The organism is Aeromonas aquatilis (assembly GCF_054052405.1).
The window spans coordinates 1-114575 of record NZ_JBSTYP010000001.1 but is presented as its reverse complement, the minus strand read 5'-3'; the positions used below and the strand labels follow the sequence as shown (position 1 = coordinate 114575).

At 59.2% G+C, this 114575-nt stretch carries 98 protein-coding genes, 13 tRNA genes and 2 pseudogenes (1 of these 113 running past the window's edge); 48 read left to right on the top strand and 65 right to left on the bottom strand.

The genetic code is table 11. From position 1 onward, the window contains the following. From ACW5W8_RS00565 to mscM, 10 genes are all read right to left on the bottom strand, one after another. Positions 1-960, bottom strand: the 5' portion of a protein-coding gene (locus ACW5W8_RS00565) for a M20 family metallopeptidase (RefSeq protein WP_498625927.1). Its footprint begins 165 nt before the window's first position; only the first 960 of its 1125 coding nucleotides appear in the window; its start codon is at positions 958-960; the stop codon falls past the left edge of the window. A 26-nt stretch (positions 961-986) separates the two neighbouring features. After that, positions 987-1454, bottom strand: coding sequence for a YjiG family protein (locus ACW5W8_RS00560; protein WP_498625926.1), 468 nt, complete (start codon positions 1452-1454; stop codon positions 987-989). Then, the gene (locus tag ACW5W8_RS00555; RefSeq protein ID WP_498625925.1) at positions 1451-2182 is read right to left on the bottom strand and encodes a nucleoside recognition domain-containing protein; all 732 of its coding nucleotides are present in this window, start codon (positions 2180-2182) and stop codon (positions 1451-1453) included. The genes ACW5W8_RS00560 and ACW5W8_RS00555 overlap by 4 nt, the downstream gene beginning before the upstream one ends. Positions 2183-2434: 252 nt before the next feature. Continuing rightward, a complete protein-coding gene (frdD, locus tag ACW5W8_RS00550) occupies positions 2435-2791 on the bottom strand; it encodes a fumarate reductase subunit FrdD (RefSeq protein WP_040098079.1) in 357 nt (118 codons plus the stop codon). A gap of 10 nt (positions 2792-2801) precedes the next feature. Next, complete coding sequence (locus ACW5W8_RS00545) at positions 2802-3200, bottom strand: fumarate reductase subunit C (protein WP_005335058.1); 399 nt, start codon at positions 3198-3200, stop codon at positions 2802-2804. Between the two features lie 16 nt (positions 3201-3216). Further along, positions 3217-3951, bottom strand: coding sequence for a succinate dehydrogenase/fumarate reductase iron-sulfur subunit (locus ACW5W8_RS00540; protein ID WP_498625924.1), 735 nt, complete (start codon positions 3949-3951; stop codon positions 3217-3219). Next, positions 3944-5728 (bottom strand): fumarate reductase (quinol) flavoprotein subunit, encoded by a 1785-nt coding sequence (frdA, locus tag ACW5W8_RS00535; RefSeq protein ID WP_498625923.1) that lies wholly within the window; start codon positions 5726-5728, stop codon positions 3944-3946. Before frdA ends, ACW5W8_RS00540 begins: the two co-directional genes overlap by 8 nt. A 509-nt stretch (positions 5729-6237) precedes the next feature. Further along, entirely contained in the window at positions 6238-8115 is a 1878-nt protein-coding gene (locus tag ACW5W8_RS00530; protein ID WP_498625921.1) for a methyl-accepting chemotaxis protein, read from the bottom strand. A gap of 153 nt (positions 8116-8268) precedes the next feature. Further along, a complete protein-coding gene (locus ACW5W8_RS00525; protein WP_498625920.1) occupies positions 8269-8952 on the bottom strand; it encodes a glycerophosphodiester phosphodiesterase in 684 nt (227 codons plus the stop codon). Positions 8953-8976: 24 nt separating this feature from the next. Next, positions 8977-12258 (bottom strand): miniconductance mechanosensitive channel MscM, encoded by a 3282-nt coding sequence (gene mscM, locus ACW5W8_RS00520; protein ID WP_498625918.1) that lies wholly within the window; start codon positions 12256-12258, stop codon positions 8977-8979. A 154-nt stretch (positions 12259-12412) separates the two neighbouring features. Here mscM and ACW5W8_RS00515 point away from each other — a divergent pair, with 154 nt between their 5' ends. Then, positions 12413-13750, top strand: coding sequence for an MATE family efflux transporter (locus ACW5W8_RS00515; protein ID WP_498625971.1), 1338 nt, complete (start codon positions 12413-12415; stop codon positions 13748-13750). An 88-nt stretch (positions 13751-13838) separates the two neighbouring features. Here the strand turns inward: ACW5W8_RS00515 and ACW5W8_RS00510 are convergent, their stop codons facing one another. Then, the gene (locus ACW5W8_RS00510) at positions 13839-14660 is read right to left on the bottom strand and encodes a peptidoglycan DD-metalloendopeptidase family protein (RefSeq protein WP_498625916.1); all 822 of its coding nucleotides are present in this window, start codon (positions 14658-14660) and stop codon (positions 13839-13841) included. Between the two features lie 263 nt (positions 14661-14923). Here ACW5W8_RS00510 and ACW5W8_RS00505 point away from each other — a divergent pair, with 263 nt between their 5' ends. Further along, positions 14924-15703, top strand: coding sequence for a BPSS1780 family membrane protein (locus ACW5W8_RS00505; RefSeq protein ID WP_005362278.1), 780 nt, complete (start codon positions 14924-14926; stop codon positions 15701-15703). A 66-nt stretch (positions 15704-15769) separates the two neighbouring features. Here the strand turns inward: ACW5W8_RS00505 and ACW5W8_RS00500 are convergent, their stop codons facing one another. Further along, positions 15770-16669, bottom strand: a complete 900-nt coding sequence (locus tag ACW5W8_RS00500; RefSeq protein ID WP_498625914.1) for a LysR family transcriptional regulator — start codon at positions 16667-16669, stop codon at positions 15770-15772. A gap of 126 nt (positions 16670-16795) precedes the next feature. Between ACW5W8_RS00500 and ACW5W8_RS00495 the strand changes: the two genes are divergently transcribed. The 4 genes from ACW5W8_RS00495 (at position 16796) to oxyR (ending at position 21245) form a co-directional block, all read left to right on the top strand. Continuing rightward, positions 16796-17656, top strand: coding sequence for a Vmh family MBL fold metallo-hydrolase (locus ACW5W8_RS00495; RefSeq protein ID WP_498625969.1), 861 nt, complete (start codon positions 16796-16798; stop codon positions 17654-17656). Positions 17657-17731: 75 nt separating this feature from the next. Next, the gene (locus ACW5W8_RS00490) at positions 17732-18376 is read left to right on the top strand and encodes a DsbA family protein (RefSeq protein WP_498625912.1); all 645 of its coding nucleotides are present in this window, start codon (positions 17732-17734) and stop codon (positions 18374-18376) included. A gap of 172 nt (positions 18377-18548) precedes the next feature. Continuing rightward, complete coding sequence (locus ACW5W8_RS00485) at positions 18549-20189, top strand: methyl-accepting chemotaxis protein (RefSeq protein WP_498625911.1); 1641 nt, start codon at positions 18549-18551, stop codon at positions 20187-20189. A gap of 156 nt (positions 20190-20345) precedes the next feature. Continuing rightward, positions 20346-21245 (top strand): DNA-binding transcriptional regulator OxyR, encoded by a 900-nt coding sequence (gene oxyR, locus ACW5W8_RS00480; RefSeq protein ID WP_498625910.1) that lies wholly within the window; start codon positions 20346-20348, stop codon positions 21243-21245. Between the two features lie 48 nt (positions 21246-21293). Here oxyR and ACW5W8_RS00475 read toward each other — a convergent pair whose 3' ends face one another. Then, positions 21294-23765 (bottom strand): penicillin-binding protein 1A, encoded by a 2472-nt coding sequence (locus ACW5W8_RS00475; RefSeq protein WP_498625908.1) that lies wholly within the window; start codon positions 23763-23765, stop codon positions 21294-21296. 299 nt (positions 23766-24064) lie between these two features. Here ACW5W8_RS00475 and tapM point away from each other — a divergent pair, with 299 nt between their 5' ends. From tapM to ACW5W8_RS00380, 19 genes are all read left to right on the top strand, one after another. Continuing rightward, positions 24065-25126, top strand: coding sequence for a PilM family type IVa pilus assembly protein TapM (tapM, locus tag ACW5W8_RS00470; RefSeq protein WP_498625907.1), 1062 nt, complete (start codon positions 24065-24067; stop codon positions 25124-25126). Continuing rightward, positions 25114-25692 carry a PilN family type IV pilus biogenesis protein TapN gene (tapN, locus tag ACW5W8_RS00465; protein ID WP_139476498.1) on the top strand — a complete coding sequence of 193 codons (579 nt, stop codon included), beginning with the start codon at positions 25114-25116 and terminating at the stop codon, positions 25690-25692. Before tapM ends, tapN begins: the two co-directional genes overlap by 13 nt. Continuing rightward, the gene (tapO, locus tag ACW5W8_RS00460) at positions 25689-26288 is read left to right on the top strand and encodes a PilO family type IV pilus biogenesis protein TapO (protein ID WP_019446350.1); all 600 of its coding nucleotides are present in this window, start codon (positions 25689-25691) and stop codon (positions 26286-26288) included. The genes tapN and tapO overlap by 4 nt, the downstream gene beginning before the upstream one ends. Beyond that, positions 26285-26818 carry a pilus assembly protein PilP gene (locus ACW5W8_RS00455; RefSeq protein ID WP_498625905.1) on the top strand — a complete coding sequence of 178 codons (534 nt, stop codon included), beginning with the start codon at positions 26285-26287 and terminating at the stop codon, positions 26816-26818. The genes tapO and ACW5W8_RS00455 overlap by 4 nt, the downstream gene beginning before the upstream one ends. A gap of 16 nt (positions 26819-26834) precedes the next feature. After that, complete coding sequence (locus ACW5W8_RS00450; protein WP_498625904.1) at positions 26835-29060, top strand: type IV pilus secretin PilQ; 2226 nt, start codon at positions 26835-26837, stop codon at positions 29058-29060. Between the two features lie 191 nt (positions 29061-29251). Further along, positions 29252-29770: a shikimate kinase AroK gene (gene aroK / locus ACW5W8_RS00445; protein ID WP_005335014.1), complete on the top strand. Its 519-nt coding sequence runs from the start codon at positions 29252-29254 to the stop codon at positions 29768-29770. A gap of 14 nt (positions 29771-29784) precedes the next feature. Continuing rightward, complete coding sequence (gene aroB, locus ACW5W8_RS00440) at positions 29785-30867, top strand: 3-dehydroquinate synthase (RefSeq protein WP_139476496.1); 1083 nt, start codon at positions 29785-29787, stop codon at positions 30865-30867. Further along, positions 30857-32437, top strand: a complete 1581-nt coding sequence (locus tag ACW5W8_RS00435; RefSeq protein WP_498625903.1) for an SPOR domain-containing protein — start codon at positions 30857-30859, stop codon at positions 32435-32437. Before aroB ends, ACW5W8_RS00435 begins: the two co-directional genes overlap by 11 nt. Before the next feature lie 70 nt (positions 32438-32507). Beyond that, a complete protein-coding gene (locus ACW5W8_RS00430; protein ID WP_005335008.1) occupies positions 32508-33380 on the top strand; it encodes a Dam family site-specific DNA-(adenine-N6)-methyltransferase in 873 nt (290 codons plus the stop codon). Positions 33381-33569: 189 nt separating this feature from the next. After that, entirely contained in the window at positions 33570-34244 is a 675-nt protein-coding gene (gene rpe / locus ACW5W8_RS00425; RefSeq protein ID WP_498625901.1) for a ribulose-phosphate 3-epimerase, read from the top strand. Next, positions 34231-34899: a phosphoglycolate phosphatase gene (locus tag ACW5W8_RS00420; protein WP_498625900.1), complete on the top strand. Its 669-nt coding sequence runs from the start codon at positions 34231-34233 to the stop codon at positions 34897-34899. Before rpe ends, ACW5W8_RS00420 begins: the two co-directional genes overlap by 14 nt. A 42-nt stretch (positions 34900-34941) precedes the next feature. Next, complete coding sequence (gene trpS, locus ACW5W8_RS00415) at positions 34942-35946, top strand: tryptophan--tRNA ligase (RefSeq protein ID WP_498625898.1); 1005 nt, start codon at positions 34942-34944, stop codon at positions 35944-35946. Positions 35947-36065: 119 nt separating this feature from the next. Beyond that, positions 36066-36281 carry a hypothetical protein gene (locus ACW5W8_RS00410; RefSeq protein ID WP_498625897.1) on the top strand — a complete coding sequence of 72 codons (216 nt, stop codon included), beginning with the start codon at positions 36066-36068 and terminating at the stop codon, positions 36279-36281. Between the two features lie 21 nt (positions 36282-36302). Further along, a complete protein-coding gene (locus ACW5W8_RS00405; RefSeq protein ID WP_498625895.1) occupies positions 36303-36884 on the top strand; it encodes an aminodeoxychorismate synthase component II in 582 nt (193 codons plus the stop codon). Positions 36885-37160: 276 nt separating this feature from the next. Next, a complete protein-coding gene (locus tag ACW5W8_RS00400; RefSeq protein ID WP_498625894.1) occupies positions 37161-38378 on the top strand; it encodes an aspartate aminotransferase family protein in 1218 nt (405 codons plus the stop codon). 76 nt (positions 38379-38454) lie between these two features. Further along, positions 38455-39474 carry an arginine N-succinyltransferase gene (gene astA / locus ACW5W8_RS00395; protein WP_005334994.1) on the top strand — a complete coding sequence of 340 codons (1020 nt, stop codon included), beginning with the start codon at positions 38455-38457 and terminating at the stop codon, positions 39472-39474. Positions 39475-39546: 72 nt separating this feature from the next. After that, on the top strand, positions 39547-41016 hold the full coding sequence (gene astD / locus ACW5W8_RS00390) for a succinylglutamate-semialdehyde dehydrogenase (RefSeq protein ID WP_498625892.1): 1470 nt from the start codon (positions 39547-39549) through the stop codon (positions 41014-41016). Positions 41017-41339: 323 nt separating this feature from the next. Next, positions 41340-42137 (top strand): DUF1338 domain-containing protein, encoded by a 798-nt coding sequence (locus tag ACW5W8_RS00385; RefSeq protein WP_498625890.1) that lies wholly within the window; start codon positions 41340-41342, stop codon positions 42135-42137. A 262-nt stretch (positions 42138-42399) separates the two neighbouring features. Continuing rightward, positions 42400-42660 carry a hypothetical protein gene (locus ACW5W8_RS00380; protein ID WP_498625888.1) on the top strand — a complete coding sequence of 87 codons (261 nt, stop codon included), beginning with the start codon at positions 42400-42402 and terminating at the stop codon, positions 42658-42660. 84 nt (positions 42661-42744) lie between these two features. Here the strand turns inward: ACW5W8_RS00380 and ACW5W8_RS00375 are convergent, their stop codons facing one another. Continuing rightward, positions 42745-43341 carry an HAD family hydrolase gene (locus ACW5W8_RS00375; RefSeq protein WP_498625886.1) on the bottom strand — a complete coding sequence of 199 codons (597 nt, stop codon included), beginning with the start codon at positions 43339-43341 and terminating at the stop codon, positions 42745-42747. Positions 43342-43525: 184 nt separating this feature from the next. On the opposite strand from ACW5W8_RS00375, the gene ACW5W8_RS00370 reads away from it, so the two are divergent. Beyond that, positions 43526-44902 (top strand): MDR family MFS transporter, encoded by a 1377-nt coding sequence (locus tag ACW5W8_RS00370; protein WP_498625884.1) that lies wholly within the window; start codon positions 43526-43528, stop codon positions 44900-44902. Here the strand turns inward: ACW5W8_RS00370 and ACW5W8_RS00365 are convergent, their stop codons facing one another. The 7 genes from ACW5W8_RS00365 to pnuC all read right to left on the bottom strand — a co-directional run bounded on the left by ACW5W8_RS00365 (position 44903) and on the right by pnuC (position 50775). Beyond that, positions 44903-46534, bottom strand: a complete 1632-nt coding sequence (locus ACW5W8_RS00365; protein ID WP_498625967.1) for an alpha-glucosidase — start codon at positions 46532-46534, stop codon at positions 44903-44905. A gap of 200 nt (positions 46535-46734) precedes the next feature. Continuing rightward, positions 46735-47115 (bottom strand): DUF1622 domain-containing protein, encoded by a 381-nt coding sequence (locus ACW5W8_RS00360; protein ID WP_498625883.1) that lies wholly within the window; start codon positions 47113-47115, stop codon positions 46735-46737. Positions 47116-47176: 61 nt separating this feature from the next. Next, positions 47177-48097, bottom strand: coding sequence for an alpha/beta hydrolase (locus tag ACW5W8_RS00355; RefSeq protein WP_498625882.1), 921 nt, complete (start codon positions 48095-48097; stop codon positions 47177-47179). A gap of 87 nt (positions 48098-48184) precedes the next feature. Continuing rightward, positions 48185-48511: a N(4)-acetylcytidine aminohydrolase gene (gene yqfB / locus ACW5W8_RS00350; RefSeq protein WP_498625881.1), complete on the bottom strand. Its 327-nt coding sequence runs from the start codon at positions 48509-48511 to the stop codon at positions 48185-48187. A 42-nt stretch (positions 48512-48553) separates the two neighbouring features. After that, positions 48554-49225 (bottom strand): Crp/Fnr family transcriptional regulator, encoded by a 672-nt coding sequence (locus tag ACW5W8_RS00345; protein ID WP_498625880.1) that lies wholly within the window; start codon positions 49223-49225, stop codon positions 48554-48556. A gap of 104 nt (positions 49226-49329) precedes the next feature. After that, positions 49330-50055, bottom strand: coding sequence for a nucleoside phosphorylase (locus ACW5W8_RS00340; RefSeq protein ID WP_498625879.1), 726 nt, complete (start codon positions 50053-50055; stop codon positions 49330-49332). A 3-nt stretch (positions 50056-50058) separates the two neighbouring features. After that, complete coding sequence (pnuC, locus tag ACW5W8_RS00335; protein WP_498625878.1) at positions 50059-50775, bottom strand: nicotinamide riboside transporter PnuC; 717 nt, start codon at positions 50773-50775, stop codon at positions 50059-50061. A 263-nt stretch (positions 50776-51038) separates the two neighbouring features. Here pnuC and ACW5W8_RS00330 point away from each other — a divergent pair, with 263 nt between their 5' ends. After that, positions 51039-52871, top strand: a complete 1833-nt coding sequence (locus ACW5W8_RS00330; protein WP_498625877.1) for an SLC13 family permease — start codon at positions 51039-51041, stop codon at positions 52869-52871. A 209-nt stretch (positions 52872-53080) separates the two neighbouring features. Here the strand turns inward: ACW5W8_RS00330 and ACW5W8_RS00325 are convergent. The 15 genes and pseudogenes from ACW5W8_RS00325 to lolB all read right to left on the bottom strand — a co-directional run bounded on the left by ACW5W8_RS00325 (position 53081) and on the right by lolB (position 60993). After that, positions 53081-53164: transfer RNA gene (locus ACW5W8_RS00325), tRNA-Leu, on the bottom strand. An 8-nt stretch (positions 53165-53172) separates the two neighbouring features. Further along, a tRNA-Met gene (locus tag ACW5W8_RS00320) sits at positions 53173-53249 on the bottom strand. 38 nt (positions 53250-53287) lie between these two features. Then, a tRNA-Gln gene (locus ACW5W8_RS00315) sits at positions 53288-53362 on the bottom strand. 41 nt (positions 53363-53403) lie between these two features. Next, positions 53404-53478 (bottom strand) — tRNA-Gln (locus ACW5W8_RS00310). Between the two features lie 10 nt (positions 53479-53488). Beyond that, positions 53489-53565, bottom strand: a tRNA-Met gene (locus ACW5W8_RS00305). 36 nt (positions 53566-53601) lie between these two features. Continuing rightward, positions 53602-53676 (bottom strand) — tRNA-Gln (locus ACW5W8_RS00300). 46 nt (positions 53677-53722) lie between these two features. Further along, a tRNA-Gln gene (locus ACW5W8_RS00295) sits at positions 53723-53797 on the bottom strand. An 8-nt stretch (positions 53798-53805) separates the two neighbouring features. Continuing rightward, positions 53806-53882, bottom strand: a tRNA-Met gene (locus ACW5W8_RS00290). 234 nt (positions 53883-54116) lie between these two features. Further along, positions 54117-55208 (bottom strand): redox-regulated ATPase YchF, encoded by a 1092-nt coding sequence (gene ychF / locus ACW5W8_RS00285; protein ID WP_374872370.1) that lies wholly within the window; start codon positions 55206-55208, stop codon positions 54117-54119. A 233-nt stretch (positions 55209-55441) separates the two neighbouring features. Continuing rightward, on the bottom strand, positions 55442-56038 hold the full coding sequence (gene pth / locus ACW5W8_RS00280; RefSeq protein ID WP_427245829.1) for an aminoacyl-tRNA hydrolase: 597 nt from the start codon (positions 56036-56038) through the stop codon (positions 55442-55444). Between the two features lie 204 nt (positions 56039-56242). Further along, the gene (locus tag ACW5W8_RS00275; RefSeq protein WP_498625876.1) at positions 56243-58231 is read right to left on the bottom strand and encodes a bifunctional metallophosphatase/5'-nucleotidase; all 1989 of its coding nucleotides are present in this window, start codon (positions 58229-58231) and stop codon (positions 56243-56245) included. Between the two features lie 116 nt (positions 58232-58347). After that, on the bottom strand, positions 58348-59295 hold the full coding sequence (locus ACW5W8_RS00270) for a ribose-phosphate pyrophosphokinase (protein WP_042652671.1): 948 nt from the start codon (positions 59293-59295) through the stop codon (positions 58348-58350). A gap of 195 nt (positions 59296-59490) precedes the next feature. Further along, positions 59491-59565: transfer RNA gene (locus ACW5W8_RS00265), tRNA-Gln, on the bottom strand. Beyond that, positions 59545-60415, bottom strand: a pseudogene (gene ispE / locus ACW5W8_RS00260) (4-(cytidine 5'-diphospho)-2-C-methyl-D-erythritol kinase). The gene ACW5W8_RS00265 and the pseudogene ispE overlap by 21 nt, the downstream one beginning before the upstream one ends. Then, complete coding sequence (gene lolB, locus ACW5W8_RS00255) at positions 60415-60993, bottom strand: lipoprotein insertase outer membrane protein LolB (protein WP_498625875.1); 579 nt, start codon at positions 60991-60993, stop codon at positions 60415-60417. The pseudogene ispE and the gene lolB overlap by 1 nt, the downstream one beginning before the upstream one ends. A 126-nt stretch (positions 60994-61119) precedes the next feature. Here lolB and hemA point away from each other — a divergent pair, with 126 nt between their 5' ends. From hemA to ACW5W8_RS00220, 7 genes are all read left to right on the top strand, one after another. Then, positions 61120-62379, top strand: coding sequence for a glutamyl-tRNA reductase (gene hemA, locus ACW5W8_RS00250; RefSeq protein WP_498625874.1), 1260 nt, complete (start codon positions 61120-61122; stop codon positions 62377-62379). A gap of 51 nt (positions 62380-62430) precedes the next feature. Beyond that, a complete protein-coding gene (gene prfA, locus ACW5W8_RS00245) occupies positions 62431-63519 on the top strand; it encodes a peptide chain release factor 1 (protein ID WP_498625872.1) in 1089 nt (362 codons plus the stop codon). Between the two features lie 61 nt (positions 63520-63580). Then, positions 63581-64432 carry a peptide chain release factor N(5)-glutamine methyltransferase gene (prmC, locus tag ACW5W8_RS00240; RefSeq protein ID WP_498625871.1) on the top strand — a complete coding sequence of 284 codons (852 nt, stop codon included), beginning with the start codon at positions 63581-63583 and terminating at the stop codon, positions 64430-64432. 56 nt (positions 64433-64488) lie between these two features. After that, a complete protein-coding gene (locus tag ACW5W8_RS00235; RefSeq protein ID WP_111805407.1) occupies positions 64489-64872 on the top strand; it encodes a SirB2 family protein in 384 nt (127 codons plus the stop codon). Between the two features lie 12 nt (positions 64873-64884). Next, positions 64885-65685, top strand: coding sequence for a SirB1 family protein (locus ACW5W8_RS00230; protein WP_498625869.1), 801 nt, complete (start codon positions 64885-64887; stop codon positions 65683-65685). A gap of 269 nt (positions 65686-65954) precedes the next feature. Continuing rightward, the gene (kdsA, locus tag ACW5W8_RS00225; protein ID WP_005334937.1) at positions 65955-66809 is read left to right on the top strand and encodes a 3-deoxy-8-phosphooctulonate synthase; all 855 of its coding nucleotides are present in this window, start codon (positions 65955-65957) and stop codon (positions 66807-66809) included. A 301-nt stretch (positions 66810-67110) separates the two neighbouring features. After that, the gene (locus ACW5W8_RS00220) at positions 67111-68391 is read left to right on the top strand and encodes a dicarboxylate/amino acid:cation symporter (RefSeq protein WP_498625868.1); all 1281 of its coding nucleotides are present in this window, start codon (positions 67111-67113) and stop codon (positions 68389-68391) included. A 117-nt stretch (positions 68392-68508) separates the two neighbouring features. Here the strand turns inward: ACW5W8_RS00220 and grcA are convergent, their stop codons facing one another. Next, a complete protein-coding gene (gene grcA / locus ACW5W8_RS00215; RefSeq protein WP_033115325.1) occupies positions 68509-68889 on the bottom strand; it encodes an autonomous glycyl radical cofactor GrcA in 381 nt (126 codons plus the stop codon). Between the two features lie 369 nt (positions 68890-69258). Here grcA and ACW5W8_RS00210 point away from each other — a divergent pair, with 369 nt between their 5' ends. The 3 genes from ACW5W8_RS00210 (at position 69259) to ACW5W8_RS00200 (ending at position 71368) form a co-directional block, all read left to right on the top strand. Beyond that, entirely contained in the window at positions 69259-69999 is a 741-nt protein-coding gene (locus ACW5W8_RS00210) for a substrate-binding periplasmic protein (RefSeq protein WP_498625867.1), read from the top strand. A gap of 69 nt (positions 70000-70068) precedes the next feature. Further along, positions 70069-70746, top strand: coding sequence for a uracil-DNA glycosylase (gene ung / locus ACW5W8_RS00205; protein ID WP_005353881.1), 678 nt, complete (start codon positions 70069-70071; stop codon positions 70744-70746). A gap of 70 nt (positions 70747-70816) precedes the next feature. Beyond that, the gene (locus tag ACW5W8_RS00200) at positions 70817-71368 is read left to right on the top strand and encodes a hemerythrin domain-containing protein (protein ID WP_498625866.1); all 552 of its coding nucleotides are present in this window, start codon (positions 70817-70819) and stop codon (positions 71366-71368) included. A 94-nt stretch (positions 71369-71462) separates the two neighbouring features. Here the strand turns inward: ACW5W8_RS00200 and ygjK are convergent, their stop codons facing one another. The 4 genes from ygjK to ACW5W8_RS00180 form a co-directional block, all read right to left on the bottom strand. Next, complete coding sequence (gene ygjK / locus ACW5W8_RS00195; protein WP_498625865.1) at positions 71463-73943, bottom strand: alpha-glucosidase; 2481 nt, start codon at positions 73941-73943, stop codon at positions 71463-71465. 193 nt (positions 73944-74136) lie between these two features. Then, complete coding sequence (locus tag ACW5W8_RS00190; RefSeq protein ID WP_498625864.1) at positions 74137-74937, bottom strand: helix-turn-helix transcriptional regulator; 801 nt, start codon at positions 74935-74937, stop codon at positions 74137-74139. Between the two features lie 11 nt (positions 74938-74948). Beyond that, positions 74949-75485, bottom strand: a complete 537-nt coding sequence (locus ACW5W8_RS00185; protein ID WP_498625863.1) for a YbhB/YbcL family Raf kinase inhibitor-like protein — start codon at positions 75483-75485, stop codon at positions 74949-74951. Between the two features lie 197 nt (positions 75486-75682). Beyond that, a complete protein-coding gene (locus ACW5W8_RS00180) occupies positions 75683-76939 on the bottom strand; it encodes an adenylosuccinate synthetase (protein ID WP_042658175.1) in 1257 nt (418 codons plus the stop codon). Positions 76940-77109: 170 nt separating this feature from the next. On the opposite strand from ACW5W8_RS00180, the gene ACW5W8_RS00175 reads away from it, so the two are divergent. Then, the gene (locus ACW5W8_RS00175) at positions 77110-78024 is read left to right on the top strand and encodes a LysR family transcriptional regulator (RefSeq protein ID WP_005353868.1); all 915 of its coding nucleotides are present in this window, start codon (positions 77110-77112) and stop codon (positions 78022-78024) included. 104 nt (positions 78025-78128) lie between these two features. Here ACW5W8_RS00175 and ACW5W8_RS00170 read toward each other — a convergent pair whose 3' ends face one another. Both ACW5W8_RS00170 and ACW5W8_RS00165 read right to left on the bottom strand, forming a co-directional pair. After that, a complete protein-coding gene (locus tag ACW5W8_RS00170; RefSeq protein WP_498625862.1) occupies positions 78129-79553 on the bottom strand; it encodes a TAXI family TRAP transporter solute-binding subunit in 1425 nt (474 codons plus the stop codon). Positions 79554-79634: 81 nt separating this feature from the next. Continuing rightward, complete coding sequence (locus tag ACW5W8_RS00165) at positions 79635-80780, bottom strand: MalY/PatB family protein (protein ID WP_498625861.1); 1146 nt, start codon at positions 80778-80780, stop codon at positions 79635-79637. Between the two features lie 182 nt (positions 80781-80962). Between ACW5W8_RS00165 and ACW5W8_RS00160 the strand changes: the two genes are divergently transcribed. After that, positions 80963-82135, top strand: a complete 1173-nt coding sequence (locus ACW5W8_RS00160; RefSeq protein WP_498625860.1) for an MFS transporter — start codon at positions 80963-80965, stop codon at positions 82133-82135. A 14-nt stretch (positions 82136-82149) separates the two neighbouring features. Here ACW5W8_RS00160 and ACW5W8_RS00155 read toward each other — a convergent pair whose 3' ends face one another. Together ACW5W8_RS00155 and ACW5W8_RS00150 are read right to left on the bottom strand one after the other, a co-directional pair. Next, complete coding sequence (locus ACW5W8_RS00155; protein ID WP_064340871.1) at positions 82150-83064, bottom strand: LysR family transcriptional regulator; 915 nt, start codon at positions 83062-83064, stop codon at positions 82150-82152. A 127-nt stretch (positions 83065-83191) separates the two neighbouring features. Continuing rightward, positions 83192-83947 (bottom strand): YciK family oxidoreductase, encoded by a 756-nt coding sequence (locus tag ACW5W8_RS00150; protein WP_498625858.1) that lies wholly within the window; start codon positions 83945-83947, stop codon positions 83192-83194. 222 nt (positions 83948-84169) lie between these two features. Here ACW5W8_RS00150 and sohB point away from each other — a divergent pair, with 222 nt between their 5' ends. Continuing rightward, positions 84170-85177 carry a protease SohB gene (sohB, locus tag ACW5W8_RS00145; protein WP_498625857.1) on the top strand — a complete coding sequence of 336 codons (1008 nt, stop codon included), beginning with the start codon at positions 84170-84172 and terminating at the stop codon, positions 85175-85177. A gap of 199 nt (positions 85178-85376) precedes the next feature. Then, entirely contained in the window at positions 85377-86600 is a 1224-nt protein-coding gene (locus ACW5W8_RS00140) for an MFS transporter (protein WP_498625855.1), read from the top strand. A 16-nt stretch (positions 86601-86616) separates the two neighbouring features. Here the strand turns inward: ACW5W8_RS00140 and ACW5W8_RS00135 are convergent, their stop codons facing one another. Together ACW5W8_RS00135 and ACW5W8_RS00130 are read right to left on the bottom strand one after the other, a co-directional pair. Further along, positions 86617-87699: a protoglobin domain-containing protein gene (locus ACW5W8_RS00135; protein ID WP_498625853.1), complete on the bottom strand. Its 1083-nt coding sequence runs from the start codon at positions 87697-87699 to the stop codon at positions 86617-86619. 176 nt (positions 87700-87875) lie between these two features. Then, positions 87876-88229: a DsrE/DsrF/TusD sulfur relay family protein gene (locus ACW5W8_RS00130; protein ID WP_005334901.1), complete on the bottom strand. Its 354-nt coding sequence runs from the start codon at positions 88227-88229 to the stop codon at positions 87876-87878. A gap of 158 nt (positions 88230-88387) precedes the next feature. Here ACW5W8_RS00130 and ACW5W8_RS00125 point away from each other — a divergent pair, with 158 nt between their 5' ends. Beyond that, complete coding sequence (locus ACW5W8_RS00125; RefSeq protein WP_005334898.1) at positions 88388-88780, top strand: DUF1090 domain-containing protein; 393 nt, start codon at positions 88388-88390, stop codon at positions 88778-88780. A gap of 56 nt (positions 88781-88836) precedes the next feature. Here ACW5W8_RS00125 and ACW5W8_RS00120 read toward each other — a convergent pair whose 3' ends face one another. The 6 genes from ACW5W8_RS00120 to astB all read right to left on the bottom strand — a co-directional run bounded on the left by ACW5W8_RS00120 (position 88837) and on the right by astB (position 93075). Next, on the bottom strand, positions 88837-89085 hold the full coding sequence (locus tag ACW5W8_RS00120) for a YfhL family 4Fe-4S dicluster ferredoxin (protein WP_005334896.1): 249 nt from the start codon (positions 89083-89085) through the stop codon (positions 88837-88839). A gap of 1 nt (position 89086) precedes the next feature. Next, complete coding sequence (gene trhP, locus ACW5W8_RS00115) at positions 89087-90448, bottom strand: prephenate-dependent tRNA uridine(34) hydroxylase TrhP (protein WP_498625851.1); 1362 nt, start codon at positions 90446-90448, stop codon at positions 89087-89089. 277 nt (positions 90449-90725) lie between these two features. Beyond that, positions 90726-91016, bottom strand: a complete 291-nt coding sequence (locus ACW5W8_RS00110) for a hypothetical protein (RefSeq protein ID WP_498625849.1) — start codon at positions 91014-91016, stop codon at positions 90726-90728. A 142-nt stretch (positions 91017-91158) separates the two neighbouring features. Continuing rightward, a tRNA-Tyr gene (locus tag ACW5W8_RS00105) sits at positions 91159-91243 on the bottom strand. A gap of 168 nt (positions 91244-91411) precedes the next feature. Then, a tRNA-Tyr gene (locus ACW5W8_RS00100) sits at positions 91412-91496 on the bottom strand. Positions 91497-91737: 241 nt separating this feature from the next. Then, positions 91738-93075 carry an N-succinylarginine dihydrolase gene (gene astB / locus ACW5W8_RS00095; RefSeq protein WP_498625848.1) on the bottom strand — a complete coding sequence of 446 codons (1338 nt, stop codon included), beginning with the start codon at positions 93073-93075 and terminating at the stop codon, positions 91738-91740. Positions 93076-93430: 355 nt separating this feature from the next. Between astB and topA the strand changes: the two genes are divergently transcribed. Continuing rightward, the gene (gene topA / locus ACW5W8_RS00090; protein ID WP_498625847.1) at positions 93431-96052 is read left to right on the top strand and encodes a type I DNA topoisomerase; all 2622 of its coding nucleotides are present in this window, start codon (positions 93431-93433) and stop codon (positions 96050-96052) included. Between the two features lie 108 nt (positions 96053-96160). Continuing rightward, positions 96161-96325, top strand: coding sequence for a hypothetical protein (locus tag ACW5W8_RS00085; protein WP_005334891.1), 165 nt, complete (start codon positions 96161-96163; stop codon positions 96323-96325). A 16-nt stretch (positions 96326-96341) separates the two neighbouring features. Here the strand turns inward: ACW5W8_RS00085 and ACW5W8_RS00080 are convergent, their stop codons facing one another. The 11 genes from ACW5W8_RS00080 to ACW5W8_RS00030 form a co-directional block, all read right to left on the bottom strand. Next, on the bottom strand, positions 96342-96698 hold the full coding sequence (locus tag ACW5W8_RS00080; protein ID WP_498625846.1) for an MGMT family protein: 357 nt from the start codon (positions 96696-96698) through the stop codon (positions 96342-96344). A 66-nt stretch (positions 96699-96764) separates the two neighbouring features. After that, on the bottom strand, positions 96765-98318 hold the full coding sequence (locus tag ACW5W8_RS00075; RefSeq protein WP_498625845.1) for a methyl-accepting chemotaxis protein: 1554 nt from the start codon (positions 98316-98318) through the stop codon (positions 96765-96767). Between the two features lie 212 nt (positions 98319-98530). Then, on the bottom strand, positions 98531-100396 hold the full coding sequence (locus ACW5W8_RS00070) for a beta-N-acetylhexosaminidase (RefSeq protein WP_498625843.1): 1866 nt from the start codon (positions 100394-100396) through the stop codon (positions 98531-98533). Next, positions 100381-101253, bottom strand: a complete 873-nt coding sequence (locus ACW5W8_RS00065; RefSeq protein ID WP_498625841.1) for a glucosamine kinase nucleotide-binding domain-containing protein — start codon at positions 101251-101253, stop codon at positions 100381-100383. The genes ACW5W8_RS00070 and ACW5W8_RS00065 overlap by 16 nt, the downstream gene beginning before the upstream one ends. Next, complete coding sequence (locus ACW5W8_RS00060; protein WP_498625839.1) at positions 101246-102961, bottom strand: glycoside hydrolase family 9 protein; 1716 nt, start codon at positions 102959-102961, stop codon at positions 101246-101248. The genes ACW5W8_RS00065 and ACW5W8_RS00060 overlap by 8 nt, the downstream gene beginning before the upstream one ends. A 114-nt stretch (positions 102962-103075) precedes the next feature. Next, entirely contained in the window at positions 103076-104068 is a 993-nt protein-coding gene (locus ACW5W8_RS00055) for an ABC transporter ATP-binding protein (RefSeq protein ID WP_498625838.1), read from the bottom strand. 11 nt (positions 104069-104079) lie between these two features. Beyond that, complete coding sequence (locus ACW5W8_RS00050) at positions 104080-105099, bottom strand: ABC transporter ATP-binding protein (protein WP_498625836.1); 1020 nt, start codon at positions 105097-105099, stop codon at positions 104080-104082. After that, complete coding sequence (locus ACW5W8_RS00045) at positions 105096-106016, bottom strand: ABC transporter permease (protein WP_498625966.1); 921 nt, start codon at positions 106014-106016, stop codon at positions 105096-105098. Before ACW5W8_RS00045 ends, ACW5W8_RS00050 begins: the two co-directional genes overlap by 4 nt. A gap of 46 nt (positions 106017-106062) precedes the next feature. After that, entirely contained in the window at positions 106063-107046 is a 984-nt protein-coding gene (locus tag ACW5W8_RS00040) for an ABC transporter permease (protein WP_005334871.1), read from the bottom strand. Between the two features lie 118 nt (positions 107047-107164). Further along, complete coding sequence (locus tag ACW5W8_RS00035; RefSeq protein WP_498625834.1) at positions 107165-108850, bottom strand: ABC transporter substrate-binding protein; 1686 nt, start codon at positions 108848-108850, stop codon at positions 107165-107167. A gap of 416 nt (positions 108851-109266) precedes the next feature. Beyond that, a complete protein-coding gene (locus ACW5W8_RS00030; protein ID WP_498625833.1) occupies positions 109267-112704 on the bottom strand; it encodes an ATP-binding protein in 3438 nt (1145 codons plus the stop codon). Between the two features lie 249 nt (positions 112705-112953). Between ACW5W8_RS00030 and ACW5W8_RS00025 the strand changes: the two genes are divergently transcribed. Beyond that, a tRNA-Gly gene (locus ACW5W8_RS00025) sits at positions 112954-113029 on the top strand. A 57-nt stretch (positions 113030-113086) separates the two neighbouring features. Beyond that, a tRNA-Cys gene (locus tag ACW5W8_RS00020) sits at positions 113087-113160 on the top strand. Between the two features lie 48 nt (positions 113161-113208). Here ACW5W8_RS00020 and ACW5W8_RS00015 read toward each other — a convergent pair. Next, complete coding sequence (locus tag ACW5W8_RS00015; protein ID WP_005347702.1) at positions 113209-113502, bottom strand: hypothetical protein; 294 nt, start codon at positions 113500-113502, stop codon at positions 113209-113211. A gap of 212 nt (positions 113503-113714) precedes the next feature. On the opposite strand from ACW5W8_RS00015, the gene ACW5W8_RS00010 reads away from it, so the two are divergent. Then, entirely contained in the window at positions 113715-113915 is a 201-nt protein-coding gene (locus tag ACW5W8_RS00010; protein WP_005334863.1) for a YbfA family protein, read from the top strand. A gap of 124 nt (positions 113916-114039) precedes the next feature. Further along, positions 114040-114499, top strand: a pseudogene (locus ACW5W8_RS00005) (transposase domain-containing protein); the annotation flags it as partial. Between the last annotated feature and the right edge of the window lie 76 nt (positions 114500-114575).

The following is a 114575-nucleotide window of genomic DNA, read 5'->3' as shown; positions in this document are numbered from 1 at the left end:
CCCCACCTCTTGCCAGCTGATTGGCAGTCCCAGTTCGGCGCCACACTCCTCCACCAACAGCATCATCGCCTGAGTACCCTCTGACGGCACCATGGCAGGTTTGTGGGCCTCGCGGGTCAGCTGGATGGTGACGCCATCCAGATGGGGACGCTCGGCCAGGGTCAGCAGATGATCGTTGATCTGGTGGTACTCCTGATTGTCCCAGAAGCGGACGTCTACCACGGCGCTGGCATGGGCCGGCACTATGTTGGCACCATTGCCCCCCTCGACAATGCCGATGTTGAGGGTGGTGCCGCTCTCGAAGTTGGTCAGGGCGTTGATAGCCAGGATCCAGTGGCCCAGCTCGGTGATGGCGCTGCGCCCCTTCTGCGGTTCGTTGCCCGCGTGAGCCGCCTTGCCGGTGAAGTCGATGCGATAACGGGCCATCCCCTTGCGCGCCTTGACCAGCGAGCCATCGGCGCGGGCCGCTTCGGCCACCAGCACCTGTTTTGCCTGTTTGGCCACCGCTGCCAGCCAGTCGCTGGAGTGCAGGGAGCCGATCTCCTCGTCCGGGTTCATGCAGACGCAGATGCTCAGGCGATCGCGCACCTCGCGGGGCAGTTCACGCAGGGCATAGACGATGTTGAGCAGCCCCGATTTCATGTCGGAGACACCGGGACCGTAAGCGCGCTCACCATCGATGCTCATCGGGCGGGCGGCGGCGGTGCCGAGGGGGAAGACAGTATCCATATGGCCGATCAGCATTACATCGATCTGTGCCGCATCAGGCTGGTTGCGGATCTCCAGCCCCACCCCGGCGGCGCCACAGTCGACCCGTTTGATCTGCCAGCCGCCCATCGCCTCATATTTGGCGGCCATCAGGTCGGCCACTGCCGCAATGCCCGGTTGGTGCAGGGATCCGCAATCCAGATTGATCAGCGGGGCCAGTTCGGTCAGGTATTGATCCAGCGAAAAAGTCATTGTTTGCTCCACTCACAGATCTGCAGTTACAGAATGATGTTCATCACCAGCATGGCGCCGAAGGCGTTGAGTACCGAGATGGCGACCATGATGGGGATGTAACGCCCTTCGGTGCCGATGCAACCGAGGATGCGGCCCATGTACTGCACCTGAGAGCCCATCAGGTAGATGGCCGGGGCCAGAATGGCGATGTGGGTGCCGTTGAGGATCCCCTGATCGAACAGGGTGATCACCACGCCGACCGCGCCGCCCATCGACATCCAGGCGCCGATCAGCACGGCGGCCGCCTCACCGGGCAGGCCGAAGATGGCCATGACGGGGGAGAAGATGGCACCCATGGCATCCAACGCACCGGTGATCTGCAGCGCCTTGATGATGACGAAGGCCATCAGCACGTTGGGCACGGTGGAGGTGGTGGCGATGACCCAGCCCTTCTTGGCCCCTTCGACGAAGATATCGGTGACGATGGGTTTCTTGACGTTGGCCTGGCTCATTTGGCTTGCTCCTGAGTGTTGAGAGTCTGTTGGGTGTTGCTGCTATCGACGTGCTTGCCTTCGCTCAGATTGAGGTAGACCCGGAACAGGTTGGCACCGACAAACTTGAAGGCGAACATCACGATGACCGCCAGACCAATGGAGGAGCTGACCGCCGGGCTGCCATCCGCCAGTGTCAGGGTGAACAGCACGGCACCGGAGGAGAAGAAGTTGACGATGGCTGCTCCGGCAGAGAACTGGAACATGGTGAATACGTCAGTTTCACGCTTGGTGATGAGCCCTTCATCCTTGAGCTGGCGGGTCATGGCGGCGCCGGCATCGGTACTCTGCAAGGAGGCGATCAGCGCCAGACCGGTATTGCCCGGCACCCCCATCAGCGGACGCAGCAGCGGGGTCAGCAGCTTGCGTGCCGCCTCCAGCGCGCCGTAGTGTTCCAGCACATTGATCATGCCGAGGGCGAACATCACGGTGGGGATCAGGGTGAGGGCAAACAGGAAGCCATCGCGGGCACCGTTGCCCCCTTTGCCGCGCATGTCGGTCATGGCGGTCTTGATGCCGTCACCATTCTCGCTGACGCTCTGGACCATGGTACCGAACGAACCGTTCAGCGTGGTGAAATCGAATACCCCGTACCACTCGCCGGATTGCAACAGTCCGGAGAAAAAGACCACGGCGAAGGCCAGTGCCAGGTAACTGCCTATGCTCACCGAGCGTGTTTTGTCTGTCATTAGCTAGCTCCATATGAATAATTATTTAATCTGAGTAATTATAATTGATATGCATGTCACTAAATTGATGGTGGTCAAAATGGTTTGCTGCAAATGGAGAATGTATTGGGGTTATGTGACTGTGATCGCCATATACTTGGACGATAATCTGGTTTTTATAGAATTGTTTGAGTGAATAAAAAGCAGAGGCGGGATAGCGGGGCAATAAAAAACCGGGCACGAGGCCCGGTTTGGTCAATCAGTCAGATGTGATTACTGGAGTACCAGTACCATCAGCAGGCCGACGGTAATGGCAGATACCAGGAAGGCAAAGCCATAAAACACATAGTGGTGCAGCTTGGTGGTGTGGATCCCCAGATCGTGCAGACCGTGGTAGATACGGTGCATACCGTGCCAGATTGGCAGGGCGATGATCACCAGCAGGATGCAGGCACCCCACCAGGAGCTGGCGAACGCGTGCACGCGGTCATAGCTCATGGTCTCTACGTCCATGATACCCATGGGTACCAGCAGACCGGTGATGAGGACAATGACCGGCAGCAGCATGGCAACGACCATGCCACCCGCACCAAACAGACCCCAGTAAATTGGTTCGTCAGAACGTCTCATTGTTTTCTCCTCAGGCCACGATGATCAGGACAAGCAGGGACACCACCGCCAGCGCCACATACTGGGCGAGAACGATCGGCTTCTCCGGTACCAGGTCTTCACCACGGAAGATACGCATGGCTTTCGGCGCCAGGGCGAACCAGGTTTTGGCATGGAACAGGCACGCCGCCAGAGCGACGACATGGAACAGGATTGCGATCGGGCTTTGCAGGGATTCCAGCCAGCCGTTGAACGCTTCCTGACCCTGAACCAGGCGCATCAGGCCCCACATCAGCACAACGGCGTAGATGGAGACGAAGATACTGGTGCCTTCACGGATCATGTAACCGGTGTAGAAGGCGTTCTTCAGCCACCAGTCTTTCTTCATTTCGCGGACGTAAGGTTTACGTTTGCTATCAGTGTTGTTCATGGTCTCAATCCTGCTCTCAATCTGGCTTGAACATGGCGATCATGTAGTCCTTGGCGCTCTCGACCTTGCCAAGCTGGATCGCTGCGGCCGGGTCTACACCTTTCGGGCACACGTCAGAGCAGTAACCCACGAAGGTACAGCCCCAGACGCCTTCGTCCTGGCTGATGATGCGCATACGCTCTTTGGCACCGGCATCACGGTTGTCGACGTTGTAGCGATAGGCCAGAGCCAGTGCCGCCGGACCGGTGAACTTCTTGTTGATGCCGTACTGCGGGCAGGCTGCGTAGCAGAGACCACAGTTGATGCACTGGGAGAACTGCTTGTACTGCGCCATCTGGGCCGGAGTCTGGATGTACTCGCCATCACACAGGCTGCGCGGCTCGCTCGGGATGATGTACGGCTTGATGCTCTCCAGCTTCTCGATGAAGTCGGACATGTCGACCACCAGATCGCGCTCGATCGGGAAGTTGTTGAGCGGCTCGATGGTCATCTTGCCCGGCAGGTAGTCACGCAGGAACGCCTTGCAACCCAGCTTGGGCACGCCGTTGACCATCATGCCGCAGGAGCCGCAGATTGCCATCCGGCAGGACCAGCGGAAGCTCAGGGTAGAGTCCAGGTGATCCTTGATGTACTGCAGTGCGTCCAGCAGAGACATCTCTCTCTGGTATGGCACCTGGAAGGTTTGCATCCAGGGCTCGTTATCCTGTTCCGGACGGTAGCGCAGGATTTCAATTTCAATCATCTCAGCCATTCTTCTTAGCCTCGTCTTGTTTCTCACCCTCGGAGCCGTACACGCGTTTTGCCGGCTGGGATTTAGTGATCTTCACATCGGAGTAATCGATGGAGGGCGTTTCGCCATTTTTGTAGAACGAGAGCGTGTGCTTGAGGAAGTTCACGTCATCGCGCTCTTCGTAACCATCCAGACGCTGGTGGGAACCGCGGGACTCTTTACGATTGATGGCTGAGTGCGCCATGGCTTCAGCCACGTCCAGCATGTAACCCAGTTCGATGGCGTACAGCAGATCGGTGTTGAAGACAGAGGACTTGTCGTTGACCTTGACCTTTTTGTAACGGGCTTTCAGCTCGTTGATCTTGTCGATGGTGCCCTGCATCAGCTCTTCGGTACGGTAGATACCGACACCGGCTTCCATGGACATGCCCAACTCGTTGCGAATGTCGGCCGGGTTTTCGGTGCCATCGATGTCGAGCAGGGAGAGGTGCTGCTTGATGAGCGCCTCGGCCTTGGCTGCCAGTGCTTCGGTGTTACCATGCTTCTGGGTCTTGGCGAATTCACCGGCCTGTTCACCAGCCAGCTTGCCGAATACCACGATCTCGGACAGAGAGTTGGAACCCAGACGGTTGGCTCCGTGCAGACCAACAGAGGCACATTCGCCAGCGGCGTAGAGGCCGGCCAGACGGGTGGCACACTTGTTGTCAGTCTCGATACCACCCATGGTGTAGTGGGCAGTCGGACGTACCGGGATTGGCTCTTTGGCCGGATCCACGTTGACGTAGGCTTTGGCCAGTTCGCAGATGAACGGCAGACGCTCTTTCAGGTACTTCTCGCCGAGGTGACGCAGATCGAGGTGAACCACATCGCCCATCGGGCCCTGAATGACGCGGCCTTTCTGTTGCTCTTGCCAGAATGCCTGGGAAACGCGGTCGCGCGGACCCAGTTCCATGTATTTGCTCTTCGGCTGGCCGATCGGGGTTTCCGGGCCCAAGCCGTAGTCTTGCAGGTAGCGGTAGCCATCTTTGTTGAGCAGGACGCCGCCTTCACCACGACAACCTTCGGTCATCAGGATGCCGGTACCCGGCAGGCCGGTCGGGTGATACTGAACGAATTCCATGTCACGCAGCGGTACGCCGTGACGATAGGCCAGCGCCATGCCGTCACCGGTCACGATGCCGCCGTTGGTGTTGTAACGGTAAACACGACCAGCACCACCAGTTGCCAGAATCACGGATTTGGCCTGGATGAAGCGGGTGATGCCGTTCTGGATGTCGAAGGTCAGTACGCCCTGGACACGGCCGTCGTCCACGATCAGATCAAGGCAGAAATGCTCGTCGAAGCGCTTGATGCTCGGGTATTTGACGGAGGTCTGGAACAGGGTGTGCAGAATATGGAAACCGGACTTGTCTGCTGCGAACCAGGTACGGGGAACCTTCATGCCACCAAACGGACGTACGTTGGCTTTACCATCCGGCTTGCGGCTCCATGGACAGCCCCAGTGTTCCAGCTGGACCATCTCTTTGGTTGCGTTGTTGACGAAGTAATCCACTACGTCCTGCTCGCACAGCCAGTCACCACCGGAGACGGTGTCATTGAAGTGGTTTTCGAGGGAGTCGTCATCACGCACAACACCGGCGGCGCCACCTTCGGCTGCGACGGTATGGCTACGCATTGGATAGACTTTGGAAATCAGGGCGATGTCCAGGTCTGGCTGTGATTCGGCTATAGCGATAGCGGCACGCAGGCCAGTACCGCCAGCACCGATGATGGCAACATCGGTCTTGATAATATCCACATCTGCCTCCTTAGGGATAGATTTGCTGGGCACGATTTTGCTCTATGAAAAAAATTCAGGCTTGATGCAAGTCAAACTGCTAGGTTTTATTCCATTTTTATTGGTTATTTTTCTATAAAACACCCAAATCCCTGGATGAAAATGTCGTTATTATCGCCATTTTTTGGTGTTGCTGAGCAGTTGAACACCTTGCTACGCATACTTTAACTTCTGGATTGTACGTAGTTTTCTTTCAATAAAATGCGAATCACCTCTCTTTTTAGGTACTCACGAAAAAAATTTTAAGTTTTTTATTGTAATTTTTTAATGAGAATTATTGGTATTCATCTATTCAGATAGAAATAGGTAATCCGAAGTGCGGCGGTGACCACGGCGGTGTTCTGATAATTCCAGACGAATCACAAGGGTTTCTAGGCGGGGTATTTGGCGGGTAATGTGAGATTACTCACTGAAAATTAAGCGCTATTTAGAAAAATAAAAGGGGCCTATACGGCCCCTTTTGCTCATGCTCAAATGCGGAACATGCCGACCTGATTGCTCAGTTCACCCGAAATATTTTTAAGTTGTTCAGAGAGATGGCGTGAGCTGTCTGCATCCACTGCCAGTTCGTCCGAGACATCTTTCACCGCCTGAATGTTGCGGCTTACCTCGTCGGTGACGGCCCGCTGCTCTTCAGCCGCGCTGGAGATCTGGGTCGCCATGTCGGAGATCTGGTTGATCGAGGTGGTGATCTGCTCCAGCGCCTGGGTGGCGTTGTTGGCGTCATCCACGCTGTTCTGGGCCAGCAGCTGGCCTTCGTGCATGGTGCTGACCGCTCCCTGGGTATTGCGTTGCAGGGTTTCGATCATATTGCGGATCTCGACGGTGGAGCTGTGGGTGCGCTGTGACAAGACGCGCACTTCGTCGGCTACCACCGCAAAGCCGCGGCCCTGTTCACCGGCACGGGCCGCTTCGATGGCGGCGTTGAGTGCCAGCAGGTTGGTCTGTTCTGCGATGCCCTGAATGGTGGAGAGGATGGTATTGATCTCCTGAGCGTTCTTCTCCAGCTCTTGAATGATGTTCGAGGCCTGCTCGACCTGAGTTGCCAGATCGGTGATGGAACGCTGGTTGCGGGCGATGACCTGCTTGCCATGTTCACAGCTGCTGCTGGAGGAGCGCGCTGCTTCGGCAGTCTGCTCGGCGTTGCTGGCAACCTCGACGGCGGTGGCCGACATCTCGTGGACCGCAGTGGCGATCTGGGAGATCTCGTTTTGCTGGCGTGCCAGCCCCTGATTGGCCTTCTCCGCCATGCTGTGGGAGGACTTGGCCTGCTGGTTGAGCTGGCCGGAGGAGTTGGAGATATCCTGCACCATCACATGGATCCGCTCGATGAAGGTGTTGACGTGCTTGGCAACCGCGCCCACTTCATCTTCACGCTCGATCTTGATGCGGCGAGTCAGATCGCCGTTGCCACGGGAGAGATCGGCAATCGCCTCGCCCAGGGTTTTCAGGGGAGCCAGCGAACCGTTGATGGCGATGTAGGAGAAACCGGCCACGATCAGTATGGTGATGAGCCCCTGAATGAGGGAGGAGGTGACCATGCTGCGAACCGACTGGTAGGCAGTCTGTTCATCCACCATCATGCCGTAATACCAGTTGGTATTGGGGATCGCGTTGAAGTCAAAGACCTCTTTCTTGCCGCTGATCACCAGCTCGTTGATCTTGCCGTCATTGGCGATCTGGTTGATGTAAGACGCGGTCAACTCCGGGGCCAGCGAGGTGGCGGGTTTGAGGCTCATGGAGGCATCGGGGTGCGCGATGATGGTGCCGTTGCTGTCGACCAGCATGGCGTAAGTCCCCTCGGTGGTGACCGCCAGAATGTCCGAGATCAGTGAACTGATGGAGACGTCCCCAGCGATGACCCCCTGAGTGTTGCCACGCTGGAAGGGTTCGGCAATGGTGACGATCAGCTGGCCGGTGGAGATATCGGCATAAGGGGGGGTGATGGTCATCTTGCCAGCAGCCATTGCGTCTTTGTACCAGGGGCGCTGACGGGGGTCATAACCAGCAGGCAGATTGGTCGGTTTACTCTGGATCATCTTGCCGTCTGTGGTACCGGCATAGACCAGGTCGAAGCCACCGGCATTCATGGATTGGGCCAGATGACTGATGGGCTCATCTTCTTTGGCGAATGCTTCCTTGGTGGTGCTGACCATGCTGATCCGGGAGTCGACCCAGCGGGAGATCCCCTTGACGTTGGCCATGGAGCTTTCGTCAATGATGTTCCAGACCAGTCGCTGGGTTTCACTGCGCAGTTGCGAGGTGTTGTACCAGACCTGCAGGCCGGTGATCACCAGAATGATGACCCCGATAGCCAGGACCAGCTTGTTTTTAATGGATAAGTTCATAATTACATCCTTGTGAGCGTCAGTCTGAAGTGTGTGGAATCTAGTTATTGTTATGAGCCTTTGTTTATCGGCCGAAGTTGAACTCTTTGTATCCCGGTCAGCTATTTAAAGTTAGTGCCTAAATCAGTGGTTATCCATATGTGTATCGCGCCCTCACTGCGCCAGAAAACGATCCGGTCGATTGGTAAAGATTCCATCGACCCCCATCTTGGCTAGGGTTTCAGAATCTTCAGGATAATCAACGGTATAAACCAGAACTTTGAGCCCCCGGCGATGTGCATCATCGACCAGCGCGGCGTCGATGAAATCAACATCGCAATTGATGGACCAGGCCCCCAGCTCGTCGGCAAACTGCGCCAGGTTGAGCGGCAGGTTGGCGGTCAGGGCTCCGAGCCGGATATCGGGGCGCAAGGTGGCAAATCGGGCCAGCTCCGGGTGATGGAAGGAGGAGACCACCCATTGGTCGGGGGTAAAGCCAAGCTCGGCCTCTGCCCGTCGGGTCAGGGCTGCCACCGCGTCGGCGGTATGGGCCCCCTTGAGCTCGATATGCAACTCGCAGCGTCCGGCGATGATCTCCATCACCTGCCACAGGGTCGGGATCACCTCTCCCTCACCGGCATCGAGCTGCTCCAGATAGGAGCGGGATTGTTCGGTCAGCACCCCCTTGCCATTGGTGCAACGCTCCAGCCGCCGGTCATGGAAGACCCACAACTCGCCATCGGCCGCCTGCACGTCGATCTCTATGGCTGACGCTCCCAGCTCCAGCGCTTTTGCCATTGCCTTGAGGGTGTTCTCCGGTGCCAGACCGCTGGCGCCACGGTGGGCAATAATCTGCATGTTCTGCTCCTTTTTCCTCACGGCTCAGCCGCGGCTCAGGTGAATATCGATCTGTTGATGGGGCAGAGAAAGTCCCTGCTGCTGCATCTTCTCCAGCACCAGCGAGTGAACCTCGTGGGTGATGGGCATCCGGTGATCCATGTTGTTGACGTAGAGACGGATCTCGTAGATCAGCGCCGAGTCGGTGAATTCGATCAGGAACACCTCGGGGGTCGGCGTCTCCAGCACCAGAGTCGATGCCTGGATGGACTCCTCCAGAATGCGCTGCACCAGTTTCGGGTCCCGGGTCAGACCGATCCTGATCTTCAGTTTGACCCGGGTGATGGCATCGGAGAGCGACCAGTTGATGAACTGCTCGGTGATGAAGGCCTTGTTGGGCACGATGATCTCCTTGCGATCCCAATCCACTATGGTGGTCGCCCGGGTCTTGATCTTGGTGACGGTGCCGGTGAGATCGCGGATGGTGACGGTGTCACCGAGCCGGATCGGCTTTTCAAACAGGATGATGAGGCCGGAGACGAAGTTGGCGAAGATCTCCTGCAGACCGAAACCCAGCCCCACCGAGAGGGCGGCGACCAGCCACTGGGTCTTCGACCAGTCGATGCCGAGCATGGAAAAGCCGGTGAGGGCGCCGATCAGGATCACCAGATACTTGCTGGTGGTGGTGAGGGCAAAGCCGGTACCGGGGGAGAGGCTGAGGTGCTGCAGCAGGGTCAGCTCCATCAGCCCCGGCAGGTTGCGGGCTGTCACCACGGTCAGGATGAAGACGAAGGCGGTCAGCATCAGATCCTGCAAGGTGATGGCCGAGAGCTGCTCGATGCCGCCAATCTTGCTGCTCACCTGCCACACCTCGATATTGCTGAGGAAGCTGAAGGCGGAGTTGAGATCCGACCATTGCACCACCACCAGCATGGTGAAGCCCAGCATCAGCAAGGTGCGCACCAGTCCCAGCGACTGGGCGCTGATGGTATCGAGATCCAGCTCGGTCTCTTCCACCACATCGGGGATCTCCGAACTCAGCTCCTCCTGATTGTCGTCACGCCCGCGCTGGGCCAGGGTCTCGGCCCGCTTGCTCTTGGCGCGCTCGAAGGCGAGGCGGCGGCGCTGGATCAGCATCCAGCGTCTGGCCAGATAGTAGACCAGCAGGCAACCCAGCCCCATCAGCAGGCTAAGCTCCAGCTGGCGCAGCAGGGTGCGAGAGGTATAGAAGTAGCCAAACAGGGCGCCGATGACCGCCAGCAGCGGCGCCAGCATCAGGCTGTTCCAGATGAAGTGGTGCAGCAGATGGGGCTTGGTCATGTCGGTCTGGCCCCAGGTGAGTGGCAGTCGCTCCCGGTTGAGGCGGGCAAAGAAGAGCAACAGCCAGAGTGCGCCGATCATGAAGGCCATCCGGCCGAGGGAGTCGTAGAAGGCATGCTCCTGATAGCTGTTGGCCATCCCCTGCACAAAGAAACTCGGGATCAGCACCAGCAGCAGGGTGCGAAACTGCCCCCATACCTTTTGTACCTGTTCTCGGGGCCAGCGGAAGTGGTGGATCAAAATCCCCCGCTCCAGGGTCAGATGGCGGGCCATCACCAGCGCCAGCAGCAGAAACCAGATCTCGCCAAGGCCGCGCGCCACCGCCACCGCAAACGGGTATTGCCAGGCCCCTTCAAGCAGGCCGCGTACCATCAGCACCATGGCGGGCAAGGGGAGCGCGGCAAGCAGGGAGCGCAGCAGCAGACGGCTGGTGAGGCTGAATTTGTCCTGGGTCACCTTGCCGATCCGCGGTGCAATATGGTCGCAATAGAGGCTCAGGTGACGGGCCAGTTTGAACCAGCTCCAGGCCAGCACCAGCAGCCCAATACCGGCCAGCGTGAGGCTCAGCGGGCTATTTTCGGCGATGGCGTAGGGCAGTTGCAACCAGTTGTCCGGGTTGAAGGCCAGCGTCAGCGCGGCAGGAATGCCGAGCATGACCTGCGGGGTAAAGGGGCGCACATCGGGCATCCAGAACAGGTGGCTGGCGCTGATCTCACGGATCTCGTCGATCTTGCTGTTCTGGCGGCTGTAGAGCAGCTTGAGACGGGTCTGCTCCTGGATCAGGGTGTCAGAGGCGTCGTTGAGACGGGTCAGCAGCTGGCGTCGTGCCTTGAGCAGGTTGTCGAGTACCGCTTGCTGCGGCCGATCGAGCGTTACCTCCTCTTCGGCCAGCAGCTTGTCGCGCAGCTGACGGGTATCCTTGAGCCCATCCTGCTCGCTCTCGTACTGGTTCTTGGCCATGCGAGCGCTGACGATGGCTGACTCCAGCTTGTCGAGGGGAAACTGGGGAGGCAGATCGGAGAGTTTGCTGCGCAGGTTCTCGCCGTAGGCATTACTGATCTGCAGCCATTCCAGCTGTTCGCGCACCGATTTGACCAACTCATTCAGTTCAAACAGATTCTTGTCGACACTGCGCTGCTCGTCCTGCACCCGCTCAATCTGATCCTCCAGTGTGCCGAGCTGGATGGAGAGCGCCTGACTCTGCTGTTGCTGCTCCAGCAGCAACGGCATGTCGGTAGTGAGCTGTTTGCGCAGCCGTTCGCTCTCTTCCAGCGCCTGCTCGGTCTTCTCCCGCCGCAGCTGGTTCTGCTGGGTCAGCAGGCTGGCTTGCCACTCATCCTCATCGGCGATGGCCAGATTGAGCTCCTGCAGTTTCAGCTTGCCGAGATCGTTGCGCTGCTGGGCCGAGAGCTGCTCCAGCTCCAGCATCTGGATCCGGTCGGAGAGGCTCTGCTCCTTCATTCTGGTCAGTAGCAGTTGTGCCTCCTGCTGGCGATCCGATTCGCTGCTGAAGCTCAGTCGCTCCAGCTGGCTGCGGGTCAGTTGCAGCTGTTTGCGCAGATCATCCACCCGCAGGTGATACTCCTGCCCGGTGCTCTCCAGCTGGTTGAGGCTGTCCATCACCCCCTGCCGCTCCTTGCGCAGGTTGAGCTGGCGGTTGCTGCCAAGGCCTATGGCCTGGCGCAGCGCCTCCTCCTTGAGGCTCGCCAGCGGCGGGCGAGCGGCGGGCTGATAGTTGTGCAAGCTCTCCTTGAGCCGTGCCGACTCCTTGGGGTAATCGATGAGGATCTGCTGATAGGCCTTGCTCTGCTCCCGGTAGCGCTCGGCCTCTCTGGCAAATTGCAGCGCCTGCTGGTAGCTCTCCCGCAGCTTCTGGTTTTCCGGGGTATCGCTCTTGGGCACGCTCTGCAACAGGGATTCGGCTTGGGCAATGGCATCGTCGGCGCGCACGGCTGGCGGCAACAAGAGAAGGGAGAGCAGCAAGAAGGTGAGCAGGCGTTGCAACATGAGGCTCGTTTCCGTTCAGAAGAGGTGGCCCTAGCCTAAAACAGGGCAGGGAGGGGGTAAAGCAGTCTATATTAATGATTCATAACACAAATAACAGGAAGTCGTGCTGCCGTTTCGCTATGATCCCGGCCGCTTTCTCTCCACCGAGTCGAATATGTCAGCTGTTGATCTGGGCACAGCCCCGCTATCTCGCCTTTTCTGGCGTTACGTAACCCCGACCGTGGCGGCCATGCTGATCACCGGCGTCTATGTCACCATCGATGGCATCTTCGTTGGCCATGTGCTGGGTCAGGATGGCATGGCCGGTCTGATGCTGGCTTACCCCACCTGCGCTGTGCTCTATGCGGTGGGGGCGCTGATCGGCATGGGGGCCTCGTCGCTGGTCTCCTTCTATCTGGGGCAGGGCAACCCGGCCAAAGCCCGCCATATCGTCGGCAATGCGCTGGTGATGGTGTTGCTGACATCGCTACTGCTCAGTTTTATCGGGATCCGCTATGGCGAGCCCATGCTGGCCTGGATGGGAGCGGAGGGGGAGATCTTCACCGCCGGGCTCTCCTACCTGCAGGCCTACGCCTGGCTCGGTGTCTTTGCGGTGCTGTCGATGGCGTTCAGCTCGCTGTTGCGCAACGATGGCCGCCCCGGCTTTGTCACTCTCATCATGGTAGTCGGGGGCCTGCTCAACGTGCTGCTCGACTATCTGCTGATGGTGGTGTTTCCGTTCGGACTGGCCGGGGTGGCGACGGCCACCATGCTCTCCCAGGCGGTGACGGGCCTCGCCTGCCTGTGGCACTTCTTCACACCGCGCAGCCAGCTGCGGATAAGCTGGGACACCTTGCGCCCCGATCTGCGGCTGATGGGCGAGACAGTGCGCCTCGGGGTCTCCAGTTTTCTGATGTACCTCTATCTCTCGGTAGTGCTGGCGCTGCACAACAAGGCGTTGCTGGCGGTGGGTACTTCGCTGCATGTGGCGGCCTACGGGGTGATCAGTTACACCGAGGCCTTCTTCTATCTGGTGTTCGAGGGGATCGCCATGGGTATCCAGCCCATCGCCAGCTTCAACGCGGGCGCCGGTCACTGGCGGCGGGTGTTGCGGATCCGCAATCTGGCACTCGGAGTGACGTTGGGGATCGCCCTGTGCGCCATGTTCCCGCTCTATCTGTGGCCAGAGGCGGCGGTCTATCTGTTTGCCGGGGACAACGCTACCCTGCTGCCGGTGGCGAGCCTCGGGATCTGGCTCTACTTCTGGGGGCTGCCGATGGAGGGCTTGCTGCTGGTGGGGGCCACCTACTTCCAGGCCATCAATCGGGCTCGCATCGCCTCCCTGCTCACCGGCGGCAAGCTGGTGCTGATCGGCGGTTTCTTGTGGGGATTCTCGACCCTGTGGGGCGTGCCCGGCGTCTGGCTGGCATTGCCAACGTGCAGCTCGCTGCTGGTGTTGGTGATGTGGCGGGCGATGCGTCGGGAGTCCGGCGCCCACGCGCTGGCCGGATAGGTAATCAGGTTCTACGTGCAGATAGCAGACAGGCAGCCATGGGCTGCCTGTCTTGTTAGAGGATTTTTTGTTAACGGGTTCTGCCGATTCAGGGCTTGAAGGCACCGATAAAGATGGCGGGATCGACCCGGGTGTCGTTGAGGCTGACGTTCCAGTGCATATGGGGGCCGGTGGCGCGACCGGTCGAACCGACTCGCCCGACGATGCCGCCACGTGGCAGGCTCTGACCGAGCTTCACATCGATCTTCGACATGTGGCAGAACATGCTGATGAGCCCCTGACCGTGGTCGACAAAGACGGTATTGCCATTGAAGAAGTAGTTGCCGATCAGGATCACCTTGCCTGCGGCGGGGGACTTGATCGGGGTGCCGGCGCCGACAGCGAAGTCGAGGCCGGAGTGGGGGTTACGCTCCTCGCCATTGAAGAAGCGACGCAGGCCAAACGGGCTGGAGAGGGGGCCGTTGACCGGCTTGTCGAACATCAGGTTGCTTGGCTGGTTGGGGCTGAAGGTCTGGTAAGCCCGGGTCTGCTCCGCCAACTCGCGGTTGATACGAGTCATATCCTCGGCGAGCGGATTGACCTGACGGCTGTTCTTGAGCTTGATGTGCTGCTCGCGGTAGTGCTTGGGGTTCACGGTGAAGCCGAGAGTACGGCCATCACCTGTGGTCAGTTGCTGGATACCGAGCGTGCTCTTGAGTGAGATGCCGACGATGGCGATCCACTGGTTATCTTCACGTACCACCAGCACGGGTTTGTCGTGATAGCGGGCCGTGGGGGCAGTGGCTGACGCGCCAAGAGGGATCACCGCAACGCCACCCGGCACCGGATGGTTGAGCAGGCGACTGATAAAACCCTCGGCCAACGCCGACTGGCTGGCCAGTAACAACAACAGACAACACACAACTCTCATGACGATACTACTCGATGTTAAAACGCCCGGGATGGCGGAAAGTGCGCCCCGTGGGCAGGCTGATTGGCCTGCGGGCGCAGGGAGACGATTTTGCCCTCTCTGCGTAGTTGCAGCCAGTGCCGGGTAGTGAAAAGAGCGGGCAATCGGGGTTGGCTGCGTCAGGTTTTATGTCGCTGACATCCCGCTTCGCCATTGAGTCACTGGTGTCCAGCCTCTAGAATCGGCTTCCGGCACTGATGCCACCGACACTCCGAGGAGACGATATGAACGGATTACCCCCTTTGCGCACCACACCGGCCCGGTACACGACAGGTCGTGGCTGGCTCTGGGTTCGCAGCGGGTTCGATATCTTCAACAAGGGGATGGGGATCAGCGTAGCCATGGTGCTGGTCTGGTTTATGGTGGGCATGCTGCTGGAGCAACTGCCGGCGGGTGGCCTTATCTCCCAGCTGCTCTACATGGTGTGGGGCGCGGGTTGGGTGGCGGTCGCCGCTCGGGGCTATCGGGGGGAGCCGCTGCAGTTTGCCGATCTCTTCGCCGGTTTTCGCCACAAGTTGACCCCGCTGATGCTAGGCGGTCTGCTGGTGTTGCTGCTGTTCAGCCTGGTGGGTCTCGTCTGTCTCGGTCTGCTCTCCATGTGGGGGCTGCTCCCGCTGCTGACGCAGGATCCCGAGAGCATGGTGGTCTCGGCGAGCCAGTTGCAACAACTGCTGCTGGTATTGCTGGTGGGGATGCTGCTGATCATTCCCGTGCTGATGGGGGTCACCTTTGCTCCTGCGCTGATCTACCACCACGATATCGGCATCATCCAGGCGGTGCGTCTGAGCTTCTTCGGCTGCTGGCGCAATATGTGGCCCTTCTTCTGGTGGGGGCTGCTCTCAGCCATGTTGTTGCTGTTTGGCGCTGTGCTGTTGCTGGTAGGTCTGCTGGTGGTGATCCCGGCGCTCAACTACTCCATCTATGTGGCTTATCGGGATATTTTCCTGGACGAGAGTGCGCAGCCGGAAGCGCCGCACTCAGAACCATTCGGATTTGAAGCCTGATCAAGGGATCAGAGTGAAGAAGGGGCCCGCAGCGGCCCCTTCGTTATGTTAGGGTGTGCGGAGTGCTTACTCCTGCCAGATGGGATCGGCCGCCATGCGGGCCAGCAGAAAATCGAGGAAGCTGCGCAGCAGTGGCGACATCTGTTTGCGGGTGGCATACACCCCGTAGACCCCGAGGCGCTTGGGCTGCCAGTCGGTCAGCAGGGGGACCAGTTCTCCGCGCTCCAGATAGGGCTGAGCCGAGTAGAGCGGCTGCAGGCTGATCCCGGCGCCGCCCAGCGTCGCCTCCAGCAGCAGGTTGGAGATGTTGGCGCTCAGGTTGCCGCTGACCGGCACGGACTCGGGGCCATCCGGCCCATTGAACTCCCACAGGCTCTTGCCGAAGTAGGTGTAGGTGAGGCAGTTGTGCAGCGCCAAATCCTGCACCTTGTGCGGTATCGGATGGCGGGCCAGATAGGCCGGGCTGGCACAGACCACCGAGTGGCAGGTGCCGAGACGGCGCGCCACCAGATTGGGGTCGAGGTCGTTGGTGATGCGCACCGCCAGATCGATCCGCTCCTCTACCAGATTGACGGTTCTGTCGAGCAGCAGAATGTCGATGGCCGTCCCCGGGTATTGCGCCAGATAGTCGTTGGCAGCCCCGACCAGCAGTGCTTCTGACAGGGAGTAGCTGCTGGTGATCCGCAGTTGTCCCTTGGGGGCGTCATCTCCCTTCACGGCGATTTGCTCCATCTCCTCGCCGAGCGCCAGCATGACGCGGGCTCGGTTCAGCGCCTCCTCTCCCGGCCCGGTCAGGCTCAGCCGACGGGTGGTGCGGTGCAGCAGGCGGGCGCCCATCCAGCTCTCCAGCTCGGCCAGATAGCGCGACACCATGGCGCGCGACATATCCAGTTTCTCTCCGGCACCGCTCAGGCTCCCCTGTTCGACTACGCTGACGAAGACCCGCAAGGCGGTCAGTCGATCCATCTATGGCTCTCTATATGTTCGATATGTGCAACAGTGATGCGCTTTTTATGCTGTATTTGCACCTTATTAGATCCAATACACTCTGTCCATCAAATGAACCCCCGAATACTTAATGAGGAATAGATGATGAACAACACCCTGATCCGCAACCTGACTCTGGCGACCACCCTGCTGAGTGGCGCCGCACTGGCCGCTCCCCTGAGCGTGACCGTCTACAACCCTGGCGAGAAGGCGATCTTCCCGGTCTCCTCCTCACTGGTGACCGGTGACAAAGAGGCCATCCTGATCGATGCCCAGTTCGACGTGCAAAATGGCCAGGCGCTGGTCGACATGATCAAGAAGAGCGGCAAGAAGCTGACCACTGTCTATATCAGTGCCGGTGACCCCGACTTCTACTTCGGTCTGGAGCCGGTCATGGCTGCGTTCCCGGATGTCAAAGTGCTGGCCGACCAGCATGTGGTTGACCACATCAACCAGACCAAGGATGCTAAGCTGAGCTACTGGAGTCCGATCCTCGGCAAGGGCGCACCGAAGAGCCTGACCGTACCGCAAGTGATGACCGCCAGCCACCTGACGCTGGATGGCGAGAAGATTGAAATCAAAGAGATGAACACCCCGAATGCCTACCTCTGGGCCCCTTCCATCAAGACTGCTTTTGGTGGTGTGCCGGTCTACCACGGGGTGCATGTCTGGATGGCGGACAGCCAGACCAAAGCGGCCCGCAGCAACTGGGTCAAGGCGCTGGACAACCTGCTGGCACTGAAACCCGAGCGCGTGGTGCCGGGCCACTTCCTGGGCACGGCTCCCAAAGGCACTGCCGCTGTGAGCTTTACCCGTGACTATGTAGAGCGTTTCGAACAGGAGCTGGCCAAGGCGAAAAACTCTGGCGAGCTGATTGAGGCTCTGAAAAAGGCCTATCCGGTACTGCCGGTTGACGATGGTCTGGCCATCGGTGCCAAGGTCAATACCGGCGAGATGAAGTGGTAAGCCACTGAGCCTGCTCTCCCTGTGTTTTTTTACCGGGCCTCAGGGCCCGGTTTTTTATCCAAGATTGAAGCGAGAATGACGATGAGCAAACAACAAACCACCCTCCATTATGTTTATGACCCGTTCTGTGGCTGGTGCTACGGTGCCGCCCCCCTGTTGCAGGCGGCAGCCACCATTGCTGGACTCAAGATCGAGCTGCATGCGGGCGGTCTCTGGCTGGGTAGCCGCCGTCAGCCGATGGGCGAGGCATTGCGTGATTATGTACGCCCCCATGATCAGCGGATCGAGGCGCTGACCGGCCAGCATTTTGGCGAGCGCTACTTCAACGAACTGCTGCTGCGCGAAGGGTGTCTGCTGGACTCCGAGCCGCCGATCCGTGCGGTCTTGGCCGTCACGACATTGGGAGGCGATGGGCTGACTATGTTGCACCGGATCCAGCAATCCCACTATCGGGACGGGATCTGGATTGGTGAACCTGTGTTTCTCGCCACGCTGGCGGCAGAGCAGGGGATTGCTGCCGAGGCATTCCAGCAAGCCTATCTGCAGGCTCCCTTGTTGCAACATCTGGCAGATAGCCAGGGCTGGATGAAACAACTGGGCGGTCAGGGTTATCCCACCCTTGGGTTGATGCACAGCGGTAAAGTGAGTGCTGTACGAGTGGCTGATTTTTTGGGTGACCCAACAGGATTGCGGCAGCATCTTCTTGAGGTGATGGAATAGTTATTAGAGTGTGAACAGATAAGGTCTCTTTAGAAATGGAGGAGGTGAGCCGATACTCCTGTAAGTAGAAACGGTATGAAATTCTTCCGTTTTCTTCTGGCAGGCTATGCTCTATATGACCATTCCCGGCGGATGTGGCGGGAGTGCAGACCCATTTCAAGGAAGCCCTCATATGTTCAAAAACATGTCTATCGGCCAGAAATTGAGTGCCGGATTCGCCATCCTGGCGTTGCTGGTGCTGGGCTTGGCCTGGTTTTCGAGTAACCAGTTGGCACGTCTCTTTCATGATTCAGAGACCATTACCGGTAACCTGTTACCCTCAACCCGCTATGCCAGCCAGATGCATGTTGCGATTCTGGATGCGCGGCGCTCAGAGTTGGCTCAGGTGATCGCTGGTCTGAACAAGGATGAGCAAGAGGTAAGTGAGCGCACCGCGACTTTTAATAAGGCCAGGCAGGAGTTTGAGCAAGCCGCCCAAAAATATGGCGCTTTAGCTTTCACTACTGGTGAAGAGAAACAGGTCTATGAGCAGGCAGTTGCGGCAGGGGCCAAGTATTTCTCGGTACATGAAGAGCTGCTGAGCGCCTTTGCTGCTGGCGATCTGGAGCGTGTCAAAAGTCTGCGCAAAAACGAAACTAGGGCTGCACTGGAGGAGGTGGGAGCAAAATCCTTCCGCTTGCGGGAAATCAATCACGAGATTGCGACCCAAATGACAAAGGATGTGGAGGCACTCTACAGCAGCGCCACAACCATGAGCATCATCGTTAGTCTGGTGACGCTGGGTTTTGTGGTGGCCATTGCCTGGCTGCTGACCAACCAGATCCGCAACCCGGTCATGGCCTTGCTGGATCAGACCCGCAAGGTTTCTGCGGGTGATCTCACTTCTCGTATCGATATGCAGCAGTTCAACAACGATGAGTTGGGGACTCTGGCCAAGGGGTTTGGTGAAATGCAGACCAATCTGCGCACCCTGGTGAGTGAAGTGTCGGGCTCTGTGGTGCAACTGAGTTCCGCCGCAGAGGAGATAAGCTCGGTAGCTCGCCAGTCAGCCAACAACATGAATGCTCAGCAACATGAGCTGAACCAGCTGGCAACGGCGATGAACGAGATGCAGGCCACGGTGCAGGAGGTCTCGCGCAACACCAGCGATGCGGCCAGCGCCGCTACCTCGGCCAGTGAAACGGCAGAAATTGGGGCCAAGACAGTAAACGATTCCATCCTGCGTATCGAGCGGGTTGCCGGTGCCATAGAGAGCACCGCCGAGGTGATCCGCCAACTGGGCGATGACAGCCGCAATATCGGTATGGTGCTGGAGGTGATCCGCGGCATTGCCGAGCAGACCAACCTGCTGGCATTGAATGCGGCGATTGAGGCGGCCCGTGCCGGTGAGCAGGGGCGGGGGTTTGCGGTAGTGGCCGATGAGGTGCGTACTTTGGCCAAGCGCACTCAGGACTCCACCTCCCAGATCAACACCATCATTGCCGAGTTGCAGCAGCGTGCCGAACAGGCGGGCACTACCATGCAACAGAGTCAGGAGCTGATGAATACCACGGTTGCTACCGCGCGGGAAGCGGGCGAGTCCATCTCCCAGATCAGTGGCTCGGTCAGCAGTATCTCCCACATGAACATCCAGATTGCGACCGCCACCGAAGAGCAGGGGGCGGTGAGCGAGGAGCTCAACCGCAACGTGGTCAATATCAGCAACGCTTCCGAAGAGGTCGCTTCTGGTGCCACCCAGATGTCTCAGGCGTGCAACGAGCTGAACCATCTGGCTACCCAGTTGCAGGAGATGGTGCGCCGTTTCAGGGTGTAATCCCTCGGCGAGTCAAACAGCCCGATTACCGCGAGGTGATCGGGCTTTTCTGTTTTGGAGGCGCAGCCAGAGAGGTTCACCGCGAGCGGATGACTTGTCCCGCCGGACGATATTGTGCATGCTGATGGCCCATTTTCCAGGCAGGACTCTTGCTGTATGAATCTTCGCGATCTCGAATATCTGGTGGCGCTGGATGAGGAAAAACATTTTCGCAAAGCCGCTGAACGCTGCTTTGTCAGTCAACCCACCCTGAGCGGCCAGCTGCGCAAGCTGGAGGATGAACTCGGGGTCATTCTGATCGAACGTACCTCGCGCAAGGTGCTGTTTACTCCGGCTGGCGATGCCATGGCCCATCAGGCGCGTCGGGTGCTCAAGGAGGTGCGCGAGCTCAAGAGCATCGGTCAGCACTTCTCCGAGCCGATGTCAGGGGAGATCCATATCGGTTTTATTCCGACCGTGGGCCCCTACCTGTTGCCCCGCATTATCCAGACCCTGCGTGAGCGTTTTCCCCAACTGGAGTTTTACCTCTATGAGGAGCAGACTCAAAGCCTGCTCAAACGGCTGGAAGAGGGGGTGCTGGATTGCGTCATTCTGGCCGACATGCCTGGGATGGAGGGGTTTGGTTCAATCCAGCTCTATCATGAGCCGATGTGGTTGGCGGTGCCTTGCCATCATCCCGAAGCGCAGGCCAGACAGGTGCCGCTCGGCAATCTCAAGGGCAAGAAGTTGCTGATGCTGGCCGATGGCCACTGTTTGCGGGATCAGGCGATGGGCTTCTGTTTCGCTGGTGGGATAGGTGAAGATCAACGCTTCAAGGGCACCAGTCTCGAGACCCTGCGCAACATGGTGGCCGCCGGTAGTGGCATGACTTTGGTGCCAAAGCTGGCCGTACCTGCCGATCATGATGAGGGAGGGGTGAGCTATCGACCTGTTGTTGACCCTGTGCCGGGGCGTACCATCTCGCTGCTCTATCGCCACTACTCAGTGCGTCGCCCCTGCTTCAACGAGCTGGCGGCCTCGATCGCCACGCTGATGAGCAAGCAGTTGGCCCAATAAAAAACCGGCAGCCAAGGCTGCCGGTTTTGCTTCTGTCGCGAGAGCGACTTAGAAGATATCGTCGGTAGAGACAGGCCCTTCTACATCGGGGTTGTCACCGCCGTAGACCTGATTGCCATCCGAGCTGGGCGCGGCGTAGCGGGTTGGCTCGGTACCTTCCTTGAAGTATTCGTCGGTTCCGCCACTGGTTGCCAGCAGGCCGGTTTCGCTGTCAATTTTCACCGTCATGATCCCCTCGGGAACCGGCATTTTGTGCTCTGGCACCTTCTTGAGGGCGACTTTCATGAAGTCGATCCAGATAGGCTGCGCGGCGCCACCACCAAACTCGGCACGACCAAGGCCACGCTGGTGGTTGTCAAAACCGATCCAGGAGGTGGCGACAATGTCCGGGGTATAGCCGGAAAACCAGGCATCCCGTGATTCGTTGGTAGTACCGGTTTTACCGGAGATATCGTGACGTTTCAGGTCACGGGCGGCACGCCAGCCGGTACCGCGCCAACCGTTGCCACCCCAGATTGCGGTGCTCAGGGTGTCGGTGATCAGGAACGCGCTCTGGGCACTGATGGTATGCGGGGCGATAGTCGGCGCGAGAGGGGTCTGCGTGCCATCTTGAGCCGCGTCATCAGTCGTTGACTGCGGCAGTGTGCTCTGCTCGGGCGCGGCCTGCTGTTCGCAGCTGGTGCAAGCAATAGCAGGGTTGGCCTGATAGAGGGTGTTCTCCAGGCTGTCGGTCACTTTGTCGATGAAGTAAGGGGTCACCAGGAAGCCACCGTTGGCCAGAACCGAGTAACCACGTACCACCTCGAGAGGCGTAAACTCGGCAGCACCGAGTGCCAGCGACTCATGGGGGGAGATGAAGTCGCGGGGGAAGCCAAAGCGGGTCAACCCATCGATATAGGTATCCAGACCGATGGCGCGCATCAGTCGAACCGACATCACGTTCTTGGACTTGGCCAGACCCAGACGCAGCGGGGTGGGGCCATCATAAACGGCCGGGGAGTTCTTGGGCTGCCACATGGGCCCTTTTGACGGATCCCACTGGTTGATCGGCGCATCGTTGATGATCGATGCCAGGGTATAGCCATGCTCCAGCGCGGTGGCGTAGAGGAAAGGCTTGATGTTGGAACCGATCTGGCGGCGCGCCTGATCGACGCGGTTAAATTTGGATAGCTCGAAGCTGAAACCACCGACCAGCGCTTCCAGCGCCCCATTTTTCGGGTTCATGGCAACCAGCGCGGCGTTGACGTCCGGGATCTGGGCCAGCAACAGCGCTTCGCCCTCTTCCCGCACCCAGATCTGGGCGCCGACTTTCAGCACATCGCGCGCCGATTTCGGGGCATAGCTCTGACGGTCGTCGGTAATAAAGGTGCGAGCCCATTTGATACCGTTCCAGCCCAACTCCGCTTCCTTGCCATTTTTCAGCACCAGCGTTGCGCTGCGGTCATCGAGTTTGGTCACGACCGCCGCCATCAGCGGGTCATAAGTGGTCTGCTTGCCAAGATGAGCGACGATCTGTTCGTAATCCCAGCTGGTTTCACCCGCTTTCCACAACTGCGCCGTCGGGCCGCGATAGCCGTGTCGCATGTCATAGGCAAAAACGCCATCCAGCAGAGCCTGTTTGGCCGCCCGCTGCCGTTCGGCAGAGACGGTGGTGTAGACGTGTAGCCCCATGGTGTAGGCATCTTCACCGAACTGTTCGACCATCTTCTGGCGAACCATTTCCCCCAGATAGGGAGCGTGCAGGGTCACTTCGGCGCCGTGGTAACGGGCCTTGATCGGCATCTTTGAGGCTTCGTCAAACTGGGCCTGGGTTATCTTGCCGGTTTCCAGCATTCGGCCCAGCACGACGTTGCGGCGCGCAAATGCGCGCTCGGGGGAGCGGATGGGGTTGAGCATGGATGGGGCTTTCGGCAGACCGGCAATAATGGCGATCTCGTCCAGTCCCAGATCCTTGACCTCTTTACCAAAGTAAACCTGGGCGGCAGCACCGACCCCGAAGGAGCGATAACCGAGCGGGATCTTGTTGAGATAGAGCTCGAGGATCTCGTCTTTCGAGAGATTCTGCTCGATCCGCCAGGCCAGGAAGACCTCCTTGATCTTGCGGATGATGGTCTTCTCATTGCTCAGGAAGAAGTTGCGGGCAACCTGCTGGGTGATGGTACTGGCACCCTGACGGGCATGGCCGGAAACAGCCCAGACGGATGCGGCTCGAATGATACCAATCGGGTCAATGCCCGGGTGCTCATAGAAACGTGCATCTTCGGTCGCCAGTACGGCATCGATCATGGGTTGCGGAATTTCGTCCAGACGTAGCGGAATGCGACGAATTTCGCCATATTGGGAGATCAACTCCCCATCCCGGCTGTAGACCCGCATCGGGGTTGCCAGCTTGACGTCACGCAGTGCGGTGACATCTGGCAGTTGGGGTTTGATGTAGAAGTAGATACCGATGAGGCTGGCGACACCCAGCACAGCACCCAGCATCATGACAATAAACAGGCGAACGAGCCATTTCAGCATGGAAGAACTACCAATCGTCTTAAAATTAGCCAACGGGCGCAGAGTATAGCCCTTTTGCCATCGGAAATTCGAGGATTTCCTGTGGCGCGCCACCCACCTCAAAGGATGCAAGAGGTTAGCACTACGGGGAGTAATAACCAAGGAGGGCCACTTGTCATGAAGAAAGCGAGATGGGTCACTTTTCGGTATAAACTTTATGACATTGATAGTTAGAGCATTTAGGATGAGTGAAGCACTCCTCTGATCGGGTGTCCTACACTCTGTTCAGGAATAAAACAAAATAACGCATGGATGTGTATATGTTTGGGCTTTTTAACAAGGGATCCCTCCTCCCTCTGGTGGGCATTGATTTTGGCAGCCAGACCATCAAGGCCGTTACCCTCAGTGGCCGACCTGGCAAGCTTCATCTCGAATCGGTCGCCGATATTGCCACCCCGAAAGGGACGCTGGTTGACTATCAATTGCAGGATATCGAGCGCGTCAGCCAATCTCTCAAGACCCTCAAGCGCCTTATTCCAGGCCACAGCGACTATGCCGCTACCGCAGTGACCGGCTCCAATGTGATCACCAAGGTGATCCAGATTGATGCCCGTCTCAGTGACAAGGAGCTGGAAAATCAGGTGCAACTGGAGGCCGAGCAGATCATTCCCTTCCCCCTCGATGAAGTGAGTCTCGATTTTGAGGTACTGAGCACCAACAACAGTGAAGATCGTCAGGATGTGCTGCTGAGCGCAGCCCGCACCGAGAGTGTCAACGGCCGGGTCAGTGCCTTGGCCGAAGCTGGTATTGCCGTCAAGGTGGTGGATGTGGGCGCCCATGCGCTGGGGCGTGCCGTGGTGGCCTGTCTGCCCGAATTGCTGGAGAGTGAACGGCCAATCGGAGTGATCGACATTGGTGCCAGTGCCATGACCTTTGCGGCACTGGTCAAGGGGGAGGTGATCTACTCCCGCTTGCAAAACTTCGGCGGCGATCAGTACAGCCAGGCGCTCTCCTCTTTTTATGGCATGACGCTGGATGAAGCTGAGCAGGCTAAAACCAAAGGTACCTTGCCTGTTGACCATGAGCTGGATGTGCTGATGCCTCACATCAACTCGTTGCTGCAGCAAGTGCGGCGCAATATCCAGCTTTTTTGCAGTTCGTCCGGCTATCGCGACATCGCAAAACTGGTGCTGACGGGGGGAGGCAGTCTGCTACCCGGTTTGTTGGTGCAGGTAAAAGAAGAGGTTAATTGCGAGGTGTTGCACCCGGATCTGTTCGCCCTGTTTGGCAAACCGAAAGGGGAGGCAGAACTGGTACATGGCGCTAAATATATGACGGCATTCGGGTTGGCTCTGAGGAGTTTCACACCATGTCAAATATAAACCTTCTCCCCTGGCGTGAAGCCCGGGCCCAGCGCCAAAAGAAACAGTTCGGGGCCTTGCTTGGGATTTTTGTGCTGGCCACGGTCGCGCTGGGATTTTTTGCCAACTGGCTGGTTGATCGTCAGATCGTCGCCCAGCAGCAGCGCAACCAGCGGCTGGTTCAGGAGATGACTATTCTGGATGCCCAGCTGGGGGAGATCCGTCTGCTCAAAGAGCGTCGCAAGGAACTGATCGATCGGATGCAGCTCATAGAGCAGTTGCAGATGCGCCGCAATGTGCCCGTCCGCCTCTTCAATCAATTGCCGTCACTGGTGCCTAATGGGGTTTACCTGAACACCCTCTCGATGCAGAACAATATTATTGATGTAAATGGCAAGACCGAAGCCTATGGTCGGGTGGCCAGCATGATGCGACGGATTGATGGTTCCGGCTGGCTGGGTCAATCAAAGATAAGCACTATTTTTGCGGCTGATGTTGCGCCAGTGTCATTGAGCCAGTTTTCCATGATGTTCCTGATCGCCAACAATGCTGCGGCTGCAGGGAATGTGGCCAAGGAGCAACAATGAATCTTCAGCAACTCAACGAGCTGGATATCAATGACATAGCAAGCTGGCCAAAATGGGCAAAAGGGGTCTTCATCTTTTTCTGCTGCGTGTTGACCGGTGGTGCCATCTACTACTACGTGATTGCCAACTCACTGACCAGTTTGACTCAGGAAGCGGGGAAGGAGACCGAACTGAAAGCCCAGTTCGAAAGCAAGGCGATGCTGGCTGCCAACCTGGGGGCATACAAGGCACAAATGGTTCAGCTTGAGCAACTGGTCGATACCCAGCTCAAGCAGTTGCCCAATACCCATGAGGTTGCCGGTCTGCTGGACGATATCAGCTTTATTGCTACCGACAACGGTTTGAAATTGAACCGGATCAACTGGGAACCCGAGGTCAAGCACGAGTTTTCAACCGAGCTACCGATGCGTATCGAAGTCGTGGGCACTTACCATGAAATTGGCAAGTTCACCGCTGACATGGCTGCCTTGCCCCGTATCGTTATCCTTGACTCCTTCACCCTGGGTCAGAGCAAGGATGAAGGGGAGCTGATTTCGATGTCGATGCTGGCCAAGACCTACAAGTACAACGGTAAAACAGTGGAGCCGAAACAATGAGACGCATCTGCTGGTTGTTGCCTGCCCTCTTGCTGGCGGCCTGTGGTGGCCAGGAGGACATGGATAGCTATGTCGCCCAGACCAAAGCAAGGCCGCCCATACCTATCGAGCCCCTGCCCGAATTGAAGCCCTTTGCCCCCATGCTCTATCAGCAGCGTGAGGTGCGCAGCCCCTTCATGATTCCCCAGCCCGAGGCGGCGGTCGGGAGTACCAGCAGTGCCAAGGCACAGCCTGATTGTGCTCAGACCCTGATGGATCGGGAGAAAGAGGTGCTGGAAAATTATTCGTTGGCCAGCCTGTCGATGCATGGCTCTTTGGGTCAGTCGGGGCAGTTATGGGCTCTGATAAGTACCCCGGATGGCAAATCGATGCGGGTCGGGCTCAACCAGTATATGGGGCTTGATCAGGGGCGGGTCATCAAAATCACCGATACTGCAGTGGACTTGCTGGAAACCATTCCGGACGGGAAGGGGTGTTGGGTAACAAGAGAAACCCAGTTGGCGATGGCCAATGTGCAAGAAAAACAATAATCAGGGACGAACAGCAATGAGAACAACAATCGAGCGTGTAACCAAAGTGGCTTTGCTGTTTTGCGCCAGCGCTGTCAGTCAGGCGTGGGCAGTGGTAACCCTGCAGGAGATCAAGGTTAATCCTCTGCTTGCTGATCAACTGCTGGTGGAGCTCAGTTTCAGTGAGCCGGTCACCGGCTTTACTGATCGTCTCTCTTATCAACCCAATCAACTGCTGTTGCATGTTCCCGGTGCGGTGGGGGCGCTCAAGGTCAACCCGCTGCCTATCCAGCGCCAGGGGGTGGATAATATCAAGGTGGAAGGCAAGGGTGCCGGTCTGGATATCAAGATCGCGCTCGATCAGCTGGCTCCCTATCAGGTACAGCAACAGGGTAACAAATTGCTGGTGTCATTGGGTGAGGGGGCGTCCTCCGGGCTCATCAATGGTGAGAGCGCCCTGATTGCACCCGCTACCTCGGTTACCCCGGTGTCAGCACCCTCTGCGATGGTTGCCACAACCTCTCCTTCGGCGCTGCTCAATCCTCAGGTTGTTGCCCGGTCTATGCCTGTTGCGCCCGTGACTACTCCGGTAGCCACACAGCCTGCCAGCAAGCCGGTGCTCAACAACTATCAGAGCAGTGGGGGCGGCGCCTATTTCAATTCGGTTACCGGTGTGGATTTTCGTCGTGGCAAGGATGGTCAGGGGGAATTTCTGGTCACGCTGGATAACAGCTCGGCTGCCGTCGATGTGAGCAGCCGTGGCCAGACCGTTCTGGCCAAGTTCCATGGTACTCGGGTACCGGATGGCTTGCTTAATCTGATCAATGTGCAGGATTTTGCAACTCCGGTATCCCAGGTTGAAGTATCCCGGCAGGGGAGCGATACCCTGTTTGAGCTGTCGATCAATGGTCAGTTTGATTATCGTTACGATCAGGCCGACAAACTCTTCATTATCGAGGTGAAAAAGCGGACAACGGCCACGGCATCCAAGCAGTATCAGGGTAAACCCATCTCATTGAACTTTCAGGATATTCCAGTCCGTACCGTGCTGCAGCTGATCGCTGATTTCAACAATCTCAACCTGGTAACTACAGATTCGGTAGCAGGCAATATTACCCTGCGTCTGGATGGGGTGCCGTGGGAGCAGGCGCTCGACATTATTTTGAAGGTGCGGGGTCTGGATAAGCGGTTGGATAACAACATCTTGCTGGTGGCACCGGCGGAAGAGATCGCAACACGCGAGAAGCAGCAACTTGAGAGCCGCAATCAGGTTGCCGATTTGGCCCCGCTCTATACCGAATACCTGCAGATAAACTATGCCAAGGCCTCGGAAGTGGCTGCCCTGCTCTCTTCCGAAAGTACCAAGTTGCTGTCACCCCGTGGTGCGGTGAGTGTGGATGAGCGAACCAACGTGCTGGTGGTCAAGGATACCGCCGATGTCATCAGCAGCATCAAACGGATGCTCGATATTCTCGATATTCCGGTCAAGCAGGTGGTTATCGAGGCGCGGATGGTGACCATTGACGACGGTTTTGATGAAGCGCTCGGGGTGCGGTGGGGAGTGACCAAAAACGATGGTCATGGCAACAGTACGTCCGGTTCCATCGAGGGGAATGATGGCTCTGGTAACAACAATGGTGGCTCGACAATTACCAGACCGACAGCAGACGATCGGTTGAACGTCAACCTGCCGGTGACCAATGCGGCCGGTACTTTGGCCTTCCAGGTTGCCCGTCTGGCTGATGGCACCTTGCTGGATCTCGAGTTGTCGGCGCTGGAAAAAGAGAGCAAGGCCGAGATTATCGCCAGTCCGCGCGTGACCACGGCGAACCAGAAACCGGCATTGATCGAGCAGGGTACCGAGATCCCCTATGTGGAGTCCTCGTCCAGTGGTGCTACCTCGGTTACCTTCAAGAAGGCGGTATTGAGCCTGAAGGTTACCCCGCAGATCACCCCTGACAATCGGGTGATTCTCGACCTGACCGTGACCCAGGATACCAAGGGTGAAACGGTACCGACCGGTACCGGTGATGCGGTTTCCATCAACGCCCAGTCCATCACCACTCAGGTGTTGGTGAACAATGGCGAGACCCTGGTATTGGGCGGCATCTATCAGCAGACCATCAAGAGCGATGTGACCAAGGTGCCGCTGCTTGGCGATATCCCCGGATTGGGTGCCCTGTTCCGCAAGACCACCAGCGAGAACAAAAAGCGAGAGTTGCTGATTTTCGTGACGCCCAAGATAGTCACCGACGCCTTCTGAATGCTTTACATGTGAGGGTAAAACACATATAACCTTACGCCCCAATGAGGCTGGGGCGTAAGGGCTGCGGTTGCCAGTCCCGATATCTATTGAGATAATCCCCCTCCTGATCCATCGCAAGATAAGGTTCATAGGTACCCCGATCCAGTATTCATCGGGGTCGTACAGTTTGTAATTACTAACGAAAAGACATGGCTGAGAAACGCAATATTTTCCTGATAGGTCCCATGGGTGCGGGCAAGAGCACCATAGGTAGACATCTGGCAGAACAACTGCATATGGAGTTTTTCGACTCAGATCATGAGATTGAGCGCCGCAGTGGTGCTGATATCGGCTGGGTGTTCGATGTTGAAGGCGAAGAAGGTTTCCGGATTCGCGAAGAGAAGGTGATCGGCGAATTGTCAGAGCAGCAGGGTATCGTGCTGGCGACGGGTGGCGGTGCCATCAAGAGTCGCGAAACCCGCAACAAGTTGTCTGCTCGTGGCATCGTGGTCTACCTCGAAACCACTATTGAAAAGCAGCTGGCGCGCACACAGCGAGACAAACGCCGCCCTCTGCTACAGACCGAAGAACCGGCACGCGAAGTGCTGGAACGTCTGGCACAAGAGCGCAATGCCCTGTATGAAGAGGTTGCCGACTTTGTTGTGCACACCGATGACCAGAGCGCAAAAATCGTTGCCAATCAAATTGTAAAGCTGATCGGTATGTAATCTAGAGGACGTCCATGGAACGGTTGAAGGTCGAACTGGGTGAACGCAGCTATCCCATCGAGATAGCTGCCGGGTTGTTGCAGCGCCCCGAGGCGCTGGTATCGACCATCAAGGGCAAGCGGGTGATGATAGTGACCAACACGGTCGTTGCTCCGCTTTATCTTGAACGGGTAACCGCTCTGCTGTCGGGTTTTCAGGTTGAACACCTGATCCTGCCTGACGGCGAGGCGTACAAGAACCTGGCGACCTTTGAGCAGATCATGTCTGCTCTGCTTGAAACCAACCATGGGCGCGATACGACACTGATCGCTCTGGGGGGCGGCGTGATTGGGGATGTGGTGGGCTTTGCGGCAGCAAGCTATCAACGTGGCATTCCTTTTATCCAGATCCCGACCACTCTGCTCTCCCAGGTTGACTCCTCTGTTGGCGGTAAAACCGCGGTCAACCACCCCCTCGGCAAGAACATGATTGGGGCTTTTTATCAGCCCAAACAAGTTGTTATCGATACCGAATGTCTGAGTACCTTGCCAGCCCGCGAATTTGCCGCAGGGATGGCCGAGGTGATCAAGTACGGCATCATTTGGGATGCTGATTTCTTCAGCTGGCTGGAGCAGAACATGGTGCGTCTGCAACAGCTGGAACCTGCCGCGCTGGCCTACGCCATCAAACGCTGCTGCGAGATCAAAGCCGATGTGGTCGGTCAGGATGAGACCGAGCACGGTGTCCGTGCGCTGCTCAATCTGGGCCACACCTTTGGTCATGCCATCGAGGCCGAGCAGGGTTATGGTAACTGGCTGCATGGTGAGGCGGTATCCGCCGGCACCATGCTGGCCGCCTGGACTGCGCAGGCCCGTGGCGATATGAGCGAAGCGGACGTTGCGCGAGTGCGCGCTCTGCTGCTGGCCGCCAATTTGCCCATTCATGCGCCTGCCGAGATGGATTTCGCTGCCTTTATTCGCCATATGCGCCGTGACAAGAAGGTGCTGGAAGGCAAGCTGCGCCTGGTGTTGCCGGTTGGCATCGGCCGTGCGCAGGTGGTGGGGGATGTGTCCGATGCTGAGTTGCTGGCGGTGATCGAGTCTGGTCGTGACGAATAAACTGCTAAAACTTCCTTCCCAGCGGCAGCTGGTTGACCGGCTGCTGCATCTGATTGAATTCAATCACCCTTTCATTTTTCTCTCCGGTAAACCCGGTTGTGGTCGCGGTACCCTGTGCGAATCCCTGCTCGGCGTGTTGCCGGAAAAAGTGCGGGTGGTGAGCCTGATCGGCACGCCGGCCATGAAGATGGTGGATGTACGCCAGCTGTTACTGCCACAGGTGGTGGCGCGGCCGCTGTTCAATCCACAGGATGCATTGGCGGAGAGCTTCTTTCGCATGCTGGAGGGGAGCAAGCCTGCCACCCTGCTGCTGATGATCGAGCGGGCGGACCAGTTACCGGCCGACCTGCTGGAAGAGTTGTGGGCGATCATCCGTCATAACGATACCTTGGCGGCACCCCATCAGCTGGCCATTATCGTCTCGGGCAGTGACGTCTGGTGTCGTACACAACGACCGCAGCTCAAAGGGCGCGCCATGCCGGCCCTTGAGCTGGAAGTGCCGCCACTGAGCCCGCCCGAACAGCGCATCTTCTTGTATGAGAAAGCCAAAGAGCTCAAGATCCCGGCAACCCTCTTGCCCAAGCCGCAAGTGGAGGAGATCCTGAAAACGGCGAACGGACATCCGTCCACCATCATGCAGTTACTGGAGGATATCATGACCGACAGAAGGCCCAAGAAGCGTCAGGCGGAGTTGCCTGTCAAAAAGATTGCCACCGCTATCGCGCTGGTCGCTGGCGGCCTGCTGGCGATGAGCTACCTGCTGCCTGCGCTGTTTGACAATGAAAGCAAACCTGCGCTGCATGAGCCGGCGCAGAACACTGCATTGCCGATCCCGGTGGCGGGAGGCGATCCCCTCACTGCAGGCGGTTCGAATGCTGATGCCACTGCGCAAAGCGCGCAAGACAGCAATGCCGCCAGTAATCCCAACGGGGTGGTGAAGGATTGGCAGCCGGAGGCGAAAGTCCTGCCCAAGTCGGTGGAGAGCGAAACCGTGACCACCGAATCAACCAATTACGAAGGGCGTCGGGTGGTGATCTCTGACGAGGTCGTGCAAAAGCTGATGACCGAACCCAAGGTGAGCGGCGCTCTGCCTACTGACGTGGTGGACGAGCTGACCGGCAAGAACCCGAGTGGCACAGCCCCCAGTGGTGCAGTCGTAACCACGGCGCCAGCCAGTACCGCCAAGGCACAGAACCCGGTGACAACCGCGACGCCTGCTGCCACCACCAAAACCGCCAGCAACGAACCGGTTGCCGTGCCTGCACCCAAGGTGGCCCTGACACCGGTCGCCACCTTGAACAAGAAGCCGCGCAATCACTACAGCGTTCAGCTGATGGGGGCGAGCAACACCAAGGCGGTGGATCAGTTTGTCGCCGAGCATGGTCTGGCGGGCAAGGTATGGGTCTATCAGACCAAATTCCGTGGCAGCCCTTGGTACGTGGTGCTGCAAGGGGATTATGCCGGTCTGACCCAGGCCAAGAGTGCCATTCGCAAGCTTCCGCCAGCCTTGCTGAAAGGTCAGCCCTGGCCCAAGTCGTTTGCACAGGTACAAAAAGAGCTGAAGCAATAGCCTTGATACCGGATAAGGGGGTAGAATCGTCCCCCTTTTTGGGTCTTGCCTTCTTACACACCGGATTTCCATGAAAAAAACACGCGCTTTTTTAAAATGGGCCGGGGGAAAATACTCCCTGGTTGAAGAGATTGCCGAGCGCCTGCCGGCCGGGCGTGTGTTGCTGGAGCCCTTCGTCGGGGCCGGGTCTGTGTTTCTCAACACCGACTACGACGCGTATGTGCTCAACGACATCAATCCGGATCTGATCTGCCTGTACAACCACCTCAAGCTGACGCCGGACAGTTTCATTGCCGAGGCGCGCAAGCTGTTTGTGGCAGAGCACAACCACAAGGCGGCCTATTACCGGCTACGTACCCAGTTCAATCAGACCGAGACCACCTTCGAGCGGGCACTCTTGTTCCTGTTTCTCAACCGTCACGGTTTCAACGGACTGTGCCGCTACAACAAGAAGGGCGGCTTCAACGTGCCGTTCGGTTCCTACAAGAAACCCTATTTCCCGGAAAAAGAGCTGTGGGCCTTTGCCGAAAAGGCGCAGAAGGCGACCTTTATCTGCGAGAGCTACGCCGACGCCATCAAGCGTGCCGAAGAGGATTGGGTTATCTATTGCGATCCTCCCTATGCGCCGCTCTCCACTACGGCGAGCTTCACCACCTATGCCTCCGGTGGGTTTACCCTGGATGATCAGGCGATCCTGGCGCGATTGGCCCGCCACACAGCCGCTCACAAAGGGGTGCCGGTGCTGATCAGCAACCACGATATCGAGCTGACTCGTGAGCTTTATCGCGGTGCCCGCCTCGACGAAATCCTGGTCAAGCGCACCATCAGTCGCAACGGCGGCACCCGCAACAAGGTGGCCGAGTTGTTGGCGCTCTATCCGCCCGGAATCGAACCGGAGCAGGGCTACTATCCCAGCGACAGTGAACTGCTGCCACTGACGTAACAGACCATGCGGCGCCCAGGGGCGCCGTTTTTTATGGGCGCGCCTAGGCCCGTGCCGATGCCCCAAAACCTAGGTGGCTGGGGGAGGGGAGGTGATTGCCCCATTTACCCCGCATTCGAGTCGTTTTCGCCCGCCTTTTACGTTAAAATTGCGCCGCTTTTTCTCCCTGGCTGCCAATGGATGATGCTGATGAAAGACTTTCTGATTGCCCCCTCGATCCTCTCTGCCGATTTTGCCCGTCTGGGTGACGATGTAGCCAAGGTACTGGCTGCCGGTGCCGACGTGGTTCACTTCGACGTGATGGACAACCACTATGTCCCCAACCTGACCATTGGCCCCATGGTCTGTCAGGCGCTGCGTGACTACGGTATCGAGGCCCCCATCGACGTGCACCTGATGGTCAAGCCGGTGGATCGCATCATTCCCGATTTTGCCAAGGCGGGTGCTTCCCTTATCACCTTCCATCCGGAAGCGTCCGATCACGTTGATCGCTCTTTGGGCCTGATCAAGGAGATGGGCTGCCAGGCGGGTCTGGTGCTCAATCCTGCTACCTCGCTCTCCTGCCTCGAGTATGTGATGGACAAGCTGGACGTGATCCTGCTGATGTCGGTCAACCCGGGCTTCGGTGGCCAGAGCTTCATCCCCGGCACCCTTGACAAGTTGCGTCAGGTGCGTCGTCTGATCGACGAGAGCGGCCGCGATATCCGCCTCGAGATCGATGGCGGGGTCAAGGTCGACAACATTCGCGAGATCGCCGAAGCGGGCGCCGACATGTTTGTCGCCGGCTCGGCCATTTTCAGCCAGCCTGACTACAAGGCGGTGATCGACAAGATGCGTGCGGAGCTTAGCTGTGTCACACGCTGAGCGCGCATTTGATTTGGTGCTGTTCGATCTGGACGGCACCCTGATTGACAGCGCCGCCCAGTTGGCGCTGGCAGTCAATCTGACTCTGGCAGACCTCGGTCTGGCGCAGGCTGATGAAGCGGTGATCCGTACCTGGGTAGGCAATGGCGCCGACAAGCTGATCCAGCGGGCGCTCGCCTATCGCGAGGCCGATCCCGAGCTGTTTGCCAAGGCCAGACCGATCTTTTTCCAGCACTACAACGCTTGCCTGCTGCAGGGGCTGGCGATGTATGACGGGGTGGCCCAGAGTCTGCGTCGCTTGCAAAGCCAGGGCTACAAGCAGGCGATCGTCACCAACAAGCCGAGCGATTTCGTGGCCCCTATCCTCGATGCCCTTGGCATCAGCGATTGCTTCGCGCTCTGGCTTGGCGGCAACTGCGTGCCGGTCAAGAAGCCGAGCCCGGAGCCCTTGCTGCACGCTTGCCAGGAGTTGGGGGTGAGCCCGGCTCGCACCCTGATGGTGGGCGACTCCGAAAATGACGTGCTGGCGGCCAAGGCGGCTGGCATGAAGGTGGTGGGTCTTACATACGGCTACAACTATGGCCGCCCCATCGCCGACTCCCATCCAGACTGGGTATTCGAGCAGTTTGCCCAGCTCGATGCACTTTTGGTCTAATAGCGCAGTTGGGCTGGCTGAATAACAAGGATTAACACTCTCATGACTAAACCAATCGTATTGAGCGGAGCGCAACCCTCCGGTCAACTGACCATCGGCAACTACATGGGGGCCCTGCGTCAGTGGGTCAACATGCAGGATGAGTTCGACTGCCTCTACTGCATCGTCGACCTGCACGCCATCACCACTCGTCAGGACCCGGCTGCCCTGCGCAAGGCTTGTCTGGACGCGGCCGCCCTCTATCTGGCGGTCGGTATCGATCCCAAGAAGAGCACCGTCTTCATCCAGTCTCACGTGCCGCAGCACGCCGAGCTGGGCTGGATCCTCAACTGTTACACCCAGATGGGTGAGTTGTCGCGCATGACCCAGTTCAAGGACAAGTCCGCCCGTTTCGAGAACAATGTCAACGTTGGCCTGTTCGGCTATCCGGTGTTGATGGCAGCCGATATCCTGCTCTATCAGGCCAATCAGGTGCCGGTCGGCAACGACCAGAAGCAGCATCTGGAGCTGACCCGCGATATCTGCACCCGTTTCAACAACCTGTATGGTGAGGTGTTCACCCTGCCGGAGCCCTTCATTCCGACCGAAGGGGCGCGGGTGATGAGCCTGCAGGATCCGACCAAGAAGATGTCCAAGTCGGATGACAACGAGGCCAACTTCATCGGCCTGCTGGAAGACCCCAAGCAGATCGTCAAGAAGATCAAGCGTGCGGTGACCGACTCCGACGAGCCGGCGGTGGTACGGTTCGATCCGGAGAACAAACCGGGAGTTTCCAACCTGCTGACCCTGATGTCCGGCGTGACCGGTCGTTCCATCCCCGAGCTGGAACAGCACTTCGAAGGCAAGATGTACGGTCACCTCAAGACCGAGACCGCCGAAGCCGTGGTTGCGCTGCTGGAACCGATCCAGGCGCGTTTCCACGCGTTGCGTCAGGATGAGGCCCATCTGATCGCGATTCTGGCCGAAGGGGCACAAAAGGCGCGCGAAAGAGCTGAAAAAAACCTGACCAGCGTATATGATGTAGTCGGCTTCGTTCCTCGAGCCTGACATACTGGGAAGGTGTAGTAGAAGAGAGCTGGGTATTTGCCTGGCTTTCTTTATTTTCTGACCGGCTATATTTGTTTAATTTCTTTATTTCAACGTGGGTAATATCCCCAAGAGTACGCATGTCTGTTCAACCAACTATTTCTGCTGAAGAGCTGAGTGACAAAGGTCACTGGCTACGTAAATTTCGCAAGGCGAAAAACCTCAATACCCTGCAACTGATGGTCTCAAATGCCATCGACAAACACCATAAAACCCCTGCCATTGCTGCCGCCATCTATCTGGCCGAGTGTCAGCGTGAACGGGAAATGGAACAGGGTCGTTATCTCGATCGTTAATTCTCCGCTGTTGGTTATCTCATGCTGTTGTTGATCGATAACTACGACTCTTTTACCTGGAACCTGGTGCAATATTTCGGCGCCCTGGGACAAGAGGTTGTAGTCAAGCGCAATGATGAACTGACGCTTGATGCCATAGCGCAGCTCTCCCCCCGTTTTCTGGTGATCTCTCCCGGTCCCTGTACGCCCAATGAGGCGGGGATCTCTCTCGACGCTATCAGCCACTTTGCTGGCAAGCTGCCCATTCTCGGCGTCTGTCTCGGTCATCAGTCGCTGGCGCAGGCCTTTGGCGCCCGCGTAGTGCGTGCCCGTCAGGTAATGCACGGCAAAACCTCGCTCATCCGCCATTGCAATGAGGGGGTGTTCAAGGGGCTCAACAACCCGCTGCGGGTGACCCGTTACCACTCCTTGGTGGTGGAGCGCGACACGCTGCCCGACTGCTTCGAGGTCACCGCCTGGAGCGAGCATACCGATGGCTCGTTTGACGAGATCATGGGGCTGCGCCACAAGACGCTCCCCATCGAGGGTGTTCAGTTCCATCCGGAGAGTATTTTGAGCGAGCAGGGTCATCAGTTGCTGGCCAACTTTCTGGCGCGTTCATAAAAAGTTGTGATCGCCTTCTCAAGTTCGAGAGAAGGCAAAAAAAATTTCCCTGACACTTTATTCACCCCCTCTCCTGCCCAAATTATCTCTTGCCAAGCCCCCCTGAGTCGTTATGCAATGCGGTTGCCTAAAATCTCAAGAGCAATCGAACATTGTTCCTTATAGGCCGTCTTGTTACAGACTTTTTACTTTATTTCTGTGATAATCCCGTCACGTTTACACGGATTTAACTTTTGGGCGGTGGATTATTCTGTCGCCGAATCGAAGGAGAGCTATATGTCAGAGTTGTTGGCAGTGACACGTGAAGTGTTTGATGAAGTGATGGTTCCCAACTATGCGCCCGCCAAGATCATCCCGGTGCGTGGTGAAGGGTCACGTGTCTGGGATCAGGAAGGGCGCGAGTATGTCGACTTCGCCGGTGGCATCGCCGTCAACGGTTTGGGTCACTGTCATCCCAAGCTGGTCGAGGCCCTGAAAACCCAGGGCGAGAAGCTGTGGCACCTCTCCAACGTCATGACCAACGAGCCGGCCCTGCGTCTGGCCAAGAAGCTGGTTGCCGCCACCTTTGCCGACAAGGTCTACTTTTGCAACTCCGGCGCCGAAGCGAACGAAGCCGCTCTCAAGCTGGCTCGTCGCTATGCCATCGAGAAGTTTGGCGAGCAGAAGACCCAGATCATCGCCTTCAATCAGGGCTTCCACGGTCGTACCTTCTTTACCGTCAGCGTCGGTGGCCAGGCAGCCTACTCCGATGGCTTCGGTCCCAAGCCCGGTGACATTACCCATGTTCCCTACAACGATCTGGCCGCGCTGGCCGAGGTGATCTCCGACAACACCTGCGCCGTGGTGATGGAGCCGCTGCAAGGGGAGGGGGGCATCATTCGTCCTACCGACGAGTTTGCCAACGGGGTGCGCGAGCTGTGTGACAAACACAATGCCCTGCTGGTGTATGACGAAGTGCAGTCCGGCGTCGGCCGGACCGGTGATCTCTATGCCTATATGGGGCTGGGCGTCACGCCGGACATCCTCACCAGCGCTAAGGCACTGGGTGGCGGTTTCCCCATCGGCGCCATGCTGACTACCAACGAAATCGCCTCTTACCTGAAAGTGGGCACTCACGGCTCTACCTACGGCGGCAACCCGCTGGCCTGTGCGGTCGCCGAGGCGGTGATCGACGTGATCAATACTCCGGAGGTGCTAGCTGGCATCAAGCAGCGCGAACAGCTGTTCCGCGATGGCCTTGAAGCAATCAACGCCAAATACCACTGCTTTAGCGAGATCCGCGGCAAGGGTCTGCTGCTGGGCGCGGCCCTGAGCGATGCCTACAAGGGGCGCTCCCGCGACTTCCTGCTGGCCTCCATCGATCAGGGGCTGATGGCTCTGGTGGCTGGTACCAACGTGGTTCGTTTTGCTCCCTCGCTGGTGATCCCGGAAGCGGACATCAAGGAAGGGTTGGCCCGCTTCGAGAAGGCGGTTGCCCAGGTGGTTAACGCCTGATTGCAAATTGAGGTGGGGAGCTCTCCCGGCAGGAGCCGGGACCCCACCTGTCGTCAATGAAAGGGAGTTGTCATTTATGTTGGTTATCCGTCCCATCGAGCAAAAAGATTTTGCCGGGCTCAAGACCTGCGCCATCGAGTCCGGCACCGGCATGACCTCGTTGCCCGTCAACGATGAGCTGCTGCAGCGCAAGATCGATGCCTCTACCCAGACTTTTTCCGACAAGCCCGCCGGCAAGGGGGACTGCCTCTACTTCTTCGTGGCCGAGGATCTGGAGACCGGCGAGATGGTGGGTACCTGTGCCATCGATGCCGCGGTTGGCCTCTCCCAGCCGTTTTACAACTACCACATCGGCAAGGTGGTGCACTCTTCTCCCAAGCTCGGCATCTACAACGTCGTTGAAACCCTGACCCTCTCCAACGACTACACCGGCAACTCCGAGCTCTGCACCCTGTTTTTGCGCGAATGTGCCCGCGAGGGGCTCAACGGCCGCCTGCTCTCCAAGCACCGCTTTCTGTTTATGGCCGAGCACCCCGAGCTGTTTGACGAGACCGTCTTCGCCGAGATGCGCGGCGTCTCCGATGCCAACGGCCACAGTCCCTTCTACGAGTGGCTGCAAACCCACTTCTTCTCGATGGATTTTCCCACCGTCGACTATCTGACCGGCATCGGCAAGAAGCGCTTTATCGCCGAGTTGATGCCCAAGTACCCCATCTACGTCAACTTGCTGAGCAAAGAGGCGCGCGCCGTTATCGGCCAGACCCACGAGAAGACCCGTCCCGCCATCAAGATGCTGCAGGACGAGGGCTTCGTGAACCGTGGCTACGTCGATATCTTCGATGCGGGCCCCACCGTCGAGTGCGACGTGAAGAATATCCGCAGCGTGCGCCGCAGCAAGAAGCTGCGGGTGCTGGTGGGCGAGCCCATTGGTGGCAAGACCCACCTTATCTGCAACAGCCGTTTCGAACATTACCGCGCCTGCTACGGCAATATCCGGGTCGATCTCGACAAGCATGAAGCCATCATTCCGCCCAAGATGGCGGCGGCACTCAAGGTGCAGGATGGCGACATGGTGCGGGTGGTCGACCTCGACTGAGACAAACAGGACAAGCAAACCGATTATCAGACAGGCAGCCGAGGCTGCCTGCCAGCGACAGGGAGTGAATGGATGAGCCAGTCAGTACAATTTATCGATGGTCAGTGGCTTGCCGGTGAAGGCAAGCCGTTCGAGTCACGGGATCCGGCCAAAAACGAGGTGATCTGGCAGGGGGCTGCCGCCAGCACATCTCAGGTCGATGCGGCCGTCAAGGCTGCCCGCGCCGCCTTCTACCACTGGTCTGATATGGAGCTTGAGGATCGCCTGACCATAGTGCGTCGCTATGCCGACCTGCTTGGCGAGCAGAAAGAGGCGCTGGCCCTGACTATCGCCCGCGAAACAGGCAAACCGCTGTGGGAGACCCGCACCGAAGTAGCCGCCATGCAGGGCAAGATTGCCATCTCCATCCGTGCCCATGACGAGCGTACCGGTACCGTTGAAACTGCCATGCCGGGCGCCAAGGCGTTTGTCCGCCACAAGCCCCACGGTGTGGTGGCGGTGTTCGGCCCCTACAACTTCCCGGGCCATCTGCCCAACGGTCATATCGTACCTGCATTGATTGCGGGTAACGCCGTGGTATTCAAACCCTCCGAGCTGACCCCCATGGTGGCCGAAGCCATGGTCAAGGTGTGGCAGGAGGCCGGATTGCCCAAGGGCGTGCTCAATCTGGTGCAGGGGGAGGTCGAGACCGGCAAGGCGCTGGCGGGCAACCCCGATATCGACGGACTCTTCTTTACCGGCTCCTCCCGCACCGGTCATTTCCTCCATCAGCAGTTTGCCGGTCAGCCGGGCAAAATTCTGGCCCTCGAGATGGGTGGCAACAATCCGCTGATCGTGAAAGAGGTGAGTGACATCGACGGCGCCGTCCATGCCATCGTCCAGTCGGCATTTATCACCTCCGGTCAGCGCTGCACCTGCTCCCGCCGTCTGTTTGTCGAGCGCGGCGAGCGGGGCGATGCGCTGGTCAAGCGACTGGTCGAGGTGGTGGGCAAGATCAAGGTCGGCCTCTATGACGCTGCCGAGCAGCCGTTCATGGGCTCGATGATAAGCGAGAAGGCTGCGATTGGCATGGTTGAGGCGCAAGCTAACCTGCAACAGCTGGGCGGCGAAAGCCTGCAGGTGCTTGAGCACCTGAAAGCGGGTACCGGCTTTGTCTCTCCGGGCATTATCGACGTGACGGCAGTCAAGGCGCTGCCGGATGAAGAGTACTTCGGCCCGCTGCTGCAACTCATTCGTTACGATGATTTCGATGCTGCCATCGATCAGGGCAACGCCACCCGCTACGGTCTCTCGGCCGGTCTGCTGGGGGACAAGGAGGCGGACTGGCACCACTTCTTCAAGCGGATCCGCGCCGGTATCGTCAACTGGAACAAACCTATCACCGGCGCCTCCAGTGCCGCGCCGTTTGGCGGCATCGGCGCCTCCGGCAACCACAGAGCAAGCGCCTACTACGCCGCTGACTACTGCGCCTATCCGGTTGCCTCTGTCGAAGACAGCAAAGCCGCCATGCCGGAGCAGCTGTCTCCTGGCTTGACGTTTTAAGAGAAAATGGGGATGCCAATGCAGCAGAGATGGCTCAACGCCGCCGACTACTGTGTCATATCCCCGTTTGCCTCCGTCGAAGACAGCAAGGCCGCTATGCCGGAGCAGCTGTCTCCCGGCTTGACGTTTTAAGAGCAAACGGGGATGCCAATGCAGCAGAGATGGCTCAACGCCGCCGACGACTGTGTCATATCCCCGGTTGCCTCCGTCGAAGACAGCAAAGCCGCTATGCCGGATCAACTGTCGCCCGGTCTGCGCTTCTAATAACGACACGGGGCATCCAGCGGTGCCCCCATCTGTACCCGCAATCAAAGGAAAGAGAGATGCAAAAGGATATCGACACCCTGTTCAGCCATCTGTGGGACAACTACATCAAGGTGACCCCGAGCGCCCTCAAGGTGCACACCCTGCTGGGTGGCGGCGAGCCCATCGTCAACGATCACGTGGCGTTTCGTACCTACAACCTGCCCAAGCTGGGGCTGGAGAAGCTGGCCGCCCACTTTCTGGCGCTCGGTTACGAGCAGAAGGGCGAGTACGTCTTCAAGGCCAAAAAGCTCTACGCCAAGCACTTCGAGCATCAGGATCCGGACGCTCCCAAGGTGTTTATCAGCGAGCTGAAGGTCGAAGAGCTCTCTGAAGGCGCGCAGGCCATCATCCACAAGCTGGCCGATCAGGTGCCCGATCATCTGACCGATACCCCGGCATTTCTCTACACCGGCGCCCCCTGGCAGGTCTCCTATGCCGATTACCAGACCCTGCTGGCGGAGAGCGAGTATGCGGCCTGGATGGCAGCATGGGGCTATCGTGCCAACCACTTCACGGTCAATATCAACAAGTTGAAGGATTTCGACACCATCCATCAGGTCAATGCGGCGCTCAAGGCTGCGGGTTTTGTCCTCAACAGTGTGGGTGGCGAGGTGAAGGGGGATCCGCAGGTGATGCTGGAGCAATCCTCCACCATGGCTGACAAAGCCGAGGTGCCGTTCAGCGATGGGGTACGTACCATCCCGAGCTGCTTCTACGAGTTTGCCCTGCGCTATCCACAGGCCGATGGGGTGCTCTATCCGGGCTTCGTCGAGGCGTCGGCCGACAAGATCTTCGAATCGACCAACGCGATGTAAAGGTCGGTGACCGGCACGGGTTGTGCCGCGCTCATCCGAGATGAGAACGCCTCCCCTGTGGAGGCGTTTTGTTTGCCGCGGGTGGTGGCACCCTTTCTGGTTATCAATGACTTAAGAGGAGAGGGGGATGGGTTTTTCTGGTGTTTGGTGTGGCCGAATTGTTGATAAAAATGTGAACGAGATCACCTGATGCGCCGCAGATTGACGCAGGCAGTGGAGCAAAAAGGAGTAGAATGGCGCTTTGTTTTTGCGGGTCCAATCGATGCCTAACTATCACTTTTTCAAGCAAGGTCAGTCGCTTACCTATCTCGATGCGAATGCACCCAGCTATAGCGATGAGCGTCGTCAACTGGTCGAACAGGGATTTGCCGCCATCGCCGCCCCCACCTTTGCAGATACTCCGGCCCAAGCCCTTGAGCTGCTGCGCGCTCATCAGGCACTACATGACGAGGCGCAGGCCAACGCCCTTTGCCTGACGGTTGCCGCTATTCCGGCGGCGATCGCCGCGCTGACCGGGCACTGACGCTGCCGCCATGCTCACGTAAACAATAAATGGTGCCACTGTCGTGGCACCATTGTATCGGTTTGCCTGCTTGCCCTGAGTCCTTTACCGCTGGTGCAGATCACCTTCGATAACCAGCACGGTATCCATCCCTGCCGCCTTGCCTGCCTCAAGCCCGATCCGGGTATCTTCAAACACCAGACAGTTGGCGGGATTGGCGCCTAGCAGTTCGGCTACTTGCAAGAAGGTGTCGGGATGCGGTTTGTGGTTGGTGACATCATCAGCGCTCACCACCACAGAGATATAGGCGTCGAGTCCGGTGCTTTTGAGGATGGAGTCCGCCTGATTGCGCGGTGAGCCGGTGCCAATCCCCATCTTGACCTTGCCGTGATAGTGCCTGACCAGCTCCCACATCTTGGGAAAGACGCTGACCTTGTCGATATGTTCCATATAGAGGGCAATCTTGCGGCGGGTAAAGGCCTCGACATCCACCGTCAGCCCCTGCTGCTCGGCCAGCATGGCGATGATCTTGCGGGTGGGAATGCCGCCGTACTGATAGAGCTGTTCCCGCTCGAAAGGGATGCCGAATTCGGCGCAGGTGAGCTCCCACGCATCCAGATGAAGGGGCATGGAATCTACCAAAGTGCCATCCATATCGAAAATCAGGGCATCGTAGTGATCAAACCGGTACTGCTCATTCATGGGGGCTCCTCGGACTGAATTCGGACTAAATAGCGCAGGCTAACAGAACCGGTCGGCAGTTTGTGGGATCTTCCTCATGGTTGGGCTGATTGTGGCCGCCGTTTTTTCTATCTCTTGCTGATTTGTGAGACAATAATCCGTTCATTGCCGGATACTTTGGCATATCAGATCAGCGAGTCCGCTTATGACCTCGAAAATATCCCCCAAAACCATTTTCTCCAGTGTGGCGCTGGTGATCGCGCTCGGTTCACTGGAAAAGAGCATAGTCACCACCCCGCTGCCCATGATTGGCGCCGAGCTGCACGCCGGTGCCGCCCTCACCTGGGTGGTCACTGCCTACCTGCTGGCGGCCACCGCCGTGCTGCCCCTCTACGGCAAACTGAGCGATCTGTTTGGCCGGGTGCGGATGCTCAATATCGGCATCGGCCTGTTTCTGGCGGGCTCGGTGGCCTGCGCCCTCTCCCAGGATCTGCAGACCCTGCTGGCAGCGCGGGTGCTGCAAGGGCTGGGGGGCGGCGGTCTGATTGCCCTCGCGTTTACCGTGATTGCCGACACCATTCCGCCGCGGGAGGTGGGCAAGTATCAGGGCTACATTTCGGCGGTCTATGCGGTCTCCAGCATCGCCGGCCCCTTGCTCGGCGGCTACTTCACCGAGCAGCTCAGCTGGCGCTGGATCTTCTGGATCAACCTGCCGCTCGGGGCGCTGGCGGTCTTTCTCATCAACCGCAACCTCAAGCAGCTCAACGTACGTCGCCACAGTCGCTTCGACTGGAAGGGGGCGGGTCTGCTGATTACCGTCACCACGCTCACCTTGTTGCTGCTCTCGCCGGAAGCGGCGCTGCCTGCCGTCTGGCTTTCGGCGGCGCTGGGTGTTGCACTGCTGCTGCTCATTCTGATTGAGCGGCGTGCCCACGACCCCATATTGCCCGCCCATCTGGTGCGGCTGCCCGGCTATCTGGTGAGCGTGCTGCTGGTGATGCTCTCCCAGTTGCTGATGTTTGCCGTGCTGGTCTATCTGCCGTTGCAGATGCAGTGGCAGAAGGGGATGAGCGCCAGCGAGAGCGGGATGAGCATGGTGATCTTCATGATCTGCATCACAGCCGGGGCCTTTGTCGGTGGCAAGCTGATTGGCCGTACCGGTCACTACAAGAGCTTTGTCGCGGTGGGCTTTGGCCTCGCGGCGGTGGCGCTGTGGCAGATCCACTTCGATGCCTGGGTCAGGCTGGCGCTCGGGTTTGCCGGTATCGGTCTTGGTCTGGTGCTGCCCGCCCTCTCGGTGGTGGTGCAAAATGCCCTGCCACGGCAGGATCGCGGCATCGGTATGTCGCTGTTCAACTTTGGGCGGGAGCTCGGTGGTGCCGTCGGCGTGGCCATCTGCTCCATGCTGTTCCACTTGCGCCTGCCGGCCGGCAGCGATGGTGATTTGAGCCGACTTGCCCCCGATCTGCTGGCCCCGGGCTTCAGCGCGACCTATATCGGCATGGCACTGATCGCCACGCTGGCGCTGCTCATCACCCTGCTGGCGCTGAAACGTCACGAGCTGGCCTCCATCAGCGCCTGATTAGCCGAGTAGCCACACCGCGCACTGGTAAGGGGCAAATATCTGCACCGGTTCGCTCGGGTAATTGGCCAGCAGTAACCGCATCTCGTCTGTCACCTTGTCGAAGTGGGGCATCGGCAAGGGATTGGCCGTGAGATTGGCGAGCAGCAGCAGGGTGTGCCGACCTCCGCTAGCCGGATCCTGCCAGTGGCGGCGATAGCTGATGCGCTCGGGATCATCCCCATCCAGCAGCTCGAAATTGCCGTGGCGAACGACAGGGTGGGCCTTGCGCAGGGCGATGAGCTGGCGATAGCAGTGAAACGGCGAGTCGGGACGGGCCAGCTGTTCGTCAGCATTTATCTCGACGTGGTTTGCATTGAGGGCGATCCAGGGTGTGGCCGTGCTGAAACCGGCGTTGGGGTCGGCGTCCCACTGCATCGGGGTGCGGGCGTTGTCGCGGCCGATGGCATCGAGCCGCCGACTCAGCTCGGCAGGATCCAGCCCTGACTGGCTGGCGCGGTAGTTGATGGCCTCCACATCGCGCAGTTCATCCGGCTGCCAGTGGCGGTTGGTCATGGCGAGCTCCTCCCCCTGATAGATGAAGGGGGTGCCCTGCATCATATGCAGCACCATGGCCCACAGCCTGGCGCTGGTTTCACGCCACTCGGGTCTGTCATCGCCAAAGCGGGAGACGGCGCGGGGCAGGTCGTGGTTATTCAGAAACAGGCTGTTCCAGCCACGCCCATGTAGCCCTTGCTGGTGGCGGGCCATGGCTCGCTTGAAGGTGAGGGGATCAAAGCGGGATGACCACTTGTCACTGCCCAGCCCCAGATGCTCGAAGTTGAACACCATGCTGAACTCGCTGCCGTCGTGGTTCGAATAGTTCTGCATATGGGCGAGATCAGCCCCCCAGGTCTCCCCCACCGTAATGATCCCCTTGCCGCCGAAGCTCGCAGCATTGAGCTCGCGGATATAGTCGTGCAGGCGCGGGCCATTGCTCATGGCAAGCCGGTCCCACTCCTTGCTCACCATGTCGATCACATCGAAGCGAAATCCCTTGATCCCTTTGCCCAGCCAGAAGTTGATCACCGATGCCATCTCGGCCCGCACCGCCGGGTTGTCCCAGTCCAGATCGGCCTGACTGGGATCGAAGTTGTGCAGGTAGTAGCGATCAAGCGCTGGCACATACTGCCAGCCGCTACCGCCAAAAATCGAGGTAATGGGGTGGGCGTCGACGAAGGCTTGATCCCGGAATACGTAATAACCCTGATAGCGGGGATCGCCGGCCAGCGCCTTTATAAACCACTCATGCTCGGTGGAGGTGTGGTTGGCGACAATATCCATCATAAGGCCGATGCCACGCTCCCTTGCCTCTGCGATCAGTGCTTCCATCTCGGCCAGAGTGCCGAAGGCGGGGTCGATGGCACGGTAGTCCGCCACATCGTAGCCGTTGTCCCGCTTGGGGGAGCGATAGATGGGGGTGAGCCAGAGCATATCGACCCCGAGGGTGGCCAGATAACCGAGGCGCTGACGGATGCCGTTGATATCGCCCATTCCGTCGCCATCGCTGTCCTGAAAACTCATGGGGTAAATCTGGTAGATGACGCAGCTATCGAGGTCGATATCGGGCGCGTGGAGGGGGTGCGGGTTCATCAGCTTGGCCGGTTGGGGGAGGAGGCTTTCCATCTTACGCAGATGAGCGAGCAGTCAACAGGGCAGGGGATGCCTTGAAAAGGGTTCCATTGTTGGCTGGTTGCCAAAAGTGCGGGAAGGGTCACAAAGGTGCTATCCCAAGCCACGGCTGTGGTCGGGATGGCACGGCACTTAGCGCTGATACTCTGCAAGAATACTGGTTATTGAGCAGCCTTGGCCTGCTCGCTGCGCTGCTCCTGCTGGCGTTCCGCTTGTGCTTCCAGCTCCTTGCCGAGGAAGTAGTTCAGGAAGGTGCGGATCACCGCGATGATGGCGAGGCGGATCAGCTCCTCCTTGCTCGGCGCGACCGTGGTGGCCAGGATGTCAGCGGCGAGCTGGAACTCCAGCGCCAGAATAAGCCAGCTGCCAAAGCAGAGACGAATGCGCGGAAAGCCGGGTTGGTGATCCCGCACTCTTGCCGCCAGCCAGAGGGTCTTGCCAAGTCCTATCACCACACAGGCGATGGAGATGATCTCCAGCAGCAGCTGGAACAGCTCGACCCCGTGCATCATCCCCTCTTTCAGGCTCGCTATATCAAACACTCTGATCACCTCCCTGATTCAAAAGAGGACACTATTAACACATCGCTCGGCAAAGGCCAAATCAGAGTCTCCTGATAAGCAGTGAGAGCTGTTCAATGAGCTGACGCGCAGCAGGGCTGACTCCGGCCAGTTGGAAGAAGCCGTGTATAACACCCAGTTGCCGCTGACAGGTGGTTGTGACATCGGCTTGCAGCAGTTTGCGATAGAGGGCTTCCCCTTCATCGCGCAGCGGATCATATTCTGCCGTTACGATATGGGTCGGCGGCAATCCTGACAGGGCAGGATGATGGAGCGGGCTGGCTTCGGGGTGAGTGACGGGCTGCTCACCCAGATAGGCGTGAAAACCGCTTAACAGCATGTCGCGGGTGATGAGGTAGTCATCCCCTAGCTGCCGATAGCTGTCACTCTCGCCCGCTGCATCGAGCATCGGATAGATGAGCAGTTGGGCTGCAGGCAAAGGGGCGCCTTGCTCCTTGAGTCGCAATGTTGTGATCAGGGCGAGGTGGCCGCCGGCACTGTCGCCCGCAAGGACAATCCGTGCCGGATCCCCATGCCATTTCTCCACATCGGCCATGATGGCGAGCGTAGCAGCCAGTGCGTCGTCGTGTGCTGCAGGATAGGTGTGTTCAGGGGCAAGGCGGGTATGTACCGCGAACACCAGTGCTTCGGCGCGATTGCACAGCATCCGCATCTGGCGGTCGTGGGTGTCGAACTCGCCGCTGACAAAACAGCCGCCATGAAAGTAGATCAGGGCCGGACGGCTTGCGCTTGAGGTGGGCGATGGTTGATAGAGGCGAATGGAATAATGGCCGTTTTGCCACTCTTCGATAGCGCCAACCTCCTCCCGTTCACCGCCCAATATGGCCGAAGCAAGATAGCCTTCACGTCGCGCCTGCCAGCTCAGGCTACTCGCCTTGGGACTGCCTGCGGCAATGAACTCTGCCACCATGGCCGCAATGGCCGGTTCAAGTTGTATATCCATAACGCACCAGTAACTGTATATAAAAACAGTTATTTTGCTCCTTTAGCCAGAGAGCGCAACCGGCGTTAGCTGAGGCAGCTCACAAAATCAGACTTCAAGCAGCTGGAATTCAATCACATAGAGCGGCGGCAGAGCGGGGTAGATATCGCGGATCACCTGTTTGAGCTCGGGGAGGGTCATGTTCTCCTGATGGGCGTGCTCGTCGTTCAGTTCATCGAAGGCCACTGCATTGACGGAGAGCACCTCTATGGTGCCGAAGGGCTGGTGTTCCGGGTTAGTGAACAGCGCCAGACGCTGGCCGGGTTGCCAGTTGGCTTCGCTCTCGTCGCGGATGGTGATGGTTTTGCGGCCCGCCTGAATGTCGGCGACGAAGCGGCTGAAGAAGGTGAATTCGGGATAGGGATGGGCAGACATGGTGACTCCTGACAGGGTGAATCGAAATGGGGTGAATGGAAATCAAAGGTCGAGATAGGTGCGCAGCCTGGTCAGATCGGCGATAACGGGGCCGTCGCTGCCGTCGGCAACTATGCCCTGTTCGATCAGCTCCTTGAGGGCGCGGCGGTAAACCCGCTCTGTGGTACCAAAGCGGGCCGCTTCGTGGGCCCGCTTGCGTGACCCCAGCATGGGGGTGCGCTGGCGTTCTCGCCACAGCTCATAGGCGATGTTGTAGGCGATGGGGTGGAGCAGCCGGCTGGTGGTGATCTCCAGCGTATCGAGATAGTCGCTGGCAAGCGCTGCGGCAAAGAACAGGGTCAACTCGGGCTCGGCCAGCAGGCGCTGGGCTAGTTTGTTGGCGCAGATGACCCGTGCGTCCAGCTCGGTCTCGGCCACCACGTTCCACTGCACCGGAGTGGCGCTGAAGAACTCCATTTCGCCGAAGATCTGGCTGTGGCAGGCTATTTCGCCGAGCTGGAAGCTGCGGCCCGAGTGCACAGTGCTGTTGAGGGAGACTCGACCACGTTCGACCAGATAGAGCTGCTCGCTCTGCTCCCCCTGTCGCATTATGGATTCACCAGGCAGATAGCGGCGCAGAAACAGGGTGCAGGCGTCGAGCGCCTCGGCAAAGCGGGGTTCCAGTTTGGCGAGTTCGGCGTGAAAACGACCGAGGGGATAGGGCTGTTGCTGCATGACTTACCTGTCGCACCGATGACGAGGGTCATGAGGCTAGCAAGAGTGCGGGCCGGATACCAGCCCGCACGCTAGCGGATGTGCCGCAGTTAACGGTTTGCGCTTTATTGCACCAGAGCGTGGAGGGCGGCGGCGATGGCTTGCTGCTCACCGGCCATCATCGCCTGTTCGGCGCTGGCGTACTCATTGACCCCATCTTGCACATCCTGCTCGAACAGCACCACGTTGCAGAGCACGGCGGCCACCCGCACCTTGCGCAGGCGTCCAACGGCAAGCAGTGAGGCAGTTTCCATATCTGCCCCGAGCACGCCACGGGCATGCCAGTAGCGGCACACCTCCTGCTCATCATCCCGATAGAAGCTGTCGTGGGAGCGCACCAGCCCGTGCCAATGAGGTTGGCCGCTGGCCGCCACCTGATTGAGCAAGGCCGCCTGTAGCCAGATGTCGGCGCAGGCGGGATATTCGGCAGGCAGGTAGGCCTGTGAAGCCCCGTCATTGCGTACCGCCCCTTCCACCACGATAAGGTCGCCCAGCCCGATGTCGTGTTGCAGGGCACCGGCGGAGCCGACCCGTATAAACGATGTGGCACCGGCTTGCACCAGCTCCTCCAGCGCTATGATGGCCGATGCGCCACCGATGCCGGTGCTGCAAACCGTGATGGGCAGCCCCTGATAGGATCCGTTGATGAGGCGAAACTCCCGGTTTTGCCCCAGCACCTCACACTGTTCGAGCTGGCTGGCGATGCGGTCGACCCGGGCCGGGTCGCCGCACAGCACCACCCGCTCGGCAATCTGGTCGGGGCGGCACTGAAGATGGGGTAACAGAGTCATGGCTTACAGACCTTGTGGCTGGCGCTTGGCGGCAATCACCCAGAGGCGGGTGCCGTTGGCGGCGATAAACAGCAGGATCAGGTATTCGAGCGACATGGCATAGACACCCTGCGCCGCATAGACACCGATGCTGATGATGTTGATGACGACCCAGAGGATCCAGTTCTCCACGTATTTGCGGGTCATCAGGATCTGGGCGACCACCGAGAGCACCGTCATGCAGGCATCCCAGAAGGGGAAGGCATCGGGGGAGGGCTCGGGGGTGGCAAGGTTGGCACCAAACAGGTTGAGCAGGGAGACCGAGGTGCGTGCCAGGGTGGCGAAGACCGGGTCGATATAGCGGGTCAGCAGGGCGATGGCCAGCACGCTCACCACAGCAGTGACGATGAGCTTGGATTTGCTGAGCCAGCGGATCTGCAGGACGTCCCCCTGATCGTTGGCCGGGCGGGTCCAGGCGTACCAGCCGTAGACGTTGGCGCAGAAGAAGAACAGCTGCAGCATCAACAATCCGTAGAGCTGGATCTGGAAGAAGATGATGGCAAACAGGCTGACGTTGATCAGACCAAACAGGTAGTTGATGGTTTTCTCCTGACTGGCGAACCAGATGCAGGCCAGCCCGAACAGGGTGCCGATGGCTTCAATCCATGACATGGCATAGCCGCCACCCAGCGGTATGGTCACCAGGGTGTTATTGATGCTGAACAGCTCGAATATGCTCATTTTCTGATCCTTGGGCATGAGGGTTAGTATGCGAGGGCGCCATTCTAAGGGGTGAGGGGGAGGAGGGGCAGGACTTTTGTCCGCCCCGGGCTTGGCCCATATCAAAGAAATCACCGGTTGTGCCCGGTTATTCCAACACAGATGGGTTATGGTGCATCGGCAGGCCGGGCTTTATTGATATCTAACAAGATGGTAGCGCCGAGGCTGTGGTCTGATAGAGTCCACTCTCCGGGAGGATAATCGTGTTGTAAAAGGAGGTTTCATTGAATTCCGAGCTTGTCTGGGTGCTCTGTCTGCTGGCTGGCGCCATCTATCTCTTCATGACCAACAAGGTGCGCATGGACGTGGTCGCTCTGTTGATCATTATCCTCTTTGTGCTGAGCGGCACCCTCACCCTGCCGGAGGCGCTGGCGGGCTTTAGCGATCCCAACGTCATTCTGATAGCCGCCCTGTTTGTGGTGGGGGAGGGGCTGGTGCGCACCGGCATCGCCTATCAGGTGGGGGATGCATTGGTTAAGGTGGCGGGCAGCAGCGAGACCAAGCTGCTGGTGTTGCTGATGGTGGCGGTGGCGAGTCTGGGAGCTGTGATGAGCAGCACCGGGGTGGTCGCCATCTTTATCCCGGTGGTGCTGAGCGTGGCGAACCGGATGGGGATCCCCGCCGGCCGCCTGATGATGCCCCTCGGCTTTGCCGGGCTGATCAGCGGCATGATGACGCTGGTGGCCACGCCCCCCAATATGGTGGTCAACAGCGAGCTAATGCGCCACGGCATACATGGTTTCGGGTTCTTCGATTTCACCCCCATGGGCGTGTTGATCCTGGGGCTGGGCATCCTCTACATGCTGCTGGTGCGCGGCTCCCTGGTGGGCGAGGGGGAAGAGGGCAAAGGCAAGCAAAGCGGGCGGCGCACCTTTCGCGACCTTATCCGCGACTATCGACTCACCGGCCGGGCTCGCCGCTTGGCGCTGCGGCCCGATTCACCGCTGATTGGCCATACCCTGGACGAGCTGCAACTGCGCGCCCGCTATGGAGCCCACGTCATCGGGGTGGAGCGCTGGCGCAAGTTTCGTCGGGTGATGGTGCCGGTCTCGGGGATCAGTGAGTTCCAGGCGAAGGATGTGCTGCTGATCGACATGTCCGATCCCAAAATCGACATTCGTGAGTTTTGCAGCGAGGCACGGCTCGAACCCATGATCCTGCGCGGGGAGTATTTCTCCGATCAGGCGCGGGAGGTGGGGATGGCCGAGGTGTCGCTGATCCCCGAGTCGAAGTTACTGGGCAAGAGTGTGCGGGAAGTGACCTTCCGCTCCACCTACGGTTTGAGCGTGGTGGGGCTGCGCCGGGATGGCGAGACGATGGGTGGCAAGCTGGTGGATGAGCCGCTGCAGATGGGGGATACCCTGCTGGTGGTGGGCAACTGGAGCCATATCCGGTTGCTGCAAACCCACAGCCGCGACTTTCTGCTGATGGGGTTGCCCGCCGAAGTGGACGAGATGGCCCCCGCCCGCAGTCAGGCCATTCATGCCCTCTTCTGTCTTGGAGTGATGATCCTGCTGATGGTGACCGATCCGGTGCCCAACGTCATTGCCGCGCTGATCGCCTGTCTGCTGATGGGCAAGTTTCGCTGCATCGACATGGAGAGTGCCTACAAGTCGATCCACTGGCCGACCCTGATCCTGATTGTCGGCATGTTGCCCTTCGCGCTGGCGCTGCAAAAAACCGGCGGGGTGGATCTCATCGTGGGCGGATTGATGAGCGCAGTGGGGGAGATGGGGCCGCGGGTGATGCTGGCCAGTCTGTTTGCCCTCTGCGCCGTGATCGGGCTCTTTATCTCCAACACGGCAACGGCGGTATTGATGGCGCCCATTGCCTTGGGCACGGCGCAGCAGATGGGGGTATCGCCCTATCCATTTGCCATGACCATTGCCATCGCCGCCTCGGCCGCCTTTATGACGCCGGTCTCGTCACCGGTGAATACCCTGGTACTGGGGCCGGGCAACTACAAGTTTGCCGATTTTATCCGTATCGGGGTGCCATTCACCCTGTTGGTGATGGCGGTGAGTGTGGTGGCTATTCCCTGGTTCTTCCCGTTTTGATAACCGGGATGATGAATGTGTATACCAGCGGCCTGCGGGCCGCTTTTTTATGGCCGGGAGACAAGAGTGGCAAGGCGTGCTCGGAATCAGTGGGAAGGGGGACGTTAAGGGGAAGAGGTAGTGATACAGGGATGAGAGACAACCGGAGAGAGGCAAATTTCAGATACAAAAAAACCAGCGTGAGCTGGTCTGTTTGGTACTGCTATTAATGGTGCGGAAGGAGAGACTCGAACTCTCACGCCTAGGGCGCCAGAACCTAAATCTGGTGCGTCTACCAATTTCGCCACTTCCGCAATATTAATGGTGGCTATGACGGGATTCGAACCTGTGACCCCCGCATTATGAGTGCGATGCTCTAACCAACTGAGCTACATAGCCGTTTGTTATCAACCACAAGGTGGAAGAGAACAGAAAAATGGCTGGGGTACTAGGATTCGAACCTAGGGATGGCGAGATCAAAACCCGCTGCCTTACCGCTTGGCGATACCCCAACAGTGATGCCTGACAGAAACTATCAAACACCTTTCAAAAATGGCTGGGGTACTAGGATTCGAACCTAGGGATGGCGAGATCAAAACCCGCTGCCTTACCGCTTGGCGATACCCCAACAGAATTAATGGTGGCTATGACGGGATTCGAACCTGTGACCCCCGCATTATGAGTGCGATGCTCTAACCAACTGAGCTACATAGCCGTCTTGTGTTCAACGTAAGTCAAATACAAGTAAAAATGGCTGGGGTACTAGGATTCGAACCTAGGGATGGCGAGATCAAAACCCGCTGCCTTACCGCTTGGCGATACCCCAACAGCGCTCCTCAACAGTCATAAGACTGGCAAAGAACTTTTAAAAATGGCTGGGGTACTAGGATTCGAACCTAGGGATGGCGAGATCAAAACCCGCTGCCTTACCGCTTGGCGATACCCCAACTAGAGATGGTGGCTATGACGGGATTCGAACCTGTGACCCCCGCATTATGAGTGCGATGCTCTAACCAACTGAGCTACATAGCCAACCTTGCTTCCGATGAGTCGTTGCCTCGTCACCGTGCGGGCCGAATTATGCGTATCTGGCTCTGGGGCGTCAACCCTTTTTTTGCCAGAAAAACGCAATTTGAGTGCGTTTGACCAGTTATTGGCCTCTGTTGCGCAAAAGCCCAACAATCTGGTTTTTTTTAAGACATTGCCATCATTGCCCAGGCAATGGCAGATAAAAAACAGGCCAGCAAACGCTGGCCTGTCATGGGATTAGACGTTGAACAGGAAGTTCATGATATCGCCATCTTTGACGATGTAATCTTTCCCTTCAGCGCGCATCTTGCCCGCTTCTTTGGCGCCTTGCTCACCCTTGTAGTTGATAAAGTCTTCAAAGGCGATGGTTTGGGCGCGAATAAAGCCTTTTTCAAAGTCAGTGTGGATCTTGCCAGCTGCTTGCGGGGCAGTGGCACCGACCGGAATAGTCCAGGCGCGTACCTCTTTGACACCGGCGGTGAAGTAGGTCTGCAGGTTGAGCAGCTGGTAGCCGGAGCGGATAACGCGGTTCAGGCCCGGCTCTTCGATGCCAAGGTCAGCCATGAACTCGGCGCGATCTTCGTCGTCCAGTTCTGCGATATCGGCTTCAATGGCGCAGCAGACTACGACCACGACCGCGTTCTCGGCGGCGGCGATTTCACGCACCTTGTCGAGGTAGGGGTTGTTCTCGAAGCCATCTTCCGCCACGTTGGCGATATACATGGTGGGTTTCAGGGTCAGGAAGTTGAGGTGGCTCACGGCGGCCAGCTCTTCCTTGTCCAGCTTCAGACCACGGATCATCTGACCGTTTTCCAGCGCGACACGGATCTTCTCCAGCACTTCCACTTCCAGCTTGGCATCCTTGTCGCCGCCTTTGGCGCGCTTGGACTGGCGGTGAATGGCGCGCTCGCAGGCGTCCAGATCCGACAGGGCCAGCTCGGTGTTGATCACTTCGATATCGTCAGCAGGGGAGACCTTGCCGGCAACGTGAATGATGTTCTCGTCATCGAAGCAGCGCACCACGTGACCGATCGCTTCGGTTTCTCGGATGTTGGCCAGGAACTGGTTACCCAGACCTTCGCCCTTGGAGGCGCCGGCAACCAGGCCTGCGATGTCGACGAATTCCATGGTGGTCGGCACAACGCGCTGCGGATTGATGATGGCAGCCAGCTGATCGAGGCGGGGATCCGGCATCGGGACCACACCGGTGTTCGGCTCGATGGTGCAGAACGGGAAGTTGGCGGCTTCGATACCGGCCTTGGTCAGCGCGTTGAACAGGGTGGATTTGCCTACATTGGGCAGGCCCACGATACCGCATTTAAAACCCATGGATTATTACCTTACTTGATGGATGCTGTTGGGGGGCGCAGAACCTGTCCACACTCTTACTGCGAGGCTGTGATCAAGGCTCATGTGCTGCTCGGAATCCTCACGTATGACTATACGCTCCGGTTCCTGCGCTGCGCTTCACCTTGCTGACAACCTCTCGTTACAGAGCGTGAGCAGGTTCTTGGGCGACCCCGTCATATTGTTCGACCCTGACGCGTGTCAGGCATCTGTATTCAGACTTTTTCAGCCTTGAAGCTGTGCAGCCGATTCATGGCCTTGGTCATATCTTGTTTGAACAGGATATCGGTGGCGCGCAGGGACTCGTCCAGCGCGGCGTCGATCAGGTTCTGTTCACTACTGGGGGCCTTGGTCAGGACGAAGCCTGCCACCTGCTCTTTGCTGCCGGGATGGCCGATCCCGAGACGCAGCCGGAAGAAGTTATTGTTGTTGCCCATCTTGGCGATGATGTCCTTGAGGCCGTTATGGCCACCATGACCACCACCCTGCTTGAACTTGGCGATGCCCGGCGGCAGATCCAGTTCGTCATGGGCCACCAGAATCGCTTCCGGCTCAATCTGATAAAAACGCGCCAGTGCGGCCACCGCCTTGCCAGAGAGGTTCATATAGGTGTTCGGGATGAGCAGCCGCACATCCTGCCCCTCGACCAGAATGCGGGCAGTATGGCCGAAGAATTTGGGTTCTTCACGCAGGCTGACATTGTGCCAGCGGGCCAGTTGCTCCACATACCAGGCGCCCGCGTTGTGGCGGGTCTTGGCATATTCCGGGCCGGGATTGCCCAGTCCGACGATCAGTTTGATTTCGCTTGTCACGCTTGATGTCTTCACTCGCAGCTGCCGTGGGCACACTACCCAGGGCAATAGGACGCAATATTCTAGCCGCCGAGTGGCGATCACTCAACCAATGCGCATGTTATGGCGGGATTTGCTGCATTATTGCGGCCAATGGGTGGCTAACTGTAGGCAAACGGGCCTCTTGCATGAGGCCCGTTCTCTGTCGATTTGCTGATGACCCGGTTATTTGGCGCGCAGCAGGGTGACAGTTTCCTCATCCAGCGCGGTCAGGGTGGGACGGGCATCGCGCACATACTCTACGAAAGAAGCTGCATCGGTACCGCAATCCACGCCGCTGGCCTTGCAATCGAGGGTCTGGCCCGGGGCATAGACGGCGCCGAGCAACTCGCCGTTTTGTGCAACTTTCAGCACCGGGAAGGCGGTCAGCTTGCCGTTGATGCTGGCGATGTCGACCCGCTCGCTCTTCAAGCGCTGGGCATTAGCCAGTGCCTGCCAGCCATCGTTGCCGTTGGCGCTGTAGGCGTTCATCACTACCCGATAGCGCTGGTTATCCACCAGATCCTGCCACTCGCCGCTTGCCGTCTTGTGCTGCAGTTGGGTCAGGGTGCCAGCCTTGCCTGCGCTGGTCTCCTGGAAGGTGTAGCGCAGGTGGCCACCATAGGGGAACTTGCCGGCATGGGCGCTGGCGGGCAGGGTGGCGGTGATGGTCTCGGTCAGCAGGGCACGCACCTCGGCGCCGGTCAGGGTCAGCACCGAGAGCTGGTTCTTGAACGGCAGCAGGGTGAGGGCGCTATCCCCCTCGCGCCATTCGCCAGCGGGCAGTTCGGCGCGCACGCCGCCCACCGCCAGCAGGGCGAAGTCGACCGGCCCGCCGGTCAGAGCTTGCACTGCTGGCGTATTGGCCCAGTAGAACTCCCCTTCGGCAACCAGCGGTGCCACATCTGAGCCGTGGCTGTCACTGCCGTTGTCGCCGGGGCGACGGGCATTTTGCAACTGCTCGGGAATGGTGCCAATCACCGGGCCGTAGGCTTTCTCCAGCGCCGGTTTGTAGTGGCTGTCGATGATGCCGCGCAGGCGCGGATCTTCATCCACAGTCACCAGATTGGGCTGGTTGTCGACAAACTGGCTCGCCTCTTTGCTGCGGGCATCGTCGAGCGCTTGCTTGCGCGCCGCATCGGCGAAGAAGTCGCGGCTGGCCAGCAGGCTGTTGTGGCCCTGGCAGTCGGTCACCTGACCGTGGCTGTCAAAAGTCACCTGCGCCAGACCGATGGCCTGGGCGTAGGAGCCTGCCTGCACCACGCAGGTTTTGCCGATGCCATCCGGATTGGTCACCAGCTTGGCGTAATCGCCGGTTTTGCCCCAGCCGATATTGCGAAAATCGCCGAGCAGGCTGTGGGAGTGACCGCCGACGATGGCATCGAGGCCGTTTACCTTGGCGGCCAGCGCCAGATCCCGCTCGTTGCCGATATGGGTCAGCGCGACGATCTGGTGGATCCCTTTGGCTTGCAGCATGTCGACCGTCGCCTGAGCCGAGGCGACCTCTTTGCCAAAGCGCAGCTTGCCGACGTTGGGCGCTATGTTGCCCATGTCTTCCAGCACCAGACCGATCACGGCGACCAGCTGTTTGCCCTGCGGCAGATTATTGATGTCGGTGACCGGGCTCTTCTGGTTGCCGTCAAAGGCGTAGACCACGAAGGGCTTGAGGTTGTCTGCCTTGCTGAGGGCCGGATCGGCCTTGGTGTCGAGGTTGGCGGCCAGCACCGGGAAGTTGACCCCTTCGATGAAGTGGGCCAGCTTCTGGTTGTCCAGATCGAACTCGTGGTTGCCCAGCGCCATGGCATCGAGGCCGAACTGGCTCAGCAACTCGGCGTTGGCCATCCCCTCGTTGAGTTTGAAGTAGCCGCTGCCCTGCCAGGCATCACCGCCGTGCAGCAGCAGCAAGGGCTGGTTCTTGGCCAGCGCCTCGGCCTGATAGGCTTTCGCCATGGTCAGCAGGCGCGGATACCCGCCAAAGCGGGTATAGAGGGTGTCCGTCTCCCCCTGCTGGGCAAAGATCTGCCCTTTGATCTCCGCATTGACCGGATCAAACTGGGAGTGGGTGTCGTTCATGTGAGCCAGGGTCAGCACGAAGGGCGGGTTCTCTTTGGCGGGCTGACAGGCGAACAGGGCGGAGGTGAGGGTCGCGAGCAGGAGGGGACGCAAGCAATTCATGGGTAAATCCTTAAGCCTGCCGGGGGCAGGGTCGTACCAGATAGCAGAAAGTTGGAAAGAGAAGGTCCAGAAAGACGAAAACCGCCTGATGGCGGTTTTCGTTATTGCTGAATCTATCAATGCTCAAACATGGCAGAGATGGACTCTTCGTTGCTGATGCGACGAATGGCTTCGGCCAGTACAGTTGACAGGGTCAGCTGTTTGACTTTGCCAATCGCTTTCATCTCCGCGGTGAGCGGGATGGAGTCGGTGATGATCAGTTCATCAATCACCGAGTTTTTGATGTTCTCGACGGCGGTGCCGGAGAAGACCGGGTGAGTGGCGTAAGCGAATACACGCTTGGCGCCGCGCTCTTTCAGGGCCTCTGCGGCTTTGCACAGGGTGCCGCCGGTGTCGATCATGTCATCGACGATAACGCAGTCGCGGCCGGCAACATCACCGATCAGGTGCATGACCTGAGAGACGTTCGGGCGGGGACGACGCTTGTCAATGATGGCGATGTCGGTGTCATCCAGCAGCTTGGCGATAGCGCGAGCACGCACTACACCACCGATGTCCGGGGAGACGACGACAGGAGACTCGAGGTTCTTGGACAGCATGTCTTCCAGCAGCACCGGGCTACCGAACACGTTGTCTACCGGAACGTCGAAGAAACCTTGAATTTGCTCGGCATGCAGGTCAACGGTCAGCACGCGATCAACACCCACGCTGGAGAGGAAGTCGGCGACAACCTTGGCGGTGATAGGTACACGGGCGGAGCGGACGCGGCGGTCCTGACGGGCATAACCAAAGTAGGGGATAACGGCAGTGATACGGCCAGCTGAAGCACGACGCAGTGCATCCACCATGACGATCAATTCCATCAAATTGTCGTTGGTCGGGGCACAGGTGGATTGAATGATGAAGATATCGCCACCACGTACATTCTCATTGATCTGTACGCTGATCTCGCCGTCGCTAAAGCGACCTACGGCAGCATTGCCGAGTTTGATAAACAGGCGATCTGCGATCTTCTGGGCTAGTTCCGGCGTTGCGTTACCAGCAAACAGCTTCATGTCAGGCACGGTTTGAAACCTCGGGGTTGCATCCAGTATGTGGGGGAGTCTGAAATCAGACCCTATCGTTTTGGGGCAAACGATTTATCAAGATAACGTACAAGGCGTCTGCTGCCCAATGATTGTGATGATACCGGTAACCCGAATCCGTGGCCGAGTGCAAAACCGGCCACGTTAATCATCATCAATGCTGTTCGGCAAAATTGGCTGGGGTACTAGGATTCGAACCTAGGAATGGCGAGATCAAAACCCGCTGCCTTACCGCTTGGCGATACCCCAATCATTTGAACTGTTGCAATGTGGAGAAGAGAGGTGATATGTTCTCGCCCTTGGCGACAAACCCATCAAGTCCCTTCGGCACGCAGGCCAACACTTCCCGAGCAGTCACTTCGTCTTCAAATTGAGCAAAGACGCAGGCTCCTGTGCCCGTCATTCTTGACGGCGCGTATTCTAGCAACCAGCCGAGCGCATTGGCAACCTCGGGGTGGCGCTTTTTCACCAGTGATTCGCAATCGTTTTTCCACTCGCCTTCCAGCAGGTTGTCCAGCGCCATTTTCGGCGTGGCTCTCGGCAGGTCCGGATCCTGGAATACGGCCGCGGTCGCCACATGGCAATCGGGCTTGAGTACCAGATACCAAGCATCGGGCAATTCGACCGGTTGCAGTCGCTCGCCAACCCCCTCGGCAAAGGCCGCCCGGCCACGAACAAAGACCGGAACATCGGCCCCCAACTGCACGCCAAGCGCTGCCAGTTCATCTTCACTCAAACCCGCCAGCCATAGTTGGTTAAGCGCCACCAGGGTGGTGGCCGCGTCGGACGAACCGCCGCCAATGCCCCCCCCCATAGGTAGCACTTTCTCCAGCCGGATATGGGCACCTTGCGGGCTCGGCAGGGTTGCCTGCAGCAGGCGAGCCGCGCGGATAATCAGATTCTGCTCATCCGGCACCCCGGGAATGGCCGGGCTCAGGGTGAGTGTGTCGCTATTCGGTATCACCTCGAACTCGAGCCAGTCGCTGTGGTTGAGGAAGATAAACAGGGTCTGCAGCTCGTGATAGCCATCGGGACGACGGCCATTGACGTGTAAAAAAAGGTTGAGTTTGGCCGGTGCCGGCCAGCGTGTGGAAGCCATTAACGTGCAAGAGTCCATTGGTTGATCTGAAGCTTGAGGCGGCTGTTCTGGCCGGTCATGGTCAGCTGGTGTGGCAGGCGGTAGCCATCCTGATCCCGATAATCGCCATAGACGATCTGCCACTGGCCGTCGCGCACGCTGGCCAGACTGCTGTCGGGGTTGAGTTCGAACTCCGCCTGACCCGGCAGCCCCTTGATCCACTCCGGCAATCCCGTAACCGGAATATTCCAGCCGGTCAGTTGATAGATGAGCGCTTCGGCATCCTGGCTCTGGTGGCGATTGCCGTCGCTGTCGAGCAGGGTGATCTCCCCCTTGCTGCGGGAGAGCTCCAGAATGCTGGTGCCAATCAGGCTGGTGAGGTTGAGGCGATAATCCTCCCCATCCTGCTGCCAGTTGAGACGGGCGCTGCCCTTTTGCTGTGGCGTGATGATGGCCATCTTGCCGGATAGCTGCCAGTGGGTCAGCTGCTCGAGGCGGGCCCGCTCCTGGTTCCAGTTCACCTGGTCACGCTGGGGCTGGGTGGTGGCACAACCGGCCAGCAACAGCAGGCAGGTGAGGGTAAAAATACGTAGCAGCAAGAGACGGCTCCAGAGAGAGGAATTTGCCACAGTATACGGGGCGGCCGTATTGCTTTTAAAGACTTACCCTTTCTCGTACAATTGGCAGCCTTTGCACCCAGCGTATGAAATGATCGTCGCCCACTCATGAGTTTGCTTGCCCTCGGAATCAACCACAACACCGCCAGTGTCGCCCTGCGGGAACGGGTCGCCTTTGGCCCGGACTGCATCGATCGCGCCTTGCGTGAGCTGGTGAGCCAACCCGGTGTCAGCGAGGCGGTGATCGTCTCCACCTGCAACCGGACCGAACTCTATTGCAATCTGGAGGAGGAGCGGCAGGAGCAAGTGCTGCGCTGGCTGCAGCAGTTCCACGGGCTGGACGCTGCCGAACTGGTCACTGCCATCTATCAGCATCACGATGAAGAGGCGGTGCGCCACCTGATGCGGGTGGCGTGCGGGCTCGACTCGCTGGTGCTGGGGGAGCCGCAGATCCTGGGGCAGATCAAGCAATCCTACGCCCATGCCCAGCAGGCGGAGTCGGTGAAGGGGGCGCTGGAGCGGCTGTTCCAGAAATCCTTCTCGGTGGCCAAACGGGTGCGTACCGATACCGAGATTGGCGCCAGTGCCGTGTCGGTGGCGTTTGCTGCCGTCAGTCTGGGTCGGCGGATTTTCTCCGATCTCTCCCAGACCAAGGTACTGCTGGTCGGGGCGGGGGAGACCATTGAACTGGTTGCCCGTCATCTGCGCGAGCAGAACGTTACCAAGATGATGGTGGCTAACCGCACCCTGCAGCGTGCCCAGACCCTGGCAGCCGAATTCGGCGCCCAGGTGATGACGCTCGAAGAGATCCCCGACTATCTGCACGAGGCGGATATTGTCATCAGCTCGACCGCGAGCCCCTTGCCCATCATCGGCAAGGGGATGGTGGAGCGCGCACTGAAGGCCCGCCGCTTCAAACCCATGTTTCTGGTGGATATTGCCGTGCCGCGCGACATCGAAGCCGAAGTCGATGAGCTCTCCGATGCCTATCTCTACACGGTGGATGATTTGCAGGGGATCATCGAGCAGAACCTCGAAACCCGTAAACGGGCTGCCGCCCAGGCGGAAGTGATCGTGCAGGAAGAGCGCGACGAGTTTATGGGCTGGTATCGCGGCCAGAGCTCGGTCGACCTCATTCGCGATTACCGCCATCAGTCACAGCAAGTGGCTGATGAAGAGTTGCAACGGGCTCTGCTGGCATTGGCGCAGGGCGAGAGTGCCGAACAGGCGCTCAAGGCGATGGCCCATCGCCTCACCAACAAATTGATCCACGCGCCGACCCAGGCGTTGCGCCAGGCTGCCTCCCAGGGGGATCAGAGCGAGCTCTCCCGCTTGCGGCAGACGCTGGGGTTGTCACAAGAGCCATAATTTTCGGGCAACCTGCCGGTTGTCCCGTCCTCCATTGAGAATGCAAGAGTTATGAATCCGTCACTGATCAGAAAGCTGGAAGGCCTCATCGAGCGCCACGAAGAAGTACAGGCCATGCTCGGCGAGCCGGATGTGGTCTCGGATCAGGATCGCTACCGCGCCCTGACCCGCGAATATGCCCAGCTGGAAGATATCGTTCACGCCTTCCAGCGTTACCGTCAGGCTCAGGATGGTCTGGAGACCACCCAGATGATGCTGGAGGAGGATGATGCCGACCTGCGCGAGATGGCGCAGGAGGAGCTGCCGCTCGCCAAGGCCAATCTGGAGGCGCTGGAGCAGGAGCTGCAACTGATGTTGCTGCCCAAGGATCCCAAGGATGACAATAACTGCTATCTGGAGATCCGCGCCGGTGCCGGTGGCGACGAAGCGGCCATCTTTGCCGGTGACCTGTTCCGCATGTATTCACGGTTTGCCGAGCGTCAGGGCTGGCGCGTCTCCATCGTCAGCTGCAATGACGGTGAATACGGTGGCTACAAGGAGGTGATCGCCAAGATCGACGGCGAGCGCGTCTATGGCCGCCTCAAGTTTGAATCCGGTGGTCACAGGGTGCAGCGGGTGCCGGAGACCGAGTCTCAGGGCCGGGTGCACACCTCCGCCTGTACCGTCGCCGTGCTGCCGGAAGTGCCGGAAGCCGAGCAGATCGAGATCAACCCTTCCGACTTGAAGATCGACACCTTCCGTGCCTCCGGTGCCGGTGGTCAGCACGTCAACAAGACCGACTCGGCCATCCGCATCACCCACCTGCCGACCGGGCTGGTGGTGGAGTGTCAGGACGAGCGCTCCCAGCACAAGAACCGCGCCAAGGCGATGTCGGTGCTCTCCGCCCGCCTGCAAGCGGCCGAGGATGAACGCCACCGCGCCGCCGAGCAGAGCACCCGCCGCAATCTGGTGGGTTCCGGCGATCGTTCCGAGCGCATTCGCACCTACAACTACCCGCAGGGCCGCCTCTCCGAGCACCGCATCAACCTGACCCTCTATCGCCTCTCCGAGATTCTGGAAGGGGATCTGGACTGCGTTATCACTCCGCTGGTGCAAGAGTATCAGGCCGATCAGCTCGCCTCGCTGGCCGAGAACAACTGATGCAAATGTGGAACCGGCAAGCTCGCATTAAGTGTTCTGCCCATAAGGTGGAGTGGCACTGATGCAGATCCAGCAGGCCCGCGCCCATATCATGACCGTGCTGGCTGGGGGAGAATCCCCCCGCGCCGATGCCGATGTACTGCTCTGCCATCTGCTCGGGTGTCGTCGCAGCTATCTGATGACCTGGCCCGAGCGTGAGCTGGATGCTGCCCAGCAGGCCACCCTGCAGGGGTGGCTGGTCCGTCGTCTCAATGGCGAACCCATTGCCCATCTGGTGGGCGAGCGGGAGTTCTGGTCGCTGCCGCTGAAAGTGAGCCCGGCGACCCTGATCCCGCGCCCCGATACCGAGGTGCTGGTCGAGCAGGCGCTGACCAGAATCCCGCAAGGGCCTTGCGCCGTGCTGGATCTCGGCACCGGCACCGGCGCCATCGCGCTGGCGCTCAAGTCCGAGCGGCCCGAGCTCGATGTGTGGGCGGTTGATCGGATGGCCGATGCTGCGGCGCTGGCTCGCGAGAACAGCGCCGCGCTGGGGTTACCCATCGAGGTGCGCGACGGCAGCTGGTTCGAGCCCCTTGGCGAGCCGGATCGCGACGAAACGCCACGATTTGCGGTGATTGTCTCCAATCCCCCCTATATTGATGGCGCCGATCCCCATCTCGAGCAGGGTGATGTGCGCTTTGAACCCCGCTCGGCGCTGGTTGCCGATGACGCCGGGCTGGCCGATATCCGCTACATCGTGGCCCATGCCCCCGCTTATCTGTTGCCTGACGGCTGGTTGCTGCTGGAGCATGGCTGGGAGCAGGGGGAGGCGGTGCGTCAGTTGCTGCGCGATGGCGGTTACCGCGAGGTAGCCACGGTGCGCGATTACGGGGATAACGACAGGATGACGCTGGGCCTCTGCCCGCTGCGCTGACGGCCCCTCACTGTTACACGGCGGGTTGCCTGTGCACCCCCATGCAAGGATTGAATATGTTTTTTGTACTCAAACACCTGCACCTCACCCTGATTGCCGGGGCCGTGCTGATGTTTATGCTCCGCTTCTACTGGGTACAGACCGCCACTGGCCGAGCCTATAGCGCGCCGGTGATGAAGGTCAGCGGCTGGCTCAACGGTCTGGTGGTGCTCTCCGGCGTATTGCTCTGCATGGTGCTGGATCTCAACCCGCTCAATAACGGAACGCCCTGGCTCAGCGAGAAGCTGATGGCCATTCTGGTGCTGGTATTTCTGGCGGCGATGGCGCTGCGGCTGGCCAAAAGCAATCTGGTGCGCTGGTGCTCCTTTCTGGGGGCGCTCGGCTGGATCTACTTTATTGCCAAGTTGGCAGTGCTCAAACAGACGAGTGTGTTCGGCTAAGGCATGAAGAGCATGTTACGTATAGACGAATGGACCGATTTCGAAGCCCACGACATCACCGAGCTGGCGTTGTCAGTCAGCGACGAGATTTATGGCTCGGTCGAGGAGGGGATCCGCGAGTTGAATCTGCTGGACGAGTGGCTGGACGAGCAGATCGAAGAGGGCACCTGCGATGAGGTGCGCCAGCAGTTGCTGCAGGGCTTCTACCACTGCCTCGGTTTTCATGGCGACTGGCAGGACTACTTCTCGGCCAACAATTGCGACCTCAATCAGGTGCTGGTGCAGCGCAAGGGGATCCCGGTCAGCCTCGGCATTCTCATCATCCAGCTGGGGCGCAAGCTCGGGCTCGATGTGGAGGGGATCTGTTTCCCCGGCCACTTCCTGGTGAGCTTTGCCGGTGGCGAGGGGGAGGTCTATGTCGACCCCTTTACCGGCGACGAGCTGAGTCTGGCCCACATCGAGCTGCTGCTGCGCGGTGCGTTGGGGGACTTGGCGACCCTCACTCCCGACTACCTGCAGCCCTCCGGCCAGTGGGAGATCATCGAACGGCTGCTCAACGTCAGCAAGGGTGCCCTGCTGCGGGAAGATCGCATGCCCGAGGCGCTGCGTTGCAGCGAGCTGTTGTTGCGGATGAAGCCCGGCGATCCGCTGGAGACGCGGGATCGCGGCTTTATCTACGAGCAGCTCGATTGCCCGCGTCAGGCCGCCGACGATTTTGAATATTTTATTGAACAATGCCCGGACGATCCGGTGGCCGATGTGCTGAAAGTTCAGCTGGCCGCGCTGGATCTGAGCCCCAAGCCCCTCCATTAAGGATGGCTTGGCACTGCAACAGAAGAATATCCAGGCCGCTGCGCCCGGCTGCAACGGACTAACTTGGCTTCAGGCCCTTTCATTAAGGATGTCTTGGAGTTGAAACAGAAGAATATCAAGACCGCTGCGCCCGGCTGCAACGGAGTAACTTGGCTTCAGGTCTCTTTATTAAGGAAGTCTTGGAGTTGAAACAGAAGAATATCAAGGCCGCTGCGTCCGGTCGCAACGGATTAACTTGGCTTCAGGCCCCTTCATTAAGGAAGTCATAGATGGAACAGAAGAATATCAAGATCAACCAGATCGACGTTGCCAACGACAAACCGTTCGTGCTGTTTGGCGGCATGAACGTGCTGGAATCCCGCGACATGGCGATGGCTGTGTGCGAGAAGTACGTGGAAGTGACCAGCAAGCTGGGCATCCCGTTTGTCTTCAAGGCGAGCTGGGACAAGGCCAACCGCTCCTCCATCCACTCCTACCGCGGTCCGGGTCTGGAAGAGGGGATGAAGATTTTCCAGGAGCTGAAAGCGACCTTCGGCATGCCGGTCATCTCCGATCTGCACGAACCCCATCAGGCCAAGCCGGTCGCCGAGGTGGTTGACGTTATCCAGCTGCCCGCTTTCCTGGCACGCCAGACCGATCTGGTGGAAGCCATGGCCCGCACCGGCAACGTCATCAACATCAAGAAACCGCAGTTCCTCAGCCCAAGCCAGATGAAGAACATCACCGACAAGTTTGAGGAGTGCGGCAACGACCAGCTGATCCTCTGCGAGCGTGGTGCCAACTTCGGTTACGACAACCTGGTAGTGGACATGCTGGGTCTGGGCGTCATGAAAAAGAGCACTGGTGGCTATCCGGTGATCTTTGACGTAACCCACTCCCTGCAGTGCCGTGATCCGCTGGGTGCCGCCTCCGGTGGCCGTCGCGAGCAAGTGACCGAGCTGGCGCGCGCCGGAATGGCGGTCGGTCTGGCCGGTCTCTTTATCGAATCACACCCGGATCCGAAAATTGCCCGTTGTGATGGCCCGAGCGCCCTGCCGCTGGAGAAGCTGGAAGGCTTCCTCAAACAGATGAAGGCCATCGATGACCTGATCAAGGGCTTCGAACCTCTCGATACCTCGGCCTGATCCCGACGCTGTCATGCCTGATGAAAATGCCCCGCTATGCGGGGTATTTTTATATCTGCCATATTTAGTTGAAGACTCAAATTAATCTGCGAGTAAACAATTATTAGTTGCTGTGATGTTAATGGTGTTAATTTTGTTGTGTGATTGATGTCTCTTAATTGTTTTTTATTACATGTAAAGTGGTGACCGTAGTAATGCAGAAACAGCATGGATCGGGTGAGGTACGCAAATATCTCGTCCGGCTATCTGCATGTTTATTGCTGCCATAACAATGTGCAATTAAATTAACAGGACGTTAATAATGCGAAAGAAACTATTTAGCAGCCTCTATTTTCAGGTATTGCTCGCGATTACCCTCGGGGTATTTCTGGGGCATGTCTATCCGGAACTGGGCGCCGATATGAAGCCCCTCGGTGATGGCTTCGTCAAATTGATCAAGATGATCATCGCCCCCGTTATTTTCTGTACCGTGGTTACCGGTATTGCCGGGATGGAGAGTATGAAGGCGGTCGGCAAGACCGGCGCCATTGCTCTGCTCTACTTCGAGGTGGTCAGCACCATCGCCCTGATCATCGGGCTGTGTGTGGTCAACCTGCTGCAACCGGGTGCCGGTATGAACGTCGATCCGGCTGCGCTGGATGCCAGCGCCATCTCCGCCTATGCGGAGCAGGCCAAGTCCCAGGGCATTATCGCCTTTTTACTGGATATTATTCCGGGCAGCGTGATCGGTGCCTTTGCCAGCGGTAATATCTTGCAGGTGTTACTGTTTGCTGTGCTATTCGGCTTCTCCCTGCATCATATCGGTGAAAAGGGACAGGTTATTTTCGGCGTCATCGACAGTTTCTCCAAAGTCATATTTGGCATTATCAATATGATAATGAGACTGGCGCCGGTCGGTGCATTCGGGGCAATGGCATTTACCATCGGCAAATATGGAGTAGGTTCACTGGTACAGCTGGGCCAGCTTATTGCCTGCTTCTATCTCACCTGCCTCTTCTTTATCTTCATTGTGCTGGGCAGCATCGCTAAAGCCTCAGGCTTCAGCATCCTGCGTTTCATCTCCTACATTCGCGAGGAGCTGCTGATCGTGCTGGGGACCTCCTCTTCCGAGTCGGTACTGCCGCGGATGCTGGACAAGATGGAGAAGCTGGGTTGCCAGAAATCGGTGGTGGGGCTGGTCATTCCGACCGGTTACTCCTTCAACCTGGATGGCACCTCCATCTATCTGACCATGGCGGCGATTTTTATCGCCCAAGCCACCAATACGCCGCTGGATCTGTTCCAACAGATCACCCTGCTGGTGGTACTGCTGATCTCCTCGAAAGGGGCGGCAGGGGTGACTGGTAGCGGTTTTATCGTGCTGGCGGCGACTATTTCGGCGGTGGGCCATCTGCCACTGGCTGGTTTGGCGCTGATCCTGGGGATCGACCGTTTCATGTCCGAGGCACGGGCGCTGACCAACCTGATCGGTAATGGTGTTGCCACCGTGGTGGTCGCCAAATACTGCAAGCAGCTGGACGAGAAGAAGATGGATGCGGTGCTCGGCGGTAAGGCCGGGCAGCTGGAAGTGGACAGGGCGTAAGCGCTGTTTCCCCCCGCACGGCCGCGTTGGCTGGTGCGGGGGCATAAAAAAACGGCCGATTGGCCGTTTTTTTTGTGCCGATACCGCAAGTATCAGCTGTTCACTGCAGGGCGCTGATTACAGGCTCTGGGTGAAAGTACGAGTAACCACGTCACGCTGCTGTTCCGGGGTCAGGGCGTTGAAGCGCACTGCATAGCCGGAAACGCGGATGGTCAGCTGCGGGTACTTCTCCGGGTTGGCGATGGCATCTTCCAGAGTTTCGCGACGCAGCACGTTGACGTTCAGGTGCTGGCCACCTTCAACTGCAGGTTCAGCCTGAACCGGCAGTTCGCGGTATTCGAACTGACCCAGGTCAGCCAGTTGAACTTCTTGATCGGCAGCAAAGGCGTCGCCTTTGACACAGATGCAGCGAGCCTGTTGCTTCTCTTCGTCCAGCAGCCAGAAAGAGTTCAGCAGAGCGGTGTTGGCGGCCTGGGTGATTTGAATGCCTTTGATCATGGTATGACTCCTCAATGGGAACGCGAATCCAACTGTAAGGAAATTACCCTGATGTATTTAAGCTACCGTCGATGGCGATGACTTAAAGGGCCCTTGCCTTACACCTTTTCTTTGATGGGGTCATATATACCATGGTGGTAATATTACCAAAATTGATCTAGATCAAGAAAGTCTGACAAAGTGCCATTTTGGTGGGATTAATTTCTTGAGTTGAATCAAAAATAGGTCATTTTTCTGATTTTGTAAGATATCCAAATTATGCATCTTTTATCTCGTTAATCTAGTAATTTAACTACATCTTTTCGGCTTTTTTCTGAGGTTAATTGAGGGGTTGGCTACACTCAGCAAAAAAAGCGAGGAGAGTGCCTGGTGAATAATGGGTGGCGAAAGTGGGCATGGCTCGCCCTGGTTTGTTGCTGGGCAAGCAGTGTTGCGGTGCGGGCCGAGACGGTGCGTATTGCCGTGGGCGAGTGGCCGCCCTATATCAGTGAGTCGTTGCCCAATCAGGGCTTTCTCTGCGAGGTGGTGCGCCAGGCCTTTGCCGAAGAGGGGCTCGATGTCAGCTTTCACTTCTATTCCTGGGCCGAGGCTTACCAGCTGACCATGGAGGGGCGCTATGTGGTCACCATGCCCTGGTTTCGCTCCCGCGAGCGGGAACAGCTTTTCTATCTCTCCGCCTCGCTCGGCCATTTCACCACTCGCCTGATGACGCTAACCGGTACACCCGCGGTCAATCTGGGTGAGCTGAAACACGAGCCGGTCGGGGTGACCCGTGGCTACTTCTATGGCGATGGTTTTGCCGCCCGTCAAGCCGGGCTCACCCTCGAGTGGTCAGATTCCGATGAGCAGAGCATGGGCAAGCTGCTCGACGGGCGAGTCCACTATCTGGTGATGGATGAGCAGGTGGCACAGACTCTGTTCCAGCAGGCGCTCGCCCGTCATCCCCAATCGCTGTCACTGACCGGCGCTGCCGACCCCATCTGGTCGCAACCGGGATACCTGCTGATGCGCAAGGCCGATCCCGAGGCGCGCCGTCTGATGCTGCTGTTCAATAGCGGGCTGCGCAAGCTGGAGCGCTCGGGGCGCCTCGCCAGGCTCTGGAAAGCGTGAGCCACGGTTGCGTCTTGCGGGCTGGCCCCCTATCCTGAGCCCTTCGCCGTATCAAGTGAGGAGGCCGGGGTGCTGACCTGGAGTGATGTGATTGGCTCTGAGAAAGAGCAGGACTATTTCAAGAGTACGCTGGCAACCGTCAGGGCCGAGCGGGAAGCGGGCAAGGTGATCTACCCGCCAGCTACCGATGTGTTCAATGCCTTCAAGCTGACCGAGCTGGATCAGGTCAAGGTGGTGATCCTGGGCCAGGATCCCTACCACGGTCCCAATCAGGCACACGGTCTCTGCTTCTCCGTTCTGCCCGGTGTGCGTACGCCTCCCTCACTGGTCAACATCTATAAAGAGATGCAGCGTGACCTGCCAGGTTTCGTCACACCCAATCACGGCTTTCTCGAATCCTGGGCCAAACAGGGGGTCCTGCTGCTCAACACTGTGCTGACGGTGCAGGCCGGTCAGGCTCACTCTCACGCCCATCTGGGATGGGAGACCTTTACCGATCGGGTCATCGAGCAGATCAATGCCAGTTGTCAGGGGGTGGTGTTCCTGCTGTGGGGTGCCCACGCCCAGAAGAAGGGACGTTTCATCGACCGCCAGCGTCACTATGTGCTGACTGCGCCGCACCCGAGCCCCCTCTCTGCCCACCGCGGTTTCATCGGTTGCGGTCACTTTAGCGAGACCAATCGCTTGCTGGAACAACAGGGCAAGAGTCCGATAGAGTGGAAATCTGTCTGCATCCCACTTGATTGAGTGCAAAGTTCGGGCGACAAATGACCGTATACTCAGGGACATAACATTAATTCAGAGCCAAGGAGTGCCCATGTTATCCAGTCTGCACAAGGACCATCTCAACATCGCCCGACTCTTGGAGCTGCTCAAGCACAAGCTGGCAGCCATTCGTGCCGAAGAGCCCATCAGCTACTTTCTGGTGCGCGATGTCATCGACTATCTGCGGGAGGTCTCCGACAAGTACCACCATCCCAAGGAAGATCTCATCTATGACTACTACCTGAAATATCGGGTGGTGGAAGGGGAGGTCGCCAACCGCCTGCAGGAGGAGCACGTCAAGCTGCTGGAGGCCGGGGCCGATCTCAAGGATATGGTGGAGATGATCCTGATGGATGCGGTGATCCCCCTCGATCAGTTCACCACCAAGCTGGAGCGCTTCGTGGAACTGCAAGAGGCGCACATGAACTATGAAGAGGGGGTGATCTTCCCCCATCTGCGTGACTCCCTGACCGAGGATGACTGGCGTCACCTGGAGCAAAACTGGCAAAACCGCGCCATTGGCGACCCCCTGTTCGGGGCTGAGGTGAGCCAGCACTTCCAGGCACTGGCCAAACGCCTCTCTTTGCCGCTCACGACCGGTTAAGACTTGCCTGAACCCGCAGCTCGACCTCCAGCGTGCAACTTGAGTGAAAACAGAAAGGCCTCCATCCGGAGGCCTTTTGCATGGTGGAGCAAGCTTACGCCTGTGGTTTCAGGAAGTTGCGATAGAGCATATAGAGGTGGGCCGAGCTCCAGCTGAAGTTGCTGGCCCCCTGCATGGCGCCGGTCTCCGGATTGTAGTTTTCGCGGATGGGGCCGCTGCCCGCCAAGCCTTCTGCGTTGTTGAACAGCTTGTTGACCAGAGCCTCGGCATCGCTGCGGTAGCCGTAGTTTTCGAGCCCCTTCACCCCGAAGTAGAACTGATCGAGCCATACCCGGCCGCGCCAGTAGATATTGGGATCGTAGGCCGGGTTGGTCAACGCGGCTGTGCCCAGCGGGATCTTTGTGTTGAACTCCTGGGCGTTGAGCATGACCTCACGCACCCGCGCCGCTTTCTCCTTGTCGGCGACTTCTGCCCAGAGCGGGCTCCACCCTTCCGGGCCACGGCCGCGAGCGGTCAGCAATTTGCCGACGCAGCCGTTGCCGTCAGCGACATCCCCCTGAGCAATCTGGCGATCGTAATAGAAGCCTGACGCCTCATCGAACAGGCAGCTGTTGATGTAGCCAGCCAGCTGGGTCGCGCCATCGCGGTAGCGGCTCGCGTCGCTCGGCTTACCGAGCAAGTCGGCCATGTCTGCCAGAATGCGCTTCTCCTTGGCGAGGAAGGCGTTGAGCTCCACCGACTCCTGATCGATGGAGAAACCGATCAAATCGCCATTGTCCTGATGGTTTTCAAAGAAGGCGACGTTCCAGTCCTGACGCGCCTTGGCCAAATCTCCGCCATAGGTCTTGTCGGCATAGCGTTGCAGCTGGCCCGGTTCGATAAAGCCGAAGCGGGCGGCATTGTCCATGCCTGACTCCCAACCGGCGCCGTGCTGGGCACCGATATCCATGTCGCTGTAACCGCCCACGTTCAATACCTGTTGATAGAGCGGCATACCGGCGCAGCCATACCAGCCATCCCCCTCACTGGTACAGCTTGAGAGATCCAGTCCGGCGGGAATACCGTTGGAGTACTGCACCTTGAAGGTGATATTGCCGTACTCGTCATTGTGCTCCACATGCTTGGTGGCGCCATATTCGATGATGCCGTTGCGGTTGTTGTCCCGCGCGCGGTACCACCAGTCGTGGTAGGCCTGCAGCTTGGGATACATCTCGGCGATAAAGGCCTTGTCCTTGGTGGCGCTGTAGATTTCCCAGATGGCCCAGGCGGAGAGGGGCGGCTTGGTATCGCGCTCGTTCCAGTTGCCGCCATCGCCACCGCGATCCGCCAGCTTGTTGTAGAAGACGGCATCGATCACCATGCCCGCATCCTGCGGTCGTACCGGATCATCCGGCTGCACCTGATAGTCATACATGGCGCGCACGTTGTTCTTGGCCACCTCCGGGTTGAAGTGCGCCATGGCATAGGCGTGCTTCCAGCTGTCCCAGGCCCAGACGCCGTCGAACCAGCGTGCTGTATTGGAGGGGGTTACCCCGTCGTGGAGGATGGCGCCAGCCGGGGAGCGCCAGTTGCCGTTGAGGGTCTCCATCGCCTTGACGGCGATGCGACGCTCCGACTCGGGGATCCCCTGATTGGAGAGACCGTTGGCAAGGTAGCCCTCCCAGCGGCGGATGGAGTCGGCAAAATAGCTGGCCGGGTTGGCCAGCAGGGCTTGACGGCTCTGCTGATGGCGGCTGGCGTCATCTGCGGAGTGGAGATAGCTCTGCAGGGTGTAGATATCCTCGCTCCCCTTGGCGGCCAGGGTAATGCTGGCGTCACTTTGGTAGCCCAGTGTCTTCTGATCGAGGGTGGTGCGGCTTGACAGGGTGCGGTCGATGCGATAGCGGGCGCTGCCGCTCTGCATGATGTTCCAGGTGCTGCGCAGTTTACCGAACTGGAATTCGATTCCTTTGTCGCTCTCGCTGATGGTGCGTGTCCAGCCTGGATATTTGCTGGCAATCGTATCCTTGGCATCCCATTGATTGAGCAACTCGCCCTGCCAGTTGAGGTTGAGGGTGAGCGGTGCATCGGTCTGGTTGATGAGTCGAGTGCGGATAAGGGCGGTGCGGGCATCGCCATAACGCAGCTCCAGCTCCAGCGTAAAGGGCTCGAACTCGAAGCGTTGCACCAGCGCACCGGGAATGGCGTACACCTCCTGCTTGCGGGCGCTGGTGAGCGGGAACGGGCGGCCGCTCGCATCGCTCAGGGTGAGCTTGTCCAGCTCGCTGGCAAAGAAGAGGCTGTACTCCTCGGAGATGACCATGGGGCCGGTAAAGCCCCCCCACTCCTTGTCGCTGGCAGGCAGCAGGAAACCGTGCCAGGCCCCCAGATCGAGCAGCGGGTTGTATTTGAGGTTGGAGTAGCTGTCAAAGTCGCGGAATTGGGTCGGCGTGCCTCGGCGGTCTATCACATCCTTGTACTGGATGGCCTGCTCCGGCTTGGCGGCGGTGCTGCTTTCCGACTGATTGTCGTTACAGCCGGTCAGCCCAAACAGTGCGGTACCCAGGGCCATTGAAAGTAAAGTTTTACGAAACATTATTCTCTCCCATTCCGTTTTTTGTAGTTTTGACAGAGTGCTTTTTGCTTTTTTAGTGAAAGCGTTTGCGGGTGAGATTGTACGTTATTGATTAATATAGACCTTGGTGTGAGGTCACACTATTGAGAGGAGAAATTGTGAGATAAATCACCTGGTTACATCAAGTTACAGAGTTGATTTATTTAGTAATGTTTTACTTGTCGTTGCTCGCCAATCTGGCAGGGCAAGTGTGCAGGTATTGGTGGGGCGTCAGGCCAAACTCCTGTTTGAAGCGGGCGGCAAAGCGGCTGGGGGAGTCATAACCGCAGGCGAGGGCGACCTCCAGCGGGGTCAGGCCCTGTTGCAACAGGTTGAGGGCGTGGCTCATGCGCACCTGAGCCAGCAACTGGCGAAAGCTGCGACCTTCGGCGGCCAGCTTGCGCACCATGGAGGCGCGGCTCATGGAGAAGTGGGGGGCCACTGCCTCCAGGGTGTGGTCGATGCCGGGTTCCACCGCCAGGTAGCGTGCCAGCCGCTCTGCGAGGGTCATGGTGCTGGCGGGAAAGAGCAACCCGAGGGCGTTGGCGGCCCGCAGCTCGGCATAGAAGCCGCGCAGCAGTTCGGCCTGGGTCGCCTCGTTCAGTCCCCGTTCGGCCATGGTGCTGATGAGCTCAAAGCAGAAGGCGAGCCCGGGGGTGACCTTGACAGCGGGTTCCTCCAGATCGGCGTGGGAAGGGGCTGACTCAGCCAGCCATTTTGGTGGCGGCGGAGTGAGCAGTGTGATGGCGTGGGAGCGAAACTTGCCCTGCTCCGGCTGATTGACGAAGGTGAGCTGGTGGCCTGCCGGGATCAGCAGCCAGCGCTCCCTGTCAAACGACAGACGCCGCTCGCGCCACCACAGTTGCTTGCTCCCCTGGGTGACCCAGATGAGGGTCGGGGCGTAGATGAGCACCCGGTGAAGGGGCTGCTGGCGGATCCCGAGATAGTGGCTCTGTTGCAGCAGGGGAGTGCTCATCCGGTTGGCTCCTAGGGGGTGACGAAGGTGGCGGTCAGGGTGGCCTTGCCGAGCGCCATGCTATTGAGCATGTAGCCTACCATAGCGGGCGGGGTATCAGCCTTCACCTCGAGATCATGGGGCAGGGCCCAGACGGTGAACTGATAGCGGTGCATGCCGTGACCTGCGGGCGGGCAGGGGCCGCCGTAACCCTGGCTGCCAAAGTCGGTGCGGATCTCCAATCCCTGCTTGAGCTTGCCGGAGGTATTGCTGGCCAGCTCGCTTTGGGTGGCAGGCAGGTTCACCACCAGCCAGTGCCACCAACCGCTGCCGGTGGGGGCATCGGGGTCATAGGCGGTGATGGCAACACTCTTGGTGCCTGCCGGCAGATCCTGCCAGCTAAGTTGGGGCGAGTGGCTGTCGCCGCTGCAGCCAAAGCCGTTGAAGCTGAACTGTTTGTCCATCAACTGGCCTTCGTGAATGTCCGTGCTCTTCAGGGTCATGGCAAAGGCTGGCATGGCCGTCAGGCAGAGCAGTGGCAACAGGGCACTCTGTTTGAGCAATTTCATCGGGTGACTCCTCGTGTGGTAACGGGTTCACTTTAGCGAGAGCAGGGCAAAATAATATTGCAGAACGGCTCAATGTGAGGGCGATTGGTGAGTTAATTGAGCCTTTTAGTGGTTTTTAGGGCAATAGGGTAAATAGCAGCCATAAAAAAACCGGCATCAGGGATGCCGGTTTTTTGTTTGACGATGAGAGGTGCGGCTTAGCGCAGGATCATCTCGTCACGGCCCGGGCCGACGGAAACCATCGGAACCGGTACGCCGAGCAGCGCTTCGATGCGCAGCACGTACTGCTGAGCAGCGCGCGGCAGCTCTTCGAAGGTGCGGCAACCGGTGATGTCTTCGCTCCAGCTTTCCATCTGCTCGTAAACCGGCTTCAGGGCAGCGGTTTGTGGCCAAATCGGGTTCTCGGTGTGGGCACCTTCGTAGGCCACACAGATCTTCAGATCCGGCAGACCGGTCAGGCAGTCCAGCTTGGTCAGGGCCACTTCGGTGGCGGCTTGCAGCTCGACACCGTTCTTGGTGGCGACGGCGTCGAAGTAACCGACATCACGGGGACGGCCAGTGGTGGCGCCGAACTCGTTGGTGATCTTGCGGAACTCGTCCTGGTTCTCCATGGCGGTCAGCAGGGTGCCAGTACCGACAGAGGAGCTGAATGCCTTGGCCACGGCGATGACGCGCTCCGGGCGCAGACCCGGCAGACCGCCACCGATACCGGCGTAGGCGCCAGATACGTGGGAGGAGGTCACCCAGGGGTATTCGCCGTAGATCAGGTCACGGCCAGCGCCCAGCTGGGCTTCGAACAGCAGGGTCTTGCCTTCAGCCTGCAGCGCTTTGAGCGGCATGCTGACGTTGCAGACGGCGTCGATCCACGGTGCAGAGACTTCCAGCAGCCAGTCGGCCATCTCCTGGGCGGTCTGGGTGAATTCGAAGGAGGGGTAGATAGCCTTCATCTGCGGCAGTTTCCAGTCCAGCATGAACTGGATGCGCTCGACCAGCACGTCCGGCTGTTTCAGCCAGCCAACCAGGATCGCTTTCTTCATCACGCGATCGCCGTAGGCAGGGGCGATGCCCTGACGGGTGGAGCCATAGGCGCCGTCACCCAGACGCTGCTCTTCCAGGGTATCTTCGAGTGCGTGCAGCGGCAGGCACAGGGTTGCGCGGTCAGAGATGGCCAGCTTCGGAGTCACGCCGGAGGCTTTGACTTCCTCGAGCTCGACGGTCAGTTTCTCGGGGCTGATCACCATGCCCGGGCCGAGGACAACCAGGCAATCCGGGTTGAATACGCCACTCGGAACCTGGTGCAGCTTGAAGGTGCCAAGGTCGTTGACCACGGTGTGGCCAGCGTTGTTGCCGCCCTGGAAGCGAATGCTGGCGCCAGCTTGACCTGCCAGATAATCCACGATGCGGCCTTTGCCTTCATCACCCCAGTTAGCACCTACGACTACGATAGACGACATGACTCTTTCTCCTAAGACGTTAGGCGTCCATCCTAGGAGTCTGATGCGGATTAGAAAAATTAATTATCTTTATAATTCTGATAAGAGAACCATATAATTATGGCCAATTAAGCGGCAAACCGCCCGATTTTGCCTGGCAAGCCCCGCACATCGCGGGTTGAGGGACTCTTATGCTGGATATTCACTGGCTGCAAACCTTTGTCACCCTGGCCCGATTGCAACATTTTGGCCAGACCGCCACCGAGCTGCACATGACCCAGCCCAATGTCAGCCTACATATCAAGCGGCTGGAGCAGGCGACCCGGGTGCGGCTGATCGAGCGCAGTCCGTTTCGCCTGACGCAGGCGGGGGAGCGGCTGCTGCAAAGCGCCGAGCGCACCATTGCCGAGCTGCAGCTCTGCCAGTCCGATCTCAATGCCCTCAACCAGCTCAGCCAGGGGACGCTGGCCATCGCCGCCAGCGACATCATCTCCCGCCTGCTGCTGATCCAGCCGTTTCAGCGCTTCAAGCGGGAGTTTCCCGGCATCGACCTCACTCTGTTCAACACCACTTCGGATCAGGCCGCCGAGCTGGTCAAGGCGGGCAAGGCGGATCTGGGCTTCGTGATGGCGCAAAAGCGCAGCGAACCGCTCTTCTATACCGAGCTGCAACAGGTGACCTGGTGCGCGCTGGGCCACGGCCTTGCCCGCTGGCAGGCGCGGGCGGTGGCGGGGGAGAGCGATCCCCTCGACGAGCCGACCCTGATCCTGCTCGGTCACGATACCCGCACCCGGGCGCTGATCGATCCGTCCCTGCCGCTGCTGGCCTTGCCCCCTTGCCGCATCATGGAGGTGGGTAGCGTGGACGCCCAGCTCGATTGGGCCGAGGCGGGCTTTGGTGTCGCCATCGTGCCGGACTTCTCCCTGCATCCGCGCCTCAACCTCACCGCGCCGGTCACCAGCCTCGGCGACTTTCCCGGGACCAGTCTGGGTTACGTGGTACGCCAGAATCAGGTGTTGTCGCGGGCCATCAAGCAGTTGCTGCACTGGGTGGAGGAGGAGATCCAGAAGCCCAACCCCTATCTGACCCGGGTGATGGAGCCGTAGCGGGGCGGCAAGGTGAGCAGGCCAATCAACTGCGCCAGTATCGAACGCATATCAATAATCAGGGCAGCCAAGGCTGCCCTGATGCATTTGTTGGCGCTGGCCACTCAGGGTTGCAGCTGTGTGGCTGCGCTGGTAGCAGGGGAGGGAGGCGTGTCGGCCTTATCCTGCGGTGGGGTTTCGTCAGCAACCGAGCTGCTGGCAGGCTGGGTTGCCTGTTTTTGCAGCGAAGTGGCCGCAGAGACGCTTTGTGGCCACTGAGTCGAAGCGGCAGCCGATGGTGGTGGAACCGTTGACGCTGCGGCAGAGGGAGCCACTATTTCCCCCTCTGTGGTCGGCGTAGCAGTGAGCTCGGGGGTGACCTCAAGTGCCTCTTCGGGCAAGGGATTAGCCTCTGTGGTTTCTGTCTCCACTGCCGCACTGCTGGTGGCGGTGGCGTCGGAGGGGGCCTCAAGAAGCGTTGCCGTCCCGTTGGCGGCACTCACCTGATCCGTCGCTGGTGCCGCAGCGGAGGCCGATAGTTCCGGTGTTAACTGCTCCGGTGCCAACTGTTCTGCTGTTAACTGTTCGGAGGACAGTGGCAAGGGTTCTGGCGGCTGATCCGACATCCCCGCATGGAGGGGCAGTTCGGTTTGCGCCTGCAATTGTTCGGGGGTCACCTTGCTCAGGGCGGGATGCAACCGACTGAACTGCTTGACCCGTGCTAGCAGGGTATCGCGCACGGTACGAACGATGGGATCCGGCAGGCTGGCCAGCGCCACCAGTTCGGCACTCATCCCGATATTGTTGATGGAGGCCGTCTGCCCCGGATAGAGGTTGGCGGCGATGCGACTGCGCTGGTAGTAGGAGTGCTGCTTGAGCAGCTTGTCGATCTGCTCCCCTTCGATGGGGATCAGGCGTACCTTGCAGCGGCTGATCAGATCACCAACTGCCTGACTGGGGTGACCGGCTACCACAAAAGCGGCATCCAGCGATCCATCGCACAGCCCTTCCAGCGGTTCGCTGTCAGATTTGAGCTGATAGGCGACAAACTGCCCGGGTTGCCATCCCATGGCTGCCATCAGGGCCTGGCTGGTGATCTGCTCACCGGCGCCGTTGTTGCCCGGATAGACCCGTTTCCCCTCGATATCTGCCAGGGTGGTGATGCCGCTGTCGGGGGTGGCCAGCAGGGTCAACGACTCCTGATAGAGCCGGAACAGGCTGCGCAACTGGTGGTTGGCACCCTGCCCGCTGAAGGGGCCGGTGCCGTGCAGGGCGTGGTGCAACACATCGGACTGCACCAGCGCCAGCTGTACGTCCCCCTTGCCGAGTGCCTTGAGGTTGGCCATCGAGCCGCGGGTGCTCTGCACGGTGCAGCTGTCCCCATGCAGGGCATGGCCGGCATTGAGTACCCGGCAGATGGCGCCACCGGTCGGGTAGTAGACCCCATTGAGCGGGCCCGTTCCGATAGTCAGCGCCTGGCTGCCAAAGGGGAGCAGCGCAGAGAGTGCACAGAGTGGGAGCAGAAGGTGATGCAAGATCCGTAGAGACATAATTGACCGTTGACTGAGTTGACCGCTGGCTGATGACACAGGGAAAAAGGGATGGGGCTTGCCCATCCCGTTGCTGGCTGATCAGGGCTTGCTGTGGTTGAGGATTGCCCGCTCCATCCGCGCCAGCGCGTCGGTCAGTCGTGCCCTGGTGCAGCCGAAGTTGAGCCGCACGAACTGGCCGTCGCCAAACTGGGCGCCGGGGGAGAGACCAACCCCTGCCTGCTCGAAGAAGGCGATGGGATCGGCAAGGCCAAGTGCGCTCACATCGATCCAGGCCAGATACGTCGCCTGATGGCTGGCCAGCTTGACGCCGGGCCAGCGGGCAACCGCCTGCTGGATCAGGGCCAGATTGGCTGCCAGATAGTCGAGCTGCTCGGTCAGCCACAGTTCGCCACCCTCATAGGCCGCTTCGGCGGCGACAAAGCCCAGCAGGTTGACGTCGGCGCTGATGCCGCGCATCGCCTGCTGCAGCCTGAAGCGCAGACGGGGGTTGGGGATAATGGCGAAGGAGCAGCAGAGACCAGCGATATTGAAGGTCTTGCTCGGGGCCATCATCACCGCGCAGCGCTCGGCTGCTTGTGCACTGATGGCGCCGTAGGGAATGTGGCGGGCATTCTTATCCAGCAGCAGATCGCAGTGGATTTCATCGGAGCAGATCACCAGATTGTGGCGTGCGGCGATGGCATCGATGGCCAGCAGTTCGTCACGGGTGAAGATGGTGCCACCCGGGTTGTGGGGGTTGCAGAGCAGCAGCAGATCTGCGGCGGGAGCCTGACGCTCCAGCTCTTCAAGATCCAGCACCCAACGACCGGCCTCTTCAACCATCGGCACGGTGAGCAGGGGACGATCATTGAAGCCCGGCGCCTGCAGGAAGGGGTAGTAGACCGGCTTGGGAGTGATGATACCGCGGCCATGCTGACTCCACGCCTTGCAGGCGAGGTTGAGCCCCGGCACCACGCCGGGCAGGAATACCAGCCATTCGGGCTCGATTGCCCAGCCATAGCGGGTCGCCATCCGTTCGATAATGAGTTCGATCAGGCGCGGCGAGGGGCGTGAATAGCCGAAAATGCCGTGGGCAACCCGTTTGGTCAACGCCTCAATCACGGACGGGGGGGAGACAAAGTCGGTATCGGCAACCCACATGGGCAGCACATCCTGACCCTTGTACTTGTCCCATTTCAGGCTCATGGTGCCACTGCGGTCTACTTCCTGATCAAAATCAAACATGCGAACTCCGTGTGCTGGCAGGATGGGCTTTCACTCTACGGGGTCGCGGCCTCCCTCGCAAGGCGCACACCTGCTTATGCCATCCTTGAGCCCGCTCTTGATAGTGACATAAGATAGGCGCCGAATTTTCATACGGCTGCCGCCCGTTAGCCCGTATCGTCCTTCCAATCAGTGGTAACCCTATGAGCTTGTCGATAGCGGCGGTCAAACGCCCGGACCCCGTCTCTCTTTCGTTTCTTGCCGTGACCTTTATGACCGGCGTCGCGGTGGCACTGCAGGTGCCTACCTTGAGCCTGTTTCTGGCCGAGGAGGTGCAGGTGCGCCCCTTTCTGGTCGGGCTCTTTTATACTATCAATGCGGTGGTGGGCATTCTGGTCAGCCAGTGGCTGGGCCATCGCTCCGATAACAAGGGGGATCGCAAACGACTGATCCTGCGCTGCTGTTTTGCCGGGGTGGCGCTCTCCTTGCTGTTTGCCTGGAACCGCAACTACTGGTTGCTGGCCAGCCTCGGGGTGATGCTGGCCGCGCTGGCGGCGACCGCCAGCCCCCAGCTGTTTGCGCTGGCGCGGGAGTACTCTGATAGCTGCAACAAGCGGGCTGACATGTTCAGCTCGGTGATGCGGGCCCAGTTTTCGCTGGCCTGGGTCATAGGCCCACCCATCGCCTTCGCGCTGGCCATCGGCTACGGTTTTGAGCTGATGTATCTGGCTTCGGCACTGGCCTATCTGCTTTGTGCCCTGGTGGTGTGGCGCTGGTTGCCCTCGCTGCCACTGCCCAAGATGGCCGAAGAGACAGAGCGGGTCAGCAGCTGGCGGGATCCTGCGGTGCGGGCGCTCTTTATTGCCTCCACCCTAATGTGGACCTGCAACAGCATGTACCTCATCAATATGCCGCTCTACATCACCCGGGAACTGGGGATGGATGAGAAGCTTGCCGGTATCCTGATGGGCACGGCGGCGGCGCTGGAGATCCCCTTCATGCTGCTGGCGGGTTACTACACGGCCCGTTTTGGCAAGCGCCCCATGATGTTGTTGGCGGTGCTGGCTGGCGCGGCCTTTTATACCGGTCTGGTGACCCTTACCGACCAATACGCCCTGATCGCCTTGCAGCTGTTCAACGCCATCTTCATCGGTATCGTGGCGGGGATCGGCATGTCTTACTTTCAGGATCTGATGCCGGGGCGGGCCGGGGTGGCGACCACCCTGTTTGCCAACAGCATCCGCACCGGCTCCATCATGGCAGGGGCCATCGCCGGAGTGGTGGCGGAGGTGTGGAGTTTCCACGGGGTCTTTATGGTGGCGTTGGGATTGGCGCTGGTGGCACTGGCCGCCAGCTGGCGGGTGCCCAACGTCTGACGGTGGGCTGGCTGTTATTTGTCGTGTTGGGGCTGGGCGTGCGGGAGCGGCGCTGATTCGCCTTGATACTCGTTGCGCAGGCAGCGCAGCAGCAGCTCGGTCGCTGGGCCTAGGGATTCGGGGGAGAGGGTCAGCAGGTAGGTATAGAGGTGGCGCTCGTTGCCGCTCTCCAGATCCAGCTGTATGAGCGAACCTTCCGCCAGCTCTCGCTCAACCAGATGGCGCGGCAGCCAGGCATAGCCGAGGCCGAGGCGCAGCATGGCGAGCACTTCGTGGTAGTGGGTCGCCTTCCAGCCGGTGTCATCCGCATCGTTCCAGTCCACCGAGCGGTGAATGGGGGGATGAAGGCTGATCTGGTTATGGCTGGTCAGCACGTCGCTGCGGATGGGCCCCTCCTCTTGCGCCAGCGGATGGCTGGCGGCGCAGAGGGGCAGCAGGCACACCTCGTCCAGCAGCAGACCGGTGCGATCGCCGGGCAGGTGCTCGGAGAGCATCAGATCCCCCGGTTGCAGGGCGTTGAAGTGGCAGTGAATGCGTTCGTGCAGGTTGACCCGGCAACCCCGGCTGCGGGGGTAGAAGCTGGCCAGCGCCCGATAGAGGCGATCCCTTGGTTGCAGCGCCGAGACATAGAGGTTGATCTGCGGCTCCCACTGCCGCTCCAGGTTGTTGGCCAGATTCTCCAGCTCTTCTACTTGCTGGCTCAACTGGCGAGCCCGCTTGAGGAAGATCTCGCCCGCCGGGGTCAGCACCGCCTTGCGGCCGCGCACCTCCAGCAAGGGCACCCCCAGACTCTGCTGCAACTTTGCAACCGCATGATTGAGGGAGGACTGGCTCTTGTTCAGCGCCTCGGCCGCCTGGGCGTAGCCGCCGCAGTCGACCACCGCCTGAAAGATCCGCCATTGCTCAAACGTGCTCTTGGGACGAAACATAGTTCAACCTGATTGGAGATAGAATGGTCAGTGGTTCGAACAGGGAGCCTGTGCCCCCTATTCAATTTAACCTCTGCCGCACAACACTCTGGGTATTTTATTGATTTATTTGGGCTGAGCCGCCTGTTTATTTTGGCTGAGCCACAAAGGTCTGGCCGGTTTTGCCGTGGCTGTCCGACCCCATCAGGTAGAGGTAGAGCGGCATCAGGTCGGCCGGAGTCTTGAGGTTCATGGGATCTTCCGCCGGGAAGGCGCTGGCGCGCATCTTGGTACGGGTACCGCCCGGATTGAGGGTATTGACCCGCACACCGGTGTTTTCCAGCTCGTCGGCCAGCACTTCCATCATCCCCTCGATGGCAAATTTGGAGATGGCATAGGTGCCCCAGTAGGCACGCCCCTTGCGTCCCACGCTGGAGGAGGTGTAGACGATGGAGGCATCGCCCTGCGCCTTGGCGGTCTGGCGTAGCAGCGGCAGCAGCGCCTGGGTCAGCAGGAATTCCGATTTGACGTTGACCTGCATCACCTCGTCCCACTCCTTCTCCTGAATATGTTCAAACGGAGAGAGGGTGCCAAGCAGACCGGCGTTGAACAGCACGCCGTCGAGGCGGCCAAACTGCTGGGCGAAGGTTTCGGCCATGCCGCGGTAGTGGACGGCGGTGGCCCCTTTCAGATCCACCGGCACGATGGCGGGCAGCGGATAACCGGCGGCTTCAATCTGGTCATACACGGCTTCGAGTTTGGCGCTGGTGCGGCCGAGCAGGATCACGGTGGCACCGTGAGCGGCGTAGGTGAGGGCGGCTTCGCGGCCGATCCCGTCGCCAGCACCGGTGACCAGAATGACTTTATCCTTGAGCAGATCGCGGGGTGCCTGATAATCGAGCATGACAACTCCTGTTAACAAATTCCGGCCATAAGTGCATGGCAATCGGCGCCAAGTGTACTGATCCGCACGCCTGTTTGACCAGCCAGCGGCAAGAAAAATGTGAAGAAAATAGAGAGGTTGTGATGCTCGGGTTGGTTTTTCCGGTCACTGGCTGCGATTTTTTGCGCGCCTCCACCAAACTCCCTAGAATGTGACGAAAACCGATCCATTCTGGAGCCCATCGTGACATTTCTGACCGAATATGGCCTGTTTCTGGCCAAGACAGTGACCTTCCTGCTGGCCATCGGCGCCATCATCCTGATGCTCGTCAGCACTCGCCAGCCGAAAGCGCGCAAGGGTGAGCTGGTGGTGACCGATCTCTCGAGCGAGCTGGAACAGGGGCAATTTGCCCTCAAGAGCGCGCTCGCCAGCAAGGCCGAGCGCAAGGTACTGGAAAAGCAGCAGAAGGAAGAGCAGAAAAAGCGCACCAAGGCCGGTGATGAGCGCAGTCGCCTGTTCGTGCTCGATTTCAACGGCAGCATGGATGCCAAAGAGGTGGCCTCCCTGCGCGAAGAGGTGAGCGCGGTGATCGGCGTCGCCCAGCCCGGCGACGAGGTACTGCTGCGACTCGAATCCGGTGGCGGCGTAGTGCATGGTTACGGCTTGGCCGCTTCCCAGCTGCAGCGGCTGCGCGATCGTGACATCAAGCTCACCGTGGCTATCGACAAGGTGGCGGCAAGCGGCGGCTACATGATGGCTTGCGTGGCGGACAAAATCCTGGCAGCCCCCTTTGCCATCGTCGGCTCCATCGGGGTGATCGCCCAGATGCCGAACTTCAACAAGTTGTTGAAAAAGCACGATATCGAATTCGAGATGCACACCGCCGGTCAGTACAAGCGCACTATCACCATGTTTGGCGAGAACGACGATCTGGGGCGCGAGAAGTTTCGCGAGGAGCTGGCGGCGATCCACGAGCGCTTCAAGGCATTTGTGGCCGAACACCGCCCGCAACTCGATATCGATCAGGTCACGACCGGCGAGCACTGGCTGGCAAGTCAGGCTAAGGGATTGGGGCTGGTGGATACCCTCTGTACCAGCGACGATTATCTGCTGGCGCAGGCCAGCCACCACAAGGTGATCGGCATCAGCTATCGCAAGCCAAAAAGCCTGACCCAGAAGCTGGGGAAGCAGGGCGCGCAGGCGCTGGAAGCCGGACTGGGGCGTCTGTGGCAGCAGAGCCCCTGGCGCTAGCCTGGCCCTCTGGCGCTAACCCGAGGGAAACCCGTGATAAAAAGGCCAGCCGGTGCCCACCGGCTGGCCTTTTTGCATCCAGTTGCACCTTGTCGGTGAGCGAGGGTTGTTTCTATTGAGGCCCTCTGTTACAACTGAATGCTTTCCCCGTTTATGACAGGATCTTGTGGTAAGAGCTGCGGGGGCATGGAGCATAGCGATGTCATGGAGCACCTTCAGGCAATTTACCCCGTTGGTCTGGATCGTCATTCTGGGCACTTTCATGGTGCGTACCAGCTACTACATGGTGTGGCCCTTCCTCTCCATTCTGCTCTATCGGGAGTATGACCTTTCGGCCACCTTCATCGGCCTGTTGCTGGGGGGCTCAATGGCCCTCTCTACCCTGGTCAGTTTTTACGGCGGCTGGCTCTCTGATCGCTTCGGTCGGCGCAGCATACTGCTGGCCGGTTGTCTGGTGGCGATGCTCTGTTTCGGCCTGCTCGGTTTCTCCCATGCGGTGTTCTGGCTCGGGGTTGGGGTGATGGGCAGCGGCCTCTCGTCAGGGCTCATCGATGCCCCCGGAAAGGCACTGATGGCCGACAGTCTGGCCTCGGCCAAGGCGCGGGAGCAGGCACTGCACCTGCGCTATTTTCTGCTCAACCTGGGGGCCGCGTTGGGGCCGCTACTGGGGGTGACTCTCGGGATAAACGCCCAGCAGGAGACCTTCCTGTTTCTGGTGGTGAGCTATCTGCTGCTGGCGCTGGCCTTTGGCTGGGGATTTCGCCGGGCTGGCAGCACAGGCAAGCCGGGGACTGCCGGGCCCGGCTTGCGGGATGCCATCAAGGTGTTGCTGGCGGATCGAGCCTTCCTGCTGCTGGTGATGGCCAATCTGCTGATGGTGCTGGTCTACTCCCAGTTTCACTCGCCGCTGGTGCAGTACCTGACCCGGGCCGGTATGCCGCAGGTGGCCGAGCTGGTTGCTCTGCTGGTGGCGACCAATGCCCTGACCGTAGTGCTGCTGCAGTTTCCGCTGCTGCGGTTGTTGTCACGCTGGCCGGTGCGGGTACGGCTTCATATCGGCATGGCGCTCTTTCTGGCGGCCCAGCTGCTCTTCGCGCTGGGGGACCCGATGGTGCGCAGCCACTGGTTTGGCGCCGTGCTGCTGCTCAGCATCGGCGAGACCATCCTGTTCCCCCTGCTCAACGTGCTGATCGACCAGATGGCCCCCACCCACCTCAAGGGAAGCTATTTTGGCGCCAGCGCACTGGCCGGGTTGGGAGGGGCCGCAGGTGCCCTGCTGGGAGGCTGGATCCTCGAGCAGTGGAGCGGCCAGCTGCTCTATGTGCTGATGGCGCTGCTCTGCGTGGCGATTTTTGCGCTCTATGAGTGGGGGGCCAGGGTCTCCCGTCCCGCTTCGCTCCCCACAGCAACGAAGCGAGGCTGACAGTCAGCCCCGGGGATCAGTGGGTGCTGCCCGGGGTAATCTCCTTGAGCGCCTTCTTGGCCGCGTACATTCGCTCGTCGGCCAGCCGGATCAGGTTGAGCCCGTCATCGTAGTGATCCGGCCCGGTCTGGGCGATACCAATACTGAGGGTGAGATCCTCCAGCTGACCCTTGATGGCCTGGGTCAGTCGTTTGAAATAAATATCCCTGGCCTGACTCTCGCTGCAGTTGGGCAGGATCAGACAGAACTCATCCCCGCCATAGCGAAAGCAGCTGTCTTCGGCACGAAAGACCTGACGGATGCAGTGGCCGACGATCCGCAGGATCTCGTCGCCGCGTTGATGTCCTTCGGTGTCATTGATTTGTTTGAAGTTATCGATATCGAGATAGGCGATGGCCATGGGTTCGGCACGGCGCTGACAGGTGCGCAGGCTCAACAACAACAGTTCGTTGAGGTGACGAACGTTGAGCAATCCGGTCAGAGCATCGGTGCGGTTCAGCTCCTCCAGCTGCCTGGTCCGCTCGCGAACTTTCTGCTCCAGGCTCTTGGCATAGTTCTCCGATTTCTCTCTGGAGGACTCTATTTCCGACACCAGACTGCGAATATAGGTCTCGAACACCAGGGTGATGTCGAACAGAAAGAGTTTGTCCAGTGCGGCCAGCATAGCGAGGCGATCCGGTTCATCGCGGATCTGCTCGAAAATATCCTCGATCAGCAGGGCCTTGAGGGTGTTGATGGCGGCCAGATAGAGTTTGGGCTCGACCCCGATCCGCTTGTGAACCAGCCCGATCCGCAGCCGGTTGTTGACGTACTCCAGATCGTATTGGCCGCTGAAGAGATCGAGCACATAACGCCGTTGTGCGGTGCGCAATCGGGTGAGGGTATCGGCATCACCGATCAGCAGGGCGATTTCGGTGATGGCCGTCTGCTGCTGGTAGAAGCGATCTACCAGGGCATCGACCCGTGGCTCTATTTTACCGCAATAGCTCGCCAGCAGCGCCACATCTTGCTCGCTGAGCAGCAGCAACTCCTTGCGATGGGCAATCTCGAATTCGGTAATGCGCATCTGCTCAAGCAGGGTCTGTTCGGTCGGATTCATCGTCGTCCTCTGTCCATGACTGGGCCATTACTCTGTCCGTGAAGCGGTTCAGGGCAAGCAGAATGGGCAACTGACATTGTAGTCATTGAGGAGCGAGGGAGCGTAATGGCCCCCACTTTGCCTGACGTGAGATGCTCAGTGGCACAAGTGGGGGAGAGCAGGGCAAGCAGATGCGATCAGAAGGTCAGTACCTTGTCGGCGGCCAGGGTCCACTGGGCCAGCATCGGCAGGGTGCCGACCTCAATGCCCTCGATCAGCGGTAGGGCGGTGATGCCACGGGCATCGGTGCAGGTCTTGCACAGGCGAATGGTGACGCCTTGTGCCAGCAGGATCTCCAGCATCTGGCGCAGGTTGTACCCTTCGGCCGGTGCCTGACCGGCCAGCGCTGCACTCACCGCATCGGACATCAGAAACAGCTTCAGGCTGGCTCCACCCTGTTCGTTGAGGGCGATAGCGAGACGCAGGGCGTTGAACAGGGATTCGCTGCCGTAGGGGGCACCGTTGGCAATGACCACAATTTGTTGATTCATAACAGACTCCCGATTGGAAAGAGCGCCATTGTAGAACCAACAGGGTGGCAATTGCGTGATGTCGCACAACTTCTGTCGCACCTTTTTCCCGCTTGCTTGACCCTGCTGCCGATCGAGGTTTTTATGGTCAGCTCGCAAATAAGACCGGATGAATCGAGATGTGGAAAGTATTGGGAGCCGGCTTACTGCTGTTGGCGGGTCAGGCCTTTGGCAGTGAGGCGGTCGGTTGCAAGGCTCGTCTGCAGGCCGTCAACGACCAGCTGGTGTTTGCCAAAGCACACAATAACGCCGGGCAGATTGCCGGGCTCGAACAGGCAGCGCGCAATATCAAGGCCAACTGCACCGATGAAGGTCTGCTTAAGGAGCAGAAAGAGCGGGTTAACAAACTGCGCGGCGAGGTGGATGAGCGTCTGCTTGAGCTGCAGGAGGCGAGAGTCAGTGGCAAACCGGAGAAGATTGCCAAGCGGCAGGCCAGGCTGGAGGAGTCCCAGACCCGGATGCTGGAGGCCCAGCGGGAGCTGGACAAACTGATCCGGCTGGTCGGCAAGTGATGGCCAGCCGCTGAACGCAGGATCAAAAAAGGCCGATTGCTCGGCCTTTTTTCGTTTTACTGCCTGTGCATCCGCACAAACTTCTCCATCAGTTGATCTTCGGTCTCCACATGAGCGGGATCCCAGATGATGCAGTCGATAGGGCAGACGCTGATGCAGGTCGGCTTCTCGTAGTGACCGACGCATTCGGTGCAGCGACTGGGGTCGATCTCGTAGATCTCCTCGCCGAGGCTAATGGCCTGGTTCGGACACTCGGGATCGCACATGTCACAGTTGATGCACTTGTCGGTGATGAGCAGTGCCATCTCAGGCCGCCGAGTGGGGCTGACGGGTATCCTGACGCTCGCCCAGATTGCGCAGCAGGATGCCGTAGTTGATGTCCACTTCCTTCGGTACCGGCACATAGACCACGTGGCCGTTGCCCGGCGCGGTGTCGATGAGCTCGCCCTTGCGGTTCTGCATCTGTTCCAGATTGAAGCTGAGGTTGCCCTGCGGCGTCATCAGCTCCAGGCTGTTACCCACCAGGAACTTGTTCTTCACCTCGACTTCCACCATGTCACCTTTGCGACCGGTGATCTCGCCGACGAACTGCTGGGTGTCGGAGACGGAGTAGCCGTAGTCGTAGTTCTGGTATTCGCTGTGGTTGTGACGGCGCAGGAAGCCCTCGGTGTAGCCGCGGTGGGCCAGATTCTCGAGGGTGCCCATCAGGCTGCGATCGAACGGACGACCCGCCACTGCATCATCGATGGCTTTACGATAGACCTGAGCGGTACGGGCGCAGTAGTAGAAGGATTTGGTGCGGCCTTCGATTTTCAGCGAGTGAACGCCCATTTTGGTCAGTCGTTCGACGTGCTCGACCGCGCGCAAGTCCTTGGAGTTCATGATATAGGTGCCGTGCTCGTCTTCAAACGCGCTCATGTACTCGCCCGGGCGGTTGGACTCTTCCAGCAGCACCAGCGCATCGGTCGGCTTGCCCAGGCCCAGGGTGTTGTCGGGACGCACGGCGATGGGCTCCTGACGGTGGACGATCTGGCCCACGTCATCTTCTTTACCCTCGTGCACCTTGTACTCCCAGCGGCAGGAGTTGGTGCAGGTGCCCTGGTTGGGGTCACGCTTGTTGATGTAACCGGAGAGCAGGCAGCGACCGGAGTAGGCCATGCACAGCGCGCCGTGGACGAACACTTCCAACTCCATCTCCGGCACCTGCATGCGGATCTCTTCGATCTCGTCCAGCGACAGCTCGCGGGAGAGGATGGCGCGGGTCAGGCCCATCTGATGCCAGAACTTCACCGTGGCCCAGTTGACCGCGTTGGCCTGCACCGAGAGGTGAATGGGCATATCCGGGAAGGCTTCACGCATCATCATGATAAGACCGGGGTCGGACATGATCAGCGCATCGGGCTTCATCTCCACCACAGGGCGCATATCGCGGATAAAGGTCTTGAGCTTGGAGTTGTGGGGCTGGATGTTGGCCACCACATAGAACTGCTTGCCCAGCGCATGGGCTTCGTTGATGCCCAGTTGCAGGTTTTCATGATCGAATTCGTTGTTGCGCACCCGCAGGCTGTAGCGGGGCTGACCGGCATAGACGGCATCGGCGCCATAGGCGTAGGCATAACGCATGTTCTTGAGGGAACCTGCGGGGGAGAGCAATTCTGGTTTAAACATGGCGGACTCTTTATATCTGATTGCAAATCAGGACGACGCCACCTGATGGCGCCGTATGGGTTGAGGTCGGTCAACATCCAGCTCGCTGAAAGGCGGCTCAATCGACCGTGACCCGATGACGGCATATCCGGGGCTATCTAAAGAAGATGCGCTGGATATTCGGGGTGCGAGATTGTACTCGCCCCCACGTCATCATGCAATTTGGCAGGAATCTAACCGGAATGGGAGATGAGTTTTCAGCAATGTGTGGTGATGTTCGAGCGGGATTTGCCTGTATTCAATTATCCGGCGCGAGTTGAAACCGGGTGAACTGTGCACTCATAAAATGGTGGGGGCTGTGGCCATTGCCTGCGGTGGCCAGCCATTCCCAATCCAGTTTTGGCGAGCCCGCTTTGAAGCGTTGATAGGCAACGCCCTGATGAATGGTCAGAAAGAGGGTCGTGGGGAGTCCCAGCTTGTTGCTGTAGCGCACCATCAGATCACCCTGATAGTCGTTGCTTATCCTGACTTTGAGCGCTTGCAGTGTCAGACCGGTGGCGTGACCATTCTCGTCCCAGACTTCAAACATGATGTGAACACTCTGATGTCGATGATGCCACGATGAGCAAGATGGGATGCAATTGCAACTGTCAGATCTGACAAGGTCGGAAAAATGTGATGAGAATGGTAGAAAGCGAAAACCCGGCGCGAGGCCGGGTTTTCTTGAATGATGGTGGAGGGAGAAGGATTCGAACCTTCGAAGGCAGAGCCGTCAGATTTACAGTCTGATCCCTTTGGCCGCTCGGGAACCCCTCCACAGGGGCAAAGCAAATTGTATTCAGCCATTGCAATCAGGGAAATGGTGGAGGGAGAAGGATTCGAACCTTCGAAGGCAGAGCCGTCAGATTTAAAGTCTGATGCCTTTGGCCGCTCGGGAACCCCTCCACGGGGTATTTCCTGATTGTCACTACTTTTGCACTTGAATGGTGGAGGGAGAAGGATTCGAACCTTCGAAGGCAGAGCCGTCAGATTTACAGTCTGATCCCTTTGGCCGCTCGGGAACCCCTCCCCAAGTGCGAGGCGCATACTATCAGATCCAGAGGCTTTGTGAACCCCTTGATGAGGCATCTGGCAGTAAAAAATGACTGTTCGTCGATTTTTTGATACATCCAGCTCAAAATTCAAGCTTATCAGCAAGTTGTGCGCTGCTTTTCTGCACAGAACAGCATCCGTGCAAGCTGGCGATCGTGCTGAAGAGAAGGCAGATAGCAGAAGACCGCCAGCATTGGCGGTCTTGCCGGGCATCACATTTAGCGCTGGAACGGGTAGACCGAACCCAGTTTCAGGATCTGGGTCAGCTCGTCCAGTGCGCTGCGGGACTCCTGCACCAGTGCCGGATCCCGCAGGTCATCGAGGGTCAGCCGGTCGCGATAGTGGCGATCTACCCAGCCATCGAGGCGGGCAAACTGGCTGTCGTTGATAAGGCAAGCCGGATTGACCGCCGCGAGTTCCTGATCGTTCATGGCAACCCGTAGTCGCAGGCAGGCCGGGCCGCCGCCATTGCGCATGCTCTGTTTCACATCCATGTAGTGGACCGCCTTGATCGGGGTCTCCTGCGTCAGCAGCTTGCCAAGATAGGCCGACACCGCCGGATTATCGCGGCACTCGGTGGGGGCGATAATGGCCATCTCGCCGCTCGGCAGGGTGAGGATCTGGGTGTTGAACAGGTAGGATTTCACCGCATCCAGCACGGATACCTCGGTAGTCGGCACTTCGATAAAGTGCAAATCCCCTTCGCCAAACTTGGTCTGCACCTCGGCCAGCGCCTGTTCGGTGTTGAGGAAGGCTTGTTGGTGGAAGAAGAGCACGTTCTGGTTGCCCACCGCGATCACGTCGTTATGGAATACCCCCTGATCGATCACCTCCGGGTTTTGCTGAATAAACACCACGCTCTCCTCGCCAAGGCCATGCAGGCGGGCGATGGCCTGGCTTGCCTCCAGGGTCTGGCGTGCCGGGTAGCGCTTCGGCGCCGGGCGGGAGTAGTCAAAGGCGCTGCGGCCATAGACGAACAGCTCGACCCCCGCCTCGCCATAGGCCCGGCAGAGGCGGGTGTGGTTAGCTGCACCCTCGTCGCCGAAGTGGTCATTCTCCGGCAGATGGAGGTGGTGGCTGAAGTGGCGATCGTTGTTGAACACGGCGCGCAGGATACGACCAGTGACGTCGGGCTCCAGGGAGCGGTGAAACTTGTTGGTCAGGTTGGCGGGGGTGAAGTGAATGCGGCCATCCTGGGTATCGGCACTGGGGGAGACGGTGGCGGCGTTGGCTGTCCACATGCTGGAAGCCGAATAGCAGGCAGCCAGTACGGCGGGAGCCTGTTTGGCGGCCTGTTCCAGCACCCGGGCATCGTTGCCGATGAAGCCGAGGCGGCGCAGGGTGGCGAGGTCGGGACGCTCTTGTGGCGCCAGTACCCCCTGAGTCATGCCAAGCTCGGTCAGCGCCTTCATCTTGCGCAGCCCCTGCTTGGCGGCCTCTTTCGGATTGGAAGCCTCCTGGGCATTGCTCTGGGAGGCAACATTGCCGTAGGAGAGGCCAGCATAGTTATGAGTCGGGCCGACCAGACCGTCGAAATTGACCTCGAAGTGCTTCATTGAGTACATCCTTTCGATTTTTATGATGGGTAGCGGTTCCTTCCGCGCACAATGCGTCGGGGTTGGGCCATTATAAAGAGATTTTATGTTTTTGTAACAAGCCGGTAACCAGCAGACGTTTTTATGTCGTTTCAGATATAAAAAGAGGGGCGGTATGGCAGAAAATTGAAAAAGCGGTTGCGTCCGGCCTGTTGCCTTCGCATTAATAAATAAAGAAGCAATAAAAGAAGCCGTGTGGTTAGGGCTGGTCAGGCAAATTTGCTCACAAGATTGCTTTTTCGCGCCAAATCTCTTATACAGCCCCACAAAACCGCACACCAACCCCGTCGGGTGCAATGAGGATAATAGTTACAGCATGGGCAAATCACTGGTCATAGTGGAGTCTCCGGCCAAGGCCAAGACGATCAACAAATATCTGGGCAAGGACTACGTGGTGAAATCCAGCGTGGGTCATGTTCGCGATCTGCCCACCAGCGGCAGCGCCAGCACCGAGCCCAAGAAACCTGTCATTCGCGGCATCAAGTTGAGCGAATCCGAGAAGGCTGCCAAGGATCGCAAGGCCCTGTTTGCCCGGATGGGTATCAATCCGACCGCTGGCTGGCAGGCCAACTACCAGATTTTGCCCGGCAAGGAGAAGGTGGTCAGCGAGTTGCAAAGTCTGGCCGAGAAAGCCGACACCATCTATCTCGCAACCGACTTGGATAGAGAAGGAGAGGCGATCGCCTGGCACCTGCGCGAGATCATCGGTGGCGACGACAGCCGCTACAAGCGCGTGGTGTTTAACGAGATCACCAAGAGCGCCATCAAGGAGGCGTTTGCCCAGCCGTCCGAACTCAATATTGACCGCGTCAATGCCCAGCAGGCCCGTCGTTTCCTCGACCGCGTGGTGGGTTACATGGTCTCCCCGCTGCTGTGGAAAAAACTGGCCCGCGGTCTCTCCGCCGGTCGAGTGCAGTCCGTTGCGGTGCGCCTCATCGTCGATAAAGAGCGCGAAATCAAGGCGTTCGTACCGGTCGAGTTCTGGGATCTCAATGCCGACCTGCTGACCGGTGACAAGGCCGATCTGCGGATGGAAGTGGTCAGCCGCAACGGTGCCGACTTCAAGCCGGTGACCCAGGCCGAGACCTTCGCCGCCGTGGCTGCCCTGGAAGGGGTTGACTACAAGGTAGTGAACCGGGAAGACAAACCGACCGGCTCCAAGCCGTCCGCGCCGTTCATCACCTCCACCCTGCAGCAGGCGGCCTCTACCCGTCTGAGCTTTGGGGTCAAGAAGACCATGATGATGGCCCAGCGTCTCTATGAAGCGGGTTACATTACCTATATGCGTACCGACTCCACCAACCTCAGCAAAGAGGCGGTTGAGGCGGTGCGTGAATATATCGGCGAGCAGTATGGCGCGGCCTATCTGCCAGCCGAGCCGAATCTGTATGGCGCCAAGGCCAATGCCCAGGAAGCGCATGAGGCGATCCGTCCCTCCAGCGTGCTGGTCACGGCCGAGATGCTGGAAGGGATGGAGCCGGATGCCATGCGTCTGTACGAGCTCATCTGGCGTCAGTTTGTTGCCTGCCAGATGACCCCGGCTCAGTACGATTCCTCCACCCTGACCGTCAAGGCGGGTGAGTTCGAGCTCAAGGCTCGTGGCCGTACCCTGCGCTTCGCCGGTTGGACCAAGGCGCTGCCGCCGATGGGTCGCAAGGGCGAAGATAGCCAGCTGCCTGCGGTGACCGTGGGCGAGGTACTGAAACTGGTCAAGCTGGATCCGCGCCAGCACTTCACCAAGCCGCCTGCCCGCTTTACCGAAGCGGCGCTGGTGCGCGAGCTGGAAAAACGCGGCATCGGCCGTCCCTCTACCTACGCCTCCATCATCTCCACCATCGTTGATCGCGGTTATGTGCGGGTCGAAAGCCGCCGTTTCTTCGCCGAGAAGATGGGCGAGATTGTCACCGATCGTCTGGTGGAGAACTTCGTAGAGCTGATGAACTACGAGTTCACCGCCAAGATGGAAGACAAGCTCGATGGTATCGCCGAAGGGAGCCTGGAATGGAAGAAGGTGCTGGACGCCTTCTACGCCGAGTTTACCCAGGAGCTGGAGAAGGCCGACAAGGCGCCCGAAGAGGGCGGCATGCGTGCCAACCAGATGGTGATGACTGACATCGACTGCCCGGATTGCGGCCGCAAGATGGGGATTCGTACCGCCACAACCGGCGTGTTCCTTGGCTGCTCCGGGTATGCTTTGCCGCCCAAAGAGCGCTGCAAGAAGACCATCAACCTGGTCTCTGCCGACGAGTTTGTCTCCGCCACTGACGGTGAAGAGGCGGAAACCGAAGCGCTGCGTGCCAAGCACCGTTGCGGTGTCTGTGGCACAGCGATGGATGCCTACATCATCGATGACAGCCGCAAGCTGCACGTCTGTGGTCGCAACCCGGACTGCGATGGCTACGAAATCGAGAAGGGCCAGTTCAAGCTCAAGGGCTACGAAGGGCCGAGCATCGAGTGCGACCGCTGCGGCAGCGAGATGCAGCTCAAGAACGGCCGTTTCGGCAAGTACATGGGCTGTACCAACGAGACCTGCAAGAACACCCGCAAGATCCTGAAAAACGGTGATATCGCGCCGCCGAAGGAGGATCCGGTGCCGCTACCGGAGCTCAAGTGCACCCAGTCCGATGCCCACTTTGTGCTGCGTGACGGTGCTGCCGGTCTGTTCCTGGCAGCCAGCAACTTCCCCAAATCCCGCGAGACTCGCGCGCCGCTGGTGGAAGAGCTCAAGCGCTTCAAGGATCGCATCTCCGCCAAGCACAAGTATCTGGCCGGTGCCCCGCTCACTGATCCGGACGGCAACCCCGCCATCGTGCGCTTCAGTCGCAAGACCAAGGAGCAGTACGTGATGAGCGAGGTCAACGGCAAGGCGACCGGTTGGACCGCTCACTACGACAATGGTACCTGGCAAGAGAGTTTGCCAAAGGCTAAAAAGGCCTGATGAAAAGAGGCCCCGACAAGGGGCCTCTTTGCTTATGGATAGCGGTATACTGAGACAGCTGCAAGGAGTGCAGCTGTCGTCAATCGCGAAGTAGACAAGGAGGTTGAGATGGAGATTAACGAGATCCGGCCGGGCATGAGCTGCATGACCCGGGAAGGGGCGGCCTATGTGCTGGAAGTGGACCGGCAGAGCCTGCTGGTGCTGCTGCAGCGCGCGGACGAGACCATACCGGTGCAGGTGCGCAGCGACGAGATCCTGGCGCCGCTGGAGTGATCCGGATGTGATCCCCTCAAAATGGCAGTAGAAAAAGCAGCTCGGCCAGATCGGGCTGCCATCGCCACTCCTTCATTCTGACCCTCCCCCCGATCACCACGACCCCCTCCTGCTGCAGGCGTCCCGTCTGTTCGGCAAAGCCTGGCGATCCTTTCGGTAACGAGATGGTGCCCGCTGCGCCCAGCACCCGATGCCACGGCAGTACCTTGTCGGTTTCCCGCAGCACCTTGCCTACCAGTCTTGCCCGTCCGGGCAGCCCCGCCAGATCGGCCACCTGACCATAACTGACCACCCTGCCTGCCGGGATCAGGGCGATGATCGCTTCGATACGGGTAGCTTTGTTCAATGGGGATGGACTTGATTCAATGCTCATAGACCCGATTCGTCAAAAACAACAGAAGCGCCATTGTGGCGCTTCTGTCATGGGGGTGGCAATGATTCAGCCGAAGGTTTGGCTAAGCCCCTTCAGTTGCTTGGCCCGTTCCAGCAGAGCCTGACTGGAGTGATCGACATCCAGCATCTTCTGACTGTTGGCGTGGGAGTACTCGGAGATCTGGTGGATGCTGCGGCTGATCTCCTCCACGACCGCTTGTTGTTGCTCTGCAGCGGTGGCGATCTGGGTGGAGTGTTCGGTGACCAGCTCTATCTCTGCCAGCACGGTATGGAGGCTGCTGGCGCCCTGGCGGGTCATCTCGGCACATGCGCGGGTCTGTTGCAGGTTCTCCTGCATCATCCCCTTCCAGCGTCCCAGAGTGTGTTGGATCTGCTTGATGCTGCCCTGGATCTGCTCGGTCGCCTTGTGGGTGCGGGTCGACAGGGTACGCACCTCGTCGGCCACCACCGCAAAACCACGGCCCTGATCCCCGGCGCGAGCGGCTTCGATGGCCGCGTTGAGGGCCAGCAGGTTAGTCTGCTCGGCGATGCCCTGGATCTCGCCCATGACACTGCCAATCCGTTCGGATTCGCTGGCGAGCTCTACCGCCGAGTTGAATGCCAGCTCCGCCTGTTTGGCGAGCTGTTCGATCTGTTGCTCGGTCTGGTTCAACTGCTGGTTGGTTTGTTCACAACGATTGCGAGCTTCGTTGACCTGACCATTGGAGTCCTGAATGTTGCGGGCGATTTCGTGAGCTGTGTTGGCCATCTGAGTCATAGCCGTAGCCATCTGCTGGGTCTGGGCATCTTGCTCGTTGATATCGAGACAGGCCTGATGAGAGGCTTGCTTCAGATTGATGGCCAGGGTTTGCAGAGGTGCCGTGGCATCGTTGATCCGCCCCAACACGGTTCGGATGCGGGCCTGCAGCATCTTGATATGAAAATCGGCAATGGCGCCGGGGTTGTCACCGGAGTAGACCAGCCGGGTCAGACTGTCATATTCGCGGCCCAGTTGCTGCAGATAGTGGGGCAGGGCAAAGAGCTCGCGCCAGTAGGCCCCGCCAATAAGTAACAGGGGCAGCAGCATCAGCAGGACGGTCATGGCCCCTTGGCTGGCGAAGGTCCAGCCCATCAGGCCGAGCAGCAGCAGGGTAATGGCCGGGGTGCGCACTCTGGCAAGAGAGGGAAGGTTGCTGTTGTTGCCGCGCTCGGCCTTGAGCAGGGCTTGGTAGGTCTGAGCGGCGATGCGCTTGAGTTGGGGCTCGGGCTTGCAGCGTACCGACTGGTAGCCGCTGATCCTGTTGCCTTCGTAGATGGGGGTCACATAGGCATCTACCCAGTAGTAACGGCCATCCTTGCAGCGGTTTTTCACCATGCCGCGCCAGGGTTTGCCCTCCTTGAGGCGGGCCCAGAGATCGGCGAAGGCGGCCTTGGGCATGTCGGGGTGGCGTACCAGATTGTGGTTGTGTCCCACCAGTTCATCGACCGAGTAGCCTGCGATGTCGCAGAAGGCCGGGTTGGCGTAGGTGATCACCCCGCGCAGGTCAGTGGTGGAGACCAGTTGTACGTCGGCAGGAAACTCCACTTCGCTATCCAGGGTATGGACGTCTCTGCGGGCCATAAGAATACGCTCCGATGTTCTTGTTGATAATGTTGTCGTTGTTATTGTGGCAGATCTGGAGGTGGCTGCAGGCTCGCGCCAGCAGGAAGCAGACCAGCTTCATTGGGGGCTGAATTTTGCCAATAATGACGGATGAATGGTAGGGTGAAGTTGATGTTTTGTTGGTTAATCGTAAAAAAGGCGGCCGATTGGCCGCCAAAGTAGAGACAACATTACCTCTGTGGTATCCGGTAGCGCACCTGCAACTGATCGAGGATCTGCAGCTGACCCGGCAGGCGGGCGGCGAAGTGCTCCCAGCCCTTGTGGGCGGGATCGCTCCAGGCCACCTCGGCCGTGGCCAGCATACGCGGGAACAACATGTAGTCGAGACGATCACGGCTGGTGATCAATTCTGACCACAAGGGGCTCAGCACCCCGAGGATGTTATCGTTGGCATGGAAATCGGCTGGCGCAGGATCGCACGCATAGACCTGCTCCAGATTGAGGGTTCCCGCCCAATAGAGGCCGGGTTCATGAATGTCTTGGCTCCAGGCCAGATCCAGATAGAGGGACTGGGCGGGCGCCATTACCACCGGATAACCGGCTGCGGCGGCGTCCAACCCCGCCTGGAAGCTGGTCCAGGCACAGACGGCGGCGTTGCGGCTCACCTTGTCGCCGTGCAGGATCTCCTCCCAGCCGAGCATCCGCTTGCCCTTGTCGGCCAGATAGTGCTGGCAGTGGCGCAGCAGATGGCCCTGCAGCTCGCGGCAGTCGGAGTAGCCCTGCTCGGTCATCAGCTGCTGGCAGGCTGGGCTGTCGGTCCAGACACCGGTCGGCACCTCGTCACCGCCCATGTGGATCTGCGGGCCGGGGAAGAGTTCACACACCTCGTCCAGCACAGTCTCCAGAAAGCGGTAGGTGCCGGGCAGGGCGGGGTTGAGCACATTGTCATCGAAATGCTGGACCGAGAGGTAGCGGGAGTGATCCACCGTTTCGACCAGCAGCTCGGGCAGTGCCTTGATGGCGGCGTGGCAGTGGCCCGGAATGTCGATCTCGGGAATGACGGTGATGCCGAGTTCACTGGCATAGCTCACCAGCTCCTTCACCTCGCTCTGGGTGTAGTAGCCGCCATAGGGTTCGGCGCCGCCGCTCAGCTGGGGGCCTATCGCCAGGTCATGGCCCCGCCAGGCGCCCACGTCGGTCAGCGCGGGGAAGGCCTTGATCTCGATCCGCCACCCCTCGTCATCGGTCAGGTGCCAGTGGAAGCGGTTGAACTTGTAGAGGCTCATCAGCTTGAGCAGGCGCTTGATGGTTGCCGGGGTGTGGAAGTGGCGAGCACAGTCGAGAAAAATGCCGCGAAAGCCAAAGCGCGGGGCATCCTCCAGCGTGACGCAGGGCAGGCTCTCGCCATGTTGCAGATACCACTGGGCCAGCGTGACCAGCCCGTGACGCCAGCCGCTCTCGCCCGCAGCGGCAATCACGATTTCCTCTTCGGTGATGGTGAGCCGGTAAGCTTCGGGGGCCAGTTTGGCCTCGGTCAGCCGGATTTCGGCGTCGTGATCCTGTTCCAGTGCCAGCGACGTCAGCTCGTTGAAGTGGGCCAGCAGACCCGGTACATCGCGGGGGGCGCTGACATGGGCCCGCTCGGCCAGCCGGAAGTTCCCCTCCAGCAGCACCTGATGGGCCGGTTGCGGCACGATACCGGGCAGGGGCTCGACCTCGGGCAGGTCGGGGCGGGTGATCGGCGGGTTCTCCAGCCCGAGATCCTGCGCCGCCAGCGTCACCGGCAGCAGCTGGGCGCCGGTGGTCGCCTCCGGCAGGCTGAGGAAGAACCCCTGCGGCATGTCGGAGAGCTTCTTGATGGGGGTCTGGCGGCAGCAAAAGCGCAGCTCGCAGCTGCCAGCGTTCGGGACAATCACCTTGTAGCTGCCGCTCTGGCGCTCCAGCTTGCCTCCTTGCAGTGAGTCGGGGTCGATATGGCGAGCCAGACAGAAGTGCAGCTTCCACTGGGTTTCCGGCATGCGGGAGAGAGTGAAGGTGAACCAGACATCCTCGCCGTCACGTCGGGCGACCTGGGTGTGGATCAGGGGTGTAGACATGGAAAATCCTCTGATTGGGCAAACAGGATGGCGCCATCGAGCGCATCCGCCTGGGGGGGGATCAGGTTGAGCTGGCCGAGACGGGGAGTGAGGCGGGTGCCAATCCCCCCCAGCAGGGCGATCTGTTTGGCACCGAGCTGGGTCATCCCCTCCAGCAGGATCCGCAGCTGTTCGCAGGTTTCGTCCAGCAGCTGGTTGGCGAGCTCGTCGCCATCGCTGGCGGCATCGAACACCCAGGGGGCAAAGTGGCCATAGTCCGCCGGAATGGCGCGGGCGGCCCATCGCACTACTTCCGCCTGATCCCGCTTGAAGCGATCCATCAAGCGGATGGCGAGGGTACTGGGAGGCAGAATGCCGTCGTGGCAGAGCAAGGATTGCTGGATGGCGCGCAGCCCCAGCCAAGCGCCGCTGCCTATGTCTGAAATGGGGAAGCCGCGGCCGGAACAGGTGCGAATTTGACCTGCGTGATAGATCAGCCCCACCGAGCCGGTACCGGCGATCAGAATGGCCCCCTCCCGGCCACCAAAGGCGCCGAGACAGGCGCCGAAGGCATCGGAGGTGAGCTTGACACTGGCAAAGGGGAAGGGCATGGCGAGCATGGCGTGATAGCAGTCGGCCAGCTCGGCGGAGGCGAGCGCCAGCCCGACCCCCATCTGTTGTTCACACTCGATGCCTAGCCCGGCAGCAAGGCGGGCGCTGGCAATGGCGGCCAGCACATTGGCGTGGGCATGGTTGATGCCCAGCTCCAAATTGGAGCCTGCCGCCCGCCCTTCACCGAGCAGCTTGCCCGCCCGATCCCGAATGCGGGCGCGAGTGTGGGTGCCTCCGCCATCGACCCCGACCCAGTACTCAATCATGGCGGCCTCCTGCGGCATTTTGCCAGCTGATGGCAAGGGCAAACCAGGCTGCGTGGGGGATCCACTGCTCACCCCAGCGCCAGTTCTGATCCAGCCGATCCTTGTACTCCTGCGGGATAAAAGCCACGTCGTTTTCGTCATCAAACCCTGAGGTGATGCCGTTGCAGATCCCCCCCTGCGCGTTGGGGTAGCCGGCGGTATAGGCGGGGTTGTTGATGCCGTGGCCCGCCAGCATGCAGGCATTGAAGGGGTTTTGCCCGAGGATCCAGTCGAGCTGGCGCTGACCGAAAGTACGCAGCAACCTGCTCTGTAGGGGCAACTGTACTGCGGCGGCAAAGGCCATGGCGGCCAGCGAGGCCAGGCGAGCGTTCTCCCCCTGCCACCAGTAACCGGATTCGTTGTGGTGAGGCATAAAAAAGCTGACGCGCGGCGCTTCATCCACCCCTTTGACATATTGGCGGGCGAGGGAGAAGGGGTTGCCCGCCCGGGCGCAGAGCGCCAGCTCGGCGGCCAGTGCCTGTTCCACCACGGTTTGTGCTTGGGCCTTGTGCTCCTGCTCCGGCTCTACGCCCAGATATTCCAGTAGCGCCAGCACCGGCAGGCCCGCCTCGGCGGCGTGGTAGTAGGGGCGCGAGCCATCCTCGTTGGCCGACCAGTAGTGACCCAGCTCAGGATGAGGGCGCTGGCGGGCACAGAGCTTGCTGACGCGGGCCCTAGCTTCATTCAGCCACTCGGCGCCGAAGGTGCGGGTCAGCTCAACCGCCGCCAGCAGGGCGCAGTAGTCGTCGATGATGTTTTCGACCCCGTCATCCAGATAGGAGAGGTTGTGTTCGCACAGGTGCAGGTAGCCGCGTTTGGCGGTCTCGGCGTAGCGGCTGGCATCGAAGTCGCCGCTGACGCTCTCGCGGGCGGCGCGGGCCAGCGCGGCGATGGCCATGCCGCCCCCCTGGCGGAAACCTGCCTGCCAGTTGGCGGATTTGATCCCCTGTTGGGTCGCATAGGCGCACAGCTCGCGCTGGGCGGGATCCTTGCTCCACTTGTCGAACAGGGTCATGTAGAAGAAGCCCGACTCATCCTGCATCCGGCAGAGGAAATCGGCGCCGTGCAGCGCCTCGTCATTGAGCCGCTTGCAGAGGTTCACCCCGTCGATATCGCGGCGCGGGGCCAGCAGTTCCCGGCACTTGAGCAGAGCCCACACCACCATAGGGGTCTGCTGGGGGTTGAGGTAGTTGGCGTAGGAGAGGTGGCTCAGGTACTTGCTCATGTCGCCGCTGGCATCGAACCAGCCGCCGTGGACATCTTTGTGCTGGTCGGAGCCAAACAGGCGGGCGCTGCGGTCGGCCCGATCAAAGGTGCCGCTGGCGCGCTGCCCCTTGAAGTAGTGAATGACATCGGAAAGGCAGCGGCTGGCCAGCAGATCCTGGCCGATGGCAAAACGGGTGGAGCGGACAATGCCTTGGGCAGTGATCGCCTCCAGCCGATAGTGGCCGGGCTCCTTGAATGCAGAGAAGTCGGCGCGCCAGTAAGCACGCCCTTGCCAGCCTGGGACGCTGCCAGCCGCTTGTAGCGGGGTTTCAAACAGGATCTGGCCATCATCGAGGCGTTGCAGCCTGACATAGCCGCCGAGATCAGGGGCGGGGGAGGTTTGCAACAGGGCGACCTTGTGTCCGTCGCACTCGTAGCCCACCTGATTGATCAAGAGTTCCATCAAGGTATTACTCCTGTGGTTCACCGCAGGGCGGTGAGGCACATCACGGGGCTGTGGCCGCCCCGTATCGAGGCATGGCCGGACTGTGCTGTCCGGCCGGTATCGGGTTCACCTTCACTCGTAGAGGTAGCAACGCACGAAGTGGTTGTCGGCAAGCTTGGTGATGGCAGGCAGACTCTCCTTGCAGCGGGGCATCGCCTGATTGCAGCGCCCGGCAAACGGGCAACCGCAGGACTCCGGCGTCCAGAGCGGGATCTCCCCCTTGCGGCCCCCCTCCAGTCCGGCGTGGATGCTCTTCTCTGGGTCGGGCACCGCCGAGATGAGCAGCTGGGTGTAGGGGTGCTGCGGGTGGTGCAGGATCTCGTCCACCTCGCCCCACTCCACCATGTGACCCACATACATGACCGCCAGATCTTCCGCCACATAGCGGGCGGTGGCGATGTCGTGGGTGATGTAGAGCATGGAGACACCGAGCTCGTTCTTCATCTGCTCCATCAGGTTGAGGATGCCGATGCGAATGGAGACGTCGAGCATGGAAGTCGGCTCGTCCGCCAGCACCACTTCCGCCTCCACCGCCAGATTGCGGGCGATGTTGACCCGCTGGCGCTGACCGCCGGAGAGCTGGTGCGGATACTTGGCCGCCGTCGCTTTGGCGGGGGTGAGCCCCACCTTCTCCAGCAGGGCGTAGACCATGTCGGGCAGCTCTTTCTTGTCGATCACCTTGCTGTGCAGCAGCAGGGGGCGGGCGATGTGGTGATAGATGGTGTGGGTCGGGTTGAGCGAACCGAACGGATCTTGCCACACCATCTGCACGCTCTGGCGATAGTCTAGCAGGGCGGTGCCCTTGTTGAACTCTTCCAGGTCGTGGCCGCGATAGAGAATGCGCCCGGCACTGAGCTTGTACATCTTGGCGATGATCTTGGCGATGGTGCTCTTGCCGGAGCCCGACTCCCCGACCACCGCCAGGGCGCGGCCCCGGTGCAGGTTGAAGGTGATGTCGGAGAGTGCCCGCATCTTGCCACTCTTGATGGCATTGGAGTTGATGGGGAAGTCCTTGTAGAGGTGCTGGACTTCGATGATGGGTGCATCGGTTTTGGCGATTTGCATGACAGACATCCTTAACAGCCAGCGGCCTTGTCCAGATAGATCACGGAATCTTGTTGCAGCCCTTGCTCCTCATAGAGGTGGCAGGCGGTCTGTTGCCCGGGGCGGATCTCGGCCAATTTGGTGTACTCCTGACGGCAGCGATCGTGCACCTTGCCGCAGCGGGCCTGAAAGCGGCAGCCGACCGGCACCTCCAGCAGGTTGAGCGGGGTGCCCGGGATCCCCTCCAGCACCTTCTTCGGTCCGTGCAGGGGGGGGAAGGAGTTGCCGAGCCCTCTGGTATAGGGGTGCAGCGGCGCGGTCAGGATCGCCTTGGAGGGGGCGACTTCAATCAGTTCGCCGGCATACATGATGCCGATGCGATCGCAGAACTCCACCATCAGGGAGAGGTCGTGGGTGATGAACAGAATGGAGAAGTTGAACTTCTCTTTCAGGGCATAGACCTTCTGCAGGATCTCTCGCTGTACCACCACATCGAGCGCCGTGGTCGGCTCATCCATGATCAGCAGCTCGGGATTGAGCGCCATGGCGATGGCAATCACCAGCCGCTGGCGCATGCCACCGGAGAACTGGTGCGGGTAGTCCTTGAGCCGGCTCGGGTGGATGTCGACGATGGTGAGCAGCTCCTGAGCGCGCTTGATCGCCTCGTAGCGGGTCATGCCGGGGTTGTGGGCCAGCAGTACGTCACAGAATTGCTCCTCCATCCGCAGTACCGGGTTCAGGGCGTTCATGGCGGACTGGAACACCACCGACACCTGTTGCCAGCGGTAGGAGCGCAGCCGCTCCTCGTTGTAGTGGAGGATGTTCTCCCCTTTGAACAGGATCTCGCCACCGCTGATGTAGGCGGGCGGCTTGTGCAGTCGGGCCACCGAGAAGGCGACGGTGGATTTGCCGCAGCCCGACTCGCCAGCGAGGCCGAACACCTCACCCTGTCTGATATCGAAGCTGACCGAGTTGACGGCGCGCACGTCGCCATTTTCGGTGATGTAGTCGACGCAAAGATTGCGTACTGACAGCAGGGGATGCTTGTTCATGCTGTCTTCTCCTGTGCGGCAGAGAGCGGTGTGGCGACCGGTGTGGCAAGTTTCTTCCAGCGGTTGAGCCCTTTGTGGGAGCGCAGCTGCGGGTTGGCGATCTCGTCGATGGCGAAGTTGAGCAGGGCCAGACCGGCACCCAGGGTGGCGATGGCAAAGCAGGGGGCCAGGATCTCCCACCAGGCGCCGATCAGAATGGCACTGGAGGTCTGGGCGTTGTAGAGCATGATGCCCCAGCTCACCACGGTCGGGTCGCCAAGCCCCAAGAACTCCAGGGTCGCTTCGGTGACGATGGCGTAGATGATAGAGCCGATAAAGCTCACCCCGATGATGGAGATGAGGTTGGGCAGGATCTCCACCAGAATGATGCGCCAGGCCGGCTCACCCAGCACTTCGGCGGCGATGACGAACTCCTTCTCGCGCAGGGCCAGGGTCTGGGCCCGGATAACCCGCGCACCATAGGCCCACGAGGTCAACCCTATTATCACGGCAATCACCGCCGGTGACGCCTCCCCGATAAAGCTCGCCAGCACCAGTAGCAAGGGGAGATTGGGGATCACCAGCACCACGTTCATCAGGAAGGTGAGGCACTCGTCCACCAGACCGCCGAAATAACCGGCGGTGATACCGATGGCAACGGCCAGGGTGCAGACCAGCAGGCCTGCGCTGAAGCCCACCAGCAGCGAGATACGGGCGCCGTTGGTGAACTGGGCCCAGATGTCGTGGCCCATGCGGGTGGACCCCATCACGAACTCGGCACTGGGCGGCTGGTGCGGGCGAGCCACCCGTTTGGTCGGCTCGTTGCTGGCCAGAATGGGGGCAAAGATGGCCATCAGGACAAAGGCAACCACGATGGCGAGGCCACAGGCAGCCTTCTTGTTGCCCAGCAGGATTTTGAGGATTGTGGGCATACGCATCTTGTTGTCCGGTAACAGAATTTTGAGCATGGTCGGCATACGCATCTTATTTGCCTCCTGTACGCAGACGGGGATCCAGGAAGACGTAGAGCACGTCGGCCAGGAAATTGAAGCTGAGCATGGTGATGGTCATGATGAGCAGTTGCCCCTGAATGAGCGGGTAGTCGCGGGCCAGAATGCCCTGATAGAGGGTCAGGCCCAGGCCGGGATAGTTGAAGATCACCTCAGTGATAAGAGAGCCACCGATGACGAAGCCGAGCGCCATGGAGAGGGCGGTGACGCTGGGCAGAATGGCGTTGCGGGCGCCGTAGTTGAAGATCACCCGGTTGCTGGAGAGTCCCTTGGCCTTGGCCATGGTGATGTAATCCTCGCCCAGCAGGTTGATCATGTTGTTGCGCATGGTGATAAGAAAGCCCCCCACCTGCACCACGGCCAGGGTCAGCACCGGCATGATGGCGTGGGTCATGATGCTCTTGATGTGCTCCCAGCCCCAGTCAGCCTTGATCTCCGGGCTGTAGGCGTAGCCGATGGGCAGCCACTCGAGGCTGACCCCGAACAGGAACAGGGCGAGCAGGGAAACCACCACCGGCGGAATGGCCTGCATCACCAGGGTGAGCGGGGAGAGAATGCTGTCCATCCGGCCGCCGCGATACCAGGCGGCGAAGATGCCGACGATGGAACCGAGGGAGAAGCTCAGGATGGTGGAGGTGCCGACCAGAAACAGGGTCCAGCCGATGGCACGGCCCAGCACGTCAGAGACCTGCTGTGGGTAGAAGCGCACCGAGGTGCCGAGATCCCAGGTGAAGACACTCTTCACATAGGTGAGAAACTGGGTGCCGATGGGGCCGTCGACAAAGCCGAAGGTGGCTTTGAGGGCTTCCAGGGCGGCGGGTTCCATCATGGCGCCAGCGCGGGCAAACATCACGGAGACAGGATCCCCTGGCATGGCACGGGGTAACAGGAAGTTGATGGTGGCGGCGACCAGAAAGGCAACCAGATAGAAGGAAAAGCGTCTCAGTATGAATCCCATGATAGTACCTTTTACTGCAAGTCTGCCCCGCGTCGGGTATAGCAACCCCAACCCCGGCGGTGCCGGGCAAGAAGGGGATTAACGGGGAAGATGGCCCCCCGCAGGGGGCCGGGATTGTTTAGCTGTTTGGCTTGAGGGACAACACGTGCAGCAGACGCTCAGGGGTGTCCGGGTGGAGCTGAGGTTTGGCTACCGGGTTATCAGCACTGAACCAGCCGTTGAAGCGCTTGGTGCTGTACTCGTACCAGGTCGGGTTGTTGAAGACCGGAATGATGGTCTGGTTGGCACCAACACGATCCTGGATGGCGAACATGATCTCCTTCTGCTTGGCCGCATCGGCGGTCTGGGTGAAGTCATCGATCAGCTTGTCGAGCTCGGGATCCTTGTAACGGGGCGCGGCGAAGCGGTTGCCACGGTCACCCATGTTGCGGGAGTGGAACGCGGTCTCGAAGTACTTGTGCGGGTTGGCACCGGCAAAGTAACCCTGCAGGGCGACGTCGAAGTCACCGGTGATCAGGTTCTCGGTCCAGACGGTCGCTTCCGGGGTGGCGGTCTTGGCGTTCAGGCCCAGCGCCTGCAGCCCTTCTACACCAATCTGAACTGTGTTGACCCAGTCGGTCCAGCCGTTCGGCACCAGTACCTTGAACTCGATCTTTTTGCAGCTCGGAGTGTCGAGGAACTTGTCGCCGTCACAATCCTTGTAGCCAGCCTGTTTCAGCAGGGCCTTGGCCCCTTCGATATCAAACTTGTTGAATTTGCCGTACTTCTTGTCCACTTCCGGGTTGTTCCAGGAGTCGAACGCCTTGCCCAGACCTGACGGATATTCGTTGACAGTCGGGTAGCCGTAGCCGGCGATATCCACCATGGACTGGCGGTCCATCGCCATGGAGAAGGCGCGGCGGAAGTTGATGTCGTTGAAGGCCTCGTGGTTGCCCGGGTTCTTGGTCTGGAAGTTGACGTTGAACGCCACGGTACCGGAGGCCGGGAACCAGTATTTATTGTTCTTCGGATCGTTGCCGACGTAGAGGCGCTCGATATCCGGCACGAAGGAGCCGAACCAGTCGATGTCACCCTTCATGACAGCAGCCAGCACCTGGTCGTTGGTGGCCATCTGCGGCATGCGGATACAGTCGATGGCGAGGTTGGCGTTATCCCAGTAGTGTGGGTTGCGGCACTGGGTATAGAGCTGGGCGGAGAAGTTGTCCACTTCGGTGAAGGGGCCAGTACCAACCGGCTTGTCGTTGGTGAAGGCAACCGGATCTTTCACCGATTTCCACTGATGCTCCGGCACGATGGGTACCAGCACCAGATCGTTCACCACGTTGGTGTTGACCTCGGTCAGGTCGAATTTGACCTTGTTGGGGGCCAGCTTCTCAACGCTCTTGATCTGGGTCCAGATTGAGCGCTCATCCAGCGCCTTGTTGGCCTTGACCAGATTGAAGGAGAAGATGATGTCATCGGCATCAAAGGCTTCGCCGTCAGACCACTTCACGCCGTCACGCAGATCGAAGGTGACGGATTTCAGGTCATCGCTGAACGCATAGTTGGTGGCCAGACGATAGACGGGTTTGCCCCCTTGCATATCGTTGAAGATCACCAGCGGCTCATAGATGAAATGACGGGTAGTGTGCAGCAGGCCTGCTTGCAGGAAGGGGTTGAAGTTCTTGACCCAGGCGGTTTCCTGCTGTGCGACCATGGTCAGCACGGTTTTGTTTTCTGCGGCCATGGCGTTGCCGGCGGCGCCGGCAAGCATCATGGTGCCCAGCATTACAGCGGTAGAGATTTTGGATACTTTGGCAAGCATATGTTTTCCTTTCTTATTTTTTTGGCATTCCCGAGGGTTCGCCTTGTTTGTGTGAGCACCGGTTTCGCATGCTGATGAGACCGGCCCTCGTTGTTGGTTGGGTGTTTGCACCCTTGTCGTTCTGCTTTCCAACGCCCTAAGCAAACCAGAATTAACAGGAAAACAACAACTATTGATTTCGTTGTTTTCGTAAAAATTGACGGTGTTACGTCAATCTCGTCAAAATGCTTTTTTATCTGTTTAGAATCATTGATTTGCGTTATTTGCTTTCGCGTAAAAAGTGGCTGTGGAAATGGCGTATATGACAAAATTGTGAATTGGATCTGCTCTCGGTTTCGGGGTTATGCGGGGCTTTGTTTTGCATAAAAAGAAACCAGATTGCCAATTGTGATCCGACGCCCGTTTAGGGCGCCGTGTCACGGTTTGCGGTTGGCGAGTTGACGCAGGGTCTGTGCGCTGTGCTGCAACTGCTGGCGCTGGTGGTCATTGAGCGGGCAGTGGCCCAGCACATACTCGGTGGTGGCCACGACCGTCTTCCAGCGTGGCGACTTGGGCAGGGTGTCCAGACTCAGATATTTGTCGAGGGTACGGGTCTGTGGGCTGGATCTGTCCATATAGACCCGCCACAGCTTGCTCTTCTCTGCCAACACAATTTTGCCCTTGCCGGTCCCCTGCTGCCAGGCATCCAGCGTGAGCTGCATGGTCTCTACCAGCGCACGGCGCAGCGGCTCGTCATCCTGCTGGCGAATGAGGTCGTCGGCCAGCGAACGGAACTCGCCACCCAGGCGGCTCAGCTCGCCCAGCAGCTGTTCATCTTCGATGATGGCTTGCCGCGAGAGGTTCTTGAGGGCGTTCTCCAGCGCCATTACCCGGTTCTCATCCTGAGGCAGCTCGGTACTCAGAGTGAGGGCGAAAGCAGCCTGTCCTCCGAGCGCGATGGGCAGGGCACGGGCGTTGAGCACGTCCTTCTGCCCGGCCACCAGAAACTCCAGATTATGTTCCCGCTCGCTGGCAAGGTCGGGCCACTGCTGTTGCAGCGGGGTGGCGAGCCACTCATTGAGGGGCTGCCCCTCCATGGCTTCCGGCTCCTGTCCCAGCAGGCGCGCCATCACCCGCGAGGCAAACAGCACTGTGCCCTGCTCGTCGATAAAGAGCATGGGGTCGGCCCCTTCACTGAGCAGGGCCAGCAGCCGCTGCTGATCCTGATGCAGCCGATCCTGCAGGGTGAGGCGATGTTCGATCTCCTGCTTCAATAGCCGGTTTTCTACCAGCGAGGCGCGTCCTGCTTTGGCCTCCAGCAGTGCCTTGACCCGGGCAAACAGCTCCTCCTTGCAGAAGGGTTTGACCAGATAGTCGTTGGCACCGGCCCCGAAGCCCTCCTCGATATCCTTGGGCTGGTTGAGGGCGGTGAGCAGCAGCACCGGCAGCATCTCTTTCGGGTGTTGCTGGCGTAGGCGACGGCAGACGTCAAAACCGGAGAGGGTCGGCATCATCACATCGAGCAGGATGAGGTCCACCGGCTCCTCGGCCAGCTTGGCCAGCGCATCGTGGCCATCGCTGCTGGGCAGAATGCGGTAGCCGCAGGGCTGCAGCAGATGGCGCAGGATGTGCAGGTTGATGGGCTCGTCATCCACCACCAGAATGAGCGGCGCATCCTCGGGGGGAGGGGGCAGATCGTCGCTCTCCCAGTCCGGCAGGATAAGCGGTTGCTGGCGCACCAGCTGATGCTCGATCTGGCGGCTGTCGAGAGTAAGATTGGCTGCTTTGCCGGTGGCAAGGGGCAGGGTAAAGGCGAAGGTAGAGCCAACGCTCGGCTCGCTCTCGACAAACAGCTCGCCCCCCATCAGGTGCACCAGCTGGCGGGTGATGGAGAGGCCAAGGCCGGCCCCCTGCTTGCTTACCTCCGGGCTCATCTGTACCAGCGGCTCGAAGATGTGCTCCAGATGATCGGGGGCGATGCCGATGCCGGTATCCGTGACCTTGATGCGCAGGAAGTTGTTCTCGACGATGGCACTGAGCACCACCTTGCCCTGCGGCGTGTACTTGATGGCGTTGCCCACCAGGTTGTAGAGCACCTGTTCGAGCCGCTGCTCGTCGGCCAGCACCGGCGGCAGTTCGGCCGGGCTGATATCCACCAGGGTGAGGGGTTTGGCCTGCACCAGATGCTGGCAGAGGTCCAGCACCAGCCGGATCACCCCTTTTGATGAGACGGGCTGGGAGTGGATCTCCAGCTGGCCGTAGCGCATCTGATGGTAGTCCAGCAGATCGTCCACCAGACGGGCCAGGCCGTCTGCGCTCTTGATGATGAGACCGAGCTGCTTTTGCTGCCCTTCGGTCAAATCCTGCTGACTGGCGAGCATCGACTCGGCCATCCCCTTGATACCGTGAATGGGGGTGCGCAGCTCGTGGGAAGTGTTGGCCAGCAGTTCATCCTTGAGCTTGTCCGCCTGCTGCAGGCTGAGGTTCTGCTTGTGGGTCAGCTTGACCTGCTGTTGCAGCTCCTGGGTCTGCTGTTCGATCAGTTCGATCTTCTCCTTCACCGAGCGCTGCATATGGCGAAACGCTTCGGCCAGCCGGTCGATATCATCGCCGGTGCGCTCGATGGCGATGGGGTGATCCAGCGCACCGTCGGCCACCTGCTCGGCCGCTTCGGTGAGAGAGCGCAGCGGCGCCGTGATGGAGTGGGAGAGCCAGCGGGAGAAGAGGATCAGCAGCAGCACCGAGCCCGCCCCCAGCACAATCACCAGAGTTTCCAGCTGGCGGATCGGGGCATAGGCTTCCCGGGTGGAGATCTCGGCGATAAAGGCCCACTCGGTATCGAACACCTTCACCTGGGTGTAGGCGGCCAGCACCTCGTCATCCTGATAGGAGTGGAACAGCCCGACCCCCTGCTCGCCGGAGAGCGTCTTGGTGATGAGGGGCGTTTGCAGCGGCCGGAAGTTAGGGCTGAAGCTGTTCTCGACGCTGAACTCCGGTGCCAGCCAGGCATCGGCGCGCATCCGCTTGTCGGGGCCGATCAGGATGGTTTCGCCGGTCTCGCCCAGCCCCTCCCGCTCCGCCATGATCTGGTTGAGCTTGTCCGGCAGCAGCTCGAAAATCACCACCCCGCGTACATAGTCGTACTGCATCACGGGCGCCGCCATGTAGGCGACCACCTGTCCGGTCAGCTCGTTGCGGCCAAAATCGGTGAACTCGAAGATCTGCTGCGGCTTCTGGCCACCATCGAGGCGGCGTTTGATCTTGGCGAAGGTCTGACCCAAGCCACTGCCCTGGTAGGGGCCGGAGAGCAGATTGGTGGCAAAGTTAGGGTGTTTGGTGACCGAATAGACCACATCACCGTTGAGGTCCACCAGAAAGATGTCGCTGTAGTTGGACTTGCGCACCATGTCGGCATAGCCGCGATGAAAGCGCTGGTGCACCCGGCCATACATCTCGTCGGCGAGGATAAGCGCCGTGATGGAGGGTTCGATCTCCACCTGACTGTCCGGTTTGCGCAGTTGATCCCAGGAGCCGGGCAGATAGCGGGCCTGGGCGCGGCTGCGGGCCTCCTGCGGCGTGGTGCCCAGCTTTTCGAAGGCGCCGGTAAAACCATAGAAACGGCCGATACTGTTGCCGGCAAAATCCTGCTGGGAGAAGTTGATGATCTGCTCTTTGAGGTTGTTGAAGTAATCCTCGAGCTGACTCTTCTTGATATTACGAACGGAGACCAGATGGTTGGAGGTCTGGGTGGTGAGATCCTTGCCGTGGCTGTATAGGAAGAAGAGGGTGATGACCAAAAAGGGCACCATGCCCAACATGAAAAAAGCCAGCATTAACTGCGGCCTGAGCCCACGAAGCGTGAAGATCCATTTCATCTTGTGATTTTCAATTGAGAATCCGGTTATTAAGCTGCTCAAGTCTCGAACGAAAGCGTAATCATTTCAACGACTTTATCCCAAATTCGCTTGGTGGGTCACAGCAGGTTGGAGAAAAATGCAGCAAGGCGTTTAAACCCTGAGCAAGCAGTCTGCATCAGGGTTTAAATTGCGAAAAAGGGGTTGTGCTGGCGCTCGTGGTACGTATAATGCGCCTCGTTGTCAGGCAACTGGCACGAAAGCAGTCACGCGGGAATAGCTCAGTTGGTAGAGCACGACCTTGCCAAGGTCGGGGTCGCGAGTTCGAGTCTCGTTTCCCGCTCCAATTTTCCATCGCACCAACGATGGAACTCACTCTCAAGACAATCAGTCTTGTCAGCATGGCGCGTTAGCAAAGCGGTTATGCAGCGGATTGCAAATCCGTTTAGTCCGGTTCGACTCCGGAACGTGCCTCCATATTCTCTCTGTTCATCTCAATCATAACTCTTCGAGTCTGAGCCTTGGTCAGTATCCTTGCTGTACCAGTAACTGCTCGCAGCCAGCCTGTTTCCACTCCCGCTCGAGATAGTGGCTCACATCCGCCATGTTTTGCCCCCGATATTGAAACTGCACCTCGGCACTGTGCTGGTTGAGATCCGCAATCCGTTGCTTCAGTGTGCCGCATTGCCACAGGCTGACAGTGGGCACGCCCCGTTCGGCCAGCACGATGGCATCTTCCCGATTCAGTTGCCACTCCTCCAGTTGTGCCCGTGTCAGGGCAACCATCAGCACCAGCAGTGCCACTTCCGGCAGTTTCATGCGTGTCTCCCTACTGCATGTTTTTCCCCTGATAACTGTGGCAAAGCGCACGATTTTCGCAAGTTTGTTAACTGTTGGTTAATGACGTAACCCGTTTTCAGTATTTCCCGTTTTTCACCATTTTTTTATAAAAAAATGCGTTAGTGATGTAGTAATCCTACATGGAGTGGGGTAATCTTTGCTCGGTGGTCTTACCAGTGAGGAGTTACATCATGTTTCATCCCTTTTCCCTGACTCAGATTATTCTTCGTCGCATTTATGTATTGCTGGTGGGCATTCTGGCTTTTCCCGTGATGCTGTTTCGCAGCGATCGTGCCCGCTTCTACAGCTATCTGCACCGGATCTGGAACAAAACCAGCACCAAACCGGTGTGGCTCAAAATGAGCGAGCGTGGCGAGCGGATCTTCTACTAAACCCCATTCGCACCATGTGCAAAAAGAGACAGCTAAAGCTGTAATGCCGATCAGTTAAGGATCCATTGACCGATCCTTCTGTTGTGTGAAAATCCGAAACCTGTTGATTGGTTTCGGATTTTTTATGCGTATCGAACAGGCCCTCGACTTCCTCCACGCCAGCAATGCCGCTCAGTTTGAGTCACTCTCTGACCTCATTGCTCCCGAACTCATCACAACGCTGCTCGCCGAAGAGGATGTCGTGATCCTGCGTCGTCGCCGTATGCCCATGGAACGTCTGGTCTGGGCCATCATCGGTATGGCTATCTTCCGCCACGTCCCCATGACCCAGCTCGTCAATCAACTCGATATCCTGTTGCCCGGCGACCGCCCCTTCGTTGCCCCCAGCGCCTTCCTGCAAGCTCGCCAAAAACTGGGGGACAAGAGCATCGAGCGGCTGTTTCATGAGACCGCCTCTCTCTGGCACCGGCAGGCCAATCATCCCGGTTGGGCCGGGCTGCAACTGCTCGCCGTCGATGGCGTGATGTGGCGCCCCCCCCGATACCCCGGACAATGCCGCTGCCTTTGCCAAGGCTATGTCCCAATTACGTGTTGAAAGGCTAAGCTTGAAGTAGGCCATCACCTTGAGGTCTACCATCATGGATACCCCAGCCTTTCAAC

Bases quoted from the DNA above. Each gene is read 5' to 3' on its own strand.
- ACW5W8_RS00515 (WP_498625971.1), top strand. From the start codon at position 12,413: ATGTCAGCTGTTGATCTGGGCACAGCCCCGCTATCTCGCCTTTTCTGG.
- ACW5W8_RS00525 (WP_498625920.1), bottom strand. From the start codon at position 8,952: ATGCAGATTATTGCCCACCGTGGCGCCAGCGGTCTGGCACCGGAGAAC.
- ACW5W8_RS00190 (WP_498625864.1), bottom strand. From the start codon at position 74,937: ATGAGCACTCCCCTGCTGCAACAGAGCCACTATCTCGGGATCCGCCAG.
- ygjK (WP_498625865.1), bottom strand. From the start codon at position 73,943: ATGTTTCGTAAAACTTTACTTTCAATGGCCCTGGGTACCGCACTGTTT.
- ACW5W8_RS00030 (WP_498625833.1), bottom strand. From the start codon at position 112,704: ATGAAATGGATCTTCACGCTTCGTGGGCTCAGGCCGCAGTTAATGCTG.
- oxyR (WP_498625910.1), top strand. From the start codon at position 20,346: ATGAATCTTCGCGATCTCGAATATCTGGTGGCGCTGGATGAGGAAAAA.
- ACW5W8_RS00400 (WP_498625894.1), top strand. From the start codon at position 37,161: ATGTCAGAGTTGTTGGCAGTGACACGTGAAGTGTTTGATGAAGTGATG.
- ACW5W8_RS00150 (WP_498625858.1), bottom strand. From the start codon at position 83,947: ATGCTCGATTATCAGGCACCCCGCGATCTGCTCAAGGATAAAGTCATT.
- ACW5W8_RS00055 (WP_498625838.1), bottom strand. From the start codon at position 104,068: ATGCAAATCGCCAAAACCGATGCACCCATCATCGAAGTCCAGCACCTC.
- ACW5W8_RS00385 (WP_498625890.1), top strand. From the start codon at position 41,340: ATGCAAAAGGATATCGACACCCTGTTCAGCCATCTGTGGGACAACTAC.
- ACW5W8_RS00340 (WP_498625879.1), bottom strand. From the start codon at position 50,055: ATGACTCTGTTACCCCATCTTCAGTGCCGCCCCGACCAGATTGCCGAG.
- ACW5W8_RS00130 (WP_005334901.1), bottom strand. From the start codon at position 88,229: ATGAATCAACAAATTGTGGTCATTGCCAACGGTGCCCCCTACGGCAGC.
- ACW5W8_RS00220 (WP_498625868.1), top strand. From the start codon at position 67,111: ATGCGAAAGAAACTATTTAGCAGCCTCTATTTTCAGGTATTGCTCGCG.
- mscM (WP_498625918.1), bottom strand. From the start codon at position 12,258: ATGTTGCAACGCCTGCTCACCTTCTTGCTGCTCTCCCTTCTCTTGTTG.
- ACW5W8_RS00370 (WP_498625884.1), top strand. From the start codon at position 43,526: ATGACCTCGAAAATATCCCCCAAAACCATTTTCTCCAGTGTGGCGCTG.
- hemA (WP_498625874.1), top strand. From the start codon at position 61,120: ATGAGTTTGCTTGCCCTCGGAATCAACCACAACACCGCCAGTGTCGCC.
- ACW5W8_RS00040 (WP_005334871.1), bottom strand. From the start codon at position 107,046: ATGGGATTCATACTGAGACGCTTTTCCTTCTATCTGGTTGCCTTTCTG.
- ACW5W8_RS00500 (WP_498625914.1), bottom strand. From the start codon at position 16,669: ATGGATCGACTGACCGCCTTGCGGGTCTTCGTCAGCGTAGTCGAACAG.
- ACW5W8_RS00540 (WP_498625924.1), bottom strand. From the start codon at position 3,951: ATGGCTGAGATGATTGAAATTGAAATCCTGCGCTACCGTCCGGAACAG.
- trpS (WP_498625898.1), top strand. From the start codon at position 34,942: ATGACTAAACCAATCGTATTGAGCGGAGCGCAACCCTCCGGTCAACTG.
- astD (WP_498625892.1), top strand. From the start codon at position 39,547: ATGAGCCAGTCAGTACAATTTATCGATGGTCAGTGGCTTGCCGGTGAA.
- ACW5W8_RS00170 (WP_498625862.1), bottom strand. From the start codon at position 79,553: ATGTCTCTACGGATCTTGCATCACCTTCTGCTCCCACTCTGTGCACTC.
- ACW5W8_RS00455 (WP_498625905.1), top strand. From the start codon at position 26,285: ATGAGACGCATCTGCTGGTTGTTGCCTGCCCTCTTGCTGGCGGCCTGT.
- ACW5W8_RS00355 (WP_498625882.1), bottom strand. From the start codon at position 48,097: ATGGATATACAACTTGAACCGGCCATTGCGGCCATGGTGGCAGAGTTC.
- kdsA (WP_005334937.1), top strand. From the start codon at position 65,955: ATGGAACAGAAGAATATCAAGATCAACCAGATCGACGTTGCCAACGAC.
- aroK (WP_005335014.1), top strand. From the start codon at position 29,252: ATGGCTGAGAAACGCAATATTTTCCTGATAGGTCCCATGGGTGCGGGC.
- ACW5W8_RS00060 (WP_498625839.1), bottom strand. From the start codon at position 102,961: ATGGAACTCTTGATCAATCAGGTGGGCTACGAGTGCGACGGACACAAG.
- ACW5W8_RS00275 (WP_498625876.1), bottom strand. From the start codon at position 58,231: ATGAATTGCTTGCGTCCCCTCCTGCTCGCGACCCTCACCTCCGCCCTG.
- ACW5W8_RS00110 (WP_498625849.1), bottom strand. From the start codon at position 91,016: ATGTTTGAAGTCTGGGACGAGAATGGTCACGCCACCGGTCTGACACTG.
- ACW5W8_RS00140 (WP_498625855.1), top strand. From the start codon at position 85,377: ATGTCATGGAGCACCTTCAGGCAATTTACCCCGTTGGTCTGGATCGTC.
- ACW5W8_RS00165 (WP_498625861.1), bottom strand. From the start codon at position 80,780: ATGTTTGATTTTGATCAGGAAGTAGACCGCAGTGGCACCATGAGCCTG.
- ACW5W8_RS00035 (WP_498625834.1), bottom strand. From the start codon at position 108,850: ATGCTTGCCAAAGTATCCAAAATCTCTACCGCTGTAATGCTGGGCACC.
- ACW5W8_RS00545 (WP_005335058.1), bottom strand. From the start codon at position 3,200: ATGAACAACACTGATAGCAAACGTAAACCTTACGTCCGCGAAATGAAG.
- ACW5W8_RS00155 (WP_064340871.1), bottom strand. From the start codon at position 83,064: ATGTTTCGTCCCAAGAGCACGTTTGAGCAATGGCGGATCTTTCAGGCG.
- ACW5W8_RS00160 (WP_498625860.1), top strand. From the start codon at position 80,963: ATGAGCTTGTCGATAGCGGCGGTCAAACGCCCGGACCCCGTCTCTCTT.
- ACW5W8_RS00380 (WP_498625888.1), top strand. From the start codon at position 42,400: ATGCCTAACTATCACTTTTTCAAGCAAGGTCAGTCGCTTACCTATCTC.
- ACW5W8_RS00175 (WP_005353868.1), top strand. From the start codon at position 77,110: ATGCTGGATATTCACTGGCTGCAAACCTTTGTCACCCTGGCCCGATTG.
- prfA (WP_498625872.1), top strand. From the start codon at position 62,431: ATGAATCCGTCACTGATCAGAAAGCTGGAAGGCCTCATCGAGCGCCAC.
- tapO (WP_019446350.1), top strand. From the start codon at position 25,689: ATGAATCTTCAGCAACTCAACGAGCTGGATATCAATGACATAGCAAGC.
- ACW5W8_RS00125 (WP_005334898.1), top strand. From the start codon at position 88,388: ATGTGGAAAGTATTGGGAGCCGGCTTACTGCTGTTGGCGGGTCAGGCC.
- astB (WP_498625848.1), bottom strand. From the start codon at position 93,075: ATGAAGCACTTCGAGGTCAATTTCGACGGTCTGGTCGGCCCGACTCAT.
- trhP (WP_498625851.1), bottom strand. From the start codon at position 90,448: ATGTTTAAACCAGAATTGCTCTCCCCCGCAGGTTCCCTCAAGAACATG.
- ACW5W8_RS00505 (WP_005362278.1), top strand. From the start codon at position 14,924: ATGAACGGATTACCCCCTTTGCGCACCACACCGGCCCGGTACACGACA.
- frdD (WP_040098079.1), bottom strand. From the start codon at position 2,791: ATGAGACGTTCTGACGAACCAATTTACTGGGGTCTGTTTGGTGCGGGT.
- ACW5W8_RS00410 (WP_498625897.1), top strand. From the start codon at position 36,066: ATGTCTGTTCAACCAACTATTTCTGCTGAAGAGCTGAGTGACAAAGGT.
- ACW5W8_RS00345 (WP_498625880.1), bottom strand. From the start codon at position 49,225: ATGCAGCAACAGCCCTATCCCCTCGGTCGTTTTCACGCCGAACTCGCC.
- ACW5W8_RS00375 (WP_498625886.1), bottom strand. From the start codon at position 43,341: ATGAATGAGCAGTACCGGTTTGATCACTACGATGCCCTGATTTTCGAT.
- pnuC (WP_498625878.1), bottom strand. From the start codon at position 50,775: ATGAGCATATTCGAGCTGTTCAGCATCAATAACACCCTGGTGACCATA.
- ACW5W8_RS00485 (WP_498625911.1), top strand. From the start codon at position 18,549: ATGTTCAAAAACATGTCTATCGGCCAGAAATTGAGTGCCGGATTCGCC.
- ACW5W8_RS00080 (WP_498625846.1), bottom strand. From the start codon at position 96,698: ATGAGCATTGAATCAAGTCCATCCCCATTGAACAAAGCTACCCGTATC.
- ACW5W8_RS00510 (WP_498625916.1), bottom strand. From the start codon at position 14,660: ATGAGAGTTGTGTGTTGTCTGTTGTTGTTACTGGCCAGCCAGTCGGCG.
- ACW5W8_RS00120 (WP_005334896.1), bottom strand. From the start codon at position 89,085: ATGGCACTGCTCATCACCGACAAGTGCATCAACTGTGACATGTGCGAT.
- ACW5W8_RS00135 (WP_498625853.1), bottom strand. From the start codon at position 87,699: ATGAATCCGACCGAACAGACCCTGCTTGAGCAGATGCGCATTACCGAA.
- ACW5W8_RS00430 (WP_005335008.1), top strand. From the start codon at position 32,508: ATGAAAAAAACACGCGCTTTTTTAAAATGGGCCGGGGGAAAATACTCC.
- astA (WP_005334994.1), top strand. From the start codon at position 38,455: ATGTTGGTTATCCGTCCCATCGAGCAAAAAGATTTTGCCGGGCTCAAG.
- ychF (WP_374872370.1), bottom strand. From the start codon at position 55,208: ATGGGTTTTAAATGCGGTATCGTGGGCCTGCCCAATGTAGGCAAATCC.
- ACW5W8_RS00365 (WP_498625967.1), bottom strand. From the start codon at position 46,534: ATGAACCCGCACCCCCTCCACGCGCCCGATATCGACCTCGATAGCTGC.
- grcA (WP_033115325.1), bottom strand. From the start codon at position 68,889: ATGATCAAAGGCATTCAAATCACCCAGGCCGCCAACACCGCTCTGCTG.
- ACW5W8_RS00235 (WP_111805407.1), top strand. From the start codon at position 64,489: ATGTTTTTTGTACTCAAACACCTGCACCTCACCCTGATTGCCGGGGCC.
- ACW5W8_RS00495 (WP_498625969.1), top strand. From the start codon at position 16,796: ATGAACAACACCCTGATCCGCAACCTGACTCTGGCGACCACCCTGCTG.
- ACW5W8_RS00065 (WP_498625841.1), bottom strand. From the start codon at position 101,253: ATGATTGAGTACTGGGTCGGGGTCGATGGCGGAGGCACCCACACTCGC.
- ACW5W8_RS00555 (WP_498625925.1), bottom strand. From the start codon at position 2,182: ATGACAGACAAAACACGCTCGGTGAGCATAGGCAGTTACCTGGCACTG.
- topA (WP_498625847.1), top strand. From the start codon at position 93,431: ATGGGCAAATCACTGGTCATAGTGGAGTCTCCGGCCAAGGCCAAGACG.
- ACW5W8_RS00560 (WP_498625926.1), bottom strand. From the start codon at position 1,454: ATGAGCCAGGCCAACGTCAAGAAACCCATCGTCACCGATATCTTCGTC.
- yqfB (WP_498625881.1), bottom strand. From the start codon at position 48,511: ATGTCTGCCCATCCCTATCCCGAATTCACCTTCTTCAGCCGCTTCGTC.
- ACW5W8_RS00490 (WP_498625912.1), top strand. From the start codon at position 17,732: ATGACGATGAGCAAACAACAAACCACCCTCCATTATGTTTATGACCCG.
- ACW5W8_RS00050 (WP_498625836.1), bottom strand. From the start codon at position 105,099: ATGAACAAGCATCCCCTGCTGTCAGTACGCAATCTTTGCGTCGACTAC.
- ACW5W8_RS00015 (WP_005347702.1), bottom strand. From the start codon at position 113,502: ATGAAACTGCCGGAAGTGGCACTGCTGGTGCTGATGGTTGCCCTGACA.
- ACW5W8_RS00045 (WP_498625966.1), bottom strand. From the start codon at position 106,016: ATGCGTATGCCCACAATCCTCAAAATCCTGCTGGGCAACAAGAAGGCT.
- ACW5W8_RS00085 (WP_005334891.1), top strand. From the start codon at position 96,161: ATGGAGATTAACGAGATCCGGCCGGGCATGAGCTGCATGACCCGGGAA.
- ACW5W8_RS00075 (WP_498625845.1), bottom strand. From the start codon at position 98,318: ATGGCCCGCAGAGACGTCCATACCCTGGATAGCGAAGTGGAGTTTCCT.
- ACW5W8_RS00180 (WP_042658175.1), bottom strand. From the start codon at position 76,939: ATGTCGTCTATCGTAGTCGTAGGTGCTAACTGGGGTGATGAAGGCAAA.
- ACW5W8_RS00070 (WP_498625843.1), bottom strand. From the start codon at position 100,396: ATGTCTACACCCCTGATCCACACCCAGGTCGCCCGACGTGACGGCGAG.
- ACW5W8_RS00010 (WP_005334863.1), top strand. From the start codon at position 113,715: ATGTTTCATCCCTTTTCCCTGACTCAGATTATTCTTCGTCGCATTTAT.
- ACW5W8_RS00475 (WP_498625908.1), bottom strand. From the start codon at position 23,765: ATGCTGAAATGGCTCGTTCGCCTGTTTATTGTCATGATGCTGGGTGCT.
- tapN (WP_139476498.1), top strand. From the start codon at position 25,114: ATGTCAAATATAAACCTTCTCCCCTGGCGTGAAGCCCGGGCCCAGCGC.
- rpe (WP_498625901.1), top strand. From the start codon at position 33,570: ATGAAAGACTTTCTGATTGCCCCCTCGATCCTCTCTGCCGATTTTGCC.
- prmC (WP_498625871.1), top strand. From the start codon at position 63,581: ATGCAGATCCAGCAGGCCCGCGCCCATATCATGACCGTGCTGGCTGGG.
- ACW5W8_RS00200 (WP_498625866.1), top strand. From the start codon at position 70,817: ATGTTATCCAGTCTGCACAAGGACCATCTCAACATCGCCCGACTCTTG.
- ACW5W8_RS00530 (WP_498625921.1), bottom strand. From the start codon at position 8,115: ATGAACTTATCCATTAAAAACAAGCTGGTCCTGGCTATCGGGGTCATC.
- ACW5W8_RS00405 (WP_498625895.1), top strand. From the start codon at position 36,303: ATGCTGTTGTTGATCGATAACTACGACTCTTTTACCTGGAACCTGGTG.
- ACW5W8_RS00230 (WP_498625869.1), top strand. From the start codon at position 64,885: ATGTTACGTATAGACGAATGGACCGATTTCGAAGCCCACGACATCACC.
- tapM (WP_498625907.1), top strand. From the start codon at position 24,065: ATGTTTGGGCTTTTTAACAAGGGATCCCTCCTCCCTCTGGTGGGCATT.
- aroB (WP_139476496.1), top strand. From the start codon at position 29,785: ATGGAACGGTTGAAGGTCGAACTGGGTGAACGCAGCTATCCCATCGAG.
- ACW5W8_RS00450 (WP_498625904.1), top strand. From the start codon at position 26,835: ATGAGAACAACAATCGAGCGTGTAACCAAAGTGGCTTTGCTGTTTTGC.
- ACW5W8_RS00185 (WP_498625863.1), bottom strand. From the start codon at position 75,485: ATGAAATTGCTCAAACAGAGTGCCCTGTTGCCACTGCTCTGCCTGACG.